Raw genomic sequence first — 98,644 nt, forward strand, 5'->3', positions numbered from 1 at the left:
TTGTCCAAGCCGTAGGCGGCGCGCATCTGCGCCTGCATCTCGGCCGTGGCGTCTACCGGCAGGATCGCGCTCAGGGGATCGCCCGGAGCGAGGTGGACGAGGAGGAAGCACACGAGGCTGACCCCGAGGGCGACCGGCGCCGCGTAGGCGATGCGCTTGAGGACGAAGGTGAGCATGGGGCCTCGCCGCGTCGGATCACTTGTCCATTGTGATCGAAGAAAAGTTCTGGAACCAGCTCTGTGCCTGGACGAAGCCCTTCACCTTCGGGCTCATCGCGCGAGGATTGACGTCGTGCGTCACCATCAGGAAGAGGGCGTCGTCCACGAATTTTTCGTGGACCTTCCGCAGCACCGCCCTCTGGGCCTCCGGGTCGAAGGTGCTGCGGATGCCGTCGAGGAGCTTGTCCATCGCCGGATCGCAGTAGTGGCCCCAGTTGGTGCCGTTCGGCGCCGCGAGGTTGCACTGCGCGTGACGGATGAAGGCCGTGAACGGATCTTGGATCAGGTAGGAGTAGTTCATGCCGGTGGCGCCGCGGGACGTGTCGCTCTTGGCGCCGGCTCGCCAGATGTTGATGAGCGTGTTCCATTCCACGACCTCGAAATCGACCTTGATGCCGACCTCCGCGAGGCTCTGCTGGACGAATTCGTTCATCGGCAGCGGCTGCATCTGGCCCGATCCCGAGGCCGAGATCAGGATCTTGGTCGAGACCGGCTTCTGCGGCCCGTAGCCGGCCTCCTTCAGGAGCGCCTTGGCGGCCTCCGGGTCGTAGGCCAGCTTGAAGGTCGGCGTGCCGAACCAGGGATGGCCCGGCGTCATGAAGCCCTCCGCCGGCACCGCGAGCCCGCCGAGGAATTCTTTCAAGCCCTCGCGATCCACCGCGAGGTTGGCGGCCTTGCGGATGCGGATGTCGTTCCAGGGCGAAGTCTCGGTCCGCGACAGGTGCCAGGTCCAGTTGTGCGGGTAGAGGTTGGTGACGATCTTGAACCCTGCGGATTTGAGGGAGGGCAGCGCGTCGGGGGCGGGCGCCTCGATCCAGTCCACCTGCCCCGAGCGCAGGGCCGCCACGCGGGCATTGGCCTCCGGCAGCGGCACCAGCACCAGCTTGTCGAGCTTCGGCACCCGGCCCTTGTCCCAGTAGGCCGCATTGGGCACGAGTTCCGCCCGCTCGCGCGGCACGAAGGCGGTGATCTTCCACGGCCCGGTGCCGGAGGGCGCCTTGGCGACCGCATCCCAGCTCCGGCCCTGCTTCTCCCAATTGGCGGGCGAGGACATCAGGATCCAGGCGATCTGGAACGGCAGGGTCGCGTCCGGGGTCTTGGTGGTGATCTCGATCGTCATCGGATCGAGGGCGCGGTAGCTCGCCACGCTCGGGATGCGGATGCGGCCCTGTGCCGACTGGCGCGGATCGAAGTGCGGGGCGTCGTTCTTGAGGAGCTTGTCGAGGTTCCAGACCACCGCGTCCGCGTTGAAGCGCGAGCCGTCGTGGAAGGTGACGCCCTCCCGCAGGGTGAAGATCCACTTCTTGGTATCGTTCGGGTCGGCCTTCCACGACGTCGCGAGGCCCGGCGTCAGTTCGGAGGCCCTGTCGGACCGGCTGAGATCCCAGTTGATGAGCGCGTCGTAGGCCGTGTAGCCGGTGAAGCGCATGCCCTCGCCGCCGTTGTCCGCCTGACCGGTGGTGAGGGGAATGTCCGACGCCGTCATGCCGATGCGCAGCACGCCCTGCGCGGCGGCCGGCCCGGCCAGGCCCAGGCCCAGGGCCGCGGCGAGGGGCAGGGTGCGGTGGAGGATCGGCATGCTGGTACCCCGTACGGACTGGTCCGCGACGGGGTTTGCAAGAGCCCTGCCAGTGAGAGTTCTGCCAGAGAGATCCGGCCAGCGAGCCGGCTGGCAGCACCTGCGGCAGCGCTGCCAGGGTTGCCTAAAAGCGAGGCAGCATCAGCGGGGGTGAGGCGTCATGGGAGCCGATGCGGCGGGCCGGGCGCCTCGACGGGGGAGGGGCTGCAGCGCGGTCGCCGGTTTCAGCTGTGGAGGGATTCCGGATGCCGTCCGTCGCCGCTGGCTCTCCGGGGAAAATTCCTTGACGAGGATGGCGCGGGGAACCCCTCTCCCGAGCGGGAGAGGGGCAGGAGTGAGGGTCCCGGGAGGGCGCCGCAGGAAGGCGGGACGCTGCCGCTACCAGCACTGAGGTTGGTTGCTGAACTGAAGCGTTCCGCTCCCCTCACCACGCTCCGTGCTTCACTGCGGCTCCCTCCCGGGACCCTCACCCCTACCCCTCTCCCGCTCGGGAGAGGGGATCCCGCGTCTCATTCGGCGATGTGTGCATCGGCAAGCCTGCACGGGAGAGGGGTTCCCCACGCCATCGATGTTTCCCGGACAGCTGTGCGTCGGCCGCGGCGAGGGGTGGGGCTGCGCGGCCGTTGAGGCTCAGGTAGAGGCCGCGGAGGTACAGGTACGTCTTCGCGGGCATGCGTTGCAGCAGGCGGGAGCGCCGCGCGAGCAGCAGCGTGAAGAATGCCGGGGTGCCGTGATGGATGTAGCGGGGAAGGTTCTCGAACCATTCCGCGCTCCGTCGCGCGTCCCGCTGGATACCGGCGAGGGCCCGCCGCCGGTCGGTGTCGAACTGGTCCAGCGCGTGATCGAGGCTGTCGTGCCGGTTCACGGCCGCGGCGAGCGCGATGGCGTCGTCGATGGCAAGCCGCGTCCCCGAACCGATCGTGAAATGCGTCGTATGCGCGGCGTCGCCGATCAGGACGAGCCTGTCCGCGTGCCAGGACCGATTGACCAGCGTGCGGAAACTCAACCAGGGCAGGGTATCGCTCCGGCTCTCGCGGCTGACGAGGCGGTGGCCGTCTAGATGCTTGGCGAAGAGGACTTCCAGTTCGCGCAACGCCGCATCGGCCGGCATCGCTCCGAGATCGAGCCCCGCCCAGGTCTCCGGCGCGCATTCCACGATGAAGGTGCTCATGCCGTCCTTGAAGGAATAGGCGTGGCACCACATCCAGCCGGCGCGCGTGCGGACGAAGCCGAACGTGAACGAGGGGAACGGCCGGGTCGTCGCCAGCCAGATGTACTTGTTGCGGCCGGCCTCGATCTGCGGCCCGAACCGCTCCGCCCGGTGCTGGCGCAACCGGCTCGCGACGCCGTCCGCCGCGACGACGAGGTCGGCTTCGGCGAGTGCGGCGATGTCGTCGATCGCGCTCTCGAAGCGGACGTCCACGCCCAGTGCGAGCGCGCGCTCGGTCAGGATCTCCAGCAGGCGACGACGGCAGATGCCGTAGCCGCCCCCCTCGTAATGCAGGGGTGGTTGCCCCTCGACGTCGACCACCTGACCGGACCAGCGGACCGCGTGATCGGCGATCGTCCGCGCGCTGTCCGGATCGGTGGCCGTGAGGCTGGCGAGCAGATCGTCCCAGAAGACGACGCCCCAGCCATGCGTCGTTCCCGCCGGGTTGCGCTCGTGGACGACGATCTCGTGGCTCGGATCGCGCCGCTTCATCGCGATCGCGAAGTACAACCCGGCAGGCCCGGCACCCACGCACGCGATTCTCATCAGGACTCTCCGTTCAGGAGCCAGCGTCAGGGGTCACGGCGTCGACAACCTGCATCGCGTCGGGCCTGCGATGAGGCGGTGCCGATGCGTGGGCGACCCTGATCCTTTGCATCGGCCGAGATGAGGGGCGGCGGCTTCCTTCACGTCGATCGCACCCCGTGCCGATGCCGGCGCGGCTCCACGCCGGCGGATGACCGGCGAATTCTGGAACGAGACCGGGGTCGTCGCACCTCATATTCCGGATGGTCGCCGTACCCAGAAGGAGCGTGTTCCGGAGCGTCGTCCGCCTGCACGGGCCGTGGCATCCCGCCACGATCGGCCCCGGTGCGGGAACCGGGCTCCACCGATCGAGAACCCATCGCCCGGCAACCCGCCGCATACCCCCTTTGGACGCTACTGCGTTTCATTTACCCCTTAGGAGGATTTTGTATTCCTCATCTTCTCAAGATAAAAAATATTAGGTTTGGATGCTGAGTTCATCTCAATGCGGGCGAATGACGAAGAGGCAAGCAAATCTTAACGATAGGCTTTCGTTCTTCGGCAGCGCTGCCCGCCGGGCAGGCGCCGACCGCCAGAGACACCGCGAGGGCTGACGTGAGCGGGGGAGGTGTCCGAATGTCCGGCGCTCATCGATACAACCTAGGCGGGGATCCGGGTCCCGGCCTCGCGCGTCGGTTCGGCGCGCGGACCGATGGCGCCCGGATCATCCCTGCCGGAACCCCGGCGAACGACGAGGCCTCGGCGGCGAGCGACGTGTTCGGCGAGGTGGCCGATGCGTCGCGGCTGCGGGCGATCTCCGCGGAGTGGCGCGGGCTGATCGCCCGCTGCGCCGAACCGAACCCCTTCATGGAACCGGCCGTCGCCGAGGCCACGGCCGCCGCCACCGGGATGACGCTGCACGTCCTGCTGGCGTGGCGGCGGGCCGGCGCAGGCGCGCCGGATCTGGTCGGCGTCTGGCTGCTCGCACAGAACAGGCCCTCGTCGCGGCTGCCCCTGCGCGTGCTCGCCTGCCCGATCAACTCGCTCACCTTTCTCGGCACACCGGTCGTCGACCGCAGCTGCATGGTCGAGGCGATCTCGGCGATGCTCGCCGGGATCGCGGCCAGCCCCCACCTCCCGAAGGTGCTCTGCGCGAGCGACATCGCCGCCGACGGCGTCGTTCTGCCGGCCCTGCGGGCGGCGCTCGCCCGGCGCGGCACGCAGCCGCTCGAGATCGAGCGCCGCTCGCGCGCCAAGCTGGACATGGCGGCCGAGCACTTGGCGGAGGCCGACCGGTCGCAATCGCAAAAGCACCGCTCGGAGTTGCGCCGGCGGCGCAGGAAGCTGACGGAGAGCGGTGCGCTCGCTCACGTCAGCCATCGGAGCCCGGACGAGGTCGGTGCGGCCTTCCGGGAATTCCTCCAGCTGGAAGCGGCCGGCTGGAAGGGGCAGAGCAGCGCGGGGGGCCGGGCCGTCCTCAAGACCGCGCCGCTCGCGATGTTCGCCGAGCGGATGATCGAAGGGCTGGCCCGGGATGGCTGCGCCGGGATCGACGCGCTGCGGCTCGATGGGCGGCCGATCGCCATGAACGTGTGGCTCCGGTCGGGCAGCGGCGTTTTCGGCTGGAAGATGGCCTACGACGAGGCGTACCGACGCTCGTCGCCGGGCACGCTCCTGCTCGAGGATCTGGTGCGATCCTTCTCGCGCGATCCGACCGTGCGGTTCATCGATTCCTGCAACCGCAACGACGAGACCGCGCTGGCGCACATCTGGTCCGGACGACGGGTGGTCGTGGACCTCATCATCGACGTCCGGCGCGGCGGGTCATGGACCGGCCGATGGGTCGCCGCGACAGAATACGCCTTCCGGCAGGCCAGAAAGTACGGACGCGAGATCTACCATGCTGCACGTCGGCGCCGCAGGCCTCAACGAACCGCAGCCGCTGCCGGCACCAACGGCTGACGGGCATCCGGATCATGCGCAGATCCCGTCCGCCCCACCGCGCCGCGCTGACCTTGACCTCCGTTCGAGCGGAGAGAGCGATGGCCGCCTGACGGCCGCGCGGAGCAGCCCCATGAAGCGCGCCATGATCCTGGCCGAGGGATTCCGCCTTCAGTACAGAGTTCTTCGCTGCGCCGTCGAGTATTTCGATGAGGTGTTCGTGCTCGGCGCGGACGGAGCCGACCAGCTGAAATATTCCCGCTTCTGCAAGAAGTACATCCGCTCGGATCGAAGCTTCTCCGACATGCAGCCGGACAATCTGGAGCTGATCGACCGCCTGTGCAGACGATACCAGATTGACATGGTGCTCCCGAGCTGCGGGGAGACCACGCGCTTCCTGTCGCTGTACCATCACCGCCTCGACGTCGCCTGCTACCCCGTGCCGTCCTGCGAGACCTTCGACATCCTCAACAGCAAGCAGAATTTCGCGAGAGCCTGCACCGCGCTGGACATCCCGGTTCCGACCACCCACGTGTTCGAGACGGTCGAGGAGGTGAGGCGCGAGGCGGAAGCCGGCCGGTTGACGTTTCCCCTGGTCCTGAAACCGGACAACATGTGGGGCAGCTTCGGTGTCCGCCGCGTCGACGCGCTCCACCAGCTTCCGGAGCACATCGATTACGCTCCCATCATCTGCCAGGAATACATCAAGGGCGAGGATGTCAGCGCGTTCTACATCTGCAGAGCCGGCCGCATCCTGAACAGCTTCGTCTACTCGCGCACCAATTCGAAGCTGGTCTGCCTGCATGTCGAGCCCCTCGACGAGCATGCCCGGACCATCGTCGCGCATTTCAACTACGACGGCACGATCGGCTTCGATGCCCGCCGGGATCCGGACGGACGGATCGCCTTCATCGAGTGCAATCCCAGGTTCTGGTACCGCATGGATGTGGCGATGGTGGCGGGCCTGAACTTCGTGACGCTGGGCTGCGAGATGCAGCATGACGGCCAGTTCGGCGACCTCGGCCGGGTCGAGCTGCGCTCGCCGCGGCGTCTTTTTCGCAGCATCCTGACGCCCTGGCGCCTGAACGCGGTCGAGCGCGCCTATCTCGGCTATCTCACGCGCGATCCGATCATCAATGCCTGGGCGGGCCTGCGCAGCGCGCTGGGTGCGAACCGCATCGTCAGCGGGCAGCAGCTGTAGCGAGCGGGACATCCGCCACCGCGGCGGCGGATGCCGGTCGTCGGGGAGGCCCTCCCCGGGGCGGGGTCGCGCCCAGGCAGGCCCCACGTCTCACCACCGGTAGCTGAACACCCCCCGGAAGGCGTGGTCCTGCGCGCGCTCGGCGACTTGGCCCGTATAGTTCACGCCGACCGTCATCGCCGGGGCGATCTGCACGTCGATCCCCGCATTGGCCACCAGCGCATCGCGCGCGATCGGCACGCCGGCGGTCTGGAACGGCTGTCCGCTGCCGCCGAGCGCGAGGAGCGCCCGAGGCTCGACGTCGCCGAACGCCCGCCGGTAGCCGATCAGGCCGCGGGCCACGATCGGCCGGTCCGTGCCGAAGACTTGCGACAGCGCGGCCAGCCCCTGGACGCCCGCCGTGACGGTCTCCACGTCGTAGGCACGGCCGAACACCGTCAGGGCCGCGCTTCCGCCCATCTCCGCGAAGCCGCCGCGCCGCATGTGGATCGCCGCCCCGCCGACGAAGGGTTCGAGGTAGCCCTGCTGCCGCGCGAAGGCGAAGCGGTAGCCGACCTCGCCGAATCCCTGGACCGTGGAGCCGTCCGCCTTGCCCGAGGCGAAGCCGGAGGAGCCGGGGAGCAGCACGGCACGGCGCGTGTCGAGCGCGTTGCCCGCGTAGGCGGCGCCCAGCCGCAGCTGCAGCGCGCCGAACGCGCCGCGGGCGTAGAGGGCGCCGAAGCCGCTCTCCACCGTGCCGGTGGATTGGCGCGCGGTGACGTCGAAGCTGGTGAAGCTGTAGCCGGCCGCCACGCCGACGCTCCAGCCGGCGAGCAGGCCCGCGCGGGTCTCGGCCCCGAGCACGAAGCCGCCGATCTGCCGGCTGAGCCGGGCGGCGTTGCCGTTCGCGGCCGTGTCGCCGAACCCGCCGAAGGCCTGCCCCCAGACGGCGTAAGCAGGCGCCACGGGCCGCAGCGCGACGGGCGAGGCCGGCGCACCCTCCGGCAGGTCCGCCGCGTAGGCGGCCGGCAGCGTGGTCCCCGGGGCGAAGCGGCTGCCGATCGTCCCGGTCAGGCCCAGGCGAGGAGCGAGCACGCCGCCTTCGCCGAAGCGGAGGTGATCGAGGATGGTCTCCTGCACCAGGAAGGCGGTTTGGACCTGCGCGGTGATCGCGCTGGCCTGGACCTCGCCCGAGAGGCTGTCCAGGGCCTGCGCGTAGGCACGGTCGCCCGCGGCGCGGGAGAGGCTGAGGAAGCCCTGCTCGAAGCCCGGCGTGCCGCTGTCCCAGATCCGCTGGAGCTGGCCCGCCACGCCGCGCTGGTTGCGGGACCTGGCCGGATCGCCGGCCCGGAAGTCGGCGTCGGTCGTGATCGAGAGGGTGTTGCCGGCCACGAGCGCCGCATGGGTGAAGATCGGCCCGGCGGTGCCCTGCAGCAGCGGCGTCAGGGTCAGGCCGCCGTCCGCCGTCACGACCGGCCCGCTCGTGCCCTTGCGCAGGCTGAGCGGGTTCACCACGACCGTCCCTTCCAGGGCGGCACGCCCGGAGACCCGCAGCCAGTCGGAGCGGCCGCCGACGGGATCGATGTCGATGCGCAGGGTGCCGCCGGGCGTCTGCACGAGGTCGCCCGTCAGCACGGTGGTGCCGATGGTGCCGATCCCGCCGACATGCAGGGTGCCGGCGTTGCGGACGAGCCCCGCGCCGAGGCCGAGGAGCGCGGGCGCCGAAACCACGCCCCCGGGCCGGTTGTCGAGGACGCTGCCGGCCTCGCCGGCGAGCGAGATGTTGCCCAGGATCGTCCCGGTGTTGACGACCGCGGTGTTGCTCATCGGTGTGTCGGCCAGGATGGCGAACCCGCCCGACAGCGGAGCGTTGGCGCGGATCGATCCCGCATTCTCGATCCGGTTGCCGGTGCCGCCGAGTAGCCGGACCGCGGCGGTGTCGCGCTGCGTGGCGGCTTGGTTCGACGGCGCGTTGGGATCGACCAGGCCGCCCTGCACCTGCGAGGTGGCGTCGATCGTGATGAGGATCGGGCCCGAGGATCGGCCGGCGCTCTGGGCCAGGATGCCGGTGGAGCCGATGCCGGACCCGGAGACCTCGCTGTTCACCAGCGAGACGGTGACCGGACCGCCGCTCCCGGCGCCCCCGGCGGTGCCTCGCACCTGTTGATCGGTGATGCTCTCGAAGAAGTCGTTGTAGTTCACGAGGCCGCCGCCGCCGCCGACGCTCTGCGCGAAGATGGCGGGGGCATAGGCCCCGGTGGTTCGAACGATCGCGCTCTGCGCCGACACCGAGACGGCGCCGCCGTTGCCGGGATTGGCCTTGATGACCGACCCCGCCCCGGCCTGGTAGTAGCGGACCGCCGACAGGTCGCCCGAGATGCCGCCGCCGCCGCCGACACTCTGCGCCAGGACGCCGTAGGCGCCATCGCCGCTCGTGGTGATCCGCGTGCCCGGCTGCAGCCTGGCGGTGACGGCGCCCCCGTCCCCGTCGGCACCCCCTTCCGCCGTGATGGCGAACACGTTCGTGCGCCCGCCGACCGTCAGACCGCCGCCGCCGCCCACCGATTGCGCCAGGACCGCGTGGGCATCGAGGCCGGAGGTGGTGACGGCCCCGCTCGTGGTCACGGCGACGTCGCCGCCCTTGCCCGCCGTCCCGTTCTGCCCGCCCAGCGTCAGCGTCAGCCCGTGCAGGTCCCCGAGCCGGCCCTGCGGGTTGGTGAGGATCTTGGCCGGATCGAAGGTCTGGTCGGTGGTCATGGTGCGCACCAAGCCGCCGCCGCCGCCGATGCTCTGGGCCAGGATGCCGATGCCGTGCTTGCCGGTGGTGGTGATCGTGCTCGTCCCGCCCGCGTCGCCCGTGGTGACGCTGACCGGACCGCCGCCGCCGCCCACGCCGCCGTTGCCGCCGACTCCGACGGCGAGGCTCTTGAACGAGCCGCTGATGGCGCCCGCGGCCGAGCCCTCGCCGCCGCCGCCGCCGACGCTCTGGGCGAAGATGCCGAAGGCCGCCACGCCCTGCGTCAGGATGATGCCGCCCGGCCCGTTGACGACCGTGACGGGGCCGCCCAGGCCCGCCGCGCCGCCGCTGCCGCCGACGCCGATCGCGGTCTGGGCCGGCTTGTCGGTGGCGGAGGACGTGGTGGAGGTGGCGCCACCCCCGCTGCCCCCGCCGCCGCCCACGCTCTGCGCGTAGATGCCGTCGGACTGCGCGCCGAACGTCGTGATCAGCCCCGTGTTGGTCGCGCTCACCACGCCGCCGCTGCCTCCCGCGCCGCCGCTGCCGCCGACCCCCACCGCCACGTTCAGCTCCACGGCGGTGCCGATCTGGGTCGCCGTCATCTCGGGCTGCGTCAGCATGCCCGCCAGTTGCTGCGCCGTGGCTTCGATCCGCTCGCCCTCGCGCCCGATCTGGAAGAGGCCGTTGCCGAGATCGGTCACAACCGTGCTCACCCCGAGCCCCCCGGCCAGGATGTCGGCGAGACTCTGGGCGCCGCCGAGCGGCGTCGATCCGCCGGCGGTCGCCCCGGCCTTGCCGCCCTTGCCGCCCCCGCCGCCGATGCTCTGGACGGACAGGCCGATCGCGTCCGTGCCGCGGGTGATGATGATGCCGCTGTTCTGCACCGTCGCGGTGTTGCCGTCGTTGCCCCCGCCGCCCTTGCCGCCGACCGCCGTCGAGGCGCTGAGCGTGCCGCCCGCGGCCGTCGTCACGCCGCCCCCGCCCGCGCCGCCGCCGCCGCCCACGCTCTGCGCGAACACGGCGTCCGAGCCGTCGCCACGGGTCGTGACGGCACCGGAATTCGTCAGCATGACCTCGCCGGCCACGCCGCCGAGGCCGCCCGTGCCGCCGAGGCCGATCGAGGCCGAGATGCTCCCCTTGGCCTTGCCCGCCGAGGAGGACGCGTCGCCCGCCCCCGCGGTGCCGCCCCCCCCGCCGACCGACTGGGCGAAGACGCCGTAGGCGTCCTGTCCGAAGCTCACGATCAGTCCCGAGTTCTTCAGCGTGACGTTTCCGCCCAGGCCGCCGAGCCCGCCCGCGCCGCCCATCGCCACGGAGACCGAGATCTTGGCGGACGAGGCGCCGTCCCCGCCCGCGTAGGAACTCGCGGTGCTGTCGCCGCCGATCCCGCCGCCGCCGCCGACCGACTGGGCGATCACGCCGATCGCGCCGTCGCCGGCCGTCGTGATCAGGCCCGAATTGGTGAGGCCGACGCTGCCACCCGCGTTGCCGGCGCCCCCGGTGCCGCCGGTCGAGACCGACACGGAGATCGCCGGCACGCGAGGATCGGGGGAAAAGCTGATGGCTCGCGCGGCGGCGGCCCCGCCCGCGCCGCCGCCGCCGCCGATGCTCTGCAGCAGGACGCCGGCCGCATCGGCACCATAGGTGATGATCTGCCCCGTATTGGTGAGGGTGACCGGCCCGCCGGTCCCTCCGGCGCCCCCCGAACCGCCCAGGGCGACCGCCGAGGAGACGACCACGTTGCCGGTGATCGCGAAGCCCGCCCCGCCCTTGCCGCCGCCGCCGCCCACCGATTGGGCGGTGATGCCCGCCGCGTGGTCGCCCAGCGTGCCGATCAGCGCCCCGTTCGACACCGTCACGCCGTCGGCCGAGCCGGCTTGGCCGCCCCGCCCGCCGAGCGCGAGGGAGAAGAATCCGAGCGCATAGGCCGACGCGCTGCCGGCCGCACCGCCCGCTCCGCCCAGGCTCTGGGCGAAGAGGCCGCCCCCGCTGGCCGTGCCGATCTGCTGGAAGATGCCGGAGCCGAGGGTGAGGGTGACCGGGCCGCCCTTGCCGCCGGCCCCGCCGTTGCCGCCGATGGCCAGGGCGGCGCCGAAGCCGTAATTCGTGACGTCGCCGCCGATGCCGCCGCCGCCGCCGATGCTCTGGACCGCGGCCGCGATGCTGTTGGTGCCCGCGGCGGTCACCCTGGCGTTCGGGGCCGTGAGCGCCGCCGCGCCACCATCCGCGCCGGCGCCCCCATCGGCGCCCCACGCGCCCCAGGCGGTCGCGCCGGCATTGCCGCCGCCGCCGCCGATGCTCTGGACGAGGGCGCCGACCACGAACCCGCCGGACACCGCGATGGTGCCCGGATTCGTCGCGTTCCCGATGGTCAGGGACGCGCTGCCCCCGGCTCCGGCGAAGCCGCCGCCGCCCGCCTCACCGCGCCCCGACGATCCGGCGCCTCTGCCCCCGAAGCCGCCGCTGGACTGCACCAGCACGCCCTGTCCGGGGTAGGCGAAGGACGGGTCCGGGGGAGCGACATCGATCGTCCCGAGGATCGTCGCGGTGGCCGCGCCGCCCGCTCCGCCGGCACCACCGCTCCCCGCGACCTGGAAGATTCCCGACGGCGCACCGCCGTTGCCGCCCACCCCCCCGTTCGCGGTCACGACGATGCCTGCCGAGGTGACCGGCGAATCCACGCCCGAGCTGGTCACGGTGAGCGCGCCGCCGCTCAGCGTGACGGTCGCGGCCCCTCCGTCGCCGCCCTTGCCGCCGTTGCCGCCCTGCCCGTCGAAGCCTGTCGGAGCGGCATTCTCGCCGTTGCCGGCCTGTCCGCCGTTGCTCGTCGCCGTGATGGCGACCGGATTGTTCAGATTGGAAGGCGTCGCGGTGACCCGACCTTGCGTCCACTGGACCGAGACGCTGCCGCCCTTGCCGCCGGCTCCACCGTTGCCGCTCGTCGACGAAGCCAGCTGGTCGGCCCGCGAGTCGCCGTATCCGCCTCGTCCGCCATTGCCGCCGTACGATTCCACCAGCACGGCCGCGGTCCCCTGGACGGTGCCGCCGGCGGACAGCGTGACGGAACCGCCGGGCGCGGCGTCCCCGGCATTGCCGCCCGATTTCGGGTAGGAGCTGAACCCGCCTTGCACGCCCCCGGCGCCGCCGCTGCCGCCGAGCGACAGCAGCCAGAGGCCGACATCGCTCGTCGGAGATCGCGCGCTCGGCAGGATGCTGCCGGAGAAGGCGGCGTTGATCGATCCGCCCACACCGCCGGGGCCGCCGAGTCCCCCGCTGTCGTCCTCGGCGAGATCGCCGGCGCCGCCGATGCCGCCGATGCCACCCTGGGACAGGAGAAATCCGCCGACACGGAAGGTTATGCTCTTGTCGAGGAAGGGATTCGTGATCGGGAACGACCCGATGAGCGAGACCGAACTGCTGGTGGAGGAGATCCCGGCGCCGGGCACGCCCGGTGCACCCTGTCCGCCCGGGTTGCCGCCTCCCGGCGTCGCCGGCCCCGTGCAGCCGGGCGCGCCGATGGTCGTCGTCAGGAACGACGGCGCGCCGTCGTTGTCGTAGTTGCCTGCGGGGACATCGTAGGTGATGGGCGCCGGCGCGGGCGGGTTGGGATTGGCATTGCAGCTTTGCGCGTGGGCGGCCGTGCCTGAGAGCAGCCGCGTCAGGGCGACCGCTCCGAGGGCGAGCAGAACGCTCTGCGTCGTGCGTCGCGGCGACCGCGCCGCCTCGGTGAGCCGGCGGACGGGGGAGGGGGTCCCGACCGTCTCCGGGCGCGACAGCCCCTGCGGGGACGACGGCCGGCAGGATCGACGGCCGGACCGGGCCATGGCCACACGCGTCTTCATCGATTCACCCTTCCCCTTGTCGATCGACGCCGATGGTCACGGGCCGCCGGCCAGTTCGGCCGCCAATTCGCGGACGGCGCGGCGAACGCCGTCGAACATCGAGAAGTTGACCCGGCTCACCGCCACGAAGATGCCGAGGCGGCGGTTGGGCGACAGCACGACGTAGGTCATGAAGCCGCCGATGCCGCCGCTCTTGCCGAGCAGCGCCGGCACCCGGTGCTCGGCCGGGCTCGCGATCCAGCCCAGCCCCATCCCGTCGGCCTCGGTGGCCTCGACGCCGACCAGGGCCTTCATGCCGTCGTGCGAGCGCCACGTGGCGTGCGCGAGACTGCGGGCGGCCTGCCCGGCCGGATCGTCGGCGAGATGCCAGCGCATCCACCGCACCATGTCCTCGGCGGTCGAGTAGAGGCCGCCGCTCGCCTCCATGGCCGGCGACGCCGGCGCGTTCGGGTCCGGTTTGCCGAAGGGATCGAGCCCGACCATCAGCCGCGACGCCTGCGCCTCGGAGAGGCGCAGGACCGTGTCGCGCAGGGCGAGCGGGCCGGTGACGGCCTCCTCCAAGAGCGTCCCGAAGGGCTTGCCGCCCGCCCGGGCGAGCGCGTCGCCGAGCAGCCCGAACCCCGCATTCGAGTAGAGGACGTGCGTGCCGGGCGGGTAGGCCGGCCCGTTGGCCGCCAGCCAGTCCCAGTAATAACCCAGGCGGAAGACCGAGAACGGGTCACCGCCGGGGCCGGGCACGATCGCGGGATCGGGCAGTTCGCGGGGCAGGCCCGCCGCATGGGTGGCGAGATCGAGGAGGCTGATCGCCCGCCCGCCGGTCTTCGCGCTGCCGATGGTCACGCCCGGGGGCGCGTAGCGGGCCAGCGGGTCGGTGAGGCCGAGCCGCCCCTGTGCGGCGAGCGCCGCGAGCAGGTCGGTGGCGAAGACCTTCGCGACCGAGCCGAGCCGGACGATGCTGCGCGCGTCGGGCTGGACCCCGCTGCCGGGCGCCGTCTCGCCGTAGCCCAGCACGAGGCTGTCGTCGCCGCGCACGACGGCGAGGATCAGTCCGGGCGCCCCGGAATCGAGGTGGAGCGCCATGCCGGTCATCGACGCCGCGTCGCGCAGGGCGAGGTCGGAGGCCGCGGCCGGACCAACCGACGCGGTCATCAGGCATGACACGAGAAGGAACGCACGCCAGCGCCGCATCGAAAGCTCCCCGTCACATGATGAGACGAGACCGTCGTCTCTGCTTGGGATGTTCTCGGCCCCGCCGGTCGATCAGTCGACCGGTCTCGCGCTCATCGGCGCGTCTGCTTGCGTCGAGGATGTTTCACCGTCGCGGCCAAGCTTGGCAATGGGACGCGGACAAATCGACGTTCTGGGCGGACGAATGACGGTGCGGCTCGTCGGGCGCGGACCCGGCGACCGGCTCCGCTCGACTGGCGCTGTACTGGTGCAGCCCTGCGCACGGCCTCAGCCCGGCGGGCTAGTCCGGCGCGCCGCGGCCTCACAGGCCGAGGCGGGCCCTCAATTCGGACCGGCAGGAGCGCGAGACCGGCAGGGCGCCGGAGAGATGTCGCAGCTGGACCGTCCAGGCCCCGAGCGGATCGAGGTCCACCGCCCTGACGTGACGGAGATTGACGATCGCCGTGCGGTGGACCCGCACGAAGGAGGCCGGCGGCAGCAGGCTGGTCCACAGGCCGAGCGCCCTCTGGTCGGTGATCCACGAGCCGTCGGCGAGCGCCACCTCCGTGTAGTTGCGCGCCGAGCGCAGGCACACGATGGAGCCGGGATCGACGCCCCGCACCCCCCGCTTGCCGCGCAGGTAGATCAGCGCGGTCGCGGGCCCGCCGTTCGGCTCCGGACTGGTCCGGCTCGCGTAGCGCGCGAGCGCGATCAGCTCCGCGCACCGGAAGAGCGCCTTGACCTCGGCCCCGGACCAGCGGCGGTGGTCGCGCACGGCGTCGAAGCCGAACGCGGCCCGCAGGCGCCCGTCATGGGCGATCGGCACCGCCAGGATGCTCTTGTCGTCCTGCCGCACCATCTCGGCCTTCAGGCTGCGGGCGGTGCGCGGCAATCCCCCCACGCGGCTGACCATCACGGCCCGGCCGGTGATCAGCTGGCGATGCAGCCACGCGAACATCGTCACGGGGGCGTCCTGCAGGTCCTGGACGTAGCCCGGGATGAAGGGACGGCACCATTCATGGGTGTTGCGGAAGGTCGTCAGGTCGGCGTTGTACTCGAACATCCAGGCCCGGTCCGACCCCGATGCCTGACCGGCTGCCTCAAGGATGGCCGAGATGCCGGCATCGACCGGTCCGCTCAACAGGGCGCGTGCCGCCAGGAAGGCCCAGTCGAGATCCGGTGCATCGGCACAATCGTCCGGATGCAGGAACTCGTAAGGCGGATAAGGCTCCATGTCGTCTGCTCGAACGGCGCATGCCCACGAGACGGTAGCAGATAAAGCTCTCGCCCCCGGACGACCTGCGGCGGATTGATGCTGGAGAAGGCCGGCTGCACTGCTGGTGCCAGGCCGATCCATGAGCCTGACCGCCGATCCCTTCGGCCGCGCCCCCTCGTCGTTGCGACCCTCCGCCGTACCTTGGACCCTATCCAAGGTGTGGGTGTTCTACCCCGGCGTGCCGCCGCGACGGCGGACCAGGGGAGCGAGCATCCGTCATGACAGGTTCGGAGACCGCGATGCGACGAGCCGGAGACCTCGAACTGAATCGGAGAGACGTGATGGTGGGAGCATCCGCCGCGGCCGCCCTGGCGGCCGTTCCCTCGGCCGCGGGCGCGGCGCCCGCCCGGACCGGCGAGCCGGTGCTGGCGAAGGTCGCCTTCACGGTGAACGGCCAGCGGCGCGAACTCGACCTCGACACCCGCACCAGCCTGCTCGACGCGGCGCGCGAGCACCTGCACCTGACGGGGTCCAAGAAGGGCTGCGACCACGGCCAGTGCGGCGCCTGCACGATGATCGTCGACGGGCGGCGCATCAATGCCTGCCTGACGCTCGCGATCATGCACCAGGGCAGCGAGATCACCACCATCGAGGGGCTCGGGCAGCCGGACGCCCTGCACCCGATGCAGGCCGCCTTCGTGAAGCACGACGGCTACCAGTGCGGCTACTGCACGCCCGGCCAGATCTGCTCCGGGGTCGCGGTGCTCGACGAGATCAAGGCCGGCATCCCGAGCCACGTCACCGCCGATCTCACCGCGCCGCCCGCCGTGACGGAGGCCGAGATCCGCGAGCGCATGAGCGGCAACATCTGCCGCTGCGGCGCCTATTCCAACATCGTCGAGGCGGTGACGGAAGTCGCCGGAACTCAAGGCACCCGGAGGCGCGCATGAAGTCCTTCACCTACGAGCGCCCCGGCACGCCGGCTGAGGCCGCCGCCGCGGTGGCCCGCATGCCGGACGCGAAGTTCATCGCCGGCGGCACCAACCTGCTCGACCTGATGAAGCTGCAGATCGAGACCCCGGCCCACCTCGTCGACGTGAACGGGCTCAAGCTCGACACGATCGAGCCGACGCCGGAGGGCGGCCTGCGCATCGGCGCGCTGGTGCGCAACACGGACCTCGCCGCCGACCCGCGGGTGCGCCGGGACTACGCGGTGCTGAGCCGGGCGCTGCTCGCCGGCGCCTCCGGGCAGCTGCGCAACCGGGCGACCACCGCCGGCAACCTGCTGCAGCGCACCCGCTGCCCCTACTTCTACGACACGGCGCAGCCCTGCAACAAACGCCAGCCCGGTTCGGGCTGCGGCGCCCTCGACGGCATCAGCCGGACGCTCGCCGTCGTCGGATCGAGCGAGGCCTGCATCGCCACCCATCCGGGCGACATGGCGGTGGCCATGCGCGTGCTCGACGCCACCGTCGAGACGACCGACGGGAAGGGCGCCGCGCGCAGCATCCCGATCGCCGACCTGCATCGCCTGCCCGGCGACCGGCCGGAGCTCGACACGACCCTCAAGCCCGGCGAGCTGATCACCGCCGTGACGCTGCCCAAGCCCGTGGCCGGCACGCACATCTACCGCAAGGTCCGCGACCGCGCCTCCTACGCCTACGCCCTGGTCTCGGTGGCGGCGATCCTGGCCAAGGACGGAAGCGGGCGCGTGGCCTTCGGCGGGGTGGCCCACAAGCCCTGGCGCGTCGAGGCCGCCGAAGCCGACCTGCCGCGCGGCGCCAAGGCGGTGACCGACCGGGTCTTCGCCGACGCCAAGCCGACCCACCACAACGCCTACAAGCTGAAGCTCGCCGAGCGGACCCTCGGCGCGGCGCTCACCCAAGCGAGGGCCTGAGACCCATGAAGTTCGACACCCCCGCGGGCCAGAACCCCATCGACCAGCTCAAGGTCGTGGGCAGGCCCACCGACCGCATCGACGGCAAGTTCAAGACCACCGGCACCGCGCCCTACGCCTACGAGCGCCACGACGTCGTGGCGAACCAGGCCTACGGCTACGTGCTGGGCGCCGGCATCGCCAAGGGGCGCGTGCGCGCGATCCATCTCGACGAGGCCAAGCGCGCGCCCGGCGTTCTCGCGGTGGTGACGACGCTGGACACGCCCCGGCTCGAACGCGGCAAGATGAACGCCGCCTACCTGTTCGGTGGCGACGAGATCCAGCACTACCATCAGGCGATCGCCGTGGTGGTGGCGGAGACCTTCGAGCAGGCCCGGGCCGCCGCCTTCCTGGTCCGGGTCGACTACACCCCCGAGGCGGGGCGCTTCGACCTCGCCGCCGAGGCGAAGGTCGCCGAGCCGGTCCCGGGCGACAGCGGCGAGGGCAGCGGCGGCGACGGCGTGGAGCGGGTCGGCGACTTCGAGGCGGCCTTCGCGCAGGCGCCGGTCAAGCTCGACCGGACCTACACGACCGCCGACGAGAGCCACGCCATGATGGAGCCGCACGCCACCGTGGCGGCCTGGGAGGGCGACAAGCTCACGCTCTGGACCTCGAACCAGATGATCGCCTGGGGGCACGGCAGCATCGCCAAGATCCTCGGCATCCCCAAGGAGAACGTCCGGCTCGACTCGCCCTTCGTGGGCGGCGGCTTCGGCGGCAAGCTGTTCGTGCGCGCCGACGCGGTGCTGGCGGCACTCGGCGCCCGGGCGGCCAAGCGGCCGGTCAAGGTGGCGCTGACCCGCCCGCTCATCGCCAACAACACCACGCACCGGCCCGCCACCATCCAGCGCGTGCGCATCGGCGCGACGCCCGACGGGCGCATCACCGCCATCGCCCACGAGAGCACCTCCGGCAACCTGCCCGACGGGGACCCGGAGACGGCGGTGAACCAGACCAAGCTCCTCTACGCGGGCGCGAACCGCCTGACCGCGATGAAGCTCGCCCATCTCGACCTGCCGGAGGGCAACGCGATGCGGGCCCCCGGCGAGGCGCCGGGCCTGATGGTGCTGGAGGTCGCCATGGACGAGATGGCGGAGTCGCTCGGGCTCGATCCGGTGGAGTTCCGCATCCGCAACGACACCCAGGTCGATCCGAACCAGCCGGAGCGCCGCTTCTCGCAGCGCGACCTCGTCGGCTGCCTCCGGCTCGGCGCCGAGCGCTTCGGCTGGGCCAAGCGCAACCCGAAGCCGGGTCAGGTCCGGGACGGGCAGTGGCTCGTCGGCCACGGGATGGCGGCGGCCTTCCGCAACAACCTCGTGATGAAGTCCGGCGCGCGGGTGCGCCTCGGCCGCGACGGCCTCGTCACGGTCGAGACCGACATGACGGATATCGGCACCGGCAGCTACACCATCATCGCCCAGACGGCCGCCGAGATGATGGGCGTGCCGCTCGACCGGGTGGTGGCGCGGCTCGGGGATTCCCGCTTCCCGGTCTCGTCCGGGTCGGGCGGGCAGTTCGGCGGCAACTCCTCGACGGCGGGGGTCTACGCCGCCTGCGTGCGCCTGCGCGAGGCGGTGGCGCAGCGGCTCGGCTTCAACGCGAACGACGCGCAGTTCGCGGACGGGCAGGTCCGCTCCGGCAACCGGGCCGTGCCGCTCGCGGAGGCTGCGGCGGGCGGCGAGCTCGTGGCCGAGGATGCCATCGAGTTCGGCGACCTGTCGAAGGCGCAGCAGCAATCGACCTTCGGCGCGCATTTCGTGGAGGTCGGCGTCGATGCCGACACGGCCGAGGTTCGGGTGCGGCGCATGCTGGCGGTCTGCGCGGCCGGGCGCATCCTCAACCCGAAATCGGCCCGCAGCCAGGTCATCGGCGGGATGACCATGGGCACCGGCGCGGCCCTGATGGAGGAGCTGGCCGTCGACACGCGGCGCGGCTTCTTCGTCAACCACGACCTCGCGGGCTACGAGGTGCCGGTCCACGCCGACATCCCGCACCAAGAGGTGATCTTCCTCGACGAGGCCGACCCGATGTCCTCGCCCATGAAGGCGAAGGGCGTCGGCGAACTCGGCATCTGCGGCGTCGGCGCGGCGGTGGCGAACGCGGTCTACAACGCGACCGGCATCCGCGTGCGCGACTATCCGATCACCCTCGACAAGCTCCTCGACGGGATGCCGCAGGCGGCCTGACCGAAGGGGGCCGGCAGGGCCGAGGTCCAGGGGCGCGGCACGCGCCGCCCGGCCTCGGTCAGTCGTCGGCGAGGTCCAGATCCAAGATCGCGGAAGCGAGGCACTTGCCGTGCGCGTCGAGCGCGAGCGAGCGCGTCACGCCACCGCCCAGCGCCCCGTGCAGCACGAAGTTCAGCGCCCCGAGCCCGGGCAGCGCGTAGCGGACCACCTCGCCGCGGACGAGGTCGGCGAAGTGGGCCTTCACCCGCTCGGCCGTGACGTGCCGCTCCAGCCGCGGGTAGTCCGCTGCGTCGTAGGCGATCACCGCGATGTTCGAAATATCGCCCTTGTCGCCGGTGCGCGCGTGGGCGATCGCCCGCAGGGAAATCGGCATCTCAGCTCTCCACGATCTGAACGGCGGGCGTCGCGAGGTGCTCCGGCAGCAGCAGCGAGCGGATCCCGACGATCTCGCGGGCCGCCTTCGTCACGCCGCCGCCGCTCGCCGGGCCGTTGAGGTAGAGCGATTCCACCTCGTTGCCGATCGCCACGGCATCCGCGAGGCTGTCCGTCCGGCCGCTTACCCGGACCCTGACCTCGCGCGGCTCCGCCGCCCCCGCCGAGAGCGCGGCGCCGAGGATCGCGTCGACGCCGATGAGCTCGAAGCGCACGTCCCTGCACGAGAGCTCGGTCATCCGCAGGCGCTCGGCGACGATGTCGAGCGCCAAGCGCCCACGCGCGACCGCGCCCGGTCCCGCATAGGAGATCTGGCCTTCGCCGACGTAGCTGTCGCGGTAGCCGACCGAGACCTTCAGGGTACCGGTCCGCGGCCGGCCGTCGCCGCCCTCGACCCGGACCCGGTCCGGTCCGACCTCCGTCACGGTGACGCCGGAGAAATCCGCGACCACGTCCGGCTGCAGGTAGCGCGCCGGGTCGTGCACCTCGTAGAGCAGCTGTTCCTTGCAGGTGGCCGTCGTCACCCGGCCGCCGGAGCCCGGCACCTTGGTGATCACCGCCGCGCCGTCCTCGGTCACCTCGGCAAGGGGGAAGCCGAGTCGCGCGAGGTCGGACACGTCCTTGTAGCCGGGATCGGCGAAGTAGCCGCCGGTGACCTGCCCGGCGCATTCGAGCAGGTGGCCGACCACCGTGCCGCGGCCGAGCCGCGTCCAATCCTCCATCGACCAGCCGAATTCGTGGATGAGGGGCGCCAGGAACATCGCCGGGTCGGCGGCCCGGCCGGTGACGACCACGTCGGCGCCCCGCTCCAGGGCCTGCACGATCGGGCCGGCGCCCAGATAGGCGTTGGCGGAGATCAGCCGGTCGCCGAGGGTGGCGACGGTCTCGGGCGTGTCGTCGAGGGTGTAGGCGCCGGCCTCGACGACGCCGAGCACGTCGTCGCCCGTGACGGCGGCGATCTTCAGGCCCCGCAGCCCCAGGCTCCGGGCGATCTCCGCCACCGCCTCGGCGGCCGCGAGCGGGTTGGCCGCGCCCATGTTGGTGATCACCCGGATGCCCCGCGCCCGGCAGGGTGCCAGCACGGCGCGCATGCGCGCGGCCAGCAGCGGGTCGTAGCCGTGGGACGGATCCCGCATCCGGGCCTGCTGGGCGAGCGCGATGGTGCGCTCGGCCAGGCACTCGAAGACGAGGTAGTGAAGGTCGCCCTTCTCGGCCAGTTCGACGGCCGGCTCGATCCGGTCGCCCGAGAAGCCGGCCCCGGCGCCGATTCTGATGGTTTTCACGGCCTCGCTCCTGCGGTGCGCCTCGGCATGGATCGGTCGGCTGCCCTCATCCCAGCACCCCGGTCGCGAAGGCGACCGCGGTCATCACCAGGGTGGTCCCGAAGGCCCAGGGGAAGATGAAGCGCTGGTGGTCGCCCAGGTTGACCCCGCACAGGCCGATCAGGATGAAGGTCGAGGCGGTGAGCGGGCTGAGCGGGAACCCGGTCGTCATCTGCCCGAGGATCGCGCCGCGCCCGACCAGCACCGGGTCGACCCCGAGGCTCGACGCCGTCTGCGCCAGCACCGGGAGGACGCCGAAATAATAGGCGTCGGGCGTGAACACGAGGCTCAGCGGCATGCTGGTGACCGCCACGATGACCGGGAGGTAGCCGGCGAGGCTGGGCGGGATCACCGACACGGCGGCGGCGGCCATGGCGTCGATCATCTTCGTGCCGGTGAGCACGCCGGTGAAGATGCCGGCGGCGAAGATCATCGTGGAGACCGTGACCACGCTGACCGCGTGCGCCACGAGGTGCTTTTGCTGCTGGTCCCAGTTCGGATGGTTGACCGGGAGCGCGATCGCGAAGGCGAGGACGAACAGGACGGGCAGCGGCAGCCATGCCATCAGCAGGGCGACGACCAGCACCAGCGTCAGGACCGCGTTGAACCAGAAGAGCCAGGGCCGCTCCAGGGCGACCTTGCCTTCGGTGGCGGGAAGCCTGGCCTCGGCGTCGAGCGGGAGATCGGCCACCGTATTGCCGGCCAGCGTGTTCCTGGCGGCCGAGAGGGAGACCGGCTGCGGCCCCGCCGTCGTGCCGTCGAGGCTCAGGCGGCCGAGACGTACGCGCTCGCGCCGACCGAGGATGTAGGCCACGAACAGCACCCAGACGATGCCGACCGCCATCGCCGGGACGACGGGATTGAACAGCACGGAGGAATCCGCCTTGAGCGCCGCCATCGCGCGGACGGTCGGCCCGCCCCAGGGCAGGATGTTCATCACGCCGGCGCCGAGCGCGACGATCCCGGAGAGGACCAGCCGATCCATGCCGAGCCGCTGGTAGAGCGGCAGCATCGCCGAGACGGTGATGAGGAACGTGGTGGCGCCGTCGCCGTCGAGCGCCACCGCCATGGTGAGCACCGCAGTGGCCAGCGCGACCTTGATCGGATCGCCTTTGACCAAGCGCAGCAGGCGCCGGATCATCGGATCGAACAGGCCGACATCGAGCATCAGCCCGAAATACAGCACGGCGAAGATGATCATCACGCCGACCGGCGCGACCCGGCCGATGCCGTCGAGCATCATCTTGCCGAGACCCGGCCCGGCCCCTGCGAGCAGGCCGGCGATGGTGGGGATGAGGATGAGCGCGACCAGCACCGACAGGCGCTTGGTCATGATCGCGTACAGAAACACCGCGATCGTCGCGAAGCCTAGGACAGCCAGCACGGTTTCCTCCCGGCGCCCGCTGTTCTGAGTGGCAGGCTGCACGAGCGCGAAAACTCATGCATGACGTACGCGCATTCAACTCATAAATTCATGCGTGATGCGCATGAATTTCACGCCCCAACAGCTCGCGGCCTTCCTCCACGTGGCCACGACGGGCAGCTTCAGCGAGGCGGCCCGGCTGCAGGGCGTGTCGCAGCCGGCGCTCAGCCGGACGATCCAGCAGATGGAGAGCGCGGTCGGTCAGCGCCTCTTCGATCGCACGACGCGCCAGGTCGCCCTCACGCCGATCGGGCTCGACCTGCGGCGCATCGCGGAACGTCTGGCCGCCGAGTTCGACAGCGCCACCAGCGAGCTGGCGCGGCTCGTGGAGGGGCGGAGCGGCCAGATCGCGGTGGCGGCGCTGCCGTCGATCGCCGCCGTCCTCCTGCCGCCCGCGATCGCGCGCTTCCGCGAGGGACGCCCCGATGTCGAGGTGACCATCCTGGACGGGCTGTCGGAATCCGTTCTGGACGTCGTCGCGCAGGGACGGGCGGATCTCGGGCTGACGATCCGTCCGAGCCCGCACGCAATGCTGACCTACCGCCCCCTGCTGTCGGACGAGTTCGGTCTGGTCTGCCGCTCGGACGACCCGCTGGCCGGGGAGGGCGCGCTGCCCTGGTCGGTCTTCCGAAACCGGCCCTTCGTCGCCATGGCGTCGACCAGCAGCGTCCGCCAGATGACGGACGCGGCCTTCCTGCAGGCCGGTCTCGCGATTCCGCCGCTCTTTGGCTGCGCCTTCCTCGGGACCACCGGGCATCTCGTGGCGGCAGGCCTCGGCATCACCGCTCTGCCCCGCCTGACGCTGCCCCTCCTGGCGCAGCTCGGCCTCGTCTGGCGCCGGCTGGAAAAGCCGCTGATGCGGCGGCAGATGGGCCTCGTCACCCGGACCGGACGGACCCTCGCCCCCGCCGCGCTCGCGCTGCAGGCGGCGCTGGAGCAGCAGGCTAGGCTGCATCGGTAGCCGACCGATCGGTCCCGAGGCTTCCGTCGCGAGCCCTGCGCTCAGGGCGCTGTGGGCGGGAGCGGGACCGTGACCTTCACGCGAAGGCCATCGGCCTCGAACGCGACATCGACCGTCGCGTCGATCTGCAGGGTGAGCACCCGATTCAGCAGTTGCGTGCCGAACCCGTCCCGCGTCGGCAGGGCGACGGGCGGCCCGTCATGCTCGCTCCAAGTCCAGTGCAGCGCGCGTCGCGTCGGCCCGTCCTCGACCGACCACGTCACCTCCAGCCGGCCGTCGGGGTCGCCCAGCGCCCCGTGGCGGAGCGCGTTCGTCGTCAGTTCGTGGAGCGCCATTCCGATCGGCACCGCCAGGTCGGAGGACAGACGGATGCAAGGCCCCTGCAGCACCACGCGCGGTCGCCCCGGCTCGTCGTAGGGCATGAGCTCGGCGCGCAGGAGGTCCCGGAAATCGGCGGCCTGGGCGTGGTGCTCCGTGATCAGTGCATGGGTCCTCGCCAGAGACGTGATCCGTGCCGTGAAGGCCTGCCGGAACGCCGAGAGCCCCGTGGCCGAGCGCAGGGTTGCATTGAGCACGGCCTGCACGGTCGCGAGCGTGTTCTTCACCCTGTGGTGGAGTTCGCGCACCAGCAGGGCCTGCCGCTCCTCGAATGCGCGCCGCTCCGTGACGTCGCGCTGCGCCGACACCCAGTGGACGATGCGGCCCTCGGCGTTCCGCACCGGGGTGATCAGCCACTCGACCACGTAGGTGCTGCCGTCCCGGCGGTAGTTGATCGCCTCACCCTGAAAGACCTCCCCGGCCTCAAGGGCGGCGCGCATGCGGTCGAGGACGGCGCGCTCCGTGCGCGGACCCTGCAGGAGCCGCGGGGAGCGGCCGAGAACCTCCTGCACGCTGTAGCCCGTCATGGCCGCGAAGGCGGCATTCGCGTACTCGATGTGCGGACCCGGCTCATCGATGTCGGCGGAGGTGATGATGATCGCCTCGCCGGAAGCCTCGACGGCAGCGAGGAGCACCTCCAGGTCGGGCCGACCCCACTCGGCTTCGTCAGGATCGCGCAAGTCCCTCTCCCCTCGGCGACGAGATGGGCAGACAACCGGCCGCGCGGGCGAGTGTTGCCGAGGGGGTGGATGGTAATCGCGACCCTTTGCAGGCCCGACGCCGGATGGTTGGATTGAGGCTTGCGCCAGGATGGATGCGGGCCGGCAGCGATGCCGGGTCGCCCGCCGGGGGAGGGGAGTTCACCATGATCGCCAAGAACACGATCTGTCTCTGGTTCGACAAGGACGCCGAGGCGGCCGCCCGCTTCTACGTCGAGACCTTTCCGGAGAGCGCGATGGGGGCCGTCCACCAAGCGCCGGCCGATTACCCGTCGGGACGGGAGGGCGACGTGCTGACGGTCACCTTCACCGTGGCCGGCATCCCGTGCATCGGCCTGAACGGCGGGCCCGCCTTCCGGCACAACGAGGCCTTCTCGTTCCAGATCGCCACGGATGACCAGGCGGAGACGGACCGCCTGTGGAACGCGATCGTCGGCAATGGCGGCCAGGAGAGCGCCTGCGGCTGGTGCAAGGATCGCTGGGGCATCTCCTGGCAGATCACGCCGCGCGTGCTCACCGACGCGATGGCGGCGGGCGGCGAGGAGGCGAAACGCGCCTTCGCGGCCATGATGACCATGCGCAAGATCGACGTCGCGGCGATCGAGGCGGCCCGGCGCGGGTGACGGCACTCCCTTCGGCTCGATCATTCGGCCGATCCGGGCTTCGTCCTACAGCTCCGCGCCGGACGCTGGCGCCCGGACCGGACGACGACTCGTACGGTTTCCGCCTGATCTGTACTGCCATCAATAAACGCGGGATCCCCTCTCCCGAATGGGAGAGGGGTAGGGGATCGAAGATCCCGCGTGAGGGTGTGACGGTTCTGAATGAAACTCAAACCATTGTGCTGGTAGCTCTACAATCGAGTTCAATCCTAAACCGTCGCCACCCTCACCCCCGGCCCCTCTCCCACTCGGGAGAGGGGAGAAGCGCCATCTCTTTGCTCGAACGAATCAAGCGGAAACCATATCAGACTTGGTCACCGCTCGATCGCGCGACGTGCCGGTGGTGCGCGGCCGGGTGGGTGGAATCCACGCGGTCGCGCCCGAACAGCTTCCGCCGCAGCGGGCCGGGGCGGTACGCGGCCGGGTAACGGCCGCGCCGCTGCAATTCGGGCACCACGAGATCGACGATGCCGGCGAAGGTCTCGTGCGCCACCACGTAGGCGAGGTTGAAGCCGTCGACCCCGGTGGCCGCGACCCAGGCCTCCAGCGCATCGCAGACGGTCGCGGGCGAGCCGGAAAAGACCGGCCCGATGCCGCCGATCCCGACATGCTCGGCGACCTCCCGCACCGTCCAGGCCCGGTTCGGATCGGCGCGCGTGACGTTGTCCATGGCCGAGCGCCCGGCATCGTTCTCGACGTGCCGCACCTGCGCGTCGAGGTCGAGGGTCGAAAAATCGACTCCGGTCCAGCCCGACATCAGGGCGAGCGCACCCTCGTGGCTGACATAGGCGCGGTATTCGGCGAGCCGCGCCGCCGCGGCGGCGTCCGTCTCCCCGACCACCAGCGTAGCGAGGGAGTAGATCAGCAGGTCGCCGGGGGCGCGTCCCGCCTCGGCCGCCGCCCGCCGGAGCGCGGCCACGCGCGGGGCGATCACCTGCGGGGATGGGCCGGAGACAAACACGCACTCGGCGTGGCGGGCCGCGAAGCCGCGGCCCTTCGGCGAGGTCCCGGCCTGATACAGGACGGGGGTGCGCTGCGGCGAGGGCTCGCCGAGATGCACGCCCTCGACCCGGAAATGCGGGCCGTGGTGGCGGACCGGCCGGACCCGCGACGGGTCGGTGAAGATTCCAGCCGCCCGGTCGCGCCGGACGGCATCGTCGTCCCAGCTTCCTTCCCAGAGGGCGTAGACGACCTGCATGTACTCGTCCGCGAGATCGTAGCGGTCGTCGTGCGCGCGCTGGCGGTCGAGGCCCATCGCGCGGGCCGCCGAGTCGAGGTAGCCGGTCACGACGTTCCAGCCGATGCGCCCGGCGGTGAGGTGGTCGAGCGTCGTCATGCGGCGCGCGAGCAGGTAGGGGGCCTCGTAGGACAAATTGACGGTGACGCCGAAGCCGAGATGCTCCGTCGCCGCCGCCATGGCCGGCACCACCAGGAGGGGATCGTTGGCCGGCACCTGCGCGGCGTGCCGCAGGGCCGCGTCGGGCGAGCCGCCGAACACGTCGTAGAGCCCGACCACGTCGGCCAGGAAGACGCCGTCAAAAAGCCCGCGTTCGAGCAGCCGCGCGAGGTCGGTCCAGTAGGCGAGACTGGTGTACTCCCCCGAGCGGTCGCGGGGATGCCGCCACAGGCCGGGCGACTGGTGCCCGACGCAGTTCATCTCGAAGGCGTTAAGGCGGATCATGGCTCACCGGCTCGGCGTGGCGGCGATGCGGGTCGCCGTGGCGGGCGATACGCCGCGCGGCGTCCCTTCGCCAGGGGCGCCGCTACCATGTCGGCACGTAGGCGCCCTTGAAGCGGGCGAGGATGAAGTCCTTCACGGGCTGCGAGCGGTAGGCGTCGACCAGCGCCCGCACCCAGGGCTTCTCTCGGTCGGCCTCGCGCACCGCGATGATGTTGACCCAAGGTCCCTCGACCGGCTCCTTGATCAGGGGATCGGTCACCGGCGAGAGACCGGCCTGGATCGCGTAGTTGTTGTTGATCGAGGCGGCATCGACGTCGTCGAGCGCGCGGGCGAGCTGGGCGGCATCGAGTTCGACGAAGCGGAAGCGCTTGGGGTTCTCGGCGATGTCCGCGACGGTGGCGGCGCCGTTGCTCGGGTCCCTCAGCGCGATCACGCCGTTCGCGTGCAGGATCTGGAGCGAGCGGGCGCCGTTCGAGGGATCGTTCTGGATCGCGATCGTCGCGCCCGCGGGGAGGTCCCCGATCCGCTTGTAGCGCTTCGAGTAGATGCCCTGCGGCGAGGCCGTGGTGGTCCCGGCCTTGACGAGCTTCCATCCGGCCTTCGCGATCTGGTTGCGCAGGTAGGGCTCGTGCTGGAAGGAGTTCGCGTCGAGATCGCCGGCCGCGAGCGCTTGGTTGGGGACGACGTAATCGGTGAACTCGACCACCCGGATGTCGAGCCCGCGCTCGGCCGCGACCTTCCGGACGACCTCCAGAACCTCCGCGTGCGGACCGGCGGTCACGCCGACGCGGAGCCCCTGCGCCTGGGCGGCCCCGGCGGAGGCGAGGACGAGCGCCGCGCCGAGGATCGCGCGACGGGACCAGATCATCATCGGGAACTCTCCGGCGTGTCCGGCTCGTGATGCGAAGCGGGTCGGATGCGGCATGCGGGATCCTCAGGTGCCCGGACGGCGCACCGCGCCGGCGATGTTCAGGGCCTTGGGCAGCAGGCCGAGGCGGTGAAAGGTGTCGGCCACCCGCTGCTGGTCGGCCACCGCGGCGGCGTCGAGCGGCGCGACGCCATAGCTCTGGCGGGCGAGCGCCACCGTGAGGATCGGCGCCGGGATGCCGACGAGCGGCGCGAGTTCCTTCGCCACCGCGTCGGTGTTGTCCTTGGCCCAGGCGTCGATCTCCGCGATGGCAGCGAGCGTGGCGTCGATCACCCGGCCGTGCTCGTCCACGAACCCCCGCCGCGACAGGTAGAACTGCCGGTTCGGCACCAGCCCCTCGCCGGTCGTCAGCGTGCGGGCCGCATGGGCCTGCTCGCCCGAGGCCAGGAAGGGATCCCAGATCGCCCAGGCGTCGACGCTGCCGCGCGCGAACGCCGCTCCGGCATCGGCGGGCGCCAGGAAGGCGAGCTTCACCTGATCGTAGGGGAGGCCGGCCTGCTCCAGCGCCCGCACCACCAGGAAATGCACGTTCGAGCCCTTGTTGAGCGCGATGGTGCGCCCGCGCAGGTCGGCGACGCTTCGGACGGGACTGTCCTTGGGCACCAGGATCGCTTCGCCCTTCGGCGCGGGCGGCTCGTTCGCCACGTAGACGAGATTGTCGCTCGCGGCCTGCGCGAAGATCGGCGGCGCCTCGCCGGCCGATCCGAAATCGATCGCCCCCGCGTTCAGCGCCTCCAGCAGCGGCGGTCCTGAGGGAAACTCGGCCCAGGTCACCCGGTAGCCGAGCGGCTTCAGCCGCTGCTCCAGCAGGCCCTTGCCCTTGAGCAGCACCAGCGTGCCGTACTTCTGGTAGCCGACCCGGATCACCCGCTCGTCGGCGCGGACCGTCAGCACGCTGAAGAGCACGAATGCGAAGGCCGAGAGCAGGAGCCATGTCTCGTAAAAGCCGCGTCGTTTCAGGACGCGGCGGGCCGCGAAGCTCGGCATGTTTCAAGTCCCCGGAGGTTTATCGCGCAGGATCCGCCGCATGACCGCTCCGGTCCGGGCGATGACGTCCTGATCGATCACATATCAGCGAGGTTTAAGTGGCCGGTCAATGAAATCGATTTTCGTTTTTGCTTGAGGCGGGAGGCGCACCATCTTCGAATGACCGCACGAGGAGATCTTTCTCGTCCTGCCCGCGGCGCGGCCGAGCGGCGGGAGGCGCTGCGCGGGCGGATCGTGCAGGCCCTGGCTCCCGTCGTGGAGGGTGAATACCTGCAGCGGCTCGCCCGGCATCTCGCCGCCGTCATGCAGGGGGTCTCGATCCAGGCGCGCGACGGCGTCGCGCGAGCGGACCTGTACGGCATCGTCAAGGACGTGGTCGCCTGTATCGCTACACGCGAGCCCGGCGATTGACCGCTTCGTGCAGGAGGGAGCGCGGCGCGCCGGGCGCCCGGGGCGCCCGGCAGCGGGGACGTCCTACGGCATCACCGGCGGCACGTAGGTGAACGTCGTCATCAGGTAGGCCGCCAGGATCATCACGATCGGGAAGTGGATGAAGAACTGCATCGACGTGTAGCCGATCAGGTCCTTCGACTTGAGCCCAAGCACGCCGAGGAGCGGCAGCATCCAGAACGGATTGATGAAGTTCGGCAGCGTCTCGGCGATGTTGTAGACCATCACGGTCCAGCCGAGATGGGCGCCGATCTCGTTGGCGGCCTTCATGACGTAGGGCGCCTCGATCACCCACTTGCCGCCTGCCGATGGGATGAAGAACCCGAGAGTCGCGGAATAGAGGCCGACGATCACCGAGAAGGCGCCGGAATCCTGCGCGAGGCTCACGAACCAGTGCGCGATCGTGTCCGACAGGGTGGCGCCGGAGGCGTTCTTCACCCGCGTCAGCATGTAGGCGATCCCGCCGTAGAACGGGAATTGCAGCAGAACGCCCGACACGCTCGGCATGGCATGCGAGAAGCTGTTGATGAAGCTCCGCGGCCGCCAGTGCAGCAGGGCGCCGAGCAGCAGAAAGACGAAGTTGTAGGTGTTGAGCCCCGACATCGTGATGAGCGGGTTGCCCGACCTGAAGGTCTCGAACAGCCAGCCGGCGGCCAGGAGAACCGTCAGGATCGTCAGGATGGGGCTGAATTCGAGGTAGTCGCCGGGACGCGTCGGGCGCTGGCTCTCGGCCTTGGCGTCCACGAGGCTCACGCCGAGGTCCGCCGCGGTGACCGCATTGGCGTCGGACGGCGTGGTGTAGTGGCAGATCGCTGCCGACAAGACCGTTCCGACGACGATCACCAGCAGGTTCTGCCAGGTCAGGATCGTCTCGTAGAAGCTGATCACGCCGGTGATCGGCAGCAGGGAGGCCGGGATGCTCGCGGGATTGGCCTGGAGCTGCGCGGCCGACGAGCTGATGCCGAGGGTGAAGCCGAAGCCGAGGCCGAGATAGCCGGCCGCACCGGCCGCGCGGTAGTCGAGCCGGATGTCGCTGCGGCGGGCGATCTCGCGGACCAAGAGCCCCGAAAAGATCAGGCTCACGCCCCAGTTCACGAGCGACAGCAGGATGCTGACTACGCCCACGAACACCACGGCGCCCCGGCCCGTGCGCGGGACGGAAGCGGCGCGGCGCATCAGGCGGGCCACCGGGGGCGACACCGCGACCACGTAGCCGCCGACCGCCACGAGCGCCATCTGCATCGTGAAGGGGATCAGGCTCCAGAATCCGTCGCCGAAGGCCCGGCTGACCCCCACCGCGTCCCCGCCGTGGAGCAGCGCGCCGGCGGCGACCAGCGTCGCGGCGAGCAGCACGAAGATGTAGGCGTCGGGAAACCAGCGCTCGGAAAAGGCCACCATCACCTGGGAGAGGCGCACCAGGAGGTTTTCGCGCGGCGGGGCCGCCGTCGGGGCCGGGGCAAGGGTCTGGCTCATGGAAAACATCCTTCTCAGGCGTCGAGCACGCAATCGGCGAGGGGAACGGCGCGGCAGGTCAGGCACTGGTCGGAGGGGCCGTCGTAGGGGGTGAGATGCGCGACCGCGCCGGCCGCGACCCTCACCTGGCAGCTCTCGCACTGGCCGGTGCGGCAGCCGCTCGGAAGGCGCAGCCCCGCCTGCTCGGCGGCGTCGAGCAAGGTCCCGGCGCCGGGCGACCAGAGGAAGCTGCCCCCGCTTCGGGCGAGCGTGACGCGGCGCGGGGCGAGTTCGGCCGGGATGTCCATCTGCGCGGTGAACAGCTCGCTGGCGATGTCGAAGCGCGGCAGCCCCCAGGTGAGCAGGAGGGCGGTGGCGTCCCCCACGAAGGCCTCCGGACCGCAGATGAAGGCGAGGGGGCGTTCGCCCGGAAACGGCGACGTGAGGTTAAGCAGGCAGGAGCGGCCGACACCGTCGTAGTCCCGGCCGAGGATGTCGCCGGGGCTTGGCCGGGTGAAGACATGCGTCGCCGCGAGGCCCGAGAGCTTGGGTGCGAGCGCCCGCAGGCGCGGCCCGAAGGGGTGCGCCTGCCCGTCCCGGCAGACGTAGAGGAGCCGGATGCGGGGACGGTCCGCCTCCTCGGCCTCGGCCAGCGCGTCGAGGTAGCTCACGAAGGGCGTGATGCCGATGCCCGCCGCCATCAGGATGATCGGGCGATCGGTGCGCATCGGGGGCGTGAACGTGCCCTGCGGGGCCTCCAGCAGGAGGGTGGCGCCGGGCGCGAGCCCGTGGAGATGCGACGACATCCGCCCCGGCGCCGCGGTTCCGGCCCCGACCAGCTTCACGGCGATCTCGTAATGGTCCGGGTCGCGATGCGGCCCGGTGAGCGAATAGGCGCGCGCCACGCCCGCCTCCGTGGCCACGCGCACGTGCTGCCCCGGCAGGAATCCGGCGAGGGGGCCGCCATCGGCCGGGGCGAGCGAGAGGGCCAGACCATCCGCGGCTTCGCGCCGAACGCTTCTGACCGTGAAGGCGCGCTCGCCGCTCCACCATCCGCGGCTGCGGGCCTCGTCCCGGGCGATCTCGCACGCGACGGCGCGCAGCGGGACCGACCCGCTCACCGGATCCCGGCTCTCGTCCGAGAGCGCGTCGTTGATGTTGAGGGTGTCCGGACCGGTGCTCGGCGTGCGCGGCCGGCCGACGGGAGGGCAATCCTCCCACCAGCCGAACTCCGCGATGGCCACGTCGTCCGCGAGGTCCGGATCGAGCCGCGCGCGCAGCCGCGCCGTCCCGGAGCCCGTGCGCAGGCGGATCCAGTCGCCATCCCGGATGCCCCGGCGCGCGGCCGCGGCCGGGCTGATCTCGACCGACGGGTCCGGGGCCTTGCGGCGCAGGGACGCGACATGCCGGTGCGAGCTGTGCACGAACCAGCCGGACTTCGCGGTCGAGAGCCACAGCGGCAGCGCCGGGCTCGTCTCCCCGGCCGGCGGCACGAAGGAGGGCAGGGGAGGGTAGCCGTGCTCCAAGAGGAGCTCGGAGTAGAGTTCGGCCCGGCCCGTGGGGGTGGAGAAGCCGGCGGGCGTTCCGTCCGCGCGCGGCGCGGCGTATTTGCGCTCCGGGCAGGGCTGCGGGACGCGGATGCCCTCCGGGCGACCCCGCAGATCGGCCACGGTCAGGCCGAGCGGTTCGAGCTGGTGGTTCCAGCCCGCCTCGACCGAACCGCCGAAAAAAACGTCCGCGTGGCCGAGGCGGCAGGCGAGATCGAACACGATCTCGTAATCGGCCCGCGACTCGGCGAAGGCCGGGAGCATCGCTTGGCGCAGCTGCACCAGCTCGACGGCCTCCTGGGTGATCTCGAAGCCGACCTTCAGCGCCTCGCGCTCCCAGGGCATGCTGGCCGGGAGCACGATGTCGGCGTTCTCCGCCGTGGGGTTCAGGAACATGTCCACGTGGACGTGGAAGCCGAGCGCGCGCAGCGCCTCGCGGTTGCGGGCCGAGGCGCCCTGCGAGACGACGAGGTTCGAGCCGAAGCTCATCAGGGCTTCGACGCGGTAGGGGGACCCGTCCAGCACCGCGCGGGCGAAGTCGCGCGCCGTGATCCAGCCCCGGGACGGTGGACCCAGCGGCAGCGCGTCGAGGCCGAGCGCCTTGGCGCGCTGCTGCGGCGCCAGCAGTCCGTAATCGTTCACGCTGCGCGACGGTGGCGCCACGGTCCAGAGGTTGCCGCCGGCCCGGTCGCTCGCGCCCGTCAGCGCGTAGAGGGCCGCGATTGCCCGCTCGGTCTGCGTCGCGTTCGTGTGCTGCCCGACCCCGGTCCAGGAATGATAGGCGAGGCGGGGAGAGCCCTCGAACAAGGCGTAGAACCGGGCGAGGTCGTCGGGGCCGAGGCCCGTGAGATCGGCGACGCGCTCGGGCGTGTAGGTCTCGGCCTCCTGGCTTAGGCGCTGCAAGGCCGTCGCGCAGCGCAGCACGCGGCCATCGCTCGCCCGCAGCGTGACGCTGCCCTGGAGCTGGAGATCGGCATCGTCGGAAGCCCGGTCCGCGACGCGCGGCCCGTCAGGGCCGAGAACCACGAAGCCGGTCCCGGCTTCGCCGGGCCAGAGATCGCCGGCCCGCACGAAGCGGCCGGTCTCGCCGTTGACCAGGAAGGCGGCGTTGGTCCAGCGCCGCACGAATGCCGCATCGAAGCGGCGCGTCGCGATGAGGTGCCGGATCGCCCCCATGGCGAGGGCCGCGTCCGTGCCGGGACGGACGCGCAGCCACAGGTCGGCCTCCTCGCCCGAGCCGCCGCGCTTGGGGTCCACCACCGCCACCGTCGCGCCGCGGCGGCGGGCCGCCGCGATGCGGGTCGCCTGGGCGAGCCAGGTCCGGGCGGGATTGTGTCCCCACAGCACGATCACGTCGGCGCGGTCGTAATCGGCCGCGCCGATGCCGCGCCCGAAGGTGAGGGCCTGTGCGTAATCCTTGTGCCAGCCGCAGATCTCGACGGCGTAGATCAGGTTCGGGCTGCCGAAGACGCGGATGAACCGCTCGACCCATTCGAAGCTGTCCACCATCGGCGTACCGCTCGGCGTGGTGACCGCGAAGGCCACCGCCTCGGCCCCGCGCCGGGCGCGGATCTCGCCGAGCCGCGTCGCGATCTCGCTCAAGGCCTCATCCCACGAGATCGGCTCGAAGCCGGGATCGGCGTCGTGCCGCGGCCGTGTGCGCCGGAGCGGGACGCTCAGCCGTCGCGGGCTGCCCACCAGCTCGGGCGCGGCGCGGCCCTTCGCGCACAGCGCAGTACCGGTCGGATGGCTGGGATCGGGCCGCACCGCGATGAGCCGGCTGTTCTCGACCTCGTTGAGCGAGCCGCAGCGGGAGCGACAGAGGGTGCAGTAGCCGGCCTTGATCTCGCTCACCTCGGCCTCCCTCCCTTGGTAGCGCGTCACGCACTACCATAAACGCGTGACGCGCTACTGCAAGACGGCGCCGGGCCCTTATAATGGGCAGCGGGAGAGTGAAGAATGGTCAGCAGTCCGAATGCCGCCGTGGTGCCCACGCTGGCCGATATCAACCTTCGCGAGCAGGTCCAGCAGCGGCTGCGGCTCGATATCGTCTCCGGGGAGGTCGGGCCGGGCACCATCCTGTCCGTGCCTTCGCTGGCCCGGACCCTCGGCATCTCGACCACGCCGGTGCGGGAGGCGCTCCTCCACCTCTCCGCGGACGGATTGCTGCAGCCGCTGCGCAACCGCGGCTTCTGCGTGGTCGAACCGTCCCTCGCCGAGCTTCGCAACCTGTTCGAGGTCCGGGTGCAGCTCGAAACCTCCGCCTTCCTGAAGCTCGTGCAATCCGGCCTCGACGACGTCTCGGACCTCACGGCGCAGGCGGACGCCATCGCCCGTGCCGTGCGCGACGGCGATGTCCCGCTCTACCTCGCCGCGGACCGGGCGTTTCACCAGGAACTGCTCTCCCGGGCCGGCAATCCCGTCCTGACCGGGATCGTGATGAAGCTGCGGGACACGATGAGGCTGTACGGGATCAAGTCCGCCGCTGGTCTGGCCCGTCAGGCGGAGTCGGTTCCCGAGCATTACCGCATCATCGAGATGCTGAGGCAGCGGGCCGAGCCGGCGGCCGCAGCAGCCCTCATGCACAAGCACATCATGGATTGGGAGCCGATCTTCTCCAACGTCCTCTTGGAGGGAGGCGGTCAGCGACCGCGATGAGCGCGGGGAAGGCGCGGGGCGAGATCACGGTCGGCGCTTCAGCATGGCCGGGCCGGCTGCTGCTCCCCGCCCAGGTTGCGAGCGAGGCTGGACGTCACGGATCCGCGGCGGGTGGCGGTGAGCGCCGATGTGTAATCGATCCGGATCGTTTGCCGGTGTCAGATCCGCCGATCTGCTGATTCCTTCGACACTCTGCTCACCAAGGCTGCACGAGTGGAGTGTGTGTTGGCGCACTTATCTGTGCTGATGTGATCTGGAAAGCACGGCGTACAGCTTGACGTCGTGCGATGATTTCAGGTCAATAGAAGTTGACCTGCGATAAGGGATTCGATCGGTGATCCGCTCTGTTCTGTCCGCTGCGGTTCTCTCCGTACTCGCAGCCACCTCGGCGGCAGCGATGCAGGGCGAGTGCCTCCTGAAGATGAACGACCGGACGGTCGCAGAGGGATTCTGCCACGTCCTGTTCTACTCCGGGGCCTCCTATCAGATCGTCGGCCGGAGCGGCGAGCCGACCGTGATGGTCAACATCGATGTGAGCGGTGATCGCGCCCAGGCGTTCTGGAACGGCGAGGAGCGGGGCGCGCATGCGCGGGAGCCTCTCGGGGCCGTGACCCAACAGCAGGAGTGCTGGGTCAATGACCGGTTGCGCGTCTGCGGATGGCCGCCCGGGCCGCGGCCCCGGTGAGGCTCGGCCCTGCGTCCGATTGGCAGAACGGGTTCTCAGGCTTGAGGTCGGCACCCGGCCGGCCGGGTGACACGCGGGTGGCGTCGCTCATTCGATGGCGGCTTCGAGATCGATCGCGGTCTCGTACTTGACGCGATTCAGGTTGAAGCTCGTGCGGAACCGCCGGATGTTGTGTTCGTTCGCCAGTACTTCGCGCACGAACGCGTTGTAATGCTCCATGTCCCGGCAGGCGACCACGAGCAGGTAATCGCTCTCCCCCGAGATGAAGTAGCATTGCTGGACGACCTTCTGGCCCGCCATCTTGCGCTCGAATGAGGCGAGGACATCCTCGCGCTGCCTGTCGAGTTCGACGCCGACGAAGGCGATCAGCATGTTCCCGACTCGCGCCGGATCGACGATCGCCACCTCGCGGGTGATGAATCCCTCGTCGTGCAGGCGCTTCACGCGTCGTGAGCACGGTGCCGGCGAGAGTCCGACGCGGTCGGCCAGCTCAAGGTTCGTGATCCGGCTATCCCTCTGCAGGATATCGAGAATTTTTCGATCGATCCGGTCCAGCGCCGCCGCGGAATGCTGACCGGCCGGAGGAGAATTGCTCGCGGGAGCGGATTTTCTCACTTGGATTGCTCCAACGAGGAGGAATTGCGCATCATGAGAGACATGGATTGCTGAACTCCGCAACCCGGCGCAATCACAGTGCGGCTATGGTCGTGGCGGATCAAACGGAGTGCCACGATGACAGCCGCGATCGTTCCACCCCCTTCGTCGCGAAGGAGCCGGGCCTCGACGCTGCGGCTCGATCGCTTTCCCCGCCACGCGCTCACCTTCGGGCCGAGCCCGATCGAGCGGCTGGACCGGCTCACCGCCCATCTCGGCGGCCGGGTCGAGATCTTCGCCAAGCGGGAGGATTGCAACTCGGGCCTGGCGTTCGGGGGCAACAAGCTCCGCAAGCTCGAATACCTGATCCCCGATGCGCTGGCGCAGGGCTGCGACACCCTGGTGTCGATCGGCGGCGTCCAGTCGAACCACACGCGCCAGGTCGCGGCCGCGGCCGCGAAGCTCGGGCTCAAGTGCCGGCTGGTTCAGGAGAGCTGGGTCAACTGGCACGACGCCGTCTACGATCGCGTCGGCAACATCATGCTCTCCCGCATCCTGGGCGCGGATGTCCGGCTCGTCGATCAAGGCTTCGACATCGGATTCAGGCCGTCCTGGGAGGACGCCATGGAGGAGGTGCGCCGGGCCGGCGGAAAGCCCTACGCCATCCCGGCGGGTGCCTCCGATCACGAGCTCGGCGGCCTCGGCTTCGTTCACTGGGCCGAGGAGGTGCGCCGGCAGGAGGACGAACTCGGCGTCACCTTCGACTACGTCGTCGTCTGCTCCGTCACGGGGTCCACGCAGGCCGGCATGGTGGTCGGCTTCGCGGCCGACGGACGGGCCGACCGCGTCATCGGCATCGACGCGTCCGCGGAGCCGGCGAAGACCCGCGACCAGATCCTCCGCATCGCCCAGCGCACCGCCGCCCTGGTCGATCTCGGGCGTGACATCACCGACGCCGACATCGTGCTCGACACCCGCTTCGCCGCGCCGGAATACGGCCTGCCGTCGGAGGGAACGCTCGAAGCCATCAGGCTGTCGGCCCGGCTCGACGGCATGCTGACCGACCCCGTGTACGAGGGGAAGTCGATGCACGGCATGATCGACCTGATCCGCGAGGGCACGATCCCGGCCGGGTCGCGGGTGCTCTACGCCCATCTCGGCGGCGTGCCGGCGCTGAACGGCTACAGCTCCCTGTTCCGGAACGGCTGAGCGCCCGCGCGCTCGGCTCTGGCTTTCGGACCGGAATCGATCCCGGCGCAACGATGCGTTGCGCCGAGGACTTGCTCCGGCCCATCGCAAACCTCTCTCAAAGCCAGCGAAAGACGCAGCCCGTGACGACACACGTCTCTTCCGCCGACGAGGATTTCGCCCGGCGCGCGCGGGACAACCAGCAGCGCCTCGGAGCCGATCTGAAACCTTCCTACGACTTCATCGTCTGCGGCGCGGGTGCGTCGGGCTCGGTGGTGGCGCGGCGCCTCGCCGAGAACCCGGACGCGCAGGTGCTGCTGATCGAGGCCGGCGGGAGCGACGAGGCCGAGAGCGTGCGCGATCCGGCACGCTGGCCGGCCAATCTGGGCAGCGAGCGCGATTGGGGTTTTCAGGCCGAGCCCAATCCGCACCTGAACGGGCGCGCGCTTTCCATGGCGATGGGGAAGGGGCTCGGCGGCGGCTCCAGCATCAACGTCATGGTGTGGGCGCGCGGGCATCGCAGCGACTGGGACTTCTTCGCCGCCGAGGCCGGCGACGCCGGCTGGAGCTACGACACCATCCTGACCCTCTACCGGCGCATCGAGACCTGGCGCGGCGCGCCCGATCCTGCCTACCGGGGCAGCTCGGGTCCCGTCTGGGTCCAGCCTGCCGCAGACCCGAGCCCCGTCGCCCATGCCATGCTCGGGGCGGCCCGCGAACTCGGGATTCCGACCTTCGACCATCCCAACGGGGCGATGATGGAAGGGCCAGGCGGCGCCGCGATCACCGATATGCTGGTCCGCGACGGCCGGCGCCATTCGCTGTTTCGCGCCTACACCCAACCGTTCCTCGACCGGCCCAACCTGACGGTCCTGACCGAGACCATCGTCCGTCGGGTCATCGTGGAGGGACGGCGCGCGACCGGCGTCGAAATTCTGCGCGAGGGTCGGACCAGCATCATCGGCGCCCGCGCCGAGATCGTGCTGTCGCTCGGCGCCATTCAGACACCCAAGGTGCTGATGCATTCCGGCATCGGCGACCACGCGGAACTCAGCCGATTCGGCATCCCGGTGGTCCAGAACCTGCCCGGCGTCGGACGCAATCTCCAGGATCACGTCTCCTTCGGCTGCCTGTGGGAATACGCCGAGCCGCTGGCTCCGCGAAACACCGGCAGCGAGGCGACGCTCTACTGGACGAGCCGTCCGGAGCTCGACGCGCCCGACCTCCTGTTCTGCCAAGTCGAGTTTCTCGTCCCGAGCGAGCGGACGGCGGCCCGCGGCGTGCCCGCCCACGGCTGGACCATGTTCGCCGGCCTCGCCCATCCGGAGAGCCGCGGCCGTCTGCGCCTGCGGAGCGCCGATCCGCTCGCGCCGCTCGCGATCGAGGCCGACATGATGTCCGATCCCGCCGACATGCGGACCGCCCGGGCCTGCGTGGAACTCTGTCGCGCCCTCGGCAATGCCGCAGCGTTCCGGCCGCTGATCCGCCGAGAGGTGATGCCGGGCGAGCTCACGGGAGAGGCACGCGACGACTTCATCCGCGACGCCGCCGTCACGTACTGGCACCAGAGCTGCACGGCCAGGATGGGGCGGGACGCGATGTCGGTGGTGGATGGCTCGCTGCGGGTCTACGGCATCGACGGCCTGCGCGTCGCGGACGCCTCCATCATGCCGCGTGTCACGACTGGCAACACCCAGGCGCCCTGCGCGATCATCGGCGAACGCGCGGCGGAGCTGATCCGGAGCGCCCAACGCCTCTGAGCGCGACTTCACGCGAACGCGCGGGACACGACGCTGCTCGACACCCGCGGGCGAGCCGGGTCGCACCTCCGGCTCGGCTCCGCGCTCGCCGACGGCGACGATGTCGACCGCACCGATGCGACCGCTGCCGCGTGGTACGAAGGGCATCGCGGGGCATCAAGCCGCGACGGACAGGCTCGGCCACCTGCACGCGCAGGACCGGGGCATGCCCCGCGAGAGGGAACTCCCATGACCCACCTTCCCCGAAGCGTCTCGAGCCTCGCCACGGGCGTCCTCATCATCGGATCGGCCGCAGCCGCGCCGTGGAGCACGATCACCGTGGCCTCGATCACCCCGGCCGCGGGTCGGCGGACCATCGCCGGGGCACCGCTCGTCCTTCCGACCGCCCGGACGGGAGCAAAGCGGTGATGCGAGCGATTCTGGGTATCGTCCTCAGCCTCATGGCCATGTCACCCCCCCTCGCACAGGCGGCCGACGCCGTTCTTCTCCACGCGGCCGGCAGCCTGCGCGGTCCGCTGACCGAGGTGAGCCGCGCCTTCGCGGCGGCTGGCGGTGCCCCGGTCACGATCAAGTTCGGCGCGTCCGGCCTGCTCCGGGACGAGATCGCCGGCGGCGCCAGAGCCGAGGTGTTCGCCTCCGCCAACATGGAGCATCCGCGATCCCTGTCGGAGGCAAAACGCAGCAGTCCGGTGGTTCTGTTCGCGCGCAATCGGCTCTGTGCCCTGGCGCGTCCCGGCCTGGACGTGACGACCGCCGATGTCGTCGACCGCATGCTCGACCCGCAGATCCGATTGGGAACCTCGACGCCGAAGGCAGACCCGTCCGGGGACTATGCCTGGATGGTCTTTCGCAGGATCGATGCCTCGCGCCCGGGCAGTTTCGCGGCGCTGGAGAGCAAGGCGCTTCAGCTCACCGGAGGCCCGGCCAGCCGCAGGCCGCCGCCGGACCGCAGCGTGTACGGCGCCATCGTCGAGAAGGGCGAGGCGGATCTCTTTCTGACCTACTGCACGAACGCCCTGGTCGCGGCGCGCGAGGTCGCGGGTGCCAAGGTCGTGGACCTGCCCGACACCATCGCGGTCGGCGCCGATTACGGCCTCACGGTGATGAACGGCTCGTCGGAAGCCGCCTACCGATTGGCCCTGTTCATCCTGTCGGCCGAGGGGCAGGCGATCCTGGCCCGCCACGGGTTCGCGTCGTCGCCTCCATCTGCCGGCCAAGACCCTCGGTAGGCCTCGCAATCATTCCGGCGCGGCAGCGCGGTGGCCTAAGGGATCGGAGACTCCTTGTAGAGGACGCCGCCCTTCATGATGATCAGGAAGTGCTTGGCCGGGTCCGCCACGAGCCTGATGTCCTCCACCGGGTTGCCGTCCACGAGCAGGAGGTCGGCGAGAGCGCCTTCCTCCACGACGCCGAGTTTGCCCGGATAGGGATTGCGCGGACCGGAGAGCGCGAGGAGATCGGCGTTGGTTCCGGTCGCCATGCGCAGGATCTCTGCATTGCCGTACCAGCGGGCGAGGTGGGTCAGCATCGTTCCCTGTCGCGCCGTCAGGGTGTCGGAGAACAGAAGGTCCGTCCCGAACGCCGTCCTGACGCCGTGCGCCTTCGCCAGCCGATAGGCTTTGTCGGTGCCGGCCAGGACCTCGAGCAGCTTGGCGCGGCTCGGACCTGTCAGCGGGACCGAATCCTCGTCCCCGAGGAAGGGCTGGATACTGAGCCAGGTGCCCTTCTCCGCCATGAGGGCGGCCGTCGCCTCGTCCATCAGGTGCGCGTGCTCGATGCACCGCGCGCCGGCGGCGACCGCGCGCTGGATCGTCCGCGGCGTGTAGGCATGCACGGCCACGTAGGTATTCCAGTCCTCGGCGACCGCGACGGCCGCGCGCAGGTCCTCCAGGCCGAACGTCGTCATGTCCAGCGGAGCGCGGGGAGAGGACACGCCGCCGCCGCCCACGACCTTGATCTGCGAGGCGCCCTGCAGCAATTGCTCCCGCGCGCGCAGCCGGAGGTCGGCGGCGGCGTCGGCCACCGCGGCAGCACCGGTCTGCTCCAGCGCGCTCACCGGGCCGCCGGGGCTGCGCGGCAGGTCCGACAACGGCCGCATGTCGCCGTGCCCGCCGGTCGTGGTCAGCATGGCGCCCGATGGATAGATGCGTGGACCCGCGGCCAATCCCTGATCGATCGCCTGCTTCAGCGGGAAGGCGGGGCCGCCAAGGTCCCGGACCGTGGTGAAGCCCCGCATCAGGGTGCGCCGGGCCTCCGCGGCGGCGGCGAGGACGATGTAGCCGGTGTCTGCGGCCAGCGCGGTCGCCAGCGGCAATCCGGCGAACAGGCAGTGCCAGTGCGCGTCGATCAGGCCCGGCATGAGGACCCGGCCCCCGCCGTCGATCACCCGCGCGCCGTCCGGGGCGGGGTCACGGCGGCTCGCCACGGCCGTGATCCTGTCCTTCTCGACGAGGACTTGGAGGCCGTCCCGCAGGGCGTCCGACCGGCCGTCGAACACGCGGACATTCGTGAACAGGAGGGGCGTCCGAGGCTGGGCCGGTGCCGGCTGTGCGACGGCGGAACCGGACAGGCCCGCACCGGAGACCGCAGCCGCCATGCCTGCGACGAAGCCGCGGCGTGACAGGCCCGCGCCGAGCCGCCGCGCGAGCGAGCGGACCTCCGGGCGATGGCAGAGGCACCCGAGGTGGAGGACCGGATCGGGCTCATCGCCCGCCGTGCAGGACAGCATGTCGACCTCGCGCTGCGCCGTGCGCAATCCGCCGTGTCATCATCCGCGCCGGGCCGCCGCGATCGCCGCGGCGTCGCGCCTGCGCAAGGTCGTCATGGCCGCGGTGCCGCAGGCTGATTCAGGCGGGACCGACCCTATCCCGCGATCGTCCGTGGCACCCCGGCCGTCAGCCGCCCGGCCCAGCGGGCGTCCGGCGGCCGATCGCGCGGGGTCGGTCCGGCTTCAGCGCCACGTGCAGACGCGGCGTCCCCTGCGCCACCAGCACACCCGCCGCCGGCGGCGACGGCGCCGTGGCCGCACCACCACGACCTGAGCGGGATCGACCAAGCTGTCCTCGGGCCGTTCGGGGACCGGATTCGCGGCCGGGAACGGGCTGGCCTGCGCGGAGCCCGCCAGGGTGATCCATCCCAGCATCCCGCCCAGCACCCCGGCCGCCCCGTAGCCGGCGGACCCGCGAAGCATCGCGCGACGGTTCATCGTTGACATCTCTGCGCTCCTGGCTGGCCGCAGCGTTGCGGTTCGGGGAGGCCGGTCAGGCCGGGGCGGCCGCGGCGGTCTTCGGCTCGGACATGCCGGCACATTGGGCGAGGGCCTCGCGCAGGGCAGCCTCCTTGGTCTCGTCGAACGAGGTGCGCATCACGGTTCCGCCGACGCCGCGCAGATCCGCCAGGACCTTGTCGGTGGTCATCCGCCTCACGAGCAGGAAGAGGCCGGCCGTGCCCGGCTGCAACGCGCGCGCGGCCTCTCGCATGAACTCGTCGTTGATGCCCACATCCGTGAACCGGCCCGCGAGGGCCCCCGACGCGGCGCCGACCGCCGTCCCGAACAGCGGCATCAGGAAGATGAACCCGATCAGCGTTCCCCACAGGCCGCCGGAGGCCGCTCCGGCCGCGGTCATGTTGATCATCTGATTGAGCTTGATCTGCCCCTCCGGAGTCTTCACCGCGACGACGGCATCGCCCAGTTCGATCAAGTACTCCTTCTGGAGCGCAAGGACTTGGCGTCGAACCTGCTCGGCTTTCTCTTCCGTGGGAAACGCGATGAAGACGAGATCGCTCATGGTGTCTCTCCCACTTGCCGACGATCGCGCGGGCGTGCCGGAGCGCTGGAGCCTGGGCACGCCGCGTCGCCTCAGGACCGGTTCGGCCCGTCCTGTCCGGATATGCCGCCCCGGACGGTGTGTCCGCCGCAGGTCGATTGGCGCATCATCATCTCGGCCCAGCCCGCATGCGACCGCTGAGCCCGGTACGATCTAGGTGCGGATCAAGATCAACGTCAAGACTCGTCGCTAGTGCTCGCCGGAATATACGCTCGGCCCGACGCCACTAAGGATTTTCCTGATGCCTCCCTGAGGAAAATTCTGATGAACGCATGCGGAAACTCCTCACTTGACCTCCGGCCGGTCTGCCCATTCTCTAAGGGCCTCGCGCGTTCGATCGCGGACGCCCGGGCGCAGGACGGAACCTCGATCCGGTACGGCGCACCCGCACCACGTTCCGAAGACGTTCTCCTCGTCGCGCTCGCTGGCGGAGGCGCCCCATGAACACGCTCGATGCGGTCCCGGCCCTGAACGCGCCCTTCTACATCTCGACCGGACACCTGCCGCCGGCCGACGAGATCCGCGCGCTGATCGCGGAGGCGCACGAGCGCTTCAAGTCCAACGAGGACGGACGGATCTCGGAGGTCTATCCGGCGCTCGCCCGCGTTCCGGGCGACCTGTTCGGCATCTGCGTGGCCGGCACGACGGGCGCGCTCCACGCCGTCGGCGACACCACGCATCCCTTCGCCATCATGAGCGTCTCGAAGCCGTTCGTGTTCGCGCTCGTCTGCGATGTGATGGGGCCGGAGGCGGTCCGGATGCGGCTCGGCGTGAATGCCACCGGTCTGCCGTTCAACGCCCTGGCGGCCGTCGAGGGCGGCGACGGGCGCACCAACCCGATGGTCAATTCCGGTGCCCTGGCGACGACGAGCCTCGTGCCCGGCGCCACCGCCGACGAGAAATGGGCCTTCATCGCGGAAGGGCTGTCGCACTTCGCCGGCCGGCGTCTCGACCTCAACGAGGAGGTCTATGCCTCGGCCTGCGAGACGAATTTTCGCAATCGCGGCATCGCCAACGTCCTGCGCAGCCTCGGCCGGATCGAGGGCGATCCGGCGGAGGTGACCGACCTCTACACCCGCCAGTGCTCCCTCAACGTCACGGCGCAGGATCTGGCGGTGATGGGGGCGACGCTCGCCGATGGCGGCGTCAACCCGCTCACCCGCGAGCGGGTCGTCGACGTCGAGACCTGCCACTTCGCGCTGGTGGTGATGGCCACGGCCGGCCTCTACGAGACCTCCGGGGACTGGCTCTACGAGATCGGCCTGCCGGGCAAGAGCGGCATCGGCGGCGGCATCGTCACGGTCTCTCCCGGAAAGGGCGGGCTCGGCACCTTCGCGCCGCGGCTCGACAGTGCCGGCAACAGCGTGAAGGGCCAGCTCGTCGCCCGGCACCTGTCGCGGCGGCTCGGCATGGACCTGTTCGTCTCGAAGCCCGAGGCGTGATCGCCGCGGGGCGAGGCCGCCAGAGCAGGAGGACTCGGATCATGCATCAGCCAGCGGCTCCGGCGTCCAACCCCGGTTCGGACGCGCAGGTCTCCTCGCAGGCCACGTCACAGGTCACGCCACAGGCCTCGTCACAGGCCTCTTGGGTGCCGATGATCACCATCGCGCTCGGGCAGATCCTGATGTCCTTCAACGTCGCGTCGCTGCCGGTGGCGCTCGGCGGCATGGTCAAGAGCTTCAACGTCCCGCCGACGACGGTGGCCACCGCGATCGTCATGTACTCGATGGCCGTCGCGGGCCTCGTGATGCTGGGCGCCAAGCTCAACCAGCGCTACGGCGCGCCGCGGGTCTTCCGCGCGGTGGTGCTGGTCTTCGGCGTGGCGCAGGTGCTGATGACCTTCAGCCCCACCGCCACGCTGATGATCGCCGCCCAGGGGATCTGCGGCATGGCCGGGGCCGCGCTGGTGCCCTCCCTGGTGGCGCTCATCGCCAACGAGTATCGCGGGCGCCAGCAGGCCACCGCGCTCGGGGCGCTCGGCTCGGCGCGGGCCGCCGCGGGCGTGGCGGCGTTCCTGATCGGCGGCATCCTGGGCACCTATATCGGCTGGCGCCCGGTCTTCGGCATCCTGATCGTCCTGTCGGCGCTCGTGTTCATGCTCAGCTTCCGCCTCAAGCCCGAGCCCGGCCGGCCGGGCGTGGCCATCGACGCGGTGGGGGTGGTGCTCGCCGCGGCCGCCGTGCTGCTCCTCAGCTTCGGCTTCAACAACCTCAACCGCTGGGGCCTGGGCCTCGCGCTGCCGGGCGCGCCCTTTTCGCTGCTGGGCCTGTCGCCGGCCCCGGTCATGATCGTCCTGGGGCTCGCCTTCGGGCAGCTCTTCCTGTCGTGGACCCACCGGCGCCAAGCCGCCGGGCGGACCCCGCTGCTCGCGCTGGAGGTGATCGATTCGGCCGAGGAGCGCGCCGCCGTCTACGCCATGTTCGCGGTCGTGGCGCTCGAAGCGGCGCTCAACTTCTCGGTCCCGCTCTACATCCAGATCGTGCAGGGGCGCACGCCGCTGGCCACGGCCGTCGCGATGCTGCCCTTCAACCTGTCGGTGTTCTTCGCCGCCCTGCTGATCATCCGCCTGTACGACCGGCTGACGCCGCGCCAGATCGGCCGGGCCGGCTTCGTGCTGTGCAGCGTCGCGCTGCTGTGGCTCGCCTTCGTGGTGCACAACGACTGGAGCGAGCTGCCGGTCCTGATCGGCCTCGTCCTGTTCGGCATCGGGCAGGGGTCGCTCGTCACGCTGCTCTTCAACGTCCTGGTGACAGCCTCGCCCAAGGACCTCGCGGGCGACGTGGGCTCGCTGCGGGGCACCACCAACAACCTCGCGGCGGCGGTGGGGACGGCCGTGGCGGGGGCGCTGCTCGTCGGGCTCCTCAGCACGGCCATCCTGCGCAGCCTCGCCGAGAATCCGCTGCTGCCCCCCGCGATCCAGTCCCAGGTCGACCTCGACAACATCACCTTCGTGAGCAACGACCGCCTCCGCACCGTGATGGAGGGCACGAACGCGACGCCCGAGCAGGTCGAGGAGGCGATCCGGGTGAACGTCGAGGCGCGCCTGCGCGCGCTGAAGATCGGCTTCCTGATCATGGCGGCCCTCGCGCTTCTCTCGATCATCCCGGCCGGGCGGCTGCCGCCCTATCGGCCCGGCGAGATCCCCAGCGACCGGCCCGAGCCCGCGCGCCGACCCGAGGATGCTCCCGCGGGCGTGATCGCCAAGCCGGTCTGAGGCCGGCCTCCTCGGGCCAGGATGCGGCGCCGGCTCCGCCGCGGACGCGGGCGCGATCCGGACCGGCGAGAGGGCTTTGGGTCATGGTCGTGCGACACCACCGGGTCCGCTCGTCGATCGCCGCGGCGGTCCTGCCCGTCCTCGCCGGCTGCAGCGAGCCGGCCCCGCCGCCGGCCGCGGAGGTCCGGCCGGTCCGGGTCGTGACGGCCGGCCAGCGGGATTCCGGCGAGGCCGTCTCCCTGACCGGCACCGTCCAGCCGCAGGTGGAGGTCAACCTCGCCTTCCGGATCGACGGGCGGATGGTCGAGCGCCTCGTCGCCGTCGGCGACGCGGTCAAGGCCGGACAGGTCGTGGCGCGGCTCGATCCCGAGAACGAGCGCAACGCGGTCCGGGCCGCCCAGGCCGGCGTGGTGGCGGCCTCAGGCCAGTTCGACGAGGCCCGCAACAACTACGACCGGCAGCGCGAATTGCTCGCGGGCGGCTGGACGACGCGGGTCCGCTACGACCAGGCGCTCCAGCTCCAGAATACCACGCGTGCCCAGCTCGACGCGGCCAACGCGCAGCTGCGGATCGCCGAGGAGCGCGCCGGCGACACCGAACTGAGGGCCGACGCACCCGGGATCGTCACGCAGCGCGGGGCCGAGCAGGGCGAGGTCGTCCGCGCGGGCCAGATGATCGTGCAGGTCGCCCGGCAGGACGGCAAGGACGCGGTGTTCGACGTTCCGGCCTCGATCAAGGACCGCGCCCCGCCCGATCCGCCGATCGAGGTGGCCCTGACCATGGACCCGGCGGTGACGGCCCGGGGCCGGGTGCGCGAGATCTCGCCGCGGGCCGACCCCGTCACCGGGACGTTCCAGGTGCGGGTCGGGCTGACCGACCCGCCGCCGCAGATGCGGCTCGGCGCCGCCGTCACCGGCCGGATGCACATCGGGCGCGAGGGCGACCTCGCGATCCCGGCGAGCGCGCTCCTCGCCGAGGGAGAGCGTCCGGCCGTGTGGATCGTCGATCCGGCGACGATGACGGTCGGCCTGCGCCGGGTCGAACTCGCCCGCTTCGATCAGACGCGCGCGCTGATCGCCCGGGGGATCGAGCCGGGCGAGATCGTGGTGACGGCGGGCGTGCACGCGCTGCGGCCGGGCCAGAAGGTGCGGCTTCTTGGAGCCGCAACATGATCGGACCGAACCTCGCGGAATGGTCGGTCCGGCGCCCCTCGGTGGTGGTCTACCTGATGATCGCCTCGGTGCTGGCCGGCACCGTGGCGTATCTGCGCCTCGGCCGGGCCGAGGACCCAGTCTTCACCTTCCGCACCATGATCGTGCAGGCCGCCTGGCCCGGCGCCACCATCGAGGACACGCTGCAGCAGGTCACCGAGCGGATCGAGCGGGCGGTGCAGGAGACGCCGCATCTCGACACGATCCGCAGCTTCACCCGGCCCGGCTCGGCGACGATCTTCGTCGACCTGAAGGGCTCCACCCCGCCGCGCCAGGTGCCCGACCTCTGGTATCAGGTGCGCAAGCGCGTCGGCGACATCCGCCACACCCTGCCGGCCGGGATCGTCGGCCCGGGCTTCAACGACGATTTCGGCGACACCTACGGCATCATCTACGGCTTCACGGCCGACGGCTTCACCCATCGCGAGCTGCGCGACAAGGTGGAGGAGATCCGCTCGCGCCTCCTCCTCGTCAGGGACGTGGCGAAGATCGAGGTGCTGGGCGCCCAGGACGAGCGCATCTTCCTCGAGTTCTCCACTGAGCGCCTCGCCGCGCTGGGGCTCGACTACCCGTCGATGATCGCCACGCTGCGGGCGCAGAACGTCGTGCGCCCGGCCGGCATCATCGACACCGGCCAGGAGCGGCTCGCGGTGCGGGTCTCGGGCGCGTTCGAGACGGTGGAGGACGTGGCGGCGGTCAACCTCGCGGCGGGCGGGCGGATGATCCGGCTCACCGACATCGCGCAGGTGCGGCGCAGCTACGCCGACCCGCCGCAGCCGCTCTTCCGGGTCAACGGGCGATCGGCCATCGGGCTCGCCATCGCCATGCGGGAGGCCGGCGACATCATCGCCCTCGAACGCGGGCTCAGCGACGAGATGCGGGCGATCACGGCCGACCTGCCGGTCGGGATCGAGCCGGTGCTGGTCGCCGACCAGGCCCGCACCGTCAGCACGGCGATCGGCGAGTTCACGACCTCGCTGTGGCAGTCGATCGTGATCATCATCGTGGTGAGCTTCATCAGCCTCGGGCTGCGGCCCGGCGCGGTCGTCGCCTGCTCGATCCCGCTGACGCTCGCGATCGTCTTCCCGCTCATGGCCTGGGCCGGCATCGACCTGCACCGCGTCTCGCTGGGGGCGCTGATCATCGCCCTGACGCTCCTCGTCGACGACGCGATGACAACCGTCGACTCCATGCTGCGGCGCCTCGCGGCCGGCGATTCCCCGCGCGAGGCCGCGACCTACGCCTACCGCACGCTCGCCGGACCGATGCTCGCCGGCACGCTCGTCACCATCGCGGGCTTCATCCCGATCGGCTTCGCCAGGAGCACGGCGGGCGAGTACACCTTCTCGATCTTCGCCGTCGTGGCGATCGCCCAGGTGGTGTCGTGGTTCGTGGCGGTGATCTTCGCGCCGCTGATCGGCGTCGCGATCGTGCGGGCGCCGGAGCGCGCGGAAGACTCCGGCCCGGGCCGGCTCGGGCGCCTCTACGTGTCGTTCCTGAGCGCCGCGATGCGGCGGCGGTGGCTGACGCTCGCCGTGACGATGGCGGCCTTCGCGCTGGCGCTCGTCGGGCTGCGGTTCGTGCCCCAGCAGTTCTTCCCGGCCTCCGACCGCACCGAACTGGTGGTCGACCTCACGCTGCCGCAGGGCGCCTCGATCCACGCCAGCGACGAGGCGGCCGGGCGCCTCGACGGCCTGCTCAAGACCCACCCGGACGTCGCGCGCTGGAGCACCTATGTCGGGCGCGGCGCGGTGCGCTTCTACCTGCCGCTCAACGTCCAGCTCCCCAACGACTTCTTCGCGCAGGCGGTCATCGTGGCGCACGACGTGCCCGGACGGGACCGGCTGCGGGACAGGCTCGAAGGCTTCCTGGCGGAGGCGATCCCGGATGCGGTCGCGCGGGTCTACTCGCTCGAACTCGGCCCTCCGGTCGGCTGGCCGATCCAGTACCGGGTGACGGGGCCGGACATCGCGACGGTGCGGTCGACCGCCCTGCGGGTGGCCCAGGTGATGGCGGAGCATCCCGGCCTGCGCGGCGTCAACTTCGACTGGATGGAGCCGCGGCGTCAGTTCCGGATCGAGGTCGATCAGGATCAGGCCCGGCTCCTCGGCCTCGGCTCGGAGAGCCTCGCGGCGACGCTCAACGCGGCCGTGACCGGCGCCGCCGTCACGCAGGTGCGGGACGACATCTACCTCGTCGACGTGGTGGCGCGGGCCACCGCCGACGAGCGCGCCTCCCTCGCCGCGCTGCAGGGGCTGCAGGTCCCGCTGCCCGGCGGGCGCACGGTGGCGCTCAGCCAGTTCGCGCGCTTCGGCTACGCGCAGGAGATGCCGCTGGTGTGGCGGCGCGACCGTCTGCCCACCCTGACCGTGCGGGCCGACGTCGCGCCGGGCCTCCTCGCGGAGGCGGCCGTGGCCGACCTCGCGCCGGCCCTGCGGGCCGTGAGCGCGGATCTGCGCCGCCCCACCCGCATCGAGACCGGCGGGATCGCCGAGGAGAGCGCCCAGTCGCGCGCCTCGGTTCTCGCCGTCGTGCCCGCCATGCTGCTCCTGACGCTCACCGTCCTGATGTTCCAGCTCGGCGGCTTCGTGCGCACGACCCTGGTGCTCGCGGTCGTGCCGCTCAGCGTCATCGGCGTGGTGCTGGCGCTGCTGGTCTTCCGCCAGCCCCTCGGCTTCGTCGCCATCCTCGGCATCCTGTCGCTGATCGGCATGGTCGCCCGCAACGCCGTGATCCTGCTCACGCAGATCGAGGCGTTTCGCGATGAGGGCGAGCCGGTCTGGACCGCCGTCGTCAACGCCAGCCTGTCGCGCGCCCGGCCGATCCTGCTCACGGCCGGCTCCACGGTGCTCGGCATGCTGCCGATCGCCCCCACGGTGTTCTGGGGACCCATGGCCATCGCCGTGATGGGCGGCCTGCTCGTCGCCTCGCTGCTCACCCTCGTCGTCCTGCCGACCCTGTACGTGACGTGGTTCCGCGCCCGGGAGCCGAAGCCGCCCCGCGACCGTCCGCAGCCCGGCCCGCCCGTGCCCTCGACGGGATCGCCATGAGGGTCGAGGCGGCGGGGCAGAGGGCGTGGCGGCGGCGCGCCTACTGGATCCTCCTCGCCACCCACGTGCTGGCCCTGCTGTGCACCGGCATCGCGACCGTCGCCCTCTCGCTCCAGGCCTTCGCCCTGGCGGGCGCCGAGGCCGGCCTCGTCCTCGGCAACGCCCTCTCGATCAAGATGCTGACCTACGCCCTCGTCACGCCGCTGGTCGCTCCCGTCGCCGAGCGTCTTCCGCGCCGCTCCCTGTTCGTGGCGCTCAACCTCGTGCGGGCGGGCGCCGTGCTGATGCTGCCCTTCGCCACCCGGGTGATCGACCTCTACCTGCTCGTCGTCCTGTTCCAGCTGGCCTCCGCGGCCTTCACCCCGTCCTATCAGGCGACGATTCCGGACCTCCTGCCGGACGAGGAGGAGTACCTGCGCGCGCTCTCCCTCTCGCGCACGCTCGGCGAACTGGAGAACCTGGCGAGCCCGGCGCTCGCCGCCGCCCTGCTCGTCGTCGTCGACGCGAAGGGCCTGTTCGTCGGGGCGGCTTTGGGCTTCGTGACCGCCGCCGGGATCATCGCATCGACCCCTCTGCCGATGCCGCGCCGCGCCGCCGCCGCGGGACTCCTCCGGCGCATGACGCGCGGCTGGCGTCTCTTCCTCGCCACGCCGCGGCTGCGCGGCCTGACCGCCCTCAACCTCGCGGTCGCGCTCGCCTCCGCGATGGTGGCGGTGAACACGGTCGTGCTGGTGCAGGACCGGCTGGGCCTCGGGCAACGCGAGACGGCCATCGTGCTCGCCTGCTTCGGGATGGGCTCCGTGGCCGGGGCGCTGCTGATGCCGCTCGTGATCCGCCGGATCAGCGACCGCACCCTGATGCTCGCCGGCGCCACCGCGGCCGCCGCGACCCTCGGAACCGCGCCGCTGGTGCTCGGCTACGCGACGCTGCTGCCGCTCTGGTTCGGGCTCGGCCTGTCCTGCGGGCTGGCCCACACCCCGGCCGGGAACCTGCTGCGCCGCTGCGGGGCGCCCGACGAGAAGCCGGCGCTCTACGCGGCGCAGTTCGCGCTCTTCCATCTCTGCCTCGCCGCCGGCTACGCCCTGGCGGGCTGGCTCGGCAGCCTCGTCGGGCTCATCTGGGACTTCGTCGTGCTGGCCTGCCTCGCCCTGGCCTGCGTCGCGGCGGCCGCCCGCGCGTGGCCCGCGGCGGACGTGTAGGTCGCGGCCCGAGCCACCAGCGGCCCTCAGAACGACCCGACTGTCCCGCCCAGCACGATCACCGCCGCGAGGGCGGCGAGCGCGCTCACCACGCTGACCATCACGATGTCGAGGTAGCTCCTGGCATGCGTCGAGCCGCAGACCGCGAGCAGCGTCACGACGGCTCCGTTGTGCGGCAGGCTGTCGAGCGTGCCCGCGCCGATCACCGCGACACGGTGCAGGAGCCCGGGATCGATGCCGTGCTCCGCGGCCAGCCGCAGGTAGGTCGGCCCGAGCGCGTCGAGCGCGATGGTCAGGCCGCCCGAGGCCGAGCCCGTGAGGGCCGAGAGGACGTTGGTGGCGACCGCGAGCGACACCAGGGGACCGCCCTCGATCCCCATCACCCCGTCGCGCACGATCGCGAAGGCCGGCAGGGCCGCGATCACCGCCCCGAACCCGACGAGGCTCGCGACGCTGAAGGCGGGCAGCACGGCGGCGTTGGCGCCCGCATCCACGCTCTCGCGCAGGGCCGGCAGGCGGCGCCCGCTCACCGCGAGGAGCACGAGGATCGCCGCCGCGAGCGCCACGGCCACCGACCAGACGCCCGCGACGGCCGCGAGCGAGGTCTCGCCCCAGCGCGGCTCCGCCAGGAAGCCGGTGTCCATCCGCGGCAGGACCGCGAACGACATCGTGAGGTTCACCGCGATCACGACGGCGAGCGGCAGCACCGCGAACCCGACCGGCAGGGCCGCGGGCGCGGCCGCGGCGCTTCGGGCCTCGGGCGGATCGAAGGCGCAGGCCGCGACCGCCCGCTCCCGCAGCAGCGAATCCTGCCCCGCCCGCTCCGGCGGCGGCGCGTCATCCGCGAACCCCTCGCCGCGCCGCCGGGCCGCGGCCGCGGCGCGGGTGAGCCACCACATTCCGATCCCCAGCATGATCGCCGAGGCCAGGAGCCCGAGGCCCGGCGCGGCGAAGGGCGTGGTGCCGAAGAACGGCATCGGGATCGCGTTCTGGATCGCGGGCGTGCCGGGCATCGCCGACATGGTGAAGGTCGAGGTCCCGAGCGCGATCGCCGCCGGCATGAGGCGGCGCGGGATGGCGGCGGCACGAAACAGCGCCTCGGCCATCGGTGCGAGCACGAAGAAGGCGACGAACAGGCTGACGCCTCCGTAGGTGACCACTGCCCCCGCCAGCACCACGGCCAGGATGGCGCGCGCGGTGCCGAGGCGCCGGATCATCCACTCTGCGATCCCCGTGACCGCGCCGCTGTCCTCCATCAGCTTGCCGAACAGCGCTCCGAGCAGGAAGAGGGGAAAGAACTGCGCCAGGAAGCCGGCGGCGCTCGTCATGAAGGTCTGCGTCCAGTGCGCCAGGAGCGGCTCTCCCGCGAAGGCGGCGGCCACCAGCGCCGCGAGGGGCGCGAGCAGGAGGATGCTCCAGCCGCGGAAGGCCAGCCACACCAGCAGCGCCAGGGCGACGAGGACGCCGACGAGGCCCATGCCTCACGCCCCGTCCAGCAGACGGTCGATGTCGAGCGTCGAGCGCTGCCCGAGATCGTCGCCGCGCTCGGCCAGGAAGGCGTCGGCGGCCCGGCGCCCCTCCTCGCACAGCAGGGCGAGGAACGCTCCCTCGGCATTGAGCTTCGAGGAGGCGCCGAACTCCATCAGCCGGTCGCTGCGGACCATGTGGATGCGCAGGCGCGCCCAGTGCGCCGTCTCCGCGCCGCCCGGATCCGCGACCTGCCGCAGGAGCGCGATCATCCGCAGTTCCTTCAGCAGCACGGCGTTGAACGACACCTCGTTCACCCGGTTCAGGATGTCGCGCGCGCTGCGGGGCAGGTCCGGCCGCTCGACGGGGTTGATGGCGACGAGCACGATGTCGTCCGCCTCGCATTCCCGCACCAGCGGCGTCATCGTCGGGTTGCCCGCGTAGCCTCCGTCCCAGTACGCCTCGCCGTCGATCTCGGCGGCCTGAAACAGGGTGGGGAGGCAGGCCGACGCGATCAGCACGTCGGGGGAGAGTTCCGCGTTGCGAAACACCCGCGGGCGCCCGGTGCGCACGTTGGTGGCGGTGATGAACAGCCGGATCGGCGCGCGCGCCAGGCGGCCAAAATCCACGGTCTCCGCCAGGATCCGCGCCAGGGGATTGGTCCCGCCCGCACCGAGGTCGTAGGGCGAGACCACGCGGGCCATCATGTCCAGGGCGAGGTAGACCGGCGAGTGATCGAGGGTCCAGCGGCCGAGGAGCACGTCGAGGGGGCTGCGCTGCAGGGGGCTCAAAGCGGCCGCCTCGGAAACCCGCCGCCAGAAATCCGCGAGCGCCTCGCGCGCGCCGCTCCGCCCACCCCGCGCGTAGCCATCCGCCATCACGGCCGCGTTCATCGCGCCCGCGGAGGTGCCGGAGATGCCCTCGATCTCGATCCAGGGCTCCTCCAGCAGGCGGTCGAGCACCCCCCAGGTGAAGGCTCCGTGCGACCCGCCTCCCTGCAACGCTAGGTCGATCAGCCGTCGGGGCCGTTCGTCGATGCTCGGCTTCGCCTCGGACACGTGCGGCTCCCGCTCCTGCGGCGGGTCCGGGTCGGACCGCGCCCTGCTGCCCTCGGTTCGCACGTGATCGCGGATCCGCGATCAAGCGCTCCCGCCTCCGATGATCGCCCTTCGCCCGGCGCTACAGCGTCACCAGCTTGCGGCGAATGGCATACCGGATCAGTCCGGCGACGTTCTTCGTGTTGAGTTTGCGCATCGCCGAGGCCTTGTGTGCTTCGATCGTCTTGGCGCTCAGTTCGAGCTGCCGGGCGATGTCCTTGATGCTGCAGGCCTCGGCGATCAGGCGGATCACCTGACGCTCCCGGCGCGTCAGAGGGGGGTGGCGCATCTCGTCGATGGCCCAGCGCTCGATCAGCAAGGTCGAGATTTTCGCGCTGAAGTAGGTCTTTCCGCAATCGACTGCATCCAGGGCGAGCAGAACGTGATCCACGGCATCGCTTTTCAGAAGATAGGCGCGCGCGCCAGCCTGAAGCGCGTCGCGCATCAATTCGCTCTCCAGCAGATTCGTCAGCACCACGATCCCTGTATTGGGACAAGTGTCGATGATGCGATTTATGATGTCGACATCTTCCGTCGATTGTTGAAAGAAATCGAGAATGACGGCGTCCGGATGCTCAGATTTGGTGATCTCAATGACGGCGTTACTATCCGCGGCCTCGCCGCAAATCTCGTGATGATCGGAATTTTCGAGTATGGCACGAACGCCACGTCTGACAATATCGTGCTCATCGGCGATCAATACACGCATATTGAAGCCTTAACGCAGATATTTGGGGATATAACGTCTTTAAAATCCTCAATCCATACGGTAAATAACAAAAATCATGCCCTCGCGAGATTCAAAGCGCGCAGAAGCAGTTGGCCGGCGAAGGGGTTGCCTCCTCCCGGCGGGCGACCGGTGGCGTGGGAGGATCCGGCGCGGTCATCCGGCTAAAGCAGGGACGTGACGAGCGTGCCGACCGGATCACGGCCCGCCGCGACCGTGTGTGAGGAGGCTGCCCCATGCCCGAACCCGCGCGACCGAGCTCCGCTTGGACGAGTTCCACCTGGACCAGTTCCACTTGGACCATGATCTGCGCGCTGATCCTGGGCGGCGCAGCCTTGTCCGTGGCCCGTCCCGTCTTCGCGCCGGTCGCGTTCGCGCTCTTCGTCATCGCCATCGTGTGGCCGTTCCAGCGGCGGCTCCAGGCCGTTCTCCCGAAGATCCTCGCCCTCGCGGTCAGCATCGTCGTGACGACCCTCGTCGTCATGCTGTTCGGGTCGCTGATCTCATGGGGGATCAGCCGGGTGGTGCGGGCGGTGATGAACGATGCGGCACGCCTCCAGACCCTGTACGCTCAGATGGCGGACTGGCTGGAGAACCACGGCATCATCCTGGCCGGGCTGTGGGCGGAGCACTTCAACATCCGCTGGCTGATCCGGCTGCTGCCGGAGGTGACGAACCGGATCAACAGCACGGCCACGTTCCTGTTCGTCGTGCTGATCTACGTCATCCTCGGCCTGCTCGAAGTCGATGAGGCGGCGCGCAAGCTCGGCGCCACCGGCCGGTGGCCGGCCGGGCACGTGCTGCTCCTCGGAGGCGCCAAGACCGCGGCGAAGCTTCGCCGCTTCATGCTGGTTCGCACGCTGATGAGCGCGATGACCGGCGTGCTCGTCTGGGCCTTCGCCGCCTTCGCGGGGCTCGATCTGGCGCCCGAATGGGGCGTGATCGCGTTCGCCTTCAACTACATCCCGGTCATCGGACCGCTCGTGGCGACCGTCCTGCCGACGCTGTACGCCATGGCCCAGTTCGCCTCCTGGGAGATGGGTCTCACCCTCTTTCTCGGCCTCAACCTCATCCAGTTCCTGGTCGGAAGCTACCTGGAGCCCCGCGTGGCCGGGAGCGCCCTGTCTCTCTCGCCGTTCATGATCCTGTTCTCGGTCTTCTTCTGGACCTTCCTGTGGGGCATCGCCGGCGCCTTCATCGGCGTCCCGATCATGATCGCCATCGTGACGATGTGCGAACAGCACCCGGCCAGCCGCTGGGTGGCGGACCTCCTGGGATCCGGCGCGGAGCGCGCTCCACCCTAGAGACCGACGACGCGCTCGCGCTCGCCTGTCCGCACACCCCGCGTGTCCGCGGGCGCGGCCTCTCCGCCGTGAGCGATGGTGACGTGTGCCGCACGTCCGCGCGGGGTCAGAGCTGCGCGCCCAGTTCGGACGACAGGCGCTCGGCGGCATCGCGCAGCTTCGGCTCGAACGCTCCGGCCTGCTCGGCCGTGAGGCGCGAGGAGGGGCCCGACAGCGCGAGAGCCCCGATGAGCCGCCGCTCGGTGCCGAAGATCGGCATGGCCAGGGACGCGACGTGCGGATCGGTGATGCCCGACGTGTAGATCGGAAGCCGCACATCCGTCTGCTTCGCTGGCGAGCGGTCCCCGAAGAGGGACAGCACCTGCGCGATGGCCGAATCGTCCATGGGACGCATGTCGCCGGGCCGCACGTTCATGCGCAGCGGGTGCGGAGAATCGGCCCGGAACAGGCAGAGCCTCTGATTGCCGCGGCGGATGTAGAACGACGCGGTTTCGAGGGACTCGGCGGCGAGGCGTTCGAGGACCGGGACGACGCGCTCCTCCAGCGCGAAGGATTGCTGGTAGACGGAGCCGATGCGGGCGGCCTCGACGCCCAGGCGATACCGCCCGTCGTCCAGGCGCTCGACCAGATCGAATTTTTCGAGCGAGATGCACAGCCGCATGATGGTGCTCTTCACGAGCGCGGTGCGGCGGGCGAGTTCGGACAGTTCGAGCGCGTCGTCGCCGCGCCGGAACGCGGTCAGCACCGTCAGGACTCGGTCGGCCGAGGCGACACCCTCCAGCTTGGGCTTCTTGCGAGCCTCTTTCGGCATCCGTTTCGCTCTCGCTCACGCTGTGATGGATCGGCGGCAAAGGCCTTTAGCGCATTGTCCGACGAAGCGGATGCCGCGGCGGCGGACGACGCGTTAGGACCAAGGACCTAAGCATCATTCGCCGACGTGGTCACCGGTTCGGCGGCGGAAATGATGCAATATCAAAAGCCTAAGCAGAATTGCCCGGGGCAATTCTGCTTAGGGCAGTGGCCGACCGCGACGCGTTCGGCGCGCGCTGCCGCGTCATGCCCGGGATCGTCGAACGACGCGGAGGGTCTGGGATCGCCTCCGAGACGGGTTTCTGCGCGGGCCTGACCGGGCGCCTGGCGGACAGGTGATCGAGTGCGACAATTCGTAGCATTCGTGCCCCGCGATAGGCGGCAGGGCCTGGTCAGGCGTCGCATCCCGGCCCGGCCGCGCGTGGCGCTCCTGCTGGCCACAAGATGCTGTGCCGCCATCCCGATTACCGCGACGCCTCGTCCCTCGCGCTACCAGCCTGACCCGGCCGAAGCTTGACGCTGGGGCAGGCTGCCGACGGGCTCGCTCCCGGACGGGCGGCCGCCCCTCGTTCCACGCACCCTTGACCCCTGCCTCCCTGGCAATGTACGCAAAATGAAACGCCGTTGCAAAATCGGCAAAGGAGGAAGCGTCATGGTATGGCAGCCCCCGGCGGAGCCGGCTCACGTTCGGACGGCGGCGGTCGACGAGACCGCCCTCCACCGCAAGATGCTGCGGCGCATCCTGCCGTTCCTGTTCGTCTGCTACGTGGTCAGCTACCTCGACCGCGTGAATGTCGGCTTCGCCGCCCTCACGATGAACAAGGACATCGGCCTCAGCGCGACGGCATTCGGCGTCGGGGCGGGCCTGTTCTTCTTCGGCTACTTCATCGCCGAGATCCCCAGCAACCTGATCATGATGCGCGTCGGGGCGCGGTTGTGGATCGCCCGGATCATGATCACCTGGGGCCTCGTCTCGGCCGCGACCGCCTTCGTGACCGGCCCGGTGCAGTTCGGCATCGCGCGCTTCCTGCTCGGCCTCGGCGAGGCGGGCTTCGTCCCGGGCGTGTTCCTCTACCTGAGCCTGTGGTTCCCCTCCGCCGTCCGGGCGCGGGCCACGGCCCTGTTCCTGCTCGGCATCCCGGTGGCGAACATCGTCGGCTCGCCGCTCTCGGGCGCCCTGATCCAGCTCGAAGGCTTCGGCCTCAAGGGCTGGCAGTGGCTGCTCATCCTCGAAGCGCTGCCGGCGGTGATCCTCGGCATCGCCTGCCTGTTCGTCCTCACCGACAGGCCCGAGAAGGCGGCGTGGCTGTCCGACGACGAGCGCACCTTCCTGGTGGCCAAGCTCGCCGCCGAAAGAGCCGCCATCGAGAAGAAGCACAAGCTCACGTTGGCCCAGGCGCTGCGGAACTGGCGGGTCCTGACGCTCGCGGCGGTCAATTTCTGCGCCATCGTCGGGTCGCTCGGCATCGGCCTGTGGCTGCCGCAGATCATCAAGCAGCTCGGGCTCGCGACCTCTCTCGTCGGGGTCGTGACGGCAGTTCCCTACCTCTGCGGCGCGGCCGCGATGGTGGTGTGGGGCCGGATGTCGGACCGGGGCAGCGACCGGACGATCTATCCCGCCATCTCGCTGTTCGTCGGCTCCGCCGCCCTGATCGCCAGCGCCGTCACGCCGACCCCGCTCCTCACCATCGCGGCCCTCTGCGTCGCGGTCATGGGCATCAACTCCTTCGTGGCGACGTTCTGGGCAGTTCCCTCGGGCTTCCTCACCGGGCGCGCGGCGGCGGGCGGGATCGCCATGATCGTCTCCATCGGCAACCTGGGGGGCTTCGCCGGCCCCTACATGATCGGCTTCGTGCGCGACCGCTCGGGCGGGTTCACGGCGCCGCTCGTCGCGGTGGGCCTCTGCCTCTTCGTCGGCGCGGTGCTGATGGTCGCCTTCGGCCGCCGCGTCCGGCGGTACGACGTCCCGGCGGCGGTCCCGGCCTGACCGCCATGATCCCGCGCCTCCCGCCCGATCCCGTCGCGCTGCCGGTCTACGCGGCCTTCTGCGCCGAGTTGCGCACCCGGGGCTTCTCGGGCGAGCTGTCGCTCGACGCCGCCGACCGCACGGTGCTGGCGACCGACAACTCGATCTACCAGCTCGCGCCCCAGGCCATCGCCTTCCCGCGCGGCCTCGACGACCTCGTGCGGATCGCGACGCTGCTCGCGGAGGAGCGCTTCGCGCCGGTGCGGATCGCGCCGCGCGGCGGCGGCACCGGCACCAACGGGCAATCCCTCACGGACGGGCTCGTGGTCGACCTGTCGCGGCACATGAACCGCATCCTGGCGATCGATCCGGAGCGGCGCACCGCGCGGGTCGAGGCCGGCGTGGTCAAGGACCAGCTCAACGCGGCGCTGAAGCCCCACGGGCTGTTCTTCGCGCCCGAACTTTCGACCTCCAACCGCGCCACGATCGGCGGCATGATCTCGACGGACGCGAGCGGCCAGGGCTCCTGCCTCTACGGAAAGACCCGCGACCACGTGCTCGCGCTGACGAGCGTGCTGTCCGACGGGACGGTCTGGCACTCGGAGCCCCTCGATGAGGCTGGCCTCGCGGCCGTGCAGGCGCGGCCCGACCACGTGGGCTGGATCCACCGCGCGGTGGACCGGCTCCAGCGCGAGAACGCGGCGCTCATCGCCGCGCGATTTCCCCCGCTGAACCGCTGCCTCACGGGCTACGACCTCGCCCATATCCGGCGCCAGGACGGGCGCTTCGACCTCAACGCCCTCCTGTGCGGCGCGGAGGGCACCCTCGGCTTCCTGGCGGAGGCGACGCTCAACCTTCTGCCGCTGCCGCGCCACGCGGCGCTGGTCGTCCTGCGCTACGCCGGCTTCGACGCGGCTCTCCGGGATGCCCGCGCGCTGATGGCCTTCGGGGCGGCGTCGATCGAGACGGTCGATTCCGAGGTCCTGGCGCTCGCGCAAGGGGATCCCGTCTGGGAGGGCGTCGCCGCCTTCTTCCCCGAGGACGCGGGCGAGCGGGCGCGGGGCGTCAACCTCGTCGAGTTCGTGGGCGACGATGAGGACGCGGTCGAGGCGGCGCTCGCGCGCCTCACGGCCGCGCTCGACGCCGCCGGCCCGGCCGGGGGGCGGCGCGGCTACACGGTGGCGCGCGGGGACGCCGACGTCTCGCGCCTCTGGGACATGCGCAAGAAGGCGGTCGGGCTCCTCGGCAACCGGAAGGGCGATCAGCGGCCGATCGCCTTCGTGGAGGACACCGCGGTTCCGCCCGAGCACCTCGCCGACTACATCGCGGCGTTCCGGGCGGCGCTCGACCGGCGCGGCCTCGCCTACGGTATGTTCGGCCACGTCGATGCGGGCGTGCTGCACGTGCGGCCCGCGATCGACATGAAGGCACCGGGCGCCGAGGCCCTGATCCGCGAGGTCACCGAGGAGGTGGTCGCGCTGACGCAGGCCTATGGCGGGCTGCTGTGGGGCGAGCACGGCAAGGGCGTGCGCTCCGAGTTCTCGCCCCGCTTCTTCGGCCCGCTCTACCCGGTGCTGCAGGCCGTGAAGGCCGCCTTCGATCCGCGCAACCAGTTCAACCCGGGCAAGATCGCGGTGCCGGAGGGCGAGGCGCTGCTCACGGTCGACGGCGTGCCCACCAAGGGCGGGCGCGACCGCACGATCCCGCCCGGCCTGCGCGCGGCCTACGACGAGGCGCTGCACTGCAACGGCAACGGCGCCTGCTTCTCCTGGGATCCCGACGAGGCGATGTGCCCGTCGTGGAAGGGCACGCGCGAGCGCCGGCATTCGCCCAAGGGGCGTGCGCAGCTCCTGCGCGAGTGGCTGCGCCGGCTCGCCGCCGCGGGCAGCGACCCGCTCGCCGAGGCGGCCGCCTTGCGGGCGCGGCCGGGCTGGCGCGCCTTCCCGGCCCGCCTCGCCGCGACCCTGCGCCGGCACGAGGACGATTTTTCGCACGCGGTGCACGAGGCGATGGCGGGCTGCCTCGCCTGCAAGTCCTGCACGGGCCTCTGCCCGATCAAGGTCGACGTGCCGAGCTTCCGGGCGAAGTTCCTAGAACTCTATCACGGCCGCTACCTGCGGCCCCCGCGCCACCACGCGCTCGCCTCCCTGGAGGCGCTGGTGCCCTGGCTGGCCAAGGCGCCGCGTCTCGCCAACCTGGCGACGGCCTTGAGCCCTGCGATCGGGCTCGTCCACGCGCCGATGCTGTCCGGGCTGGATCCGGAGCGGGAGATCGCGCGCCGGGGCGTGGCGCTCGCCGATCCGGACGTGCTCGCGGCGCTGCCGACGCCCGAGCGCCTGACGAGCGTCGTCGTCGTGCAGGACGCCTTCACGCGCTACTACGACACGCCGGTCCTCCTCGCGCTGCTCGACCTCCTGATCGGGATCGGCATCCGGCCCTGGCTCGCGCCCTACCGCCCCAACGGCAAGCCGCTGCAGGTCCACGGCTTCCTCGGACGGTTCGAGCGCCTCGCGGGGAGGAACGCGGCCGATCTCGGCCGCATCGCCTCGACCGGCGTCGCGCTCATCGGCCTCGATCCGTCGATGACGCTGACCTACCGCTCGGACTACGAGCAGGCGCTGCCCGGGCGCGACCTGCCGCGCGTGCACCTCGTGCAGGAATGGCTTGCCGGCCGGCTCGACGGCGTCCCGCGGGCGCCCGAGCCCGAGACCTACTGGCTCCTGCCGCACTGCACCGAGCGGGCGACCGCGCAGCCCGCCGTCGCGGCGTGGTCGCCCGTGTTCGCGGCCTTCGGCCTGCGCCTCGACACGCTGCCCTCCGGCTGCTGCGGGATGGCCGGCACCTACGGCCACGAGGCCGAGCACCGGGCCATGTCCGAGCGCATCTACGGCCTCAGCTGGGCGACGCCCGTCGCCGAGAAGGGCCGGTCGGGCCGCCTGCTGGCCGACGGCTATTCCTGCCGGAGCCAAGCCAAGCTCGTCGACGGCGTGCGGCTGCCGCATCCCGTCGAGATCCTTCTCGCCCACGTGAGTACGGCCAAGGCCGCGGCCACGCCGGGCACCGCCCCCCACGCATCGCACACGAGGAGCCCAACATGACCGATCGCACGCAGTTCAGGCTCGGCCTCGTCGGCTATGGCGAGATCGGCAGCACGCTGGGGGCGGGCCTGCGCGGCGCCGGCCTCGACCGGATCGCCTGCTACGACAAGTACGCCTTCGAGGGTCCCTACGCCGACCTGATCCAGGGCCGGGCGCGCGAAGTCGGCGTCACCCTGGTGCGGTCGAACGCGGAGCTCGCGGAGGCGAGCGACCTGATCTTCAGCGTGACGCCCGGCGCGGCCTCGCTGGAGAGCGCGGAGGCCTTCGCGCCCGTGCTGACGGGACGGCACACCTTCCTCGACTTCGCCTCCGCCACCCCGAAGATCAAGCAGGGCGTCGCCGACCGGCTGGGGCCGAGCGGCGCGCTCCTCGGCGACGGCTCGATCGAGGGGACGCCGCTGCACGGCTATGCCATGCGGATGCTGTCGAGCGGCCCGGCCGGCGAGCGCGTGCGCGACCTCCTCGTGCCCTGGGGCATGCAGATCGAGTTCACCGGTCCGGTGGTCGGGACGGCCTCGGGCATCAAGATCATCCGCTCGGTCCTGATCAAGGGCATCGAGGCGCTGACGGACGAGATGCTGCTCGCCGCCCGCCAGTACGGGATCGACGAGGTGGTGCTCGCCTCCGCCTGCAAGACCCTGGCGCGGCCCTGGATGGACACCGTGCAGAGCCTGACGCCCTCGGGCGTCATCCACGCCCGGCGCCGCGCCGAAGAACTCGAGATGTCGGCCGACGCGGTCGCGGACGCGGGCGTCGAGCCGATCATGGCCCGGGCGGTCGCGCAGCGGCTGCGTTGGAAGGAGAGCCTCGGCCTCAAGGACCATTTCAAGGGCGTCGTGCCGCACACCTACCAGGAAGCGCTCGACGCCATGGCGCTCAAGGCCGGCCTGACCCGCTCCGAGCCGGCCTGATCCTCCCCGGTTCCACTGGCGCCGGATCAAGAACTGAAAAAATTTCCCTGCGCTCCGCCCCCTTTCCCGAGTGCATGGAGCGCCAGCGGAATGCGACCCGGGATGCAGCACAAGATGTCGCGAAGCGACTGCATTCCAGCACCGTCGCGACAGCGGAGCCGTTTCGCGGATCATCTTTCTCTGGATCCCGGATCTCCTTCCACTGACGCTCCAGTCGTCCGGGAAAGGCGATGTTGTAATTTATCGAGCGTAAAATTCACCTTTCCCCACACCCTTGAGGACGCAAGCCATGTCCATCGGCTTCAGGATCCATCCCCGCCCCCGCGCGGTCGACGCGGCCACGATCGAGAAATTCAAGGCGATCGCGGTCGCCAACATCAGCGATTCCATGAACCGCATGGTCCATGGCGGGCCGCGCCTGCGGCCGCTCAATGCCGGCGGCGTGCTCGCCGGCGCCGCGCTCACCGTCAGGACGCGGCCTGGCGACAACCTGATGGTTCACGCCGCCCTGAACCGCGCCGGCCCGGGTGACGTCCTCGTCATCGATGCGGGCGGCGACCTGACGAACGCGCTCATGGGTGAACTCATGCTCGCCCACGCTCAAGCGATCGGGGTCGCGGGCGTGATCCTGAACGGCGCCGTCCGCGATTCCGGCTGGATCCGGGCGAATGCGCTCCCGGTCTTCGCGGCCGGCATCACCCATCGCGGCCCCTACAAGAACGGGCCGGGCGAGGTGAACGCCGCGGTCGCCCTCGACGGGATGGTGATCGAGCCCGGCGACCTGATCGTCGGGGACGACGACGGCATCGTCTGCGTGCCCTTCGACCTCACGGAAGAGGTCTACGCCGCCGCCGACAGGAAGCAGCAGGGCGAGGCCAAGACCATGGCGGCCATCAGGGCCGGCACCGTGGACCGGTCCTGGGTCGAGCGCGCCCTGCGGGAGGCCGGCTGCGAGGGGATCTGACCCGTCCGCGAAAAAAGCCGCGAGACGGCGGCCCGCATCCGAAACCCTGGGAGGACCGAACGTGAGCGCCACCGAACACCCGCCGCAATCCCTCGAACACGCGACCATGCGCCGGGTGATCCTGCGCCTCGTGCCGTTCCTGATGCTCTGCTACTTCTTCGCCCTGCTCGACCGGGTGAATGTTGGCTTCGCCGCGCTGCAGATGAACAAGGATCTCGGGCTCACGCCCGCGATGTTCGGCTTCGCCGCGAGCCTGTTCTTCGTGTCCTACTTCCTGGTCGAGGTGCCGAGCAACCTCGCGCTGCAGCGCGTCGGCGCGCGCCGCTGGATCGCCCGCATCATGATCACCTGGGGGTTGATCACGATGGGCATGGCGCTCGTGACGGGTCCGTATTCCCTCTACGCGATGCGGTTCATCCTGGGTGCGGCCGAGGCCGGCTTCTTCCCCGGCGCCATCCTCTACCTGACCTATTGGCTGCCCAACGCGTACCGGGCGCGGATCCTCGCCACCTTCACGGTCTCGATCCCGCTCGCGACCTTCCTGGGCTCGCCGCTCTCGGTCGCGCTCCTCGAACTCGACGGGCTGCTCGGGCTCAGGGGCTGGCAGTGGCTCTTCCTGCTGGAGGGGCTCCCGACCGTGCTCCTCGGGATCGCCTGCCTGTTCGTCCTGACGGACCGGCCGCGGGACGCCGCGTGGCTGAGCGGCACGCAGCGCGACTGGCTCGTCGGGCGCCTCGCCGAGGAGGGGGCGCACAGGAAGCCGGTGGGGCACCTCTCCCTGTGGCAGCTCGCCTGCAACAAGTACTTCGTGACCATGGCGCTCGTCTGCGCGGGAGCGTCGGCCACCGGCAGCACGCTCTCGGTCTGGCAGCCGCAGATCATCAAGGCGTTCGGGCTGACCAACCTCCAGACCGGCTTCGTCAATTCCATCCCGTACGGCATCGCCACCGTGCTGATGATCCTGTGGGGACGCCACTCGGACCGCAGCGGCGAGCGCACGTGGCACACGGCGATCCCGCTCCTGCTGGCGGCCTTCGGCCTGTGCTACCTGAACCTGTCGGGGGGCCTCGTCACGACGATCATGGCCGTCTCCTGCGCGCTCGTCGGCGCCTACGCCTTCAAGGGGCCGTTCTGGGCGCTGTCGGCGGGGTGGCTGTCGGCCGGGACGCTCGCGGCGGGGCTGGCCGGCATCAACGCCATCGCGAACCTCATCGGGGGCGGCCTGATGGTGAACGTCGTGGGCCTCGTGAAGGAGGCGACCGGCAGCTTCGCCCTCGGCATGCTCCCGGTCGCGGCCCTCGATGCCGCCGCCGCCCTCAGCGTCGTCATGATCAGCCGCGCGCATGCCCGCGACGCGCGCACGGCCGCCGCGGCGGCCTGAGGGCACCGCTCCACCCCGCCTTTAAAGGGACTCCGATGTCGTTCTTCGCGCCCCCGCCGGCCGTGACGGCCGAGGTCTACACGCGCCTGCCGGACCGCTTCCGCAAGCCTGCGCCCACCGCCTGGGCGAACGCCAACCGCGGCGGGCAGGCGATCGATTCCTTCCTCGAGGGGCCGGTCTTCGACCGCGCCGGACGGCTCTACGTCACCGACATCCCGTTCGGCCGCATCTTCCGCATCGCGTCGGACGGGACCTGGGACCTCGTCGCGGAATACGACGGCTGGCCGAACGGCCTGACGATTCATCGCGACGGGCGCATCTTCGTCACCTGCTACAAGCGCGGGATCCTGCTGCTCGATCCCGACAGCGGGGCGGTGACCCCGTTCCTGGAGAATGCGGGCTCCGAGGGATTCCGGGGCGTCAACGACCTCACCTTCGCGGGAAACGGCGACCTCTACTTCACCGACCAGGGCCAGACCGGCCTGCAGGACCCCACCGGCCGGGTCTACCGCCTGCGCCCGTCCGGCGAGCTGACCTGTCTCATCGACACGGTGCCGAGCCCGAACGGCATCGTGATCGACAGCGCCATGCAGAACCTCTTCGTCGCCGTGACGCGGGCGCAGCAGATCTGGCGCATCCCGCTCAACGCCAGCGGTCTCGTCGCGAAGGTGGGCGTATTTTCGCAGCTCCACGGCGGGCTCGGCGGTCCGGACGGCCTCGCGCTCGACGCGGAGGGCTGCCTCCTCGTCGCCCATACGGGCTTCGGCTCGGTCTGGCGCCTGTCGCCGGTCGCGGAACCGATCCTGCGGGTGAGGTCGCCGGCCGGCCTCTCGACCACCAACATCGCCTACGGGGGGCCGGACGGCGCGACCCTGTTCATCACCGAATCCCAGACCGGAAGCATCCTGACGGCCCGCATGCCGGCGCCCGGTCAGCCCCTGTTCTCGAACGCCTGAGCGGACGCACTCCCATGACCCAATCGAAGACGCGGCGCGGTCACCTCGCGCTCCTCGCGGCCGGGGCGGCTTGCGTCGCTGGCGCGCGGCCCGCTTCGGCGCAGGCCGTGCGCTGGTCCGGCGGGACGGAAAAGCCCAGGCTCGTCGTGCCGCCGAACGCCACGGACTGCCACCACCACATCTACGACGCGCGCTTTCCCCCCGCGCCGGCCGCGACCCTGCGGCCGCCCGACGCCAGCGTCGAGGATTACAGGCAGTTGCAGCGCCGGCTCGGCCTCACCCGCAACGTCGTGGTGCAGCCCTCGACCTACGGCACCGACAACCGGCTGCTCGTCGAGGCGGTGAAGGCCTTCGGGCCGACCGCGCGCGGCATCGCGATGCTCGACGCGAGCGTCACGCCGGACGAGCTGAAGCGCCTGCACGAGGCCGGGATCCGGGGCGTGCGGTTCGGGACGCGGCTGCCGGGCGGCGCCCCGCTCGACGACCTGGAGCCGGTGGCGCGCAGGATCGCGGATCTCGGCTGGCACATCCAGCTCGTGTCCGAGGGCGAGCGGATCGTCGCCCTGCGGGAGGAGCTGGAGCGCCTGCCCGTGCCGGTGGTGTTCGACCACATGGGCCACCTCCCGGAACCGGAGGGCCCCGACCACCCCGCCTTCGGGGTGATCGCGCGCCTGATCGAGACCCGCGGCGCCTACGTGAAACTGAGCGGGGCCTACATCCTCTCCAAGTCCGGCCCGCCCGCCTACGCCGACCGCGGCCGGCTCGCCCGCGCCTTCGTCCAGCTCGCGCCCGAGCGGCTGGTCTGGGGCAGCGACTGGCCGCATCCGACCTCGCCGGCCGACAGGAAGCCCGACGACGCGATCCTGCTCGACCTCCTGGCCGAGTGGGCGCCCGATCCGGCCGTGCAGGCCCGGATCCTCGTGGCCAATCCGGTCGCGCTCTACGGGTTCTGAGCCGACCTCACGCCGAATGAGCAGGGAGAGAACGAGCATGAGAGCATTCGATCCGTCGCGGCGCGACCTCCTGAGGATCGCCGGCATGGGCGCCGTGGCGGCCGGTTGGCCAAGCGCCCGCGCCGCGGCGCAGGAGGCCGTCCCGTTCTCGTCCGGCACCGCCGCCCCGAAGACCTCCGTGCCGCCCGACGCCTGCGACTCCCACATCCACATTTTTTCGACGCGCTTCCCCGCGTCGAGCCACTGGAAGGGCGAGCCGGTCGTCGACAGCGACGTCGCGGCCTACCGCCGGTTCCAGAAGCGGATCGGCACCAGCCGCGTGGTCGTGGTGACGCCCTCGACCTACGGCATCGACAACCGCGCCACGCTCGATGGGGTGGCGCAGCTCGGCTCGTCCGCGCGCGCGGTCGTGGTCGTCGACCTCGACATCCCGGACGCGGAGCTGCGGCAGATGGCGGCGCAGGGCGCGGTCGGAATCCGCGTGAACTTCGTGACGCCGCAATCCTGGGGCGTCACGACGCCTGAGCGGCTGGAGACGATGGCAAGACGGGTGGCGCCGCTCGGCTGGCACGTTCAGGTCTACATGACGGGCGATCAGATCGCCGACCTCGCCGACGTCCTGGCGCGCCTGCCGACCCCGCTGGTCATCGACCACTTGGCGCGATTGCCGCCCGCCCAGGGGGTGAACCATCGAGCCTACCCGGTCGTGCGCAGGCTGCTCGATGGCGGGCGGACCTGGATGAAGCTGTCCGGAGCCTACCTCAACACGGAGAGTGGTCCCCCCGATTACGCCGATGCCTCGGCGGTCGCCCGCGCCTTCGCGAAGGCCGCGCCGGAGCGCATGGTCTGGGGCAGCGACTGGCCGCACCGCGGCCAGAAGGACATGCCGGACGACGGCACCCTGATCGACCTGCTCGCGGATTGGGCTCCCGACGAAGCCGCCCGAATCCGCATCCTCGTCGACAACCCGGCCAGGCTCTACGGCTTCGACAGGCCGGCCAACAAGTAAGTCGCCGTTGCCCTGTCGCGGCGCGGGCGTCTCGGCCGCATGACACAGACCGGCAGCGCGGAGGTCCTTCGGCCAGGGAGACGAGGGGAGGGGCCGCGACCGCACGCTCCGCCTCCGATGACAAGCCGGCGCCTGCTCGGAGGGAAGCGGCCGTCCGGCCGAACCGGCACGACGACGGCAGCGCAGTCCGATCCGGCGCTCGGCAGCGCAGACGCGTCCTCCCCGACGTGATAGACCAGACAAAAAGCCGTCCGGATCATCAATCCAGCCGGCTCGGGAGGACAATCGATCATGCTGGGAGCCCTGCAGCTCAAGCTCTCGCTCCTGCGGGGAGAATCTCCCTGCCCGATGGATCTCGCCGACTTCGGCCGGCTCGCGGCGATCGACCTACGAACGCAGACGAAATCGGTGCGCTCCGACCGCCTCGCGGTCGCCATGCTGGAGATGATCGCGTCGGGTCGGCTCCCGCCGGGCGCCCGCCTGCCGCCGGAGCGCCGCATCGCCGAAGCCGCCTCCGCGAGCCGTGTCTGCGTGCGCAGCGCGCTCGATCGCCTGAAGCTCGACGGCTACATCGAGGCCGTGCAGGGGTCGGGCACGCGGGTCGTCGCCATCGAACGCAGCGACCGTCTGTTCCAGCTGATCCGGGCGAACCAGGAGAACCTGGAGGATCTGCAGGATTTCGTCGCGTTCCTGGATCGGTGCGTCGTCGAGCACCTCGTGCGACGCGCCTCCGGCGAGGTGCTCGGCCGCGTGGCCGACCGCATCGCCGCGATGCCTCCGCGGCAGGACATCCAGGCGCTGGCGGAGGACGAACTGCAGCTGCGCCTCGTGCTGTCCGGTGCCGTGGACAGCCCGATCTACGCGATGATCACCCGCCAGCTCGCGCGCGGCATCCGCAGCCTGTTCGTCAGCCTTCTCAGAGCAGCGGGCGAGGCCCGGCTCGACCGCCTCGCCGACGACCGCCGGGCCCTCGCGGCGGCCGTGGGACGGCGCGACGGCGCGGCCGCGCAGGCGGCTCTCGCGGACCGTGTCGCGCGTCTGCGCGATCTCGACTGGGCCTCTCCGGCGGCCCGCGAGGGCGCGCCGCGCGAGGAGACCATCCTGCGCGACCTCGCGGTGGCCAGCCCCGAGCAGCTCAAGGACCGGCTGACCCGCGAGATCGCCGGCATGATCGCGACCGGGCATGCCCGGGACGGCGCCCGCCTCCTCAGCGAGCGGCGGCTCGCCACGCTGTTCGGCGTGAGCCGCGCATCGGTGCGCGAGGCGCTGGCCGCGCTCAAGGCCGACGGGACGGTGGTGGCCGACGAGCGCTGCGGCACGCGCGTGGTCGATGCGCTGACCTCGCTCGCCGCGGCCGATCTGGAACACCTGCAGATCATGTCGCGGCTGCGCGGCTACCTCGAAGTCTGGGCCGCGAGCCGAGCCGCCGAGCGCGGCAGCGACCGCGACCTCGCCGACCTGCGCCGCATCCTGGCCGAGATGGGCCGGTCCCATCTCAGCGCCCGGCGCAGGATCGACCTCGATCTGCGCCTCCACCTGACCATCGCGCGGGCGGCCGGCAGCGCCGTTCATCTCTACATCACCGAGGTCCTGCGCGACCTGATGACCGCCTACTTCGACTACTCGCTCACGACTCCGTCGATCGGGGGAGGGCGCGACGCGATGCTGCTGCGCCACCACACCCAGATCGTGACCGCGATCCTGGCCCGTGACACGGTGGGTGCCGGCCGCGCGATGGCGGAGCATTGCGGCGCCTTCAGCGACCGCTACGCCATGCTGGATGCGGACCGGGAGATGCTGCCGTGCGGTCTGACCGCCGACTGGGTATCCCAGGGCGCGGCCGGCGTCCCGCAGGCAGGTTAGAAGCGCGGTGCGGCTGGCCGCGCTGCGGGGCGTCCCGGCGCCCGCCGCCGCGACGGTGTGCGTCGCGGACCTGGCGGTGGGGCGAGGGGGCGCGTTCAGCGGCCGGTGAAGACCGGCTTGCGCTTGGACCGGAAGGCGTTGACGGCCTCCTGGTGGTCCTCGGTGCGGTTCGACAAGGCCTCGTAGGCGACGCTCGCGTCCATGACGCCGTGAACGATCCGCTTCAGCTCGATGTTCGTCACCGTCTTGCTCCAGCGAATGGCCTTGGTGGCCCCTGCGAGGAGCTTGCCGGTGAAGGCCGCCACCGCCGCATCGAGTTCCTCGGGCGGGACCGCATGGTTGATGAGGCCGATCTCCGCCGCCTTGCGGGCCGGGATCAGGTCGCCCGTCATCAGGTATTCCTTGGCGCGCGCATAGCCGATGAGCTGCGGCCAGATCGCCGGGCCGCCATCCCCCGCCACGAAGCCGATCGAGACGTGGGGATCCCCGATCTTGGCCGTCTCGGCGGCGAAGATCACGTCGCAGAACAGGGCGAGCGTCGCGCCGAGCCCGGTGGCGTGGCCGTTCACGCGGGCGATCAGCGGCTTCTCGAGGTCGAGCATCGAGAAGACGATCCGCTTGGCCTCGCGCGCCGTCTGCTCGAACGAGTCGGGGCGATCGATCGCGGTCTGCATCCACGGGATGTCGCCGCCGGCCGAGAAGGCCCGCCCCGCCCCGGTCAGCACGATCACGTCGCTGCCCGGGTCGACGGCGACATCGTAGAAGACGTGCGCGAGTTCCTCGTGCAGCAGCGCGTCCGCGGCGTTCAGCGCATCCGGGCGGTTCATGGTGATGGTGAGAAGCCGCCCCTCGCGCGTGATCGTCAGGGTCTCGTAGCGCTCCTCAAGCGGCACTTGCCTCATCGTCCGGTCTCCCCTTCGGCGACAGGGTGTCTGTCGCGAGCTGCCTGATCTGCGCCTCCGTCCCGCCGTGAAGTCCGGCAGCGACCTGTAGGCGCTTGTAGACGTGGCCGACGCGGTAATCCTCGGTCATGGCGATGCCGCCGCTGGCCTGGATCAGGCGGGAGGCCGCGGCCAAGCCCTGCCGGCCGAGGGCCACCTTCGCGGCACTCGCCGCCCGGCGCCGCTCTCCGGGCTCGCTTTCGAGGGCGGCGGCAACCCAGAGCAGGAGCGAGCGCAGGGTCTCGAGGTCGCAGAACGCATCCGCCATCAGGTGCTGGACGGCCTGGAACGAGCCGAGCGTCTGGCCGAACTGGCGCCTCTGGTTGAGGTAGCCGACCGTGAGGTCGAGGCCCGCCGCGAGCGCCCCGTACGCGTCGGCCACGAGGCAGGCGGCGGCGCAGTCCTCGATCTCGGCGAACAGCGCGAGGGCATCGTGCCCGGTCGCGAGCACGGCCCCGGCGGGAAGCTCGATCCCCTCGAAGCTCAGGACCGCGCCCGTGCGCCCGTCGATCAGGCGCCGCGCGTCCACGGCCGGGCCGACCGCCTCCAGGCAGACGAGCGCCGCGCCGTTGGGCGAGCGCCCGCCGGCCTGGACGAGCCAGTGGGTCGCCGTGTCCGCGTCCAGGGCGAGGGCGCTGCGACCCTGGAGACGCCCGCCCGCGGCCGTGCGCGCGACGCTCAAGCCTCCCGCCGCCGGGTCCTCGGGGACGAGGGCGAAGCGCACCTCGCCCGCCGCGAGGCCCGGTGCCAGCGCCGCGAGGGCGTCGAGGCCGCGCCGCATCAGGCGCGGGGCCACCAGCACGTCCGCCGCGAGCGAGCGCCGCAGCAGCACGCGGCCGGCCTCCTCGACGATCGACAGGCCCTGCAGCGCGTCCGCCCCGACGCCGCCGAGGGATTCCGGCAAGCCCATGGCGAACCAGCCGAGCTCGGCCATCTCGCGCCGGAGCGCGTCCAGGGCCGCGGGGGCGGGCGGGGCCGGCGTCCAGGAACACCGCTCCTCCAGGAAGCGGCGGGCGCCCTCGCGCAGCAGATGGTCGTCGTCGCGTTGGTCCGGTGATCGCCGCATGGCAGCCTCAGCGCAGGCCCAGCGTGGAGCGGGCGATGATGGTCTTCTGGATCTCGTTCGATCCCGCGTAGATGGTCACGACCCGCCGAAACAGGTGCCGTTCGGTCCAGCCCGCGACCTCGCCGTCGCGCCCCGCATCCGGGACCCCCAGGGCGTCCTCGCCGATCACCTCCATGGCCAGTTCGCTGATGGCCTGCTGGAGCCGGGACCCGATCACCTTGACGATGGACGCCTCGGGACCGGGCTCGCGGCCCTCCGTCTGGTCGATGAGGACCCGCAGCACCGTCGCTTCGAGGCCGGCGAGATCCGCCTCCAGCACCGCGAAGCGGCGCCGGAAGGCTGGGTCGTCCAGCACCGGCCCGCCGCCCGCGCCGCGGCGGCGGGCCGCCAGCTGCTTCAGGCGCTCGAACTCGCGGCGCGAGCGGTGGACCTGGGCGTTGTTGGTGCGCTCGTGGTTGAGCAGGAACTTGGCGTAGCCCCAGCCCTGGTCGACCTCGCCGATGAGCGCGTCGTCGGGCACGCGCACGTCGTCCAGGAACACCGAGTTCACGCTGTGTCCGCCGTCGATCGTGATGACCGGATCGATCGTGACGCCTGGCGCCCGCATGTCGACGATGAACAGCGAGAGCCCGGCCTGGGGCCTGACGTCCCGGTTGGTGCGGGCGAGGCAGATCATCAGGTCGGCGAAGTGGCCCTCGGTGGTCCAGGCCTTCTGTCCGGTGATGATCCAGCCTCCCTCGACCTTGCGGGCAGTGGTGCGCACAGAGGCGAGGTCCGAACCGGCCTCGGGCTCCGAGTAGCCCTGGCACCAGAACTCGTCGCCGGACCGGATCGGCGGCAGGTAGCGGTCCTTCTGGGCCTGCGATCCGAAGGTGTGGAGCGTGGGGCCGACGAGATAGACGCCGAAGACGCTGAGCGGCGGCGCGTCGGCCGCCGCGCACTCGGCCTCGAAGATGAAGCGCTGGATCGGCGTCCAGCCCGGTCCGCCCGCGCTCTCAGGCCAGTGATGGGCTGCCCAGCCTCGCGCGTCGAGGAGCCGATTCCAGCGCGCCATGTCCTCGCGGGTGAGGTGGATGCCCTCGCGCGTCCTGCGCGCGAGGTCGGGAGGCAGCATCGCGCGGATCGCCGACCGGATCTCCGCCCTGAACGCGCGCTCGTCATCCGTGAAGAAGGCGTCCACGTGTCTGCTCGCTCCCTGGCTCGTGCCCGGACGTTCTCCCCCGGCACCGGCCGCGACAAGGCGGATGCTGGCCCTGCCTCAAGACCAATCGGCGGCCGGCCCGGCGAAGCCCGCGAGGGCATCGCGCTCGCGGGGATCGAGGGGCCGGGCGCGGCGGATCCGGCCATCCATGACGACCGTGACCGAAAGCGCCGTCGCCACGCAGGCCGCGCCGACGAACAGGCCCTGTCCCATCACGATCGCGCTGGTGCCGAGCCGCAGCACCGCGGTCCCGATCTCGGGCGCATCCGCGAAACCGACCTCCCGGGCGAAGTCGACCGTGATGGAGGCGAGCGCCAGGGCGTCGTCCGGCGCCATCAGGGGTCGCAGGGCTTCGGTCAGGAGGGCGTAGCGCCCGTCGTCGAGCCACGCGGTGAACACGCTGTTCGTCACGTGCGCGTTCGGATCGAGGTCCGAATGGCGCACGATGGCGGAGCGCCAGTGCGGGAAGAAGGCGCGCGAGGCGAGCCGCGGCTCCTCGGCGAGCGTGCGCTTCATGGGATCGATCCTTGCCGTCAGGGCAGGAGCACGGTGGCGCCGGAGGTCTCGCCGGCTTCGAGGCGGCGATGGACGGCTCCCGCCTCGGCGAGCGGTGCGCGCAGGCCGATCGCCGGGCGCAGCTGGCCTCTCTCCACCATCGCGAACATCGCGTCGGCGCCCGCCTGCAGGTCCGGCAGCGTGCGCAGATGCGCGAAGACGCCGGGCACGCTCACGGACAGCGACCGCTGCGGCCCGAGCTTGGCGAGATCGACGGACGCCAGCGCCTCGCCCGCCTGTCCCAGGTTGATCGCGGTCCCGAACGGCTTGAGGCAGTCGAGGGACCGTTCGAGGATCGCGCCGCCGATGCCCTCGCAGACGACATCGACGCCCGCGCCACCGGTCAGCCGCAGCGTCTCGGCGGCGAAATCCTGCTCCCGGTAGAGGATCACCGCCTCGCACCCGGCCGCGCGGGCGACCTCCGCCTTGGCGTGCGACCCGACCGTGCCGATGACCCGGGCGCCGACCGCGCGCGCCCATTGCGTCAGCAGCACGCCGAGGCCGCCCGCCGCGGCGTGAACCAGCACCGCGTCCCCGGGTCCGAGAGGCCGCACGCGGGTGAACAGCATGTGGGCCGTCATGCCCTTGAGCATCAGGGCGGCCGCGTCCTCGTCCCGGATCCCGTCCGGCAGCCGCACTAGGCGGGCGGCGTCGATCACCCGGGCGCTGGCGTAGCTGCCGATCGGGGGGCCGGCATAGCCGACCCGGTCGCCCGGCCGCAGCGCCACCCCCGCACCGACCGCCTCGACGACGCCGACCGCTTCGACGCCGATCGCGCCCGGCACGGCGGGAATCGGGAAGAGGCCGCGGCGATGATAGGTGTCGATGAAGTTCACGCCGACGGCGGTCTGCCTCACCAGGACCTGCCCCTCGCGCGGGGGCGGGAGGTCGATCTCGACGGGGGCGAGCCGGTCGGGTCCGCCGTAGGCGTCGATCCGCATCTCGATCGCGCGCAATCCTGCCTCCTTGCCTGAACCCGCCCGTCTGTGCGTCCGGGAGGCGGCGTGCCGCAATTCGCTCATTGGTCCGCCGACGAGACCAAACCGGCCTTTGACGGAGAGTGGTCGAGCCAGGCGAGATGGCGCCCTCCTGCTCTCCCGAAGCGTATCCGCCATGACCGATCCCTCCCCGATCCTCTCCCTGACCGTGCCGCAGCTCCTCCGGCGTCGGGCGGAGGAAGGTCGCACCGGGATCGCCCTCTCGGCCCACGCGCTCGGGGGCTGGCGCGACCGGCTCACCTACGGCCAGCTCGTGCAGCGGATGGACGCCGTGGCGGCCGGCTTCGCCGCGCTCGGGCTCGGGGAGGGCGACCGGATCGGCGTGCTGCTGGGCAACGAGGCGGGACGGGAATGCCTGCTCACCGCCCTCGGGGCGCTGCGGATCGGCGCCGCCGTGGTGCCGTTCAACACCCGCGCCTCCGACGAGGAGCTCGGGCACGCTCTCGCGCTTGCCGAGCCTGCCGCGGTCGCGTGCACGGCCGCGGGGGCGGCCCGGCTCGCGCGGCTCTCTCCGGCCGTCCGGCTGCTCGTGGTCGGGGAGGGGGCGCCGGCGGGCACGCAGACGTGGCCCGAGCCGCTGATGTCCTGGTTCGGCGCGGCACCGCCGGAGGTCCCGGATCCCGACCGGCTGGGCTGCCTGCTGTTCACCTCGGGCACGACCGCGCGATCCAAGGCCGTGATGCACAGCCACACCACGATGCTCGGCGCCGGACTCGCCTGCGGCGCGGCTCTCGGCCTGCGGGCCGACGATCTCTACCAGGGCGGCTGGCCGTTCTTCACCAGCTCGCCGCTCAACCTCGGTGCGATGTCGTGCTGGATCGCCGGCGCCGGCCTGGTGCTGGAGGAGCCGCTCGACAATCGCGGTCGCCTCCGCCTGATCGCCTCCGAGCGCACGACCTACTACCACGGCGTCCCCTCGGTGGTGCACTTCATGATGGAGGAGTTCGCCCGCGCCCCGACCGACGTGTCGAGTCTGCGGCGCGTCGGCTACGGCGGCTCGGCGATGCCGCCGGAGGTCATCCGCCGGCTCGCCGCGCAGTGGCCCCACGTCGCGCAGGTGCAGATCTACGGCATGACGGAGAGCGGCCCGAGCGGCACGCGGCTCGAACCGGCGATGATGGAGGAGAAGATCGGCTCGATCGGCAGCGCCATGCCGCATTGCGCCGTCTCGATCATCGACGAGGCCGGCCGAGCGCTCGGGCCCGGCGAGACCGGCGAGATCCTGCTGCGGGGACCGGGTGTCGCGAAGGGCTACTTCCGCAATCCCGACGCCACCGCCGAGGCCTTCGTGCTGGGCGGCATCCGGACCGGCGATGTCGGGCATCTCGACGCCGAGGGGTTCCTGTACTTCACCGATCGGCGCAAGGACGTGATCAATCGCGGCGGCCTGAAGGTCGCCTCGGTGGCGGTCGAGGAGGTGCTCTACCGCCACCCGAGCGTGCGGGAGGCGGCGGTGATCGCCGTCCCGCATCAGGCGCTGGGCGAGGACGTGGCCGCCTGCGTCGTCCCGCGCGAGCCGGGCGGCGTCGACACGGAGGCACTCGCCGCCTTCTGCGCCGAGCGGCTGGCCGATTACGCCCGCCCGCGCCGCTGGCTCATCCTCGACGAACTGCCCAAGAACCCGATGGGCAAGGTGCTGAAGACGGAGCTGCGGGCGCGCTTCGCGGCGTCCACGCGAACGTGAGGGGACCGGGAGGACCGCGCCAATGGTCTTCCCGGCAGCCCAGGGCCGGCCTTGCCGTCCCCGGAGGGGTCACCGAAGCTGATCCGCAAGAGGACGCGCGAAGCGTCCCGACCAAGATCCTGAGGAGGGAAGCCCTATGACGGTTCCGTTCTCGCGACGCGCCGTATTGGCGCTGGCCGCGATGATGCTCGGCTCCAACGCCCATGCCCAGACCGAGATTCCGATCGGCTGGGTCCTGCCGCTGAGCGGCGGCTCGGCGGCCATCGGCCAGCAGGCCCGCACCGGCGTGCAGATCGCCGTCGACCAGATCAACGCCGCCGGCGGCATCCAGGCGCTCAAGGGCGCCAAGCTCAAGCTCGTCTTCGCCGATTCCCAGTCGAAGCCCGATATCGGCGTCTCCGAGACCGAGCGGCTGATCCAGCGCGAGAACGTCGCGGTGATCGGCGGGGCCTTCAACAGCGCCGTGACCTTCCCGGCCACCGAACTGGCCGAGCGCTACAAGACGCCCTGGATCGTGATGGGCGCCGTGAAGGACGAGATCACCGAGCGGAACTTCAAGTACGTCTTCCGCATCAACAACAAGGCGACCTACGACGCCCGCGAGCAGCTCGATGCCATCGACCTCCTGAAGAAGGAGACCGGCAAGGGACCGCAGACCCTCGCGGTCTTCTACGAGGGCTCGGACTGGGGCCGCTCGCACGCCGCCAACGTCCGCAAGCTCGCCAAGGAGCGCGGCTACACCATCGTGCTCGACGAGGCCGCGCCTCCCAACCAAGTCGACTTCTCGGCGCAACTCCTCAAGATCCGCGCCGCCAAGCCGGACGCGCTGATCGCCGCCTTCTACACGCCCGATCATCTGCTGCTCTCGCGCCAGCTGTTCGAGCAGCAGCTCAACCTGCCCTACGGCCTGCATTCGGTCGGCGGCGGCACCGAGGATCCCTCCTTCTACAAGGCGGTCTCACCGAAGGCCGTGGCCTACTACTTCGTGCAGGAGGATCGGCAGGTCGACGCCCTGCAGGGTGATCGCCTTCCCCAATACACGGACGTCGAGAAGCGGTTCAAGGAGACGCTCGGCTACGACATGAGCGCCTACGGGGCGCAGGGCTTCTCGGTCATGTACGTGATCAAGGAAGCCCTGGAGCGGGCCGGCAGCGCCGAGCGGCAGGCCCTGCGGGACGCCATCGCGGCGACGGACATCACCTCCGGTCCGGCCATGTATGTCGGCTACCAGCGCATCAAGTTCGATGAGCAGGGCCAGAACACCTTCGCGCACGGCGCCATCTCGCAGAACCTGAACGGACAGCGGCGCACCGTCTGGCCGGCGGAGAGCCGCTCGCCTGACACCAAGCCGGCCTGGCCCGTGCCGGCCTTCGGCGCCCGCTCCTGACGCGGACGGGGGTGGCCGCGCCACCCCCCACACCCTTCCCCGATCGCCCGGACGGCGGCGCGCCGCGCCACCGGCCCGACCTGCACGGCCCCCATGGACCCGCTGATCCTCTCCTTCGCGCTCGTGAACGGCCTTCTGATCGGGGGCATCTACGGCGGCGTCGCGCTGGGCCTGAGCCTGATCTTCGGCGTGATGCGCGTGGTGAACTTCGCGCACGGCTCGCTCCTGATGCTGGCGCTCTACGCCGCCTTCTGGCTCCAGGCGCTCGCGGGCATCGAGCCCTACGCCAGCGTCGTCGTCACGGTGCCGCTGCTGTTCGCGGTCGGCTTCCTGATCCAGAGCGTGGTCATCGCGCCGCTGATCCGGCGGGAGAGCGCGCTGGTGGTCGAGCCCCTGAGCGCCCTTCTTCTCACGGCGGGCGTCTACCTCGTGATCGATAACTTGGCGCTCATGGCCTTCGGCCCGGACGTGCGCTCGGCCACGACAGGTTTCGCCCTGGCGCCCCTGATGCTCGGGCAGATCCCGGTCAACATGCAGCGCCTGATCGCCTTCTCGGCCGCGATCCTCGCCGCCATCGCGCTCTCGCTGTGGCTGCGCAGCACCCGCATGGGCCGCGCGATCCGCGCCACCGCGCAGAACCGCGACGCCGCCGCCCTGTCGGGGATCGACGTGCCGTTCGTCTACGCGGTGACCTTCGGCATCGGCGCGGCGCTGCTCGGCCTGTTCGGCTCGCTCCTGGCCACCTTCATCCCGATCACGCCGCAGGTCGGCCTCAGCTTCGGCATCCGCTCCTTCATCGTCGTGGTGCTCGGCGGCATCGGCAGCATCCCGGGCTCGATCGTGGGCGGCCTCGTCATCGGCGTGTTCGAGGCGCTCGCCTCTCAGTTCGTACCGGCGACCTCGGCGGCGATCCTGTCGCTCGGCCTCTTCGTCCTGATCCTCCTCGTGCGGCCGAGCGGCCTGATGGGACGCGCCTGATGAGCACCGCCCGCCCGAGCCGGCTTCGCCGGACCATGGCGCCGCTCTCCGGCCTCGCCGCCCGGGAGGCCGAGGATTCCGGCGGGAGAGGGCCGGCCGGCAAGCCGAACCACGGCCGGCCGGACCACGGCCGCGCGAAGGGTGCCCTCGGCGCTCCCGTCGCGGGCGCCGTGGCCCTTGCTCTCTGCGGCCTCGCGGCCCTCGCGCTGCCGCTCGTCGCGGACGCTTACATCCTGCATTCCTGCATCGTCGTCCTGTTCTTCGCCTACATGGCAACGGCCTGGAACTTCGTCTGCGGCTACGTCGGCCAGCTCTCGATCGGGCACGCGATGTTCGCGGGCGTGGGCGGCTACGCCACGGTGCTGCTGTTCACGGGCCTCGGCCTCTCGCCGTGGCTCGGCATGCCGGTCGGCGGGCTGCTCGCCGCCGCCCTCTCGGTCGTGGTGGGCTATCCGACCTTCCGGCTGAGAGGCCCGTACTTCGCCCTGACCACCATCGCCTTCGCGGAGATGATCAGGATCTGGGTCGAGAACACCGACACCTTCCTGGGAATACCGCTCAACGGCGCGGCCGGCCTCACCGTGCCTCTGCGGGGCGAGAGCGTCGCGGCGCTGCAGTTCAACGGCAAGGCGCCCTACTACTACCTCATCGTCGCCCTGCTGGCGGGCGCGCTCCTGGCGACGTGGCGGCTCGAACGCTCGAAGCTCGGCTTCTACCTGAAGGCGATCCGCGGCGACCGCGACGCCGCCGAATCCCTCGGCATCAGCCCGGCGCGCTACCAGCTCGTCGCCCTCGCGATCAGCGCCTTCATGACGGGCGTCGGCGGCGGCTTCTACGCGCAGTTCTTCCGCTACGTGAACGCAGAGCGCCTGATCGGCGTCGATCTCTCGATCGACATGGCACTCATGAGCATCATCGGCGGCCAGGGCACCGTGTTCGGGCCGCTCCTCGGCGCCGTGCTGCTGGCGCCCCTCGCCGAGATCACCCGCGGCGCCCTCGGCGGCTCGTTCCTCGGCCTGCACATCGTCGTCTACGGCATCATCCTCATGCTCGCGGTCCTCTACCTGCCCAAGGGGCTGATCGCCCCGTTGCGCACGCTCCTCCTGCGCATCGCCGGCCGCGGGGGTGCCCGGTGAGCCCGCCCCTCCTCGACGTGCGCGGCATCAGCAAGCGCTTCGGCGGCGTCCACGCGGTCCGGGACCTCTCGTTCCGTCTCGACGACGGCGAGATCCTCGCCCTGCTCGGCCCGAACGGGGCCGGCAAGACCACGGCGTTCAACATGATCGCCGGGTATTTCCGGCCGGACGGCGGCGAGATCCTGTTTCGCGGGCGCAACGTGGCGCGGCTGCGGCCCTGGGACATCTGCAAGGCCGGCATCGCCCGCACCTTCCAGCTCTCGAAGCCGTTCGCCGACCTCACGGTGGTCGAGAACCTGATGGTCGGGGGCTTCGCGCGCTCGTCCGACACGGCGGCGATCCGCGAGCGGGCGGAGGAGATCGCGGACTTCCTCGGCATGGGGCGGCAGGCCGACACGGAGGTCCAGCACCTCACGGCCTTCGACCGGCGCAAGCTCGAACTCGGCCGGGCGCTCTCGACGCAGCCGGTCCTCCTGCTGATGGACGAGGTCGTGGCGGGCGCGACCCCGGCCGAGGGGCAGGAGATGGTCGCGCTCGTGCGCCGCATCCGCGACCGCGGCATCACCATCCTGATCGTCGAGCACGTCATGAAGGTGATCATGGCGCTGAGCGAGCGGGTGATCGTGATGGAATCCGGCCGGCTGATCGCCGACGGGGCGCCCAAGGACGTGGTGAGCCAGCCCGAGGTGCTGAAGGCCTATTTCGGGGAGCAGTATGCAGCAGCCCGCGCTTGAGGCCGTCGATCTGCGGGCGGGCTACGGCGACGTCCGCGTCCTCGACGGCGTCTCCCTCCGGCTCGATCCGGGCGAGATCGTCGCGCTCATCGGCGCCAACGGCGCCGGCAAGACCACGCTCCTGCGCACGGTGTCGGGCCTCGTACGGGCGCGGGGCGGCTCGGTCTCGCTGTTCGGGACGCGCATCGACGGGCTGGCGCCGCACCGGGTGGCCGAGGCCGGCTTCGTCCAGTCGCCCGAGGGAAAGCAGCTCTTCCTCGGCATGTCGATCCAGGAGAATCTGATGGTCGGCGCGCACAACCGGCGCGCCTATCCGCGGTGGCGGACGACGATCGAGGAAGTCTACGGGCTGTTTCCGATCCTGGCGGAGCGACGGGACAAAGCGGCCTCGACCCTCTCGGGGGGACAGCAGCAGATGCTCGCGGTGGGCCGCGCGCTGATGGCCCGCCCGCGCGTGCTCGCTCTCGACGAGCCTTCCCTCGGCTTGGCGCCGATCATGGTCGACCGCCTGTTCGAGGCGATCCGCGAGGTGCGCAAGCTCGACATCCCGATCCTCGTCATCGAGCAGAACGTGTTCCAGGTCCTGAGCATGGCCGACCGCGGCTACGTCCTGGAGAACGGCCGGGTCACGCTCTCTGGCACGGGGCGGGACCTGATCGAGAACGAGCATCTGCGGGCCACGTATCTCGGATTGTGATGCGCCGTCCCGACGCGAGGATCCGATCCAGGCGACGCTGAAGAGGTTGATGATGCAGCTGAAGGACAAGGTCGCGCTCATCACGGGCGCAGGCAGCGGGCTCGGCCTCGCGACGGCCTCGGCGTTCGCCCGGGAGGGCGCGCGGGTCGTGATCAACGATCTGCGCGAGGCCGCCGCGCAGGAGGCCGCCCGCGGCCTGGGAGACGGCCACGCCGCGGTGGGCGGCGACGTGTCGAAGGAGGACGACGTCGCCGCGATGGTGGAGGCGGCCGTCGCGCGATGCGGCCGGATCGACATCCTGGTGAACAATGCGGGCGTGGCCGACAGCTTCGTGCCCACGGTGGAGCAGCCGCTCAGCCACTGGCAGCGGCTCATCGACGTCCACCTCACCGGCACCTATCTCGTCTCCAAGACCGTCGCCCCGACCATGATGCGCCAGGGCGGCGGAGCGATCCTGAACCTGAACTCGATCGCGGGGGTGCTCGGCCTGCCCGTCCGCACCGCCTACAGCGCCGCCAAGGCGGGGATCGGCATGCTCACCCGCGTGCTCGGCTGCGAGTGGGGGCCGCACAACATCCGCGTCAACGCGGTCGCTCCGGGCTACATCCTGACCCCCCTCACCGAGGGGTTGATCGCCGCCGGGCGCATCGATCCGGCCCGCATCCGCCGCCGCACGCCGATGGGGCTGCTCGGGGCCCCCGAGGACATCGCCGAGGCGATGGTCTTTCTGGCCTCGGACCGGGCGCGCTTCATCACCGGCGTCACCCTGCCGGTGGATGGCGGCTACTGCGCCTTCGGGGCGCCGAGCGACGCCTTCGCGCTCGACGATCTCGATCCCCGCACGGCCGCCTGAGGAGAGCCGCATGAGCGTGAGGATCTTCGGGTCGCCCCCGCGCTATCACCAGGGGCCCGGCGCTGTGCTCGGCATCGGCGGGATCGCCCGGGCGCTCGCCGAGACCGCCTGCGTCATCGTCGACGAGGGAGTGCACGGGATCGTGGCCGGACCGATCGCCGAGAGTCTGCGGGAGGCCGGCGTGGCCGGGCGCGTCACGCCCTTCGCGGGCGAAATCACCTACGCGGCGATCGAGTCCCTCACGGCGGCTCTGCGCGCGGACGCGCCGGGCCTCGTCGTCGCGGCGGGCGGCGGCAAGGCGCTCGACGTGGGCAAGGGCGTGGCGGCGCGCCTCGGGGTGCCGATCATCACGGTGCCGACCATCGCCTCGAACGACGCCCCCACCAGCGCGAGCTACGCCGTCTACGACGAGCACCACGTCATGGTGGCGGTCGACCGGATGACCCGCAACCCGGACGCGGTCGTGGTCGACACCGCGCTCATCGCCCGGGCGCCGGCGCACTTCCTGCGTGCGGGCATCGGTGACGCCGTCACGAAGGCGTTCGAGGCCCGGGGCTGCCTCGCCGGCACCGGCCTCACCCCGTTCGGGACCCGGCCGCTCCTGACCGGCGGCGTCATCGCGGAGGCCGGCTACCGGACGCTGCGCGCCCATGCGGCCGCGGCCCTCGCCGCGGTGGAGCGCAACGCGGTCACGGAGGCGCTGGAGGCCACGGTCGAGGCCTGCATCCTCATGAGCGGGCTCGGGTTCGAGAATGGCGGCCTGTCGCTCGCGCACGCGATGACGCGGGGTCTCGTCAAGGCGCGCGGTGCGATGGGCGCGCCGCACGGCGAGCAGGTGGCCTACGCCGTGCTCGTGCAGCTCGCCGTCGAGGGCTGCGCCGACGACGAGATCCTCGACCTGATGGGGTTCCTGCGCGAGGTCGGCCTGCCGGTCCGGCTCGCGGATCTCGGCCTGACGGACGCGGCGCCCGAGGAGATCGATGCCGTCGCCCGCCTGACGATGACCGCGCCCCACATCCCCAACATGCCCTGTCCCGTCACGGCCGAAAACATCGCCGCCGGGATGCGACGGGTCGAGGATCTGGCGGCGTCGGGGCGATCCCGGCCGGACGAGGCTGCGGATGCCTCCGCGCGCAGCGCACCCGCGTTCGCCCCGGCGCCGGGAGGAACGGCATGACGCAGCAGACGGCCGCGGCCCCGGACAACGGCTTCGCCCCGTTCGACCTCGACGGATTGCGGGAGATGGCCCGCATCAACCGCCTCGACGTCGCCGCCATGTTCATGGCCGCGGGCAACGGTCATTTCGGCAGTTGCTATTCCTGCACCGAGATCGTGACCGCCCTGTACTTCGCGGTGATGCGCGTGGACGCGACCCGGCCCGACTGGCCCGATCGCGACCGGTTCGTCCTGGCCAAGGGGCACGCCGCCCCGACGCTCTACTCGGCGCTGATCCGACGCGGCTTCATCCCGGAGGACTGGATCCACGAGTTCGAAGCCAGGGTCGGTGCAAGGCTGATGACCCATCCCTCGCGCCGCTATCAGCCCGGCGTCGATTCCTCCCAAGGGGCGCTCGGGCACGGCTTGTCGAACGCCTGCGGCATGGCGCTCGCGGGCCGCCTCGACGGGCGCGACTACCGGGTGTTCGCGGTTCTCGGCGACGGCGAATTGCACGAGGGATCGGTCTGGGAGGCCGCCGCCTTCGCACCCAAGCATCGCCTCGACAACCTCGTGGCCATCGTGGACCGGAACGGCTTGTGCGTCGACGGGCGCGCGGACGAGGTTCTGCCGCTCGAACCGCTGGCCGACCGCTGGACGAGCTTCGGCTGGGACGTGGTCGAGGCCGATGGGCACGACCTCGCCGCGCTCGTCCCCGTCCTCGACGTGCCGCGCTTCGGCGGCAGCGGCCGGCCGCGCGTGGTGATCGCCCGCACGGTCAAGGGCCGCGGCGTCTCCTTCATGGAGGACGTCCGCAGCTGGCATGCCGACGTGATCTCACCGGGTCAGTACGCGGCGCTTCAGAACGAGCTGCGAGAGGTGCTGCGGTGAGCCTGCTCGATCATCCGGCCCGGCTCCGCGAGCACGTCGCGGCTTTTCGGGCCGCCCGTCCCCGCAAGGATGTGCGCGCCCAGTTCGGCGAGAGCATGCTCGCGCTGCTGGAGCGGCGGCCCGAGGTGGTGGCCGTGACGGCCGACCTCATGCATGCGACCGGTCTTGCCGGGCTGCAGCGCACCCACGCCGACCGTCTCGTCAATGTCGGTATCGCCGAGCAGAACATGACCGGCGTCGCGGCCGGACTGGCCGCATGCGGCAAGCTGCCGGTCGTCTGCGGCTACGCCGCCTTCACCACGCTCAGGGCGGTCGAGCAGGCCAAGGTCGACTGCGCCTACAACGAGCTCAAGGTCATTCTCGCCGGCCTCGCCTGCGGCCTGAGCTATGGCGTGGGCGGCCCGACCCATCAGACCTTCGAGGACGTCGCGATCATGCGGGCGATCCCGAACATGATCGTCGTGGCGCCCTCGGACCCGGTGGAGCTTGGCCGCGCCCTCGATGCGGCCGCCGACCTGTCCGACGCGGCACCGGTCTATCTGCGGCTCGGCCGCGGACCGGAACACGTCATCTCGGCGCCCGGGGCGCCGTTCGAGATCGGCCGTGCGGTACGGCTCGCGGAAGGACGCGACGTCTGCATCGTCGCGCACGGCGCCATGGTGATGGAAGCGCTGCTCGCCTCCGACCTGCTTCGCGCGGAGGGTATCGCCGCAGAGGTCCTGAACATGCACACGGTGAAGCCGATCGACCGCGAGGCGATCCTGGCGGCGGCCGAGCACGTGCGGGCGATGGTCGTGGTGGAAGAGCACAGCGTCATCGGGGGCCTGGGATCGGCCGTGCTCGAGGTGCTGGAGCGTGGCCACGCTTTCCCCGTGACCCGCATCGGCATCGAGGACACCTACCCGCCGATCGGCCCGACGGTCGAACTGCGCGAAGCGTTGGGCCTCTGCGGCCGAAACATCGCCAGAACCGCCCGTGATCTCTTGAACTGACATGCGTTTGCAGACGTCTGGCTCTCGCAAAGTCCACTCGTGCGTACCCGGCCTTGTCCTTCGCCGCGGGGCACGCCTCAAGGAGTAGCGCGCCGGCGCCACCCGCGACGAGACGCCCGCCATCGGCCTCACCGGAATTCTCTGCCTCGCTTGGCTCCAGCGACGACCGGGCCTGGTCCGCATGAACCTCTGGCACGGGCCGGTGCATGAGGATCAGCCCTGGCGGTCCTCGACGGGGCGCCGCCGATCAGCGGTAGACCAACACGGGCAGTTTCGAATGGGTGAGGACCTTCATGGTCTCGCTGCCGATGACGAGGGCGGAGATGCCACGACGGCCGTGCGAGGCCATGACGATGAGATCACAGCCGCGGGCCTCGGCGGTTTCGATGATCGCTTCGTACGGTTGCCGGTCCTCGACCTTCGCGACCTCGCAGGACACGCCGTCGCGCTTGGCCTCCTCCTCGGCCTCACCGAGCCGGCGCTCGGCTTCGGCTTGGGCATGGCGCCAGAACTCATCCATGTACGTGTACGAGCCGCCCAGGGCCATGGCCGGGAGCCGGTGGACGACCGTGAGTACCGTCACCTTCGCCCCGACACTCCTGGCGAGCGACACGGCCTTCTTGACGGCCAAGGTAGACAGTGGCGTTCCGTCGGTCGGGACAAGAATGTGCTGATACATCCGGATCTCTCCCAATAGGCCACGGGTTGCGCTTGCCCGGTCGTTCGGGGCCGATTCCGAAGGACCATTGCGGTTTTATAGCACTCTTGCCGCTGCGCTGATGAATTGATCTGTCCCAGGTGGAAATCGGGGCGGAGGGGCTCGATGCGGCCGGTCCGTGCCGCGAGAGCGTTCCAGGCGGGGGCGCACGCCTCCGCTGGCCGGCCTCCATCGGAGTCGTCCGCGCTCCAGCGCGAGTTTACGCAGAACTTGCACCTTGGCAGATCACATTTTCCAATCTGACGGCAGACCGTCTGCTTCACCCTTCGGCCCGGCGGCCTGCGCCGTAAGCTTGACAATAATGCTCGCTCGGCTTAGGCCATCATTTTTATATTGAGTTCCGTCGGCCGCCATTCTATCCATGGTTTTCATTGGCGCTTGGAGATACTTGGATGCATTCCTGTCTTCTAGCAACCGCCACAGCAGCCCTCCTTCTGATGGCACCCGTCTCAGCGTCGGCGCAGTACGGTCGAGGCGGAGGCTATTGTCGGGAGCTTCGGCTTGCCTGCGAGAACAAGGATGCCCTGGGTGAGCGCGGGCAGGGCAACTGCCGGCGCTACCGCGACGAGTGTGGAGGGCCTTCGCGTCGGGACGTCTGCGCGGAACTCCGACGGGCCTGCCTCTACAAGGATGAACTGGGCGAGCGTGGCCGCGGCAATTGCCGTCAGTACCGCGAAACCTGCCGCTGATGCGCCGAGTTGCCCAGACTGAACGTGTGGAGAGCGCAGATGCGTCAGGTCCTTGTCGCTGCAGCTTGCCTTCTTGGGCTGTCCCTCCCGGTGCTCGCTCAAGGCTCTTCGCGGGACGATGACAGAGACAGGTCATACGATCGTGGCGACGGCCGACGCGATGATACGCGATACCGCCCGAACGAGGATTGGGAGCGGTCCTATCGGCGCCGCTATAGAGACGATCTTCCGCGGGAAGGCTCTTCATTTCACATGAAGGTGGGTGATGCGCAGATCCATGTCAGATGCGGTCCGCGCGAAACACTGAAGGACTGCGTGGACGCCGCCACGACTCTGCTCGACAAAGCGCGGTCGCTGCCGACGACGGGGAGTGCGAACCCGGGATCGGGGACCGCGCCATCGAGGCCTTAGAGCATCCAAGAGCTTATTCGCGTGGTCCCCGCTCGGTTCATGAGCGGCCATTCCGGCAGCGTCGCATAGGCGAGAAGGGACGAGCGCGAACGCCTGACCCCAGCCGGACATTCGTGGTGCGTGCCCGGAACGTCCGGTCACGATCGTAGTCCGGGCAGCTCAAGGCTGGGCTTCGTCGAACGCCGACCTTCGAGGAATCGCCGGATCATTCGCGTGCGCAGTGGACCCGCTCGATCGTTTGGCGGGCAGACCCCATATGGGTGTCTTGAACGAAAAGCGCGCAGGGCCAGACATGCCGACCTACGAGAAGAATGCTGCCGCCATCGCCAAGCTCTCCGCGGAGCAGTTCCGCGTCACGCAGCAGAACGGCACGGAGCGACCCGGAACCGGGGAGTACTTGGAAAACAAGGATCCGGGCATCTACGTCGACGTGGTATCGGGTGAGCCCCTGTTCGCCTCGTCCGACAAGTTCGAGTCGGGGTGCGGGTGGCCGAGCTTCACCAAACCCATCGAGGCCGCGAACGTCGCCGAACTGAGCGACACGACCCATGGGATGATCCGCACCGAAGTCCGTTCGAAGCACGGGGACAGCCACCTCGGCCACGTCTTCCCTGACGGCCCTCAAGACCGAGGCGGCCTGCGATACTGCATCAACTCGGCCGCACTCCGGTTCATCCACCGAGACGACATGGAGGCTGAAGGGTATGGAGCTTATCTCGATCAGGTGAAGGAGCGGCGTTGAGCGAGGGGCGCGCCCTCCCGCACCCGCCGCGACAGGGCGAGCCGGCTTCATGATGGGTCAACCGCAGTCAACTGCAACTCCGCCAACCCTTCGTCACGGTGATCAGTCGCATATTGCGCTGCTTTCTGAAGTGTTAGCTGACGCGCTCGTCTCGGCGGGGTCCTGGCTCCCGTCGGGCCACAGTCACAGGCGTTCGACGACAGCATCGACACCCGATTGACCCGACTTCGGCCAAGGCTCACGGTGGCGAACAGCCTTCGCCTGAGGTGGGCCTCATCATGCACGACGCTTGGCAATATCAGCTGCGGATCTACCTGCCCGACGAACTCGTCGATGCCGCCCGGAATGATCCGGACGGGTCAGCGCTCGCGCCGCTCAGCCACGTCCTGAGCAAGCACGCTGCATCACTGAAGAGCCAGTTCGATGCGTTCTCAGACTATGTCGCTGAAGCCGAGCGGCAGGGTGTCGACGGCTTCCCGCTCTACGCCTGGACCAAGGCGACGATCGAGGATCCGGTGAAGCGGGCGAAGCACCTCAGGGCCTTTGCGCTCCACATCAACGGCAGAGCGATCTACAGCAAAGAGGAAGCGGATGCCCTCGAGGCGGATCTGCAGCCGCTCATCGGCGGCGGTGTGGTCGACCGCGTCTCGAAGCACGACACGAACCCAGCCCACAACCCGCAGCCGCCGGAACAGTATCGTCCGCATAGGACAACGTAGGCGGCTTGTCTGGCGAAAGCATTTGATACTCTCGGGTGGATTACTGCTCTAGTCTCTGATTTTGCTGCGTTGTTGCGACGAACTGGCATCAATCTCGTCGGAAAATTCTTCATTTCGCAGAGCCAACAAGCCTTTCCCGGACCTTTCGACATCTGGCATGTGGCAGAACGGCCGCGGATCGGAGCCACGCGCCGGATGGATGAGAATTGACCCGAGCGCACAACGAGAGTGGATTCCGTTTGAACGTCGGTATTCGCTGAGGTCTGAAGCCGAGCGGCATCAAGATCCCACGGCAATAAAAATCTCCGTCGTTCGGTGGAGGACAAACGTCGGCACTCAAGGTATTCTCAGCAAGGTTCCGTCTCGACGGAACCTTGGCCGGAAGGAAAATGTCCGGTCATCCGGTGTGCCCTGAGCAACCCGGGATGGCTGCGTGCGACTGCGGCGCGGCGCGTCCTGCGGAAAGACTTGGACGAGCGAAGGCCCCTTTTCGACGTCGGAGCACCGATCACGTCGCGCCATTACCTGTGGGGGGCACATCATGGCATGCTGTCCTTCGGTCACGTTCATCGGCCCCGTCCGAGGATCGGAGCAGGTCGCGCTGCGCGATGCGCTCGTGGCGCAAGGCGTGGGGGCCGCCCTCGGTACCGGCGAGCGCGATGCGGACGCCCTCGTGGGCTTCGCAGCGATCGACGATGCCCTCCTCGACGCCGTGCGTCGCATGACCGAGGCCAGCGAGCGGCGGGTCATCGCCCTGTCCTGCGGCGGCTTCCCGCTCGACAGCGATGCCCAGTGGCGCCTTCTGGCGGCCGGCGCCGCGGACGTGCTCGCAGGGCCTCCGGCGGAGCTCGCGGTCCGCGTGCGGGCGCGGCTGGAGCGCTGGGCCAGCGTCGACGCCCTGATGGTCTCCCCCGCCGTGCGCCGGGCCGCGATCGGCGCGAGCCCCGCCTGGCGCACGGTGCTGCGCGGCGTGGTCGAGGTGGCGCATTTCACCCAGGCACCCGTGCTGCTCATCGGCGAGAGTGGAACCGGCAAGGAGCTGGTGGGGCGCCTCGTGCACGACCTCAACGAGAGCGCCGAGCGCGGCGCCCTGGCCGTCGTCGACTGCACCACCATCGTGCCGGAGCTCGCCGGCAGCGAGCTTTTCGGCCACGAGCGCGGCGCCTTCACGGGCGCGCATGCGGGCCGGGACGGTGCCTTCGCGACCGCGCACGAGGGCACGCTCTTCCTCGACGAGGTGGGCGACCTGCCCTCCGCCCTCCAGGCACAGCTCCTGCGGGTCGTGCAGGAGGGCACCTACAAGCGCGTCGGCAGCGACACCTGGCGACACAGCCGCTTCCGCTTGGTCTCGGCGACCCACCGCGACCTGCCGGCGCGCATCGAGGCGGGCCAGTTCCGCCAGGACCTCTACTTCCGCATCGCCGGTTGGGTTTTTCGGGTGCCGCCCCTGCGCGAGCGCCGGGACGACATCCTGCCGCTCGCCCGGCATTTCGTGGCCCAGTTCCAGCCCGCGCTCGCCGGGATCGGCTTTGATCCGGCCGTCACCGAGCACCTCCTCACCCGCGCCTATCCCGGCAACGTGCGCGACTTGCGCCAGCTCATGGCGCGCATCAGCAGCCGCCATGTCGGGCCGGGACCGATCACGGTGGGCTCGCTGCCGCAGGACGAGCGCGCGAGCGAGGCGGGGCTCGCCGCCGTCTGGCGCGAGGCGGGGTTCGAGGGCGCGATCGGGCAGGCCGTGTCGCTCGGGATCGGGCTCAAGGAGATCAGCCAGGGCGCGGCTGACACCGCCATGCGCATCGCCATGCGACGGGAGAACGGAAACCTGCAGGCCGCGGCGCGCATGCTGCGCGTCACCGACCGCGCCCTGCAGATGCGCCGGGCGGCTTGGCGCGCCGGGGCGCAGGGCCGCGGCTCAGCCTTCGGCGCCGGCGATGAGCCAGGGATCGCGCCGGACGGGGGGCGGGGGTGAGACGTGGCGCACCGGCGGCACGGCGCCGCGGCGCGTCCGCTTGGCGAGGAGCCGCATCAGGTTGCCGCCGAGCACGGCGGCCTCGTCGGCGGGGGTGAGCTTGAGCGCCTGCACCTTCGCGAGTTCGAGGCCCGGATGCAGCCAGGGTCCGTCCGACCCGAACAGGATCTTGCGCGCGCCTGCCCGCGTCACCGCCTCTTCCAGGATGTCGAATCGGCGCACGCCCGAGGTGTCGGCATAAATGTTGGGATGGCGCACCAAGTGGTCGATGAGCCCGTGCTGGGCGCGCCAATCGTCCGAGAAGCTGCCGAGGTGGGGCAGGATGAAGTCGACGTCCGGATAGGCGTGCGCCACGAGTTCGGCCACGGCGATCTCGCCGATGGGGTCGTACAGGACCGGGATGCGGAAGCGGCGGGCCACCTCGCAGATCTCTCGCGACAGGCGCGCGTCGTAGCGGTGGGCCTTGATGCCCACGAAGCCGTAGCGCTCCACGGCGACGCGCACGAGGTCGAGGATGCGACCGCTGTCGCGCGCCGCATGCACGAAGGCGAAGCCGAGGAGCCGGTCGGGCCGGCTCGCGACGATGCGCGCCACCTCGGCGTTGGCGCGGCCGTAATCGGAATGGAAGGCGGCGAAGATGACGGTGCGGTCGATGCCGGCCTCCGCCGCGCGCTGCAGATGGCGGGTAATCGGGGCCGCGGTGTCCCAGGGCCCGGTCAGGCCGTCCCCCGTGCCCGCGTGGCAATGGCAATCGATGATCATGCGCCCACTCCCGGGGACGGGCGGGCGGCGCGAACGCCGCCCACGGGGTTCCCTCAGCTGCAGCCGCCCTTGCCTTCGTAGACGGGGGCGATGGAGCGCACGGCCCGCCCGCCGGGGGCGGCACGCGAGAACTCGCGCCAGCTGTTGTCCCGCCCGGCGCAACCGCTGTTGGGATGGCCGAAGACCCGGGGGCTGCGCAGACGCGCCGCCAGATGCCGGAAGAGCGCTGCCGCGACGCTGTCTGAGCCCGCCGCGGCGTTGCAGCCATGCAGGACCACGACGACGTTCTCGGCGAGCGCGTCCGTCGGGACGTCGGTCACGACCCGGGCGCCCTGCGCCCGCGCGGCGGCGTCGACGCCGTCGCGGTAGAGGCCCACGGCCGCGCCCGAGCGGGAGCCGAACACGCCGTGCGACCCGCTATGGCTGAAGATGTGGATCGCCGCGACGCGCTTGCGCTGGCAGGCCCGTGCCGCCTGAATCGTGGCGATGATGTCGGCGCCGGTGTCATAGGCCGTGCCGCCGACCCGCCTGACGCAGCTCGGCGCCGTGGGCGCGGCCTGCGCCCTGATGCGGCCGGCCCAGCGCGCGGCCTGATGGTGGAAATGGTTGCGGTGCGAGGTCAGGTCCGTGTTCTGGAAGAAGCAGAGGGCCGGCGCGACGGCCTGGGCGGCGCCCGGCCGGCGCGGCGGGACACGCACCTCGCCGGACCACTCGTCCTCCGCCGCCAGCTCACTCCGGACGCCGCCGCGGGGCACGCCGCAGATCGTCGTGTCGGGCGGGTTGCGCCGACCCGGGACCGCGCCGGGTGCCGGCAGGAAGATCTCGACGCGCCGGCTCTGGTCGGGGGTCGACTTGGTCTGGCGCTCGCCGCAGGAGGTCAGGCGCACGGTGAAGCCGCGCGCCGCGCCGCGCCGCCCCGCTTCGAGCGCGGCGCACAGGGCTTGGGCGACCGCCTGCGCGCGGCGGCGCGCCAGGGCGAAATTGTAGTCGTCGTCCCCGGCCGCATCCGTATGGCCGGCGATGGTCACCGACCGGATCGGCCGCCCCGCGCGCTGCGAGGCGAGGATGCGCGCGGCGAGCCCCTTGATCGGCGGCCCGTGCCGGGCGGGGTCCAGCGCGCTGGCGTCGAAGCGGAAGCCGTCGAGCACCAGGGTGGGCCGCCCGGGCGGCGGACAGTCGACGGGGATCATGGCGCAGGGCTTCGACGCGCCGGAGGGAGACGGGGCGGTGCGGGACGCCTCGCCCTGCCAAGCCTCGCCCTGCCAAGCTTCGCCTTCGAAGAGTTCGCCCTCGAACGCCTCGCCCTCGAACAGCTCGCTCTCGAAGGCCGCGCCGAGGGGCATCGCCTCGAAGGTCTCACCCTCGCCGACGAAGGCGAACTCGCCCGCCTCCGCCCGCTCGCGGCATGCGGCGCAGCCGCAGCCGCGGCCGCGGGTCAGCTCGCCCTGCTCCGGCGGGGCGTCGCCGGGGGGCTCGTCAACTCCGCTCTGTGCCGGTGGCTCGGCCCCGCCGCCCCCGCCCTCGGGCGGCTCGCCCCCGGGTCCGCGGGCGCAGGCGGTCCCGAGCGCCGCCTGGGTCGGCGGCCCCACGATGCCGTCGACCGGCAGCTTCTCCCGCGCCTGGAATCGGCGCACCGCCTCGCGGGTCGCCGGGTCCAACAGGCCGGTGATCGGCAGGGACAGGCCGAGCGCGCGGTTGAGGCAGCTCTGCGTCCAGCGCGCCAGTTCGCTCGGACCCTCGCCGCCGCTGGGCGCGACGCGTTCGATCCAGGTCGATATCGGCCCCGGATAGGGCCGCCAGGGAGGCCGGACGTGAGGCGGCCGGAACGCGGGCGGCTTGAACCGCGGCGGGCCGCCCGGCGGACGCGGGACCCGCATCCGGGGGGAGGGCGCCCTCGGTGCCAGGCGCGGCTTGGGCACGGCGCCCGGGCGGCGGGTCTGGCGTGGGCCTGCCCCCATCCGGGCCGGCGACCGGCGCGGGCCGCGGCGGATTTCGCTCTCCTCGGAGAGTTCGGGGGTCCATTCGCCCTCGGTCTCGCCGGGGAAGGGGATCGTCTCGAATTGATCGATGCTGGCCATGGCGCAACCTCGTCCGGTGCGGCTGCGAGCCCCTGCGGGCGAGCCGGGTCAGGAGGGAATGGGCGGCGGGCAGGACCCGCCGCGAAACCCGGAGCCGCTCGGTCGCGCGGGCGGCCCGCGGGGGCACGTCAGCGGGCGCGCTGGAGCGCGAGGCGCTTGCGCAGGTGTACGGAGGGCGGCGTGAAGTCGACGCCCTCGGGGTTGCTGAGATCCGCACCCGTCACGGCGCGGTAGGCATGGATGTAGCTCTGGATCTCCGGCCGCCAGTAACGAGCCCAGTTCTTGGCCGCGTTCTCGTCGTTGATGCCGATCCAGTCGCCCCAGCGCACCGAGAGCAGGATCTGCTCGCCGTAGACGCCGAGGTCGCGGAAATGCGTGACCGTGACGTCGGACCAGCCCTGGAGAGACTTCATCGTGTCGACAGCGGGCATCCAGCGCTCGGTATAGGGCACCATCGGCCGGCTCTGGAGGAAGTCGCGCATCTCCGGACGCGCCAGGATCCATTGCTGCATCAGCATCTCGACCCGGGCCGTCCAGGGCAGGTCGCCGAACTGATTGTGGGCGCCCTGAGCCAGGAGGAGGTGCACCTCCCTGAGCGAGTTGAGCAGGGGATAGCCGTCGGCGATCACCGTCGTGTCGCTGTCCTCCTTGTAGAAGACGTAGGTGCGATGCAGGAGGTTGTGGAACGCCTCCAGGAACTTGGAGCGGCTGTCGGCGGGGCGCAGGCCCGGCACGGCGCGGCCGTAGATCGGCAGCCCGTACTGGTGATCGTACTCGTAGGCCCGGCGCTGGACCGAGAGGCGGTTCCACTCGTCCTGGATGTAGCCCCACAGCACGCCGTTGAGGGGCCGCAGCGGATCGATCTCGAGATGCGCGAGCGGGTCGCGCCCGCCCGGCGCCCGCACGTTCTGGAAGCGTCGGCTGATCGCGTTGAGGGTCTGCACGAGCATGCCCTCCTCGTGCCAGTACGACCAGAACAGCTCGACGAGGCAGGGCGCGTCGATGCGCGAGGCGATGAGGCCGTGGCACAGGAGGCCGCGGCTGGCTCCGTCGCGATCCGAGAAGGCCGTGTCGACGATCCGCTGGATGTAGGGCAGGCGGCCGCTCGACAGGTCGAGGTAGCCCCTGATCCGTGACGAGAGTTCCTCGGGGCTGACATATTCGCCGAGCCGGGCGCCGTCCTCATCCGCGGTGCCGCGGAACGCGTCGGCATCGAGGGCGACGCCGCAATTCATCAGCAGGAACACCTGCGTGGCCGTCCTCAGCATCTCGTAGGCGTTGACCCCGCCGACGTAGGCATCGGTCTGACGGGACCATTGGCGCAGCTCCGTGAGACGCGCCTGCTGCGGGCCGACGAGAGGGCCGTCGCCGCAGAACACGCGGTCGATGAACTGGAAGTACCGGCTGCTCGACATCGCCTGGGCGGAGGCCCGGATCGCGTTGTTGACCACCGCATCGCGGGTCATCACGGTGCCGGTCCGCTGAAGCGCCACCCGCACGACCTCGCCGGGCGGTCGCGGCGTGGCCGGGGGTTCGATCAGCGCCTTGGCGGCGAACTCGCTGTCGCCCCGGAAGTAGAGCGGTTCGCCCCGTGGTGTGTCGAGGGAGAGCCCGATCGGCACGGGCTGCGCGGGCATCGGGAGGAAGAAGGCTTCCGTCTCCACCGGCGAGTTCACGAGGTTCGCAGGGTCGAGACCGTCCCAGACGGGCGTGAAGTTGAAGGCGTCGAATCCGCCGGCGAACCCCGCATGGCGGATCCGGACATAGGAGCCGCGCGGGAGTTGAAGACGCTCGCTCGCCCTCTCGTCCACCTGCGTCACTTGGAGCGCCTCATCGAGGTTCTGCACCAGGAAGACCGGAACCGCGGCGGTGAGCTCGCCGATCCGACCGGTTCCGCGGTTCTCCGCCCGGGCTTTCACCTCGAGCGCGACGGGGTTGCTGTCCCGGGGAAACGTCCAGGACACGGTACTCCGGATCACGCCGGCCGCCGCGTCGATCTCGGTCGACTGCGAGACAACGGAGATATTCCTGGGAATCGTCGGCGTGTCGAGCGTCAGAACCCAGTCGTCGAGCTTGCTGGCGGGCGGCGGGGTGAACTCCACGGTGATCGGCAGCGTGTCTCCCGGCGCGACGAGCTGGTTCGGCGCCTCCTCGTTGCGGAAGAGGAAGCGGAAGTTCGGTTTGGGAGGTAGTTTGGCCATCGTCGTCTCCTCTCGCAGGGTCTCGGGATCAGGCGGCCAGGGCGGGCGGCACGGCGGCCTCGGCGCAGAGGGCCGCGGTGTTCACGGTCGCCCGCAGCGTCCAGAAGGTGAGCAGCTTGGCGATGAGCGCCGCCTCGTCCCCGGGGTCGAGCCGGCCGTCGGCGCGCGCTTGGCCGAGCACGGCGAGGACGAGGGCCGGGCGGGCGCGATAGAGGCCCGCCGGCTCGGCGTTCCAGGCCTGCCAGAGCCCGGCAAGCCGTGCGGGCTGGCGCGGCCCGAGCTCCAGCGCCTCGCGCAGCGAGGCGCCGCGCAGGCGCGGCGGGCGGTGGTCGGCGAGCAACGCGACGAAGGCGGGCATGGCGCCCTCGACAGCGTCGATCACGGCGGCGACCTGGGGCGGCAGGCCCGCCCGCGGGTAGTAGCTCTCCCACAGGGCGGCGAGGCGCCGCCATTGCGGGTGGGGGTAGAGCGCCTCGCCCATCGCCGCGCTGAGCTTGACGCGCAGCCACGGCATGGGATGCGGGTCGTCGAGGTTGAGCCGGAAGACGAAGGGGCGCGGCAGAGCCACCACCGCCATCAGGCCCATGGTGGAGACGACCCCCACCCGCGCCACCGACCAGAGGTCGGCGACGATCTCGGAGATCCAGCGATCCCACAGGCCCCAGGCGAGGCGCTCCGCCTGACCGCCCCGCTGCCGTTGCTGCAGCGCGGCCCGCAGCGAGGGCACAAGGTCGAGGAGCGAGGCCGCCTGATGCCCGACCTCGTGGACCAGCGACGAGGCGATGCCGCTGCCCACCATGCGCTCGCGCGGCATGCGCACGATCGCCACCGGGTTGTCGCCCCCGCCGGGCAGGCGGGTGCGAGCGCGCCGGATGGCCGCCCCGAAGTCGCGGTCGAGGTAGCAGATGATCGGCGGTGGCTCGTAGACGCCCGGCAGGGCGAGGGCGTCGCCCGCCAGCACGTCGAGGCCGCCGAGCCACACGCCCGTTTCCGCCTCGCTGCGCTGGGTGATGACGTCCGCGAACAGGTCGAACTGGGTCAGCACGACGTTGAAGCGCAGCCGCAGCAGCACGAAGCGGCGATGCGCCTCCTCCGGCGTGGCCGTACGCCCCGCCGGCCCGTCGATCCAGGCGAGATAGCCCTCGATGAGCGTGCGCAGCTCGCGCCGCCCCAAGACGAGGAACCGCTCGACGGCGCTCTGCGCGCGCGGCAGCAGCGCCGCCGCCGGCAGCATCGTCTCCTGTAGCGCGAAGGGCTTGATCCGCGCCAGGCGCCCGAGCAGTGCTCGGGCCTCCTGCCGCAGCATCGAGCGGGCGAGGGGCGGAAGGGCCATGGCGGCGCCCGTCTACACGCCGAGCAGGACGATGCGGCTGCCGCGCCGGACCCAGCGGCCGGACTGGCCGCCGCCCGCGCTCGCGCCGCTGCGGCGCGCCGCGAGAAGGCCCGGAGCGTGCCGGCGCGCCGCCTCGACCGCCGCGGCCTGCGCAGCTTGGCGCGGATCGCCGCCGCCGTTCACGGCCTGCTGCACGGTCTGGCCGGCGAGCTTGACGAATTGCGACGCGCCGGCGAATTCCCGGTCCTCCTGCGCCATCATCTCCTGCTCAAGGCCGAGCGCCGAGCCGGCAGCGGTGGCCAGCCCGCGCCCGATCATGCCGCCAAGCGGGCCGCCGACCGCCGTGCCGAGGGCGGTGCCGGCGAGCGGCAGGGCCTTCTTCGCCACGCCCTTGAGCACGCCGCCGAGGGCGCGGCCGATGGGGGAACGGATGGCGCTGCCGACCGCCTGGCCGGCCTTGCGGATGAGCTTGCCGAGGAACTGGTCGAGCTCTTCCTCGCTCTGGATTTCGAGCAGCTCGCCGGCGAGCTCCATCATCTCCTGTTCGGAGAAGACCTCGAAGCCCCACTCGCCTTCGCCCTCGCTCTCGCCCTGGTACTCGCCGAACCAGCCCTCGTCCTGGCCGAAGGCGGCTTCGCCCTGAGGCCACTCGAACTGCTCGGATTCGAAGGCCTCGCCCTCTTGGCTGTACTCCAGCATGTTGCGGTCGATGTTGTGCATGTCAGCCTCCTGCGATGATCGCCTCACCGGCGGCGGGCGGGGGGAAACGGGGGGTGCCCGGGCGATGCGGGCGGGACGCCTGCGGGTCGCGGGGGCGTCGGGGCGAGGCTCGGAAGCCGCGGCGGGGGATGGGCAAGCCCCGGGGCGAGGCGCGCCGCCGCGGCGGCGAGCGCCCGGCGCGCGGCCGCCTCCGGATCGCGCTCGGCGGCGCGCGCCGCGCCGCGCAGGGCCGCCTCGACGAAGCGCACGAGGCGCCGGGCGATCTGGAACTCCTGGTCCTCGCGGCTCAGGCCCTCCAGCTCCAGGCCGAGGCGGGAGCCCGCGATGGCGACGAGGTGGCTGCCGAGCGTGGCGCCGAACGGCCCAGGGCGCCGGCGCGGCGGCGTCACTTGCAACGCTGCGACGATCGCGGCTTCCAGCCGCTGGACCGCGGCGGCGAGCGCCGCGGGGGGAACCCCCC

At 71.0% G+C, this 98,644-nt stretch carries 75 protein-coding genes and 1 pseudogene (1 of these 76 only partly in view); 41 read left to right on the plus strand and 35 right to left on the minus strand.

Annotated features, from left to right (window positions below; translation table 11 throughout):
• The 3 genes from ACKUB9_RS06090 to ACKUB9_RS06100 form a co-directional block, all read right to left on the minus strand.
• A protein-coding gene (locus tag ACKUB9_RS06090; RefSeq protein WP_407520222.1) for an ABC transporter permease crosses the window boundary here: on the minus strand, positions 1 to 176 show its start. It extends 778 nt beyond the left edge of the window; 176 of the gene's 954 nt are visible here — the first part of the coding sequence; the start codon lies at positions 174 to 176; its stop codon lies beyond the left edge, outside the window.
• Positions 177 to 195: 19 nt separating this feature from the next.
• Positions 196 to 1,797 (minus strand): ABC transporter substrate-binding protein, encoded by a 1,602-nt coding sequence (locus ACKUB9_RS06095; RefSeq protein WP_407520224.1) that lies wholly within the window; start codon positions 1,795 to 1,797, stop codon positions 196 to 198.
• 472 nt (positions 1,798 to 2,269) lie between these two features.
• A complete protein-coding gene (locus ACKUB9_RS06100) occupies positions 2,270 to 3,553 on the minus strand; it encodes an FAD-dependent monooxygenase (RefSeq protein WP_407520226.1) in 1,284 nt (427 codons plus the stop codon).
• 615 nt (positions 3,554 to 4,168) lie between these two features.
• Here ACKUB9_RS06100 and ACKUB9_RS06105 point away from each other — a divergent pair.
• Positions 4,169 to 5,494 (plus strand): GNAT family N-acetyltransferase, encoded by a 1,326-nt coding sequence (locus ACKUB9_RS06105; protein WP_407520228.1) that lies wholly within the window; start codon positions 4,169 to 4,171, stop codon positions 5,492 to 5,494.
• Positions 5,433 to 6,674, plus strand: coding sequence for an ATP-grasp domain-containing protein (locus ACKUB9_RS06110; RefSeq protein WP_407520230.1), 1,242 nt, complete (start codon positions 5,433 to 5,435; stop codon positions 6,672 to 6,674). The genes ACKUB9_RS06105 and ACKUB9_RS06110 overlap by 62 nt, the downstream gene beginning before the upstream one ends.
• Positions 6,675 to 6,764: 90 nt before the next feature.
• On the opposite strand, the gene ACKUB9_RS06115 is transcribed toward ACKUB9_RS06110, so the two are convergent.
• The 3 genes from ACKUB9_RS06115 to ACKUB9_RS06125 all read right to left on the minus strand — a co-directional run bounded on the left by ACKUB9_RS06115 (position 6,765) and on the right by ACKUB9_RS06125 (position 15,633).
• Positions 6,765 to 13,232: a hypothetical protein gene (locus ACKUB9_RS06115; protein ID WP_407520233.1), complete on the minus strand. Its 6,468-nt coding sequence runs from the start codon at positions 13,230 to 13,232 to the stop codon at positions 6,765 to 6,767.
• Between the two features lie 36 nt (positions 13,233 to 13,268).
• A complete protein-coding gene (gene ampH / locus ACKUB9_RS06120) occupies positions 13,269 to 14,420 on the minus strand; it encodes a D-alanyl-D-alanine-carboxypeptidase/endopeptidase AmpH (RefSeq protein WP_407520235.1) in 1,152 nt (383 codons plus the stop codon).
• A 301-nt stretch (positions 14,421 to 14,721) separates the two neighbouring features.
• Positions 14,722 to 15,633: a GAF domain-containing DNA-binding protein gene (locus ACKUB9_RS06125; protein ID WP_407520237.1), complete on the minus strand. Its 912-nt coding sequence runs from the start codon at positions 15,631 to 15,633 to the stop codon at positions 14,722 to 14,724.
• Between the two features lie 323 nt (positions 15,634 to 15,956).
• Between ACKUB9_RS06125 and paoA the strand changes: the two genes are divergently transcribed.
• The 3 genes from paoA to paoC are packed head-to-tail and all read left to right on the plus strand — an operon-like array spanning position 15,957 to position 19,737.
• Positions 15,957 to 16,565 carry an aldehyde dehydrogenase iron-sulfur subunit PaoA gene (paoA, locus tag ACKUB9_RS06130; RefSeq protein WP_407520239.1) on the plus strand — a complete coding sequence of 203 codons (609 nt, stop codon included), beginning with the start codon at positions 15,957 to 15,959 and terminating at the stop codon, positions 16,563 to 16,565.
• Complete coding sequence (locus ACKUB9_RS06135; RefSeq protein WP_407520241.1) at positions 16,562 to 17,512, plus strand: FAD binding domain-containing protein; 951 nt, start codon at positions 16,562 to 16,564, stop codon at positions 17,510 to 17,512. The genes paoA and ACKUB9_RS06135 overlap by 4 nt, the downstream gene beginning before the upstream one ends.
• A gap of 5 nt (positions 17,513 to 17,517) precedes the next feature.
• Positions 17,518 to 19,737: an aldehyde oxidoreductase molybdenum-binding subunit PaoC gene (paoC, locus tag ACKUB9_RS06140; RefSeq protein ID WP_407520243.1), complete on the plus strand. Its 2,220-nt coding sequence runs from the start codon at positions 17,518 to 17,520 to the stop codon at positions 19,735 to 19,737.
• Between the two features lie 58 nt (positions 19,738 to 19,795).
• Here paoC and ACKUB9_RS06145 read toward each other — a convergent pair whose 3' ends face one another.
• Genes ACKUB9_RS06145 through ACKUB9_RS06155 form a run of 3 tightly spaced genes read right to left on the minus strand, consistent with a single transcriptional unit; the run spans position 19,796 to position 22,875 of the window.
• The gene (locus ACKUB9_RS06145) at positions 19,796 to 20,104 is read right to left on the minus strand and encodes an AtuA-related protein (protein ID WP_407520471.1); all 309 of its coding nucleotides are present in this window, start codon (positions 20,102 to 20,104) and stop codon (positions 19,796 to 19,798) included.
• A 7-nt stretch (positions 20,105 to 20,111) separates the two neighbouring features.
• Positions 20,112 to 21,452 (minus strand): acyclic terpene utilization AtuA family protein, encoded by a 1,341-nt coding sequence (locus ACKUB9_RS06150; protein WP_407520245.1) that lies wholly within the window; start codon positions 21,450 to 21,452, stop codon positions 20,112 to 20,114.
• A gap of 46 nt (positions 21,453 to 21,498) precedes the next feature.
• Positions 21,499 to 22,875 (minus strand): CitMHS family transporter, encoded by a 1,377-nt coding sequence (locus tag ACKUB9_RS06155; protein WP_407520247.1) that lies wholly within the window; start codon positions 22,873 to 22,875, stop codon positions 21,499 to 21,501.
• A 103-nt stretch (positions 22,876 to 22,978) separates the two neighbouring features.
• Here ACKUB9_RS06155 and ACKUB9_RS06160 point away from each other — a divergent pair, with 103 nt between their 5' ends.
• Positions 22,979 to 23,875, plus strand: coding sequence for a LysR family transcriptional regulator (locus tag ACKUB9_RS06160; RefSeq protein WP_407520249.1), 897 nt, complete (start codon positions 22,979 to 22,981; stop codon positions 23,873 to 23,875).
• Between the two features lie 41 nt (positions 23,876 to 23,916).
• Here the strand turns inward: ACKUB9_RS06160 and ACKUB9_RS06165 are convergent, their stop codons facing one another.
• Positions 23,917 to 24,933 carry an HWE histidine kinase domain-containing protein gene (locus ACKUB9_RS06165; protein WP_407520251.1) on the minus strand — a complete coding sequence of 339 codons (1,017 nt, stop codon included), beginning with the start codon at positions 24,931 to 24,933 and terminating at the stop codon, positions 23,917 to 23,919.
• 185 nt (positions 24,934 to 25,118) lie between these two features.
• Here ACKUB9_RS06165 and ACKUB9_RS06170 point away from each other — a divergent pair, with 185 nt between their 5' ends.
• Positions 25,119 to 25,595, plus strand: coding sequence for a VOC family protein (locus tag ACKUB9_RS06170; protein ID WP_407520253.1), 477 nt, complete (start codon positions 25,119 to 25,121; stop codon positions 25,593 to 25,595).
• Between the two features lie 343 nt (positions 25,596 to 25,938).
• On the opposite strand, the gene ACKUB9_RS06175 is transcribed toward ACKUB9_RS06170, so the two are convergent.
• The 3 genes from ACKUB9_RS06175 to ACKUB9_RS06185 form a co-directional block, all read right to left on the minus strand.
• On the minus strand, positions 25,939 to 27,315 hold the full coding sequence (locus ACKUB9_RS06175) for an LLM class flavin-dependent oxidoreductase (RefSeq protein WP_407520255.1): 1,377 nt from the start codon (positions 27,313 to 27,315) through the stop codon (positions 25,939 to 25,941).
• A gap of 82 nt (positions 27,316 to 27,397) precedes the next feature.
• Positions 27,398 to 28,186, minus strand: a complete 789-nt coding sequence (locus ACKUB9_RS06180) for a MetQ/NlpA family ABC transporter substrate-binding protein (protein WP_407520258.1) — start codon at positions 28,184 to 28,186, stop codon at positions 27,398 to 27,400.
• A gap of 63 nt (positions 28,187 to 28,249) precedes the next feature.
• Entirely contained in the window at positions 28,250 to 29,230 is a 981-nt protein-coding gene (locus ACKUB9_RS06185; RefSeq protein ID WP_407520260.1) for a sulfonate ABC transporter substrate-binding protein, read from the minus strand.
• A gap of 159 nt (positions 29,231 to 29,389) precedes the next feature.
• On the opposite strand from ACKUB9_RS06185, the gene ACKUB9_RS06190 reads away from it, so the two are divergent.
• Entirely contained in the window at positions 29,390 to 29,641 is a 252-nt protein-coding gene (locus ACKUB9_RS06190) for a hypothetical protein (protein ID WP_407520262.1), read from the plus strand.
• 63 nt (positions 29,642 to 29,704) lie between these two features.
• On the opposite strand, the gene ACKUB9_RS06195 is transcribed toward ACKUB9_RS06190, so the two are convergent.
• Together ACKUB9_RS06195 and ACKUB9_RS06200 are read right to left on the minus strand one after the other, a co-directional pair.
• Positions 29,705 to 31,153: a short-chain fatty acid transporter gene (locus tag ACKUB9_RS06195; protein WP_407520264.1), complete on the minus strand. Its 1,449-nt coding sequence runs from the start codon at positions 31,151 to 31,153 to the stop codon at positions 29,705 to 29,707.
• A gap of 14 nt (positions 31,154 to 31,167) precedes the next feature.
• Positions 31,168 to 34,533 (minus strand): molybdopterin-dependent oxidoreductase, encoded by a 3,366-nt coding sequence (locus tag ACKUB9_RS06200; RefSeq protein WP_407520266.1) that lies wholly within the window; start codon positions 34,531 to 34,533, stop codon positions 31,168 to 31,170.
• Positions 34,534 to 34,638: 105 nt separating this feature from the next.
• Here ACKUB9_RS06200 and ACKUB9_RS06205 point away from each other — a divergent pair, with 105 nt between their 5' ends.
• Positions 34,639 to 35,337, plus strand: coding sequence for a GntR family transcriptional regulator (locus tag ACKUB9_RS06205; RefSeq protein ID WP_407520268.1), 699 nt, complete (start codon positions 34,639 to 34,641; stop codon positions 35,335 to 35,337).
• Between the two features lie 334 nt (positions 35,338 to 35,671).
• Entirely contained in the window at positions 35,672 to 36,022 is a 351-nt protein-coding gene (locus ACKUB9_RS06210) for a hypothetical protein (protein WP_407520270.1), read from the plus strand.
• A gap of 87 nt (positions 36,023 to 36,109) precedes the next feature.
• Here ACKUB9_RS06210 and ACKUB9_RS06215 read toward each other — a convergent pair whose 3' ends face one another.
• On the minus strand, positions 36,110 to 36,637 hold the full coding sequence (locus ACKUB9_RS06215; protein WP_407520272.1) for an Lrp/AsnC family transcriptional regulator: 528 nt from the start codon (positions 36,635 to 36,637) through the stop codon (positions 36,110 to 36,112).
• A 117-nt stretch (positions 36,638 to 36,754) separates the two neighbouring features.
• Here ACKUB9_RS06215 and ACKUB9_RS06220 point away from each other — a divergent pair, with 117 nt between their 5' ends.
• The 3 genes from ACKUB9_RS06220 (at position 36,755) to ACKUB9_RS06230 (ending at position 40,793) form a co-directional block, all read left to right on the plus strand.
• Positions 36,755 to 37,825 (plus strand): 1-aminocyclopropane-1-carboxylate deaminase, encoded by a 1,071-nt coding sequence (locus ACKUB9_RS06220; protein ID WP_410823224.1) that lies wholly within the window; start codon positions 36,755 to 36,757, stop codon positions 37,823 to 37,825.
• Positions 37,826 to 37,947: 122 nt separating this feature from the next.
• Positions 37,948 to 39,564 carry a GMC family oxidoreductase gene (locus tag ACKUB9_RS06225; protein ID WP_407520276.1) on the plus strand — a complete coding sequence of 539 codons (1,617 nt, stop codon included), beginning with the start codon at positions 37,948 to 37,950 and terminating at the stop codon, positions 39,562 to 39,564.
• A 302-nt stretch (positions 39,565 to 39,866) separates the two neighbouring features.
• Complete coding sequence (locus ACKUB9_RS06230) at positions 39,867 to 40,793, plus strand: molybdate ABC transporter substrate-binding protein (RefSeq protein ID WP_407520278.1); 927 nt, start codon at positions 39,867 to 39,869, stop codon at positions 40,791 to 40,793.
• A gap of 35 nt (positions 40,794 to 40,828) precedes the next feature.
• Here the strand turns inward: ACKUB9_RS06230 and ACKUB9_RS06235 are convergent, their stop codons facing one another.
• The 3 genes from ACKUB9_RS06235 to ACKUB9_RS06245 form a co-directional block, all read right to left on the minus strand.
• Positions 40,829 to 42,292 (minus strand): metal-dependent hydrolase family protein, encoded by a 1,464-nt coding sequence (locus tag ACKUB9_RS06235; RefSeq protein WP_407520280.1) that lies wholly within the window; start codon positions 42,290 to 42,292, stop codon positions 40,829 to 40,831.
• A gap of 222 nt (positions 42,293 to 42,514) precedes the next feature.
• Positions 42,515 to 42,778 carry a hypothetical protein gene (locus ACKUB9_RS06240; protein ID WP_407520282.1) on the minus strand — a complete coding sequence of 88 codons (264 nt, stop codon included), beginning with the start codon at positions 42,776 to 42,778 and terminating at the stop codon, positions 42,515 to 42,517.
• Positions 42,779 to 42,824: 46 nt separating this feature from the next.
• A complete protein-coding gene (locus ACKUB9_RS06245) occupies positions 42,825 to 43,352 on the minus strand; it encodes a DUF1269 domain-containing protein (RefSeq protein ID WP_407520284.1) in 528 nt (175 codons plus the stop codon).
• Positions 43,353 to 43,831: 479 nt separating this feature from the next.
• Between ACKUB9_RS06245 and glsA the strand changes: the two genes are divergently transcribed.
• The 5 genes from glsA to ACKUB9_RS06270 all read left to right on the plus strand — a co-directional run bounded on the left by glsA (position 43,832) and on the right by ACKUB9_RS06270 (position 52,065).
• Positions 43,832 to 44,833 carry a glutaminase A gene (gene glsA / locus ACKUB9_RS06250; protein ID WP_407520286.1) on the plus strand — a complete coding sequence of 334 codons (1,002 nt, stop codon included), beginning with the start codon at positions 43,832 to 43,834 and terminating at the stop codon, positions 44,831 to 44,833.
• A gap of 152 nt (positions 44,834 to 44,985) precedes the next feature.
• Complete coding sequence (locus ACKUB9_RS06255) at positions 44,986 to 46,605, plus strand: MFS transporter (RefSeq protein WP_407520473.1); 1,620 nt, start codon at positions 44,986 to 44,988, stop codon at positions 46,603 to 46,605.
• Between the two features lie 83 nt (positions 46,606 to 46,688).
• Positions 46,689 to 47,777, plus strand: coding sequence for an efflux RND transporter periplasmic adaptor subunit (locus ACKUB9_RS06260; RefSeq protein WP_407520288.1), 1,089 nt, complete (start codon positions 46,689 to 46,691; stop codon positions 47,775 to 47,777).
• The gene (locus ACKUB9_RS06265; protein WP_407520290.1) at positions 47,774 to 50,866 is read left to right on the plus strand and encodes an efflux RND transporter permease subunit; all 3,093 of its coding nucleotides are present in this window, start codon (positions 47,774 to 47,776) and stop codon (positions 50,864 to 50,866) included. The genes ACKUB9_RS06260 and ACKUB9_RS06265 overlap by 4 nt, the downstream gene beginning before the upstream one ends.
• A complete protein-coding gene (locus ACKUB9_RS06270) occupies positions 50,863 to 52,065 on the plus strand; it encodes an MFS transporter (RefSeq protein ID WP_407520292.1) in 1,203 nt (400 codons plus the stop codon). The genes ACKUB9_RS06265 and ACKUB9_RS06270 overlap by 4 nt, the downstream gene beginning before the upstream one ends.
• Positions 52,066 to 52,091: 26 nt before the next feature.
• Here ACKUB9_RS06270 and ACKUB9_RS06275 read toward each other — a convergent pair whose 3' ends face one another.
• The 3 genes from ACKUB9_RS06275 to ACKUB9_RS06285 all read right to left on the minus strand — a co-directional run bounded on the left by ACKUB9_RS06275 (position 52,092) and on the right by ACKUB9_RS06285 (position 55,338).
• A complete protein-coding gene (locus ACKUB9_RS06275; protein ID WP_410823219.1) occupies positions 52,092 to 53,543 on the minus strand; it encodes a GntP family permease in 1,452 nt (483 codons plus the stop codon).
• Between the two features lie 3 nt (positions 53,544 to 53,546).
• Positions 53,547 to 54,590: a patatin-like phospholipase family protein gene (locus tag ACKUB9_RS06280; protein WP_407520296.1), complete on the minus strand. Its 1,044-nt coding sequence runs from the start codon at positions 54,588 to 54,590 to the stop codon at positions 53,547 to 53,549.
• A gap of 121 nt (positions 54,591 to 54,711) precedes the next feature.
• Positions 54,712 to 55,338 carry a LuxR C-terminal-related transcriptional regulator gene (locus ACKUB9_RS06285; protein WP_407520298.1) on the minus strand — a complete coding sequence of 209 codons (627 nt, stop codon included), beginning with the start codon at positions 55,336 to 55,338 and terminating at the stop codon, positions 54,712 to 54,714.
• 320 nt (positions 55,339 to 55,658) lie between these two features.
• Between ACKUB9_RS06285 and ACKUB9_RS06290 the strand changes: the two genes are divergently transcribed.
• Positions 55,659 to 56,660, plus strand: a complete 1,002-nt coding sequence (locus ACKUB9_RS06290) for an AI-2E family transporter (protein ID WP_407520475.1) — start codon at positions 55,659 to 55,661, stop codon at positions 56,658 to 56,660.
• Positions 56,661 to 56,766: 106 nt separating this feature from the next.
• On the opposite strand, the gene ACKUB9_RS06295 is transcribed toward ACKUB9_RS06290, so the two are convergent.
• Complete coding sequence (locus ACKUB9_RS06295) at positions 56,767 to 57,471, minus strand: IclR family transcriptional regulator (protein ID WP_407520300.1); 705 nt, start codon at positions 57,469 to 57,471, stop codon at positions 56,767 to 56,769.
• A 651-nt stretch (positions 57,472 to 58,122) separates the two neighbouring features.
• Here ACKUB9_RS06295 and ACKUB9_RS06300 point away from each other — a divergent pair.
• The 9 genes from ACKUB9_RS06300 to ACKUB9_RS06340 all read left to right on the plus strand — a co-directional run bounded on the left by ACKUB9_RS06300 (position 58,123) and on the right by ACKUB9_RS06340 (position 70,571).
• The gene (locus ACKUB9_RS06300; protein WP_407520302.1) at positions 58,123 to 59,457 is read left to right on the plus strand and encodes an MFS transporter; all 1,335 of its coding nucleotides are present in this window, start codon (positions 58,123 to 58,125) and stop codon (positions 59,455 to 59,457) included.
• A 5-nt stretch (positions 59,458 to 59,462) separates the two neighbouring features.
• A complete protein-coding gene (gene ydiJ, locus ACKUB9_RS06305) occupies positions 59,463 to 62,534 on the plus strand; it encodes a D-2-hydroxyglutarate dehydrogenase YdiJ (RefSeq protein ID WP_407520304.1) in 3,072 nt (1,023 codons plus the stop codon).
• A complete protein-coding gene (locus ACKUB9_RS06310; protein ID WP_407520306.1) occupies positions 62,531 to 63,445 on the plus strand; it encodes a DUF1932 domain-containing protein in 915 nt (304 codons plus the stop codon). Before ydiJ ends, ACKUB9_RS06310 begins: the two co-directional genes overlap by 4 nt.
• Positions 63,446 to 63,734: 289 nt before the next feature.
• Positions 63,735 to 64,409, plus strand: a complete 675-nt coding sequence (locus tag ACKUB9_RS06315; protein WP_407520308.1) for an RraA family protein — start codon at positions 63,735 to 63,737, stop codon at positions 64,407 to 64,409.
• 61 nt (positions 64,410 to 64,470) lie between these two features.
• Positions 64,471 to 65,790: an MFS transporter gene (locus ACKUB9_RS06320; RefSeq protein WP_407520310.1), complete on the plus strand. Its 1,320-nt coding sequence runs from the start codon at positions 64,471 to 64,473 to the stop codon at positions 65,788 to 65,790.
• A 35-nt stretch (positions 65,791 to 65,825) separates the two neighbouring features.
• Entirely contained in the window at positions 65,826 to 66,746 is a 921-nt protein-coding gene (locus ACKUB9_RS06325) for an SMP-30/gluconolactonase/LRE family protein (protein ID WP_407520312.1), read from the plus strand.
• A gap of 14 nt (positions 66,747 to 66,760) precedes the next feature.
• Positions 66,761 to 67,699 (plus strand): amidohydrolase family protein, encoded by a 939-nt coding sequence (locus ACKUB9_RS06330; RefSeq protein ID WP_407520314.1) that lies wholly within the window; start codon positions 66,761 to 66,763, stop codon positions 67,697 to 67,699.
• A gap of 37 nt (positions 67,700 to 67,736) precedes the next feature.
• On the plus strand, positions 67,737 to 68,708 hold the full coding sequence (locus tag ACKUB9_RS06335; RefSeq protein WP_407520316.1) for an amidohydrolase family protein: 972 nt from the start codon (positions 67,737 to 67,739) through the stop codon (positions 68,706 to 68,708).
• A gap of 291 nt (positions 68,709 to 68,999) precedes the next feature.
• The gene (locus ACKUB9_RS06340; RefSeq protein ID WP_407520318.1) at positions 69,000 to 70,571 is read left to right on the plus strand and encodes a FadR/GntR family transcriptional regulator; all 1,572 of its coding nucleotides are present in this window, start codon (positions 69,000 to 69,002) and stop codon (positions 70,569 to 70,571) included.
• Between the two features lie 95 nt (positions 70,572 to 70,666).
• Here ACKUB9_RS06340 and ACKUB9_RS06345 read toward each other — a convergent pair whose 3' ends face one another.
• From ACKUB9_RS06345 to ACKUB9_RS06365, 5 genes are all read right to left on the minus strand, one after another.
• Entirely contained in the window at positions 70,667 to 71,473 is an 807-nt protein-coding gene (locus ACKUB9_RS06345; RefSeq protein WP_407520320.1) for an enoyl-CoA hydratase/isomerase family protein, read from the minus strand.
• The gene (locus ACKUB9_RS06350) at positions 71,454 to 72,578 is read right to left on the minus strand and encodes an acyl-CoA dehydrogenase family protein (RefSeq protein WP_407520322.1); all 1,125 of its coding nucleotides are present in this window, start codon (positions 72,576 to 72,578) and stop codon (positions 71,454 to 71,456) included. Before ACKUB9_RS06350 ends, ACKUB9_RS06345 begins: the two co-directional genes overlap by 20 nt.
• A gap of 7 nt (positions 72,579 to 72,585) precedes the next feature.
• The gene (locus ACKUB9_RS06355; protein WP_407520324.1) at positions 72,586 to 73,758 is read right to left on the minus strand and encodes an acyl-CoA dehydrogenase family protein; all 1,173 of its coding nucleotides are present in this window, start codon (positions 73,756 to 73,758) and stop codon (positions 72,586 to 72,588) included.
• Between the two features lie 78 nt (positions 73,759 to 73,836).
• On the minus strand, positions 73,837 to 74,295 hold the full coding sequence (locus ACKUB9_RS06360) for an acyl-CoA thioesterase (RefSeq protein WP_407520326.1): 459 nt from the start codon (positions 74,293 to 74,295) through the stop codon (positions 73,837 to 73,839).
• Positions 74,296 to 74,312: 17 nt separating this feature from the next.
• Positions 74,313 to 75,290: a quinone oxidoreductase family protein gene (locus ACKUB9_RS06365; protein ID WP_407520328.1), complete on the minus strand. Its 978-nt coding sequence runs from the start codon at positions 75,288 to 75,290 to the stop codon at positions 74,313 to 74,315.
• A gap of 157 nt (positions 75,291 to 75,447) precedes the next feature.
• Between ACKUB9_RS06365 and ACKUB9_RS06370 the strand changes: the two genes are divergently transcribed.
• From ACKUB9_RS06370 to ACKUB9_RS06415, 10 genes are all read left to right on the plus strand, one after another.
• A complete protein-coding gene (locus ACKUB9_RS06370; RefSeq protein ID WP_407520330.1) occupies positions 75,448 to 77,016 on the plus strand; it encodes a class I adenylate-forming enzyme family protein in 1,569 nt (522 codons plus the stop codon).
• Positions 77,017 to 77,152: 136 nt separating this feature from the next.
• The gene (locus tag ACKUB9_RS06375) at positions 77,153 to 78,403 is read left to right on the plus strand and encodes an ABC transporter substrate-binding protein (protein ID WP_407520332.1); all 1,251 of its coding nucleotides are present in this window, start codon (positions 77,153 to 77,155) and stop codon (positions 78,401 to 78,403) included.
• 93 nt (positions 78,404 to 78,496) lie between these two features.
• On the plus strand, positions 78,497 to 79,381 hold the full coding sequence (locus tag ACKUB9_RS06380; protein ID WP_407520334.1) for a branched-chain amino acid ABC transporter permease: 885 nt from the start codon (positions 78,497 to 78,499) through the stop codon (positions 79,379 to 79,381).
• Positions 79,381 to 80,517, plus strand: a complete 1,137-nt coding sequence (locus ACKUB9_RS06385) for a branched-chain amino acid ABC transporter permease (RefSeq protein ID WP_407520336.1) — start codon at positions 79,381 to 79,383, stop codon at positions 80,515 to 80,517. Before ACKUB9_RS06380 ends, ACKUB9_RS06385 begins: the two co-directional genes overlap by 1 nt.
• Complete coding sequence (locus ACKUB9_RS06390; RefSeq protein WP_407520338.1) at positions 80,514 to 81,251, plus strand: ABC transporter ATP-binding protein; 738 nt, start codon at positions 80,514 to 80,516, stop codon at positions 81,249 to 81,251. Before ACKUB9_RS06385 ends, ACKUB9_RS06390 begins: the two co-directional genes overlap by 4 nt.
• Entirely contained in the window at positions 81,232 to 81,948 is a 717-nt protein-coding gene (locus tag ACKUB9_RS06395) for an ABC transporter ATP-binding protein (RefSeq protein WP_407520340.1), read from the plus strand. Before ACKUB9_RS06390 ends, ACKUB9_RS06395 begins: the two co-directional genes overlap by 20 nt.
• A 49-nt stretch (positions 81,949 to 81,997) precedes the next feature.
• On the plus strand, positions 81,998 to 82,801 hold the full coding sequence (locus tag ACKUB9_RS06400) for an SDR family NAD(P)-dependent oxidoreductase (protein WP_407520342.1): 804 nt from the start codon (positions 81,998 to 82,000) through the stop codon (positions 82,799 to 82,801).
• A 10-nt stretch (positions 82,802 to 82,811) separates the two neighbouring features.
• Positions 82,812 to 83,978: a glycerol dehydrogenase gene (locus ACKUB9_RS06405; protein WP_407520344.1), complete on the plus strand. Its 1,167-nt coding sequence runs from the start codon at positions 82,812 to 82,814 to the stop codon at positions 83,976 to 83,978.
• Positions 83,975 to 84,847 carry a transketolase gene (locus ACKUB9_RS06410; RefSeq protein ID WP_407520346.1) on the plus strand — a complete coding sequence of 291 codons (873 nt, stop codon included), beginning with the start codon at positions 83,975 to 83,977 and terminating at the stop codon, positions 84,845 to 84,847. The genes ACKUB9_RS06405 and ACKUB9_RS06410 overlap by 4 nt, the downstream gene beginning before the upstream one ends.
• The gene (locus ACKUB9_RS06415) at positions 84,844 to 85,839 is read left to right on the plus strand and encodes a transketolase family protein (RefSeq protein ID WP_407520348.1); all 996 of its coding nucleotides are present in this window, start codon (positions 84,844 to 84,846) and stop codon (positions 85,837 to 85,839) included. The genes ACKUB9_RS06410 and ACKUB9_RS06415 overlap by 4 nt, the downstream gene beginning before the upstream one ends.
• 247 nt (positions 85,840 to 86,086) lie before the next feature.
• Here the strand turns inward: ACKUB9_RS06415 and ACKUB9_RS06420 are convergent, their stop codons facing one another.
• Entirely contained in the window at positions 86,087 to 86,518 is a 432-nt protein-coding gene (locus ACKUB9_RS06420; protein WP_407520350.1) for a universal stress protein, read from the minus strand.
• A gap of 1,431 nt (positions 86,519 to 87,949) precedes the next feature.
• On the opposite strand from ACKUB9_RS06420, the gene msrB reads away from it, so the two are divergent.
• The 3 genes from msrB (at position 87,950) to ACKUB9_RS06435 (ending at position 91,090) form a co-directional block, all read left to right on the plus strand.
• Positions 87,950 to 88,399, plus strand: a complete 450-nt coding sequence (gene msrB, locus ACKUB9_RS06425) for a peptide-methionine (R)-S-oxide reductase MsrB (RefSeq protein WP_407520353.1) — start codon at positions 87,950 to 87,952, stop codon at positions 88,397 to 88,399.
• A gap of 278 nt (positions 88,400 to 88,677) precedes the next feature.
• Complete coding sequence (locus ACKUB9_RS06430) at positions 88,678 to 89,118, plus strand: hypothetical protein (RefSeq protein ID WP_407520355.1); 441 nt, start codon at positions 88,678 to 88,680, stop codon at positions 89,116 to 89,118.
• A gap of 541 nt (positions 89,119 to 89,659) precedes the next feature.
• Positions 89,660 to 91,090, plus strand: a complete 1,431-nt coding sequence (locus tag ACKUB9_RS06435; protein ID WP_407520357.1) for a sigma 54-interacting transcriptional regulator — start codon at positions 89,660 to 89,662, stop codon at positions 91,088 to 91,090.
• Here the strand turns inward: ACKUB9_RS06435 and ACKUB9_RS06440 are convergent.
• The 6 genes and pseudogenes from ACKUB9_RS06440 to ACKUB9_RS06465 all read right to left on the minus strand — a co-directional run.
• Positions 91,034 to 91,852: an amidohydrolase family protein gene (locus ACKUB9_RS06440; protein WP_407520359.1), complete on the minus strand. Its 819-nt coding sequence runs from the start codon at positions 91,850 to 91,852 to the stop codon at positions 91,034 to 91,036. The genes ACKUB9_RS06435 and ACKUB9_RS06440 overlap by 57 nt on opposite strands.
• Positions 91,853 to 91,905: 53 nt before the next feature.
• Positions 91,906 to 93,930: a peptidoglycan-binding protein gene (locus ACKUB9_RS06445; protein ID WP_407520361.1), complete on the minus strand. Its 2,025-nt coding sequence runs from the start codon at positions 93,928 to 93,930 to the stop codon at positions 91,906 to 91,908.
• A gap of 128 nt (positions 93,931 to 94,058) precedes the next feature.
• Positions 94,059 to 96,131: a hypothetical protein gene (locus tag ACKUB9_RS06450; protein WP_407520363.1), complete on the minus strand. Its 2,073-nt coding sequence runs from the start codon at positions 96,129 to 96,131 to the stop codon at positions 94,059 to 94,061.
• Between the two features lie 28 nt (positions 96,132 to 96,159).
• The gene (locus ACKUB9_RS06455; RefSeq protein WP_407520365.1) at positions 96,160 to 97,464 is read right to left on the minus strand and encodes a hypothetical protein; all 1,305 of its coding nucleotides are present in this window, start codon (positions 97,462 to 97,464) and stop codon (positions 96,160 to 96,162) included.
• Between the two features lie 12 nt (positions 97,465 to 97,476).
• Entirely contained in the window at positions 97,477 to 98,184 is a 708-nt protein-coding gene (locus ACKUB9_RS06460; RefSeq protein WP_407520367.1) for a hypothetical protein, read from the minus strand.
• 23 nt (positions 98,185 to 98,207) lie between these two features.
• Positions 98,208 to 98,644: pseudogene (locus ACKUB9_RS06465) on the minus strand (hypothetical protein); the annotation flags it as partial.

Source organism: Methylobacterium oryzisoli, assembly GCF_046557895.1.
GTDB lineage: Bacteria > Pseudomonadota > Alphaproteobacteria > Rhizobiales > Beijerinckiaceae > Methylobacterium > Methylobacterium oryzisoli.

Bases quoted from the DNA above. Each gene is read 5' to 3' on its own strand.
- ACKUB9_RS06095 (WP_407520224.1), bottom strand. From the start codon at position 1,797: ATGCCGATCCTCCACCGCACCCTGCCCCTCGCCGCGGCCCTGGGCCTG.
- ACKUB9_RS06100 (WP_407520226.1), bottom strand. From the start codon at position 3,553: ATGAGAATCGCGTGCGTGGGTGCCGGGCCTGCCGGGTTGTACTTCGCG.
- ACKUB9_RS06105 (WP_407520228.1), top strand. From the start codon at position 4,169: ATGTCCGGCGCTCATCGATACAACCTAGGCGGGGATCCGGGTCCCGGC.
- ACKUB9_RS06110 (WP_407520230.1), top strand. From the start codon at position 5,433: ATGCTGCACGTCGGCGCCGCAGGCCTCAACGAACCGCAGCCGCTGCCG.
- ACKUB9_RS06115 (WP_407520233.1), bottom strand. From the start codon at position 13,232: ATGAAGACGCGTGTGGCCATGGCCCGGTCCGGCCGTCGATCCTGCCGG.
- ampH (WP_407520235.1), bottom strand. From the start codon at position 14,420: ATGCGGCGCTGGCGTGCGTTCCTTCTCGTGTCATGCCTGATGACCGCG.
- ACKUB9_RS06125 (WP_407520237.1), bottom strand. From the start codon at position 15,633: ATGGAGCCTTATCCGCCTTACGAGTTCCTGCATCCGGACGATTGTGCC.
- paoA (WP_407520239.1), top strand. From the start codon at position 15,957: ATGGTGGGAGCATCCGCCGCGGCCGCCCTGGCGGCCGTTCCCTCGGCC.
- ACKUB9_RS06135 (WP_407520241.1), top strand. From the start codon at position 16,562: ATGAAGTCCTTCACCTACGAGCGCCCCGGCACGCCGGCTGAGGCCGCC.
- paoC (WP_407520243.1), top strand. From the start codon at position 17,518: ATGAAGTTCGACACCCCCGCGGGCCAGAACCCCATCGACCAGCTCAAG.
- ACKUB9_RS06160 (WP_407520249.1), top strand. From the start codon at position 22,979: ATGAATTTCACGCCCCAACAGCTCGCGGCCTTCCTCCACGTGGCCACG.
- ACKUB9_RS06170 (WP_407520253.1), top strand. From the start codon at position 25,119: ATGATCGCCAAGAACACGATCTGTCTCTGGTTCGACAAGGACGCCGAG.
- ACKUB9_RS06175 (WP_407520255.1), bottom strand. From the start codon at position 27,315: ATGATCCGCCTTAACGCCTTCGAGATGAACTGCGTCGGGCACCAGTCG.
- ACKUB9_RS06180 (WP_407520258.1), bottom strand. From the start codon at position 28,186: ATGATGATCTGGTCCCGTCGCGCGATCCTCGGCGCGGCGCTCGTCCTC.
- ACKUB9_RS06185 (WP_407520260.1), bottom strand. From the start codon at position 29,230: ATGCCGAGCTTCGCGGCCCGCCGCGTCCTGAAACGACGCGGCTTTTAC.
- ACKUB9_RS06190 (WP_407520262.1), top strand. From the start codon at position 29,390: ATGACCGCACGAGGAGATCTTTCTCGTCCTGCCCGCGGCGCGGCCGAG.
- ACKUB9_RS06195 (WP_407520264.1), bottom strand. From the start codon at position 31,153: ATGAGCCAGACCCTTGCCCCGGCCCCGACGGCGGCCCCGCCGCGCGAA.
- ACKUB9_RS06205 (WP_407520268.1), top strand. From the start codon at position 34,639: ATGGTCAGCAGTCCGAATGCCGCCGTGGTGCCCACGCTGGCCGATATC.
- ACKUB9_RS06220 (WP_410823224.1), top strand. From the start codon at position 36,755: ATGACAGCCGCGATCGTTCCACCCCCTTCGTCGCGAAGGAGCCGGGCC.
- ACKUB9_RS06235 (WP_407520280.1), bottom strand. From the start codon at position 42,292: ATGCTGTCCTGCACGGCGGGCGATGAGCCCGATCCGGTCCTCCACCTC.
- ACKUB9_RS06240 (WP_407520282.1), bottom strand. From the start codon at position 42,778: ATGTCAACGATGAACCGTCGCGCGATGCTTCGCGGGTCCGCCGGCTAC.
- ACKUB9_RS06245 (WP_407520284.1), bottom strand. From the start codon at position 43,352: ATGAGCGATCTCGTCTTCATCGCGTTTCCCACGGAAGAGAAAGCCGAG.
- glsA (WP_407520286.1), top strand. From the start codon at position 43,832: ATGAACACGCTCGATGCGGTCCCGGCCCTGAACGCGCCCTTCTACATC.
- ACKUB9_RS06255 (WP_407520473.1), top strand. From the start codon at position 44,986: ATGATCACCATCGCGCTCGGGCAGATCCTGATGTCCTTCAACGTCGCG.
- ACKUB9_RS06260 (WP_407520288.1), top strand. From the start codon at position 46,689: ATGGTCGTGCGACACCACCGGGTCCGCTCGTCGATCGCCGCGGCGGTC.
- ACKUB9_RS06265 (WP_407520290.1), top strand. From the start codon at position 47,774: ATGATCGGACCGAACCTCGCGGAATGGTCGGTCCGGCGCCCCTCGGTG.
- ACKUB9_RS06270 (WP_407520292.1), top strand. From the start codon at position 50,863: ATGAGGGTCGAGGCGGCGGGGCAGAGGGCGTGGCGGCGGCGCGCCTAC.
- ACKUB9_RS06275 (WP_410823219.1), bottom strand. From the start codon at position 53,543: ATGGGCCTCGTCGGCGTCCTCGTCGCCCTGGCGCTGCTGGTGTGGCTG.
- ACKUB9_RS06285 (WP_407520298.1), bottom strand. From the start codon at position 55,338: ATGCGTGTATTGATCGCCGATGAGCACGATATTGTCAGACGTGGCGTT.
- ACKUB9_RS06290 (WP_407520475.1), top strand. From the start codon at position 55,659: ATGATCTGCGCGCTGATCCTGGGCGGCGCAGCCTTGTCCGTGGCCCGT.
- ACKUB9_RS06295 (WP_407520300.1), bottom strand. From the start codon at position 57,471: ATGCCGAAAGAGGCTCGCAAGAAGCCCAAGCTGGAGGGTGTCGCCTCG.
- ACKUB9_RS06300 (WP_407520302.1), top strand. From the start codon at position 58,123: ATGGTATGGCAGCCCCCGGCGGAGCCGGCTCACGTTCGGACGGCGGCG.
- ydiJ (WP_407520304.1), top strand. From the start codon at position 59,463: ATGATCCCGCGCCTCCCGCCCGATCCCGTCGCGCTGCCGGTCTACGCG.
- ACKUB9_RS06310 (WP_407520306.1), top strand. From the start codon at position 62,531: ATGACCGATCGCACGCAGTTCAGGCTCGGCCTCGTCGGCTATGGCGAG.
- ACKUB9_RS06315 (WP_407520308.1), top strand. From the start codon at position 63,735: ATGTCCATCGGCTTCAGGATCCATCCCCGCCCCCGCGCGGTCGACGCG.
- ACKUB9_RS06325 (WP_407520312.1), top strand. From the start codon at position 65,826: ATGTCGTTCTTCGCGCCCCCGCCGGCCGTGACGGCCGAGGTCTACACG.
- ACKUB9_RS06330 (WP_407520314.1), top strand. From the start codon at position 66,761: ATGACCCAATCGAAGACGCGGCGCGGTCACCTCGCGCTCCTCGCGGCC.
- ACKUB9_RS06335 (WP_407520316.1), top strand. From the start codon at position 67,737: ATGAGAGCATTCGATCCGTCGCGGCGCGACCTCCTGAGGATCGCCGGC.
- ACKUB9_RS06340 (WP_407520318.1), top strand. From the start codon at position 69,000: ATGCTGGGAGCCCTGCAGCTCAAGCTCTCGCTCCTGCGGGGAGAATCT.
- ACKUB9_RS06345 (WP_407520320.1), bottom strand. From the start codon at position 71,473: ATGAGGCAAGTGCCGCTTGAGGAGCGCTACGAGACCCTGACGATCACG.
- ACKUB9_RS06350 (WP_407520322.1), bottom strand. From the start codon at position 72,578: ATGCGGCGATCACCGGACCAACGCGACGACGACCATCTGCTGCGCGAG.
- ACKUB9_RS06360 (WP_407520326.1), bottom strand. From the start codon at position 74,295: ATGAAGCGCACGCTCGCCGAGGAGCCGCGGCTCGCCTCGCGCGCCTTC.
- ACKUB9_RS06370 (WP_407520330.1), top strand. From the start codon at position 75,448: ATGACCGATCCCTCCCCGATCCTCTCCCTGACCGTGCCGCAGCTCCTC.
- ACKUB9_RS06375 (WP_407520332.1), top strand. From the start codon at position 77,153: ATGACGGTTCCGTTCTCGCGACGCGCCGTATTGGCGCTGGCCGCGATG.
- ACKUB9_RS06380 (WP_407520334.1), top strand. From the start codon at position 78,497: ATGGACCCGCTGATCCTCTCCTTCGCGCTCGTGAACGGCCTTCTGATC.
- ACKUB9_RS06385 (WP_407520336.1), top strand. From the start codon at position 79,381: ATGAGCACCGCCCGCCCGAGCCGGCTTCGCCGGACCATGGCGCCGCTC.
- ACKUB9_RS06395 (WP_407520340.1), top strand. From the start codon at position 81,232: ATGCAGCAGCCCGCGCTTGAGGCCGTCGATCTGCGGGCGGGCTACGGC.
- ACKUB9_RS06400 (WP_407520342.1), top strand. From the start codon at position 81,998: ATGATGCAGCTGAAGGACAAGGTCGCGCTCATCACGGGCGCAGGCAGC.
- ACKUB9_RS06405 (WP_407520344.1), top strand. From the start codon at position 82,812: ATGAGCGTGAGGATCTTCGGGTCGCCCCCGCGCTATCACCAGGGGCCC.
- ACKUB9_RS06410 (WP_407520346.1), top strand. From the start codon at position 83,975: ATGACGCAGCAGACGGCCGCGGCCCCGGACAACGGCTTCGCCCCGTTC.
- ACKUB9_RS06420 (WP_407520350.1), bottom strand. From the start codon at position 86,518: ATGTATCAGCACATTCTTGTCCCGACCGACGGAACGCCACTGTCTACC.
- msrB (WP_407520353.1), top strand. From the start codon at position 87,950: ATGCCGACCTACGAGAAGAATGCTGCCGCCATCGCCAAGCTCTCCGCG.
- ACKUB9_RS06430 (WP_407520355.1), top strand. From the start codon at position 88,678: ATGCACGACGCTTGGCAATATCAGCTGCGGATCTACCTGCCCGACGAA.
- ACKUB9_RS06435 (WP_407520357.1), top strand. From the start codon at position 89,660: ATGGCATGCTGTCCTTCGGTCACGTTCATCGGCCCCGTCCGAGGATCG.
- ACKUB9_RS06440 (WP_407520359.1), bottom strand. From the start codon at position 91,852: ATGATCATCGATTGCCATTGCCACGCGGGCACGGGGGACGGCCTGACC.
- ACKUB9_RS06445 (WP_407520361.1), bottom strand. From the start codon at position 93,930: ATGGCCAGCATCGATCAATTCGAGACGATCCCCTTCCCCGGCGAGACC.
- ACKUB9_RS06450 (WP_407520363.1), bottom strand. From the start codon at position 96,131: ATGGCCAAACTACCTCCCAAACCGAACTTCCGCTTCCTCTTCCGCAAC.
- ACKUB9_RS06455 (WP_407520365.1), bottom strand. From the start codon at position 97,464: ATGGCCCTTCCGCCCCTCGCCCGCTCGATGCTGCGGCAGGAGGCCCGA.
- ACKUB9_RS06460 (WP_407520367.1), bottom strand. From the start codon at position 98,184: ATGCACAACATCGACCGCAACATGCTGGAGTACAGCCAAGAGGGCGAG.